At 58.3% G+C, this 115,343-nt stretch carries 109 protein-coding genes and 2 tRNA genes (2 of these 111 running past the window's edge); 66 read left to right on the top strand and 45 right to left on the bottom strand.

Translation table 11 applies throughout. The features are described from left to right. Positions 1-1,281 carry the 3' portion of a long-chain fatty acid--CoA ligase gene (locus BCF11_RS08040; RefSeq protein WP_098494279.1) on the top strand. It extends 414 nt beyond the left edge of the window, so 1,281 of the gene's 1,695 nt are visible here — the last part of the coding sequence; its start codon lies off the left edge, out of view; its stop codon occupies positions 1,279-1,281. Positions 1,282-1,426: 145 nt separating this feature from the next. Here the strand turns inward: BCF11_RS08040 and dgoD are convergent, their stop codons facing one another. The 3 genes from dgoD to BCF11_RS08025 are packed head-to-tail and all read right to left on the bottom strand — an operon-like array spanning position 1,427 to position 4,285. Beyond that, positions 1,427-2,575: a galactonate dehydratase gene (dgoD, locus tag BCF11_RS08035; RefSeq protein ID WP_098494278.1), complete on the bottom strand. Its 1,149-nt coding sequence runs from the start codon at positions 2,573-2,575 to the stop codon at positions 1,427-1,429. 50 nt (positions 2,576-2,625) lie between these two features. Beyond that, on the bottom strand, positions 2,626-3,261 hold the full coding sequence (locus BCF11_RS08030; protein WP_098494277.1) for a 2-dehydro-3-deoxy-6-phosphogalactonate aldolase: 636 nt from the start codon (positions 3,259-3,261) through the stop codon (positions 2,626-2,628). A gap of 22 nt (positions 3,262-3,283) precedes the next feature. Then, positions 3,284-4,285 (bottom strand): 2-dehydro-3-deoxygalactonokinase, encoded by a 1,002-nt coding sequence (locus BCF11_RS08025; protein WP_098494276.1) that lies wholly within the window; start codon positions 4,283-4,285, stop codon positions 3,284-3,286. A gap of 167 nt (positions 4,286-4,452) precedes the next feature. Here BCF11_RS08025 and BCF11_RS08020 point away from each other — a divergent pair, with 167 nt between their 5' ends. After that, positions 4,453-5,301 (top strand): IclR family transcriptional regulator, encoded by an 849-nt coding sequence (locus BCF11_RS08020; RefSeq protein WP_098494275.1) that lies wholly within the window; start codon positions 4,453-4,455, stop codon positions 5,299-5,301. A 10-nt stretch (positions 5,302-5,311) separates the two neighbouring features. Here BCF11_RS08020 and BCF11_RS08015 read toward each other — a convergent pair whose 3' ends face one another. Further along, a complete protein-coding gene (locus BCF11_RS08015; RefSeq protein WP_098494274.1) occupies positions 5,312-5,719 on the bottom strand; it encodes an acyl-CoA thioesterase in 408 nt (135 codons plus the stop codon). Positions 5,720-5,797: 78 nt separating this feature from the next. Here BCF11_RS08015 and BCF11_RS08010 point away from each other — a divergent pair, with 78 nt between their 5' ends. The 17 genes from BCF11_RS08010 (at position 5,798) to coq7 (ending at position 23,112) form a co-directional block, all read left to right on the top strand. Next, positions 5,798-7,687 carry an ABC transporter ATP-binding protein/permease gene (locus BCF11_RS08010; RefSeq protein WP_098494273.1) on the top strand — a complete coding sequence of 630 codons (1,890 nt, stop codon included), beginning with the start codon at positions 5,798-5,800 and terminating at the stop codon, positions 7,685-7,687. 174 nt (positions 7,688-7,861) lie between these two features. Further along, on the top strand, positions 7,862-8,842 hold the full coding sequence (locus tag BCF11_RS08005; protein ID WP_098497379.1) for a LysR family transcriptional regulator: 981 nt from the start codon (positions 7,862-7,864) through the stop codon (positions 8,840-8,842). Positions 8,843-9,049: 207 nt separating this feature from the next. Next, the gene (locus tag BCF11_RS08000; RefSeq protein WP_098494272.1) at positions 9,050-10,336 is read left to right on the top strand and encodes a Glu/Leu/Phe/Val dehydrogenase; all 1,287 of its coding nucleotides are present in this window, start codon (positions 9,050-9,052) and stop codon (positions 10,334-10,336) included. Positions 10,337-10,588: 252 nt separating this feature from the next. Next, positions 10,589-11,524, top strand: coding sequence for an amino acid ABC transporter substrate-binding protein (locus tag BCF11_RS07995; RefSeq protein ID WP_098494271.1), 936 nt, complete (start codon positions 10,589-10,591; stop codon positions 11,522-11,524). A gap of 175 nt (positions 11,525-11,699) precedes the next feature. Next, positions 11,700-12,647: an amino acid ABC transporter substrate-binding protein gene (locus BCF11_RS07990; RefSeq protein WP_098494270.1), complete on the top strand. Its 948-nt coding sequence runs from the start codon at positions 11,700-11,702 to the stop codon at positions 12,645-12,647. Positions 12,648-12,811: 164 nt separating this feature from the next. After that, positions 12,812-13,564, top strand: coding sequence for an amino acid ABC transporter permease (locus BCF11_RS07985; protein WP_098494269.1), 753 nt, complete (start codon positions 12,812-12,814; stop codon positions 13,562-13,564). Between the two features lie 2 nt (positions 13,565-13,566). Beyond that, positions 13,567-14,262, top strand: coding sequence for an amino acid ABC transporter permease (locus BCF11_RS07980; protein ID WP_098494268.1), 696 nt, complete (start codon positions 13,567-13,569; stop codon positions 14,260-14,262). A gap of 72 nt (positions 14,263-14,334) precedes the next feature. After that, the gene (locus tag BCF11_RS07975) at positions 14,335-15,060 is read left to right on the top strand and encodes an amino acid ABC transporter ATP-binding protein (RefSeq protein ID WP_061944582.1); all 726 of its coding nucleotides are present in this window, start codon (positions 14,335-14,337) and stop codon (positions 15,058-15,060) included. 149 nt (positions 15,061-15,209) lie between these two features. Next, positions 15,210-15,398, top strand: a complete 189-nt coding sequence (locus BCF11_RS07970) for a hypothetical protein (protein WP_098494267.1) — start codon at positions 15,210-15,212, stop codon at positions 15,396-15,398. A 48-nt stretch (positions 15,399-15,446) separates the two neighbouring features. Then, on the top strand, positions 15,447-16,481 hold the full coding sequence (pyrC, locus tag BCF11_RS07965; RefSeq protein ID WP_098497378.1) for a dihydroorotase: 1,035 nt from the start codon (positions 15,447-15,449) through the stop codon (positions 16,479-16,481). Between the two features lie 144 nt (positions 16,482-16,625). Beyond that, the gene (locus BCF11_RS07960; protein ID WP_098494266.1) at positions 16,626-17,246 is read left to right on the top strand and encodes an ANTAR domain-containing response regulator; all 621 of its coding nucleotides are present in this window, start codon (positions 16,626-16,628) and stop codon (positions 17,244-17,246) included. A 490-nt stretch (positions 17,247-17,736) separates the two neighbouring features. Beyond that, a complete protein-coding gene (locus BCF11_RS07955; RefSeq protein ID WP_098497377.1) occupies positions 17,737-18,909 on the top strand; it encodes a CmpA/NrtA family ABC transporter substrate-binding protein in 1,173 nt (390 codons plus the stop codon). A 219-nt stretch (positions 18,910-19,128) separates the two neighbouring features. Continuing rightward, entirely contained in the window at positions 19,129-19,905 is a 777-nt protein-coding gene (gene ntrB / locus BCF11_RS07950; RefSeq protein ID WP_233212659.1) for a nitrate ABC transporter permease, read from the top strand. A 20-nt stretch (positions 19,906-19,925) separates the two neighbouring features. Further along, entirely contained in the window at positions 19,926-20,732 is an 807-nt protein-coding gene (locus tag BCF11_RS07945) for an ABC transporter ATP-binding protein (RefSeq protein WP_098494264.1), read from the top strand. 21 nt (positions 20,733-20,753) lie between these two features. After that, complete coding sequence (cobA, locus tag BCF11_RS07940; protein ID WP_098494263.1) at positions 20,754-21,521, top strand: uroporphyrinogen-III C-methyltransferase; 768 nt, start codon at positions 20,754-20,756, stop codon at positions 21,519-21,521. Between the two features lie 58 nt (positions 21,522-21,579). Then, the gene (locus tag BCF11_RS07935; RefSeq protein WP_098494262.1) at positions 21,580-22,425 is read left to right on the top strand and encodes a DUF3025 domain-containing protein; all 846 of its coding nucleotides are present in this window, start codon (positions 21,580-21,582) and stop codon (positions 22,423-22,425) included. Between the two features lie 60 nt (positions 22,426-22,485). Then, complete coding sequence (coq7, locus tag BCF11_RS07930) at positions 22,486-23,112, top strand: 2-polyprenyl-3-methyl-6-methoxy-1,4-benzoquinone monooxygenase (protein ID WP_098494261.1); 627 nt, start codon at positions 22,486-22,488, stop codon at positions 23,110-23,112. A 33-nt stretch (positions 23,113-23,145) separates the two neighbouring features. Here coq7 and BCF11_RS07925 read toward each other — a convergent pair whose 3' ends face one another. After that, complete coding sequence (locus BCF11_RS07925) at positions 23,146-23,592, bottom strand: OsmC family protein (RefSeq protein ID WP_098494260.1); 447 nt, start codon at positions 23,590-23,592, stop codon at positions 23,146-23,148. Positions 23,593-24,126: 534 nt separating this feature from the next. Here BCF11_RS07925 and rplM point away from each other — a divergent pair. The 6 genes from rplM (at position 24,127) to erpA (ending at position 27,931) form a co-directional block, all read left to right on the top strand. Continuing rightward, the gene (gene rplM / locus BCF11_RS07920; RefSeq protein WP_061944550.1) at positions 24,127-24,555 is read left to right on the top strand and encodes a 50S ribosomal protein L13; all 429 of its coding nucleotides are present in this window, start codon (positions 24,127-24,129) and stop codon (positions 24,553-24,555) included. A 9-nt stretch (positions 24,556-24,564) separates the two neighbouring features. Next, complete coding sequence (gene rpsI, locus BCF11_RS07915; RefSeq protein WP_038493344.1) at positions 24,565-24,957, top strand: 30S ribosomal protein S9; 393 nt, start codon at positions 24,565-24,567, stop codon at positions 24,955-24,957. Positions 24,958-25,232: 275 nt separating this feature from the next. Continuing rightward, positions 25,233-26,270 (top strand): N-acetyl-gamma-glutamyl-phosphate reductase, encoded by a 1,038-nt coding sequence (gene argC, locus BCF11_RS07910; protein ID WP_098494259.1) that lies wholly within the window; start codon positions 25,233-25,235, stop codon positions 26,268-26,270. A gap of 64 nt (positions 26,271-26,334) precedes the next feature. Beyond that, complete coding sequence (locus tag BCF11_RS07905; RefSeq protein WP_233212411.1) at positions 26,335-27,069, top strand: DUF6776 family protein; 735 nt, start codon at positions 26,335-26,337, stop codon at positions 27,067-27,069. 12 nt (positions 27,070-27,081) lie between these two features. Next, entirely contained in the window at positions 27,082-27,477 is a 396-nt protein-coding gene (locus BCF11_RS07900) for a polymer-forming cytoskeletal protein (RefSeq protein WP_098494258.1), read from the top strand. A gap of 91 nt (positions 27,478-27,568) precedes the next feature. Further along, positions 27,569-27,931, top strand: coding sequence for an iron-sulfur cluster insertion protein ErpA (erpA, locus tag BCF11_RS07895; RefSeq protein ID WP_014007938.1), 363 nt, complete (start codon positions 27,569-27,571; stop codon positions 27,929-27,931). Between the two features lie 115 nt (positions 27,932-28,046). Here erpA and BCF11_RS07890 read toward each other — a convergent pair whose 3' ends face one another. Both BCF11_RS07890 and BCF11_RS07885 read right to left on the bottom strand, forming a co-directional pair. After that, positions 28,047-29,225, bottom strand: a complete 1,179-nt coding sequence (locus BCF11_RS07890) for an anhydro-N-acetylmuramic acid kinase (RefSeq protein WP_098494257.1) — start codon at positions 29,223-29,225, stop codon at positions 28,047-28,049. Between the two features lie 80 nt (positions 29,226-29,305). After that, positions 29,306-30,712, bottom strand: a complete 1,407-nt coding sequence (locus tag BCF11_RS07885; RefSeq protein WP_098494256.1) for a M23 family metallopeptidase — start codon at positions 30,710-30,712, stop codon at positions 29,306-29,308. A gap of 232 nt (positions 30,713-30,944) precedes the next feature. Between BCF11_RS07885 and tyrS the strand changes: the two genes are divergently transcribed. The 26 genes from tyrS to lpxC all read left to right on the top strand — a co-directional run bounded on the left by tyrS (position 30,945) and on the right by lpxC (position 58,806). Then, positions 30,945-32,216 carry a tyrosine--tRNA ligase gene (gene tyrS, locus BCF11_RS07880; RefSeq protein ID WP_098494255.1) on the top strand — a complete coding sequence of 424 codons (1,272 nt, stop codon included), beginning with the start codon at positions 30,945-30,947 and terminating at the stop codon, positions 32,214-32,216. Beyond that, a complete protein-coding gene (gene dtd / locus BCF11_RS07875; protein WP_098494254.1) occupies positions 32,213-32,671 on the top strand; it encodes a D-aminoacyl-tRNA deacylase in 459 nt (152 codons plus the stop codon). The genes tyrS and dtd overlap by 4 nt, the downstream gene beginning before the upstream one ends. Before the next feature lie 50 nt (positions 32,672-32,721). Beyond that, positions 32,722-33,351, top strand: a complete 630-nt coding sequence (locus tag BCF11_RS07870) for a YbhB/YbcL family Raf kinase inhibitor-like protein (RefSeq protein ID WP_098494253.1) — start codon at positions 32,722-32,724, stop codon at positions 33,349-33,351. 34 nt (positions 33,352-33,385) lie between these two features. Then, on the top strand, positions 33,386-34,045 hold the full coding sequence (locus BCF11_RS07865; protein WP_098494252.1) for a histidine phosphatase family protein: 660 nt from the start codon (positions 33,386-33,388) through the stop codon (positions 34,043-34,045). Positions 34,046-34,221: 176 nt separating this feature from the next. Further along, complete coding sequence (locus BCF11_RS07860) at positions 34,222-35,343, top strand: GGDEF domain-containing protein (RefSeq protein ID WP_098494251.1); 1,122 nt, start codon at positions 34,222-34,224, stop codon at positions 35,341-35,343. Between the two features lie 91 nt (positions 35,344-35,434). Then, the gene (gene dusB, locus BCF11_RS07855; RefSeq protein WP_098494250.1) at positions 35,435-36,448 is read left to right on the top strand and encodes a tRNA dihydrouridine synthase DusB; all 1,014 of its coding nucleotides are present in this window, start codon (positions 35,435-35,437) and stop codon (positions 36,446-36,448) included. 124 nt (positions 36,449-36,572) lie between these two features. Beyond that, positions 36,573-36,806 (top strand): Fis family transcriptional regulator, encoded by a 234-nt coding sequence (locus BCF11_RS07850; protein WP_014007929.1) that lies wholly within the window; start codon positions 36,573-36,575, stop codon positions 36,804-36,806. 201 nt (positions 36,807-37,007) lie between these two features. Further along, the gene (purH, locus tag BCF11_RS07845; protein ID WP_098494249.1) at positions 37,008-38,573 is read left to right on the top strand and encodes a bifunctional phosphoribosylaminoimidazolecarboxamide formyltransferase/IMP cyclohydrolase; all 1,566 of its coding nucleotides are present in this window, start codon (positions 37,008-37,010) and stop codon (positions 38,571-38,573) included. Between the two features lie 47 nt (positions 38,574-38,620). Next, complete coding sequence (gene ruvC, locus BCF11_RS07840; RefSeq protein ID WP_061944505.1) at positions 38,621-39,163, top strand: crossover junction endodeoxyribonuclease RuvC; 543 nt, start codon at positions 38,621-38,623, stop codon at positions 39,161-39,163. 469 nt (positions 39,164-39,632) lie between these two features. Continuing rightward, positions 39,633-40,061, top strand: coding sequence for a division/cell wall cluster transcriptional repressor MraZ (gene mraZ / locus BCF11_RS07835; protein ID WP_098494248.1), 429 nt, complete (start codon positions 39,633-39,635; stop codon positions 40,059-40,061). A gap of 10 nt (positions 40,062-40,071) precedes the next feature. Continuing rightward, entirely contained in the window at positions 40,072-41,037 is a 966-nt protein-coding gene (gene rsmH, locus BCF11_RS07830) for a 16S rRNA (cytosine(1402)-N(4))-methyltransferase RsmH (RefSeq protein WP_098494247.1), read from the top strand. Continuing rightward, positions 41,034-41,306: a cell division protein FtsL gene (gene ftsL / locus BCF11_RS07825; protein WP_098494246.1), complete on the top strand. Its 273-nt coding sequence runs from the start codon at positions 41,034-41,036 to the stop codon at positions 41,304-41,306. Before rsmH ends, ftsL begins: the two co-directional genes overlap by 4 nt. Then, positions 41,303-43,084, top strand: coding sequence for a penicillin-binding protein 2 (locus tag BCF11_RS07820; protein WP_098494245.1), 1,782 nt, complete (start codon positions 41,303-41,305; stop codon positions 43,082-43,084). Before ftsL ends, BCF11_RS07820 begins: the two co-directional genes overlap by 4 nt. An 8-nt stretch (positions 43,085-43,092) precedes the next feature. Next, positions 43,093-44,616, top strand: a complete 1,524-nt coding sequence (locus tag BCF11_RS07815; protein WP_098494244.1) for a UDP-N-acetylmuramoyl-L-alanyl-D-glutamate--2,6-diaminopimelate ligase — start codon at positions 43,093-43,095, stop codon at positions 44,614-44,616. Further along, positions 44,613-46,010 (top strand): UDP-N-acetylmuramoyl-tripeptide--D-alanyl-D-alanine ligase, encoded by a 1,398-nt coding sequence (gene murF, locus BCF11_RS07810; RefSeq protein WP_098494243.1) that lies wholly within the window; start codon positions 44,613-44,615, stop codon positions 46,008-46,010. Before BCF11_RS07815 ends, murF begins: the two co-directional genes overlap by 4 nt. Position 46,011: 1 nt before the next feature. Continuing rightward, the gene (gene mraY / locus BCF11_RS07805) at positions 46,012-47,181 is read left to right on the top strand and encodes a phospho-N-acetylmuramoyl-pentapeptide-transferase (RefSeq protein WP_098494242.1); all 1,170 of its coding nucleotides are present in this window, start codon (positions 46,012-46,014) and stop codon (positions 47,179-47,181) included. Between the two features lie 12 nt (positions 47,182-47,193). Then, the gene (gene murD, locus BCF11_RS07800) at positions 47,194-48,735 is read left to right on the top strand and encodes a UDP-N-acetylmuramoyl-L-alanine--D-glutamate ligase (RefSeq protein WP_098494241.1); all 1,542 of its coding nucleotides are present in this window, start codon (positions 47,194-47,196) and stop codon (positions 48,733-48,735) included. Between the two features lie 110 nt (positions 48,736-48,845). Beyond that, positions 48,846-49,979 carry a putative lipid II flippase FtsW gene (ftsW, locus tag BCF11_RS07795; RefSeq protein WP_233212658.1) on the top strand — a complete coding sequence of 378 codons (1,134 nt, stop codon included), beginning with the start codon at positions 48,846-48,848 and terminating at the stop codon, positions 49,977-49,979. Beyond that, positions 49,976-51,064, top strand: a complete 1,089-nt coding sequence (murG, locus tag BCF11_RS07790; RefSeq protein WP_098494239.1) for an undecaprenyldiphospho-muramoylpentapeptide beta-N-acetylglucosaminyltransferase — start codon at positions 49,976-49,978, stop codon at positions 51,062-51,064. Before ftsW ends, murG begins: the two co-directional genes overlap by 4 nt. A 7-nt stretch (positions 51,065-51,071) precedes the next feature. Continuing rightward, entirely contained in the window at positions 51,072-52,478 is a 1,407-nt protein-coding gene (gene murC / locus BCF11_RS07785; RefSeq protein WP_098494238.1) for a UDP-N-acetylmuramate--L-alanine ligase, read from the top strand. 14 nt (positions 52,479-52,492) lie between these two features. After that, the gene (locus tag BCF11_RS07780) at positions 52,493-53,479 is read left to right on the top strand and encodes a D-alanine--D-alanine ligase (RefSeq protein ID WP_098497375.1); all 987 of its coding nucleotides are present in this window, start codon (positions 52,493-52,495) and stop codon (positions 53,477-53,479) included. 77 nt (positions 53,480-53,556) lie between these two features. After that, the gene (locus BCF11_RS07775) at positions 53,557-54,324 is read left to right on the top strand and encodes a cell division protein FtsQ/DivIB (RefSeq protein ID WP_098494237.1); all 768 of its coding nucleotides are present in this window, start codon (positions 53,557-53,559) and stop codon (positions 54,322-54,324) included. 10 nt (positions 54,325-54,334) lie between these two features. Next, complete coding sequence (ftsA, locus tag BCF11_RS07770) at positions 54,335-55,567, top strand: cell division protein FtsA (protein WP_014007913.1); 1,233 nt, start codon at positions 54,335-54,337, stop codon at positions 55,565-55,567. 184 nt (positions 55,568-55,751) lie between these two features. Further along, the gene (ftsZ, locus tag BCF11_RS07765; protein WP_098494236.1) at positions 55,752-56,927 is read left to right on the top strand and encodes a cell division protein FtsZ; all 1,176 of its coding nucleotides are present in this window, start codon (positions 55,752-55,754) and stop codon (positions 56,925-56,927) included. Between the two features lie 237 nt (positions 56,928-57,164). Continuing rightward, on the top strand, positions 57,165-57,671 hold the full coding sequence (locus BCF11_RS07760) for a peroxiredoxin (protein ID WP_098494235.1): 507 nt from the start codon (positions 57,165-57,167) through the stop codon (positions 57,669-57,671). Positions 57,672-57,870: 199 nt separating this feature from the next. Then, entirely contained in the window at positions 57,871-58,806 is a 936-nt protein-coding gene (lpxC, locus tag BCF11_RS07755; RefSeq protein WP_098494234.1) for a UDP-3-O-acyl-N-acetylglucosamine deacetylase, read from the top strand. Positions 58,807-58,864: 58 nt separating this feature from the next. On the opposite strand, the gene BCF11_RS07750 is transcribed toward lpxC, so the two are convergent. The 4 genes from BCF11_RS07750 to BCF11_RS07735 all read right to left on the bottom strand — a co-directional run bounded on the left by BCF11_RS07750 (position 58,865) and on the right by BCF11_RS07735 (position 63,264). Continuing rightward, positions 58,865-60,307, bottom strand: a complete 1,443-nt coding sequence (locus BCF11_RS07750; protein WP_098494233.1) for a nitrate/sulfonate/bicarbonate ABC transporter ATP-binding protein — start codon at positions 60,305-60,307, stop codon at positions 58,865-58,867. Positions 60,308-60,360: 53 nt separating this feature from the next. After that, a complete protein-coding gene (locus BCF11_RS07745; RefSeq protein WP_098494232.1) occupies positions 60,361-62,121 on the bottom strand; it encodes an ABC transporter permease subunit in 1,761 nt (586 codons plus the stop codon). Between the two features lie 9 nt (positions 62,122-62,130). Then, positions 62,131-62,586 carry a PTS sugar transporter subunit IIA gene (locus BCF11_RS07740; protein WP_098494231.1) on the bottom strand — a complete coding sequence of 152 codons (456 nt, stop codon included), beginning with the start codon at positions 62,584-62,586 and terminating at the stop codon, positions 62,131-62,133. Between the two features lie 267 nt (positions 62,587-62,853). Next, positions 62,854-63,264 (bottom strand): DciA family protein, encoded by a 411-nt coding sequence (locus BCF11_RS07735; protein WP_233212410.1) that lies wholly within the window; start codon positions 63,262-63,264, stop codon positions 62,854-62,856. A 159-nt stretch (positions 63,265-63,423) separates the two neighbouring features. On the opposite strand from BCF11_RS07735, the gene BCF11_RS07730 reads away from it, so the two are divergent. From BCF11_RS07730 to mutT, 5 genes are all read left to right on the top strand, one after another. After that, positions 63,424-64,380 carry a M23 family metallopeptidase gene (locus BCF11_RS07730; RefSeq protein WP_098494229.1) on the top strand — a complete coding sequence of 319 codons (957 nt, stop codon included), beginning with the start codon at positions 63,424-63,426 and terminating at the stop codon, positions 64,378-64,380. 240 nt (positions 64,381-64,620) lie between these two features. Next, positions 64,621-67,380, top strand: a complete 2,760-nt coding sequence (secA, locus tag BCF11_RS07725; protein ID WP_098494228.1) for a preprotein translocase subunit SecA — start codon at positions 64,621-64,623, stop codon at positions 67,378-67,380. Positions 67,381-67,611: 231 nt separating this feature from the next. Beyond that, positions 67,612-68,850: a bifunctional glutamate N-acetyltransferase/amino-acid acetyltransferase ArgJ gene (gene argJ / locus BCF11_RS07720; protein WP_098494227.1), complete on the top strand. Its 1,239-nt coding sequence runs from the start codon at positions 67,612-67,614 to the stop codon at positions 68,848-68,850. 151 nt (positions 68,851-69,001) lie between these two features. Next, on the top strand, positions 69,002-69,880 hold the full coding sequence (locus BCF11_RS07715; protein WP_098494226.1) for an ATP-binding protein: 879 nt from the start codon (positions 69,002-69,004) through the stop codon (positions 69,878-69,880). Between the two features lie 11 nt (positions 69,881-69,891). Then, the gene (gene mutT / locus BCF11_RS07710) at positions 69,892-70,308 is read left to right on the top strand and encodes an 8-oxo-dGTP diphosphatase MutT (RefSeq protein ID WP_098494225.1); all 417 of its coding nucleotides are present in this window, start codon (positions 69,892-69,894) and stop codon (positions 70,306-70,308) included. Positions 70,309-70,337: 29 nt separating this feature from the next. On the opposite strand, the gene yacG is transcribed toward mutT, so the two are convergent. The 7 genes from yacG to BCF11_RS07675 all read right to left on the bottom strand — a co-directional run bounded on the left by yacG (position 70,338) and on the right by BCF11_RS07675 (position 77,401). After that, positions 70,338-70,526, bottom strand: a complete 189-nt coding sequence (gene yacG, locus BCF11_RS07705) for a DNA gyrase inhibitor YacG (protein ID WP_098494224.1) — start codon at positions 70,524-70,526, stop codon at positions 70,338-70,340. 23 nt (positions 70,527-70,549) lie between these two features. Further along, a complete protein-coding gene (zapD, locus tag BCF11_RS07700) occupies positions 70,550-71,305 on the bottom strand; it encodes a cell division protein ZapD (protein WP_098494223.1) in 756 nt (251 codons plus the stop codon). 199 nt (positions 71,306-71,504) lie between these two features. Continuing rightward, a complete protein-coding gene (gene coaE / locus BCF11_RS07695) occupies positions 71,505-72,158 on the bottom strand; it encodes a dephospho-CoA kinase (protein ID WP_098494222.1) in 654 nt (217 codons plus the stop codon). Positions 72,159-72,164: 6 nt separating this feature from the next. Next, positions 72,165-73,031 carry an A24 family peptidase gene (locus BCF11_RS07690; protein ID WP_098494221.1) on the bottom strand — a complete coding sequence of 289 codons (867 nt, stop codon included), beginning with the start codon at positions 73,029-73,031 and terminating at the stop codon, positions 72,165-72,167. After that, complete coding sequence (locus BCF11_RS07685; RefSeq protein WP_098494220.1) at positions 73,031-74,251, bottom strand: type II secretion system F family protein; 1,221 nt, start codon at positions 74,249-74,251, stop codon at positions 73,031-73,033. Before BCF11_RS07685 ends, BCF11_RS07690 begins: the two co-directional genes overlap by 1 nt. A 15-nt stretch (positions 74,252-74,266) precedes the next feature. After that, the gene (pilB, locus tag BCF11_RS07680; protein ID WP_098494219.1) at positions 74,267-75,988 is read right to left on the bottom strand and encodes a type IV-A pilus assembly ATPase PilB; all 1,722 of its coding nucleotides are present in this window, start codon (positions 75,986-75,988) and stop codon (positions 74,267-74,269) included. Between the two features lie 123 nt (positions 75,989-76,111). Further along, on the bottom strand, positions 76,112-77,401 hold the full coding sequence (locus tag BCF11_RS07675) for an HlyC/CorC family transporter (RefSeq protein ID WP_098494218.1): 1,290 nt from the start codon (positions 77,399-77,401) through the stop codon (positions 76,112-76,114). A gap of 168 nt (positions 77,402-77,569) precedes the next feature. Between BCF11_RS07675 and BCF11_RS07670 the strand changes: the two genes are divergently transcribed. After that, positions 77,570-78,676: a site-specific integrase gene (locus BCF11_RS07670; protein WP_098494217.1), complete on the top strand. Its 1,107-nt coding sequence runs from the start codon at positions 77,570-77,572 to the stop codon at positions 78,674-78,676. An 87-nt stretch (positions 78,677-78,763) separates the two neighbouring features. On the opposite strand, the gene BCF11_RS07665 is transcribed toward BCF11_RS07670, so the two are convergent. The 9 genes from BCF11_RS07665 to BCF11_RS07625 all read right to left on the bottom strand — a co-directional run bounded on the left by BCF11_RS07665 (position 78,764) and on the right by BCF11_RS07625 (position 88,583). Beyond that, on the bottom strand, positions 78,764-79,339 hold the full coding sequence (locus tag BCF11_RS07665) for a hypothetical protein (protein ID WP_098494216.1): 576 nt from the start codon (positions 79,337-79,339) through the stop codon (positions 78,764-78,766). A 117-nt stretch (positions 79,340-79,456) separates the two neighbouring features. Next, a complete protein-coding gene (gene qatD / locus BCF11_RS07660; protein WP_098494215.1) occupies positions 79,457-80,221 on the bottom strand; it encodes a Qat anti-phage system TatD family nuclease QatD in 765 nt (254 codons plus the stop codon). Then, entirely contained in the window at positions 80,218-81,456 is a 1,239-nt protein-coding gene (gene qatC / locus BCF11_RS07655) for a Qat anti-phage system QueC-like protein QatC (RefSeq protein ID WP_304441874.1), read from the bottom strand. Before qatC ends, qatD begins: the two co-directional genes overlap by 4 nt. A gap of 64 nt (positions 81,457-81,520) precedes the next feature. Then, positions 81,521-82,279, bottom strand: a complete 759-nt coding sequence (locus BCF11_RS07650) for a hypothetical protein (RefSeq protein ID WP_199110787.1) — start codon at positions 82,277-82,279, stop codon at positions 81,521-81,523. Further along, positions 82,279-84,081 (bottom strand): P-loop NTPase fold protein, encoded by a 1,803-nt coding sequence (locus BCF11_RS07645; RefSeq protein ID WP_098494213.1) that lies wholly within the window; start codon positions 84,079-84,081, stop codon positions 82,279-82,281. Before BCF11_RS07645 ends, BCF11_RS07650 begins: the two co-directional genes overlap by 1 nt. Before the next feature lie 1,258 nt (positions 84,082-85,339). Next, positions 85,340-86,371 carry a DNA helicase UvrD gene (locus BCF11_RS07640; RefSeq protein WP_098497373.1) on the bottom strand — a complete coding sequence of 344 codons (1,032 nt, stop codon included), beginning with the start codon at positions 86,369-86,371 and terminating at the stop codon, positions 85,340-85,342. After that, positions 86,356-87,924: an ATP-dependent endonuclease gene (locus BCF11_RS07635; RefSeq protein WP_098494212.1), complete on the bottom strand. Its 1,569-nt coding sequence runs from the start codon at positions 87,922-87,924 to the stop codon at positions 86,356-86,358. Before BCF11_RS07635 ends, BCF11_RS07640 begins: the two co-directional genes overlap by 16 nt. 66 nt (positions 87,925-87,990) lie before the next feature. Next, a complete protein-coding gene (locus tag BCF11_RS07630) occupies positions 87,991-88,293 on the bottom strand; it encodes a hypothetical protein (protein WP_098494211.1) in 303 nt (100 codons plus the stop codon). Beyond that, positions 88,290-88,583 carry a hypothetical protein gene (locus tag BCF11_RS07625; protein ID WP_098494210.1) on the bottom strand — a complete coding sequence of 98 codons (294 nt, stop codon included), beginning with the start codon at positions 88,581-88,583 and terminating at the stop codon, positions 88,290-88,292. The genes BCF11_RS07630 and BCF11_RS07625 overlap by 4 nt, the downstream gene beginning before the upstream one ends. A 267-nt stretch (positions 88,584-88,850) precedes the next feature. Here BCF11_RS07625 and BCF11_RS07620 point away from each other — a divergent pair, with 267 nt between their 5' ends. From BCF11_RS07620 to BCF11_RS07595, 6 genes are all read left to right on the top strand, one after another. Then, on the top strand, positions 88,851-89,159 hold the full coding sequence (locus tag BCF11_RS07620) for a MobB mobilization protein (protein ID WP_098494209.1): 309 nt from the start codon (positions 88,851-88,853) through the stop codon (positions 89,157-89,159). Beyond that, on the top strand, positions 89,156-90,826 hold the full coding sequence (traI, locus tag BCF11_RS07615) for a TraI/MobA(P) family conjugative relaxase (protein ID WP_098494208.1): 1,671 nt from the start codon (positions 89,156-89,158) through the stop codon (positions 90,824-90,826). Before BCF11_RS07620 ends, traI begins: the two co-directional genes overlap by 4 nt. A gap of 71 nt (positions 90,827-90,897) precedes the next feature. Further along, positions 90,898-91,170: a CopG family ribbon-helix-helix protein gene (locus tag BCF11_RS07610; RefSeq protein WP_098494207.1), complete on the top strand. Its 273-nt coding sequence runs from the start codon at positions 90,898-90,900 to the stop codon at positions 91,168-91,170. 26 nt (positions 91,171-91,196) lie between these two features. Next, positions 91,197-91,451 carry a type II toxin-antitoxin system RelE/ParE family toxin gene (locus BCF11_RS07605; protein ID WP_233212656.1) on the top strand — a complete coding sequence of 85 codons (255 nt, stop codon included), beginning with the start codon at positions 91,197-91,199 and terminating at the stop codon, positions 91,449-91,451. A 2-nt stretch (positions 91,452-91,453) separates the two neighbouring features. Beyond that, positions 91,454-91,636 (top strand): hypothetical protein, encoded by a 183-nt coding sequence (locus tag BCF11_RS07600; protein WP_098494205.1) that lies wholly within the window; start codon positions 91,454-91,456, stop codon positions 91,634-91,636. 102 nt (positions 91,637-91,738) lie between these two features. Continuing rightward, positions 91,739-92,008 carry a hypothetical protein gene (locus BCF11_RS07595; protein WP_098494204.1) on the top strand — a complete coding sequence of 90 codons (270 nt, stop codon included), beginning with the start codon at positions 91,739-91,741 and terminating at the stop codon, positions 92,006-92,008. 92 nt (positions 92,009-92,100) lie between these two features. Here BCF11_RS07595 and BCF11_RS07590 read toward each other — a convergent pair whose 3' ends face one another. From BCF11_RS07590 to BCF11_RS07555, 7 genes are all read right to left on the bottom strand, one after another. Then, positions 92,101-92,610 carry a hypothetical protein gene (locus BCF11_RS07590; RefSeq protein WP_233212409.1) on the bottom strand — a complete coding sequence of 170 codons (510 nt, stop codon included), beginning with the start codon at positions 92,608-92,610 and terminating at the stop codon, positions 92,101-92,103. 18 nt (positions 92,611-92,628) lie between these two features. Further along, complete coding sequence (locus BCF11_RS07585; protein ID WP_098494202.1) at positions 92,629-94,791, bottom strand: DotA/TraY family protein; 2,163 nt, start codon at positions 94,789-94,791, stop codon at positions 92,629-92,631. Then, on the bottom strand, positions 94,788-95,087 hold the full coding sequence (locus tag BCF11_RS07580) for a hypothetical protein (protein ID WP_098494201.1): 300 nt from the start codon (positions 95,085-95,087) through the stop codon (positions 94,788-94,790). The genes BCF11_RS07585 and BCF11_RS07580 overlap by 4 nt, the downstream gene beginning before the upstream one ends. A gap of 64 nt (positions 95,088-95,151) precedes the next feature. After that, positions 95,152-96,084: a plasmid replication initiator TrfA gene (locus tag BCF11_RS07575; RefSeq protein WP_199110785.1), complete on the bottom strand. Its 933-nt coding sequence runs from the start codon at positions 96,082-96,084 to the stop codon at positions 95,152-95,154. A 753-nt stretch (positions 96,085-96,837) separates the two neighbouring features. Next, a tRNA-Pro gene (locus BCF11_RS07565) sits at positions 96,838-96,914 on the bottom strand. 94 nt (positions 96,915-97,008) lie between these two features. After that, complete coding sequence (gene ispB / locus BCF11_RS07560; RefSeq protein ID WP_098497372.1) at positions 97,009-97,971, bottom strand: octaprenyl diphosphate synthase; 963 nt, start codon at positions 97,969-97,971, stop codon at positions 97,009-97,011. A gap of 182 nt (positions 97,972-98,153) precedes the next feature. After that, positions 98,154-100,508: a Tex family protein gene (locus BCF11_RS07555; RefSeq protein ID WP_098494198.1), complete on the bottom strand. Its 2,355-nt coding sequence runs from the start codon at positions 100,506-100,508 to the stop codon at positions 98,154-98,156. Between the two features lie 418 nt (positions 100,509-100,926). On the opposite strand from BCF11_RS07555, the gene aqpZ reads away from it, so the two are divergent. Further along, a complete protein-coding gene (gene aqpZ / locus BCF11_RS07550) occupies positions 100,927-101,622 on the top strand; it encodes an aquaporin Z (RefSeq protein ID WP_098494197.1) in 696 nt (231 codons plus the stop codon). A gap of 531 nt (positions 101,623-102,153) precedes the next feature. On the opposite strand, the gene prmC is transcribed toward aqpZ, so the two are convergent. The 11 genes from prmC to BCF11_RS07495 form a co-directional block, all read right to left on the bottom strand. Beyond that, positions 102,154-103,029, bottom strand: a complete 876-nt coding sequence (prmC, locus tag BCF11_RS07545; RefSeq protein WP_098494196.1) for a peptide chain release factor N(5)-glutamine methyltransferase — start codon at positions 103,027-103,029, stop codon at positions 102,154-102,156. A gap of 23 nt (positions 103,030-103,052) precedes the next feature. Next, positions 103,053-103,553 carry a disulfide bond formation protein B gene (locus BCF11_RS07540; RefSeq protein WP_098494195.1) on the bottom strand — a complete coding sequence of 167 codons (501 nt, stop codon included), beginning with the start codon at positions 103,551-103,553 and terminating at the stop codon, positions 103,053-103,055. A gap of 126 nt (positions 103,554-103,679) precedes the next feature. Further along, complete coding sequence (gene prfA, locus BCF11_RS07535) at positions 103,680-104,762, bottom strand: peptide chain release factor 1 (RefSeq protein ID WP_098494194.1); 1,083 nt, start codon at positions 104,760-104,762, stop codon at positions 103,680-103,682. A gap of 98 nt (positions 104,763-104,860) precedes the next feature. Beyond that, a complete protein-coding gene (hemA, locus tag BCF11_RS07530) occupies positions 104,861-106,150 on the bottom strand; it encodes a glutamyl-tRNA reductase (RefSeq protein WP_098494193.1) in 1,290 nt (429 codons plus the stop codon). A gap of 132 nt (positions 106,151-106,282) precedes the next feature. Continuing rightward, complete coding sequence (locus tag BCF11_RS07525; RefSeq protein ID WP_098494192.1) at positions 106,283-108,685, bottom strand: CHASE2 domain-containing protein; 2,403 nt, start codon at positions 108,683-108,685, stop codon at positions 106,283-106,285. A gap of 36 nt (positions 108,686-108,721) precedes the next feature. Then, entirely contained in the window at positions 108,722-110,398 is a 1,677-nt protein-coding gene (locus BCF11_RS07520; RefSeq protein ID WP_098494191.1) for a FecR domain-containing protein, read from the bottom strand. Positions 110,399-110,428: 30 nt separating this feature from the next. Next, positions 110,429-111,118: a response regulator transcription factor gene (locus BCF11_RS07515; protein ID WP_098494190.1), complete on the bottom strand. Its 690-nt coding sequence runs from the start codon at positions 111,116-111,118 to the stop codon at positions 110,429-110,431. A 381-nt stretch (positions 111,119-111,499) separates the two neighbouring features. Beyond that, positions 111,500-111,751 (bottom strand): cell division topological specificity factor MinE, encoded by a 252-nt coding sequence (gene minE, locus BCF11_RS07510; protein WP_038493233.1) that lies wholly within the window; start codon positions 111,749-111,751, stop codon positions 111,500-111,502. A gap of 1 nt (position 111,752) precedes the next feature. Next, a complete protein-coding gene (minD, locus tag BCF11_RS07505) occupies positions 111,753-112,568 on the bottom strand; it encodes a septum site-determining protein MinD (protein ID WP_098494189.1) in 816 nt (271 codons plus the stop codon). 112 nt (positions 112,569-112,680) lie between these two features. Further along, on the bottom strand, positions 112,681-113,421 hold the full coding sequence (gene minC, locus BCF11_RS07500; protein WP_098494188.1) for a septum site-determining protein MinC: 741 nt from the start codon (positions 113,419-113,421) through the stop codon (positions 112,681-112,683). A 283-nt stretch (positions 113,422-113,704) separates the two neighbouring features. Then, a tRNA-Phe gene (locus BCF11_RS07495) sits at positions 113,705-113,780 on the bottom strand. A 218-nt stretch (positions 113,781-113,998) separates the two neighbouring features. Between BCF11_RS07495 and BCF11_RS07490 the strand changes: the two genes are divergently transcribed. Both BCF11_RS07490 and BCF11_RS07485 read left to right on the top strand, forming a co-directional pair. Next, positions 113,999-115,201, top strand: coding sequence for an FAD-dependent monooxygenase (locus BCF11_RS07490; RefSeq protein WP_233212408.1), 1,203 nt, complete (start codon positions 113,999-114,001; stop codon positions 115,199-115,201). Positions 115,202-115,212: 11 nt separating this feature from the next. After that, a protein-coding gene (locus BCF11_RS07485; protein ID WP_098494187.1) for a DsbC family protein crosses the window boundary here: on the top strand, positions 115,213-115,343 show its 5' portion. 592 nt of this gene lie beyond the right edge of the window; 131 of the gene's 723 nt are visible here — the first part of the coding sequence; it begins with the start codon at positions 115,213-115,215; its stop codon lies off the right edge, out of view.

The following is a 115,343-nucleotide window of genomic DNA, read 5'->3' as shown; positions in this document are numbered from 1 at the left end:
GCACGGACCAAGATCAAGCATGTCGTGGTGGCCAGCATGGGCGACCTGATGGGCGTCAAGGGTTTGCTGGTGAACCTGGTGGTGCGCCATGTCAAGAAGATGGTGCCGAGTTTTTCCTTGCCTGGTTCGACGCCGTTCAACAGTGTGCTGTCGCAAGGTGCGGCAACCCAGTTGAAAGCCGTCACGCTGGGACCGGAAGATGTCGCCTTCCTGCAATATACCGGCGGCACTACCGGCGTCTCCAAGGGCGCAACCCTGACCCACCGCAACGTGGTGGCCAACGTGTTGCAGGCTGAAGCCTGGCTGTCGCCCGGCCTGGCCAGCGGACCCAAGGTCGAGCAGCTGGCGTTCGTATGCGCCTTGCCGCTGTATCACATCTTTGCGCTGACGGTGTGCGCCTTGCTAGGCATGCGCGAAGGCGCCTTGAACCTGCTGATCCCGAATCCGCGCGACATCGCCGGCCTGATCAAGGAAATGTCGAAGTACCAGATCAATACTTTCCCGGCCGTGAATACCTTGTACAACGCGCTGCTGCATCACCCTGATTTCGCCAAGCTGGATTTCTCCGGCTACCGGGTCTGCGTCGGCGGCGGCATGGCGGTGCAAAAGGCGGTTGCCGATAAGTGGAAGGAAGTCACCGGCTGTCCGATCATCGAAGGCTACGGCTTGTCCGAAACCTCGCCGATTGCCTGCGCCAATCCCTGCGACATCACCGAATACAGCGGCACCATCGGCTTGCCGCTGCCGTCGACTGAGATTGCCATCCTGGACGATGACGGCCAGCCGGTGCCGCTCGGACAACCCGGTGAAATCGCGATCCGCGGCCCGCAAGTGATGCGCGGCTACTGGAACCGCGACGATGAAACCGCCAAGGTCATGACCGCGGATGGCTTCTTCAAGTCGGGCGATATCGGTGTCATGGATGAGCGCGGCTACACCAAGATCGTCGACCGCAAGAAAGACATGATCCTGGTCTCCGGTTTCAATGTCTATCCGAACGAAGTCGAAGGCGTGGTAGTGCAGCACCCAGGCGTGCTGGAATGCGCCTGCGTCGGCGTACCCGACGAGCATGCCGGCGAAGTCGTGAAGATTTTCGTGGTGCGCAAGGATCCGTCGCTGACGGCCGAGCAATTGATGGCTTACTGCCGCGAACAGCTGACCGGCTATAAGCGTCCGAAGTACATCGAGTTCCGTACCGATTTGCCGAAGACTAATGTCGGCAAGATCCTGCGCCGCGAATTGCGCGATGAAAAGCCGGCGGAGCAAAAGCAGGCTGCCTGATAGTTGAAAACAGCAGCATCTTGCCGGATGCCGCCGTAGCGTAGCGAACACCCCGGATCTGCCACAAGCTCATCCGGGGTTTGTTTTTTTAAGAGCGATGGCAGCGCCCTGGAGATGGCCTATCCCTTGCGGCTGGATAGCGCTGCTACCACTCGGCAAAGCTGCCGTCCTTGTGGCGCCAGATCGGATTGCGCCAGCGATGGCCGATGGCGGCGCGTTCCTTGACATACTCTTCATTGATCTCGATGCCTAGCCCCGGCCCTTGCGGGATGGTGACATAACCCTTGTCGTAGGCGAATACATCCGGCTGCGTTACATAGTCGAGCAAGTCGTTGCTCTGGTTATAGTGGATGCCCAGGCTCTGTTCCTGGATGAAGGCGTTGTACGACACAGCATCCACCTGCAGGCAGGCTGCCAGCGCGATCGGGCCGAGCGGGCAGTGCAGCGCCACGGCGACGTCGTAGGCTTCGGCCATGGTGGCGATCTTGCGTGTCTCGGTGATGCCACCGGCGTGCGAGACATCCGGCTGGATGATGTCGACATAGCCTTCGCTCAGGATGCGCTTGAAGTCCCAGCGCGAATACAGCCGTTCGCCCAGCGCGATCGGGGTGCTGGTCAGGGGCGCCAGTTCCTTCAGCGCTTCGTAGTTTTCGCTGAGCACCGGTTCTTCGATGAACATCAGCTTGTAGGGATCCAGTTCCTTGATCAGGATCTTCGCCATCGGCTTGTGCACGCGGCCGTGGAAATCGACGCCGATGCCGATATGCGGGCCGACCGCTTCGCGTACTGCGGCGACATTGGCCAAAGTGGCTTCGACCTTTTCATAGGAATCGACGAACTGCAGTTCTTCGGTGCCGTTCATCTTCACCGCGGTAAAGCCGCGCGCCACCGCATCCCTGGCTGCCGCCGCGGTATCGGCCGGGCGGTCGCCGCCTATCCATGAATAGACGCGGATGCTGTCGCGCACCGGGCCGCCCAGCAACTGGCTGACCGAGACGCCAAGCGCCTTGCCCTTGATATCCCACAGCGCCTGGTCGATGCCGGCCAGCGCGCTCATGTGGATGGCGCCGCCGCGATAAAAGCCGCCGCGGTACAGCACGGTCCAATGGTCTTCGATATGGCGCGGATCCTTGCCGATCAGGTAGTCCGCCAGTTCTTCGACGGCCGCCACCACGCTGTGCACGCGGCCCTCCACCACCGGCTCGCCCCATCCGACCACGCCTTCGTCGGTTTCTATCTTCAGAAAACACCAACGCGGCGGTACGATGTAAGTGGTCAGTTTGGTGATCTTCATTAATCCGTTCTCCTGGTTACAGGCCGCAGCTCAGCCGCGCGCCCGGTCGACTATCTGCTGTTTTGTTCTTGTACCGCGCACCATGCGGCGACAAACTTGTTGGCATGCTGGCCCACCTGTTCGGCGCTTAGGCCAGGCTTGTACAAAGCCGATCCCAGGCCGAAGCCGGAGGCGCCGGCATCGATGAAGGTCGCCAGGTTTTCGGGAGTGATGCCGCCCACCGGCAGCAAGGCAATCTCGCGCGGGATCACCGCGCGCCATGCCTTGACGACATGCGCACCCAGCTGCTCGGCCGGGAACATCTTCAAGACATCGGCGCCGGCCGCCAGCGCGGCAAACGCTTCGGTCACCGTGGCGACGCCCGGCGCGCAAGCCAGGCCGGCCTGCTTGGCGGCCGCGATCACCAGCGGGTCGCTATGCGGCATGACAATGATTTCGCCGCCGGCGCGTTTCACCGCCGCCACCTGGTCGGTTGTCAGAACGGTACCGGCGCCCACCATGCAGTCCGCCGGCAGGGCGCTGCGCAGCGTGCGGATGCTATCGTAGGGCTCGGGCGAATTGAGCGGGACTTCGATGATCCTGAAGCCGGCCTCATACAACTTGAGGCCGATTGCCGCCACTTCATGCGGCTTGACGCCGCGCAGGATGGCGATCAGCCCGCATTGTTTCATTGCGCTTTTTAGCATGATGCTCTCTCCGATGTCTCAGTCAGGTATGCAGCAAACCAGCGCTGAGCGCCAGCTGCCACAGTCCGCGTTCGGTGGCTTGCTGCACCACCTCGATCTTGCCGAAGCCATAAGTGCGCAACGCCTGCGCATAGCGTTCGCACAAGCCGGCTTCGCCGACCAGCATGACCTGCGCCGGCAGCCGCTGCTGTGTTTGCAGCATGCCGTGCAAGGCGGCGATCTCATGGCCGATCAGCAGTCCCGACAGGTATTCGCGCTGGCCAGTGCCGTCCAGCTCGCCGGTCAGTCCCAGGGTGCGGGTACTGAATATGGTCGACAATACACCAGCTTGTCCGGCCGCGGTTTGCGCTACCTGCAGCCCGCGTTCAAAGCTGCGCTGGGCGTCGTCGCCCGTGTCGTTGTCGCTGGCAACCATGCCGCGGCCGAGAATGGTGTGTCCGCATAGCGCCGCATAGACTTCGCCGGTCATGAAGGTATCGAAATGCCGGACTTCGTTCTGTGTTTCCGCATGCCGGATTTGCACCCATTTGGAATGGGTGCCGGGCAGGCCGATCAGGATGTCTGCCGCTTTGCCTTGCTGCGCGTGCAAGGACAGCACGCCAACCACCTGGGTTTCTTCGCCGCGCATGACGTTGGGCAGCTGGGAGTTTTCCATCAGGCCGGGCACGATATGGATCAGCTGGCCATGGCGGTTGTGCAAGCTGGCCAGGCTGCCGCCGATCTGGCTGACGGCGAGTGGCACTTCCAGGTAGGGCGCCTCGCACCAGCCCTGGCGGCTGCCGACCATGCCTGCCGCAATCACCGGCGTGCCTGGCGCCGCTTGCAGCCAGTCGCCGCAAGCCTGTTCGAAAGCCGCCTCAAAGCCAGCGTTTTCTGCGCTGCCGGCATCCGGCAACTGCATTACGCCCCACGGCAAGGCGCGCAGCTCCAGCCGCTGGCCCTCGGCGCCGAGGCGGTAAGCGCGCAGCGACGAGGTGCCCCAGTCGAGGGCGATTAAGCGCGTTTGATGCGGTGCTGGATTCATTGGCTAGGGCGGATTCTGAAATGGTTTGCTTTGCAGCCGGTTGCGTACAGATGTATCAATCAGGTGCATCAATCAAGTGTTGCGTACTTTATTCCGGCTGCAATTCCTTGTCAATATATGATATGCTATCCCAATATATGGGATTTAACTATTTGAAGGATGGAGTGATGCGAAAATCGCCGGACTTGATCGCGCCGATTAAAAATGCAGGCGATGAGATCGCCGCGATGCCGACCGGCACCCAGACCCTGACGCGCGGCCTGGCCGTGTTGCAGGCGGTGGCTGGCGGCGCGCGCGATCTGAAAGACATCTCGCAGTTGCTGGGCACGACCCGCAGCACCACCCATCGTCTGGCCAGCTGCCTGGTGCAGGAGCGTTATCTGCGTTTTACGCCCGGCATCGGTTATGTGTTGGGGCCTAAGCTGATCGAACTGGGATTCCAGGCACGCGAGGAAGTCTCGCTCAGCGTGGTGGCGCGGCCCTATCTGGAACAACTGGCGGAACAGTCCGGCGACACCATTCACCTGGCCTTGCAGGATAGCGACGACGTGCTTTACCTGGACAAGATTCCCGGCAAGAAGGGTTTGGAAATGCGTTCGCGTGTGGGACACCGCATGCCTATCGCCACCACAGGTGTCGGCAAGGCGCTGATGCTAGGCATGAGCGAGGGCGAGTGGAAAAATCTATATGAGAAGCGCAGCTCGGCCACCAGCGTCGATACTTCACGCCTGCTGCCCAAGCGCAGCTGGACTGAGTTCCGCGATCAGATGCGTGCTTATGCCAAGGGCGGCTACGCCTTCGACCTGGAAGACAACGAGCCATCGATACGCTGCGTGGCGGCGCCGATCTACGACGCCAGCCACGCCATCGTTGCCGCCATCAGCGTTTCCAGCACGCTGCCTTACATGCCGCTGGAACGGATGCAGTCGTTGATCGCAGTGGTGCAAGCCGCCGCTGCCGGCATCTCCGGCGAGCTGGGCGCCAATCCGGAAATCATTGGCAGCGGCGTGGACTGATCAGGGCAGATCAGGGCATTAGCGGCGGCAGCTTGCGCGGCTTGCGCTGATCGTCGGTGGCGACATAGGTCAGCGTAGCTTCCGTCACCTTGACGATTTCGGTCTGCAGCCGGTTGCGCTCCGCATAGACTTCGACATTGACCGTGATGGAGGTATTGCCGACCTTGACGATGCTGGCGTAAAACGACAGCAGGTCGCCGACGAATACCGGCTGCTTGAACAGGAAGGAATTCACTGCAATGGTGGCGACGCGGCCATTGGCGCGGCGCGTGGCCGGCAGTGAGCCGGCAATATCGACCTGTGCCATGATCCAGCCGCCGAAGACGTCGCCGTGGACGTTGGCGTCGGCCGGCATCGGCATCACGCGCAGTTGCGGCATGGTGTCTGGCGGTAATTGATTGTCGTTTTGATCAGCCATCTTTTATTTTCCCCGAGAGCTACAATTGATTAGTTATTTATATCTGTAGCTTAAACCATTCTTTAAGATTGTCACCCAATGCGCCACCATTCAAGCCCACAGCCGGACGCCGCTGCCACCGTGAACAACGGCGCCCAGCCCAAGCGCAGCGACTGGGCCACGCTCAAGACTCTGCTGCCCTATCTATGGACCTACAAATGGCGGGTGTCGCTGGCGCTGCTGTTCATGCTCGGCGCCAAGCTGGCCAATGTCGGCGTGCCGCTGGTATTGAAAAAACTGGTCGACAGCATGACCATCACCGCCAGCCATCCGCAGGCGATGCTGGTGCTGCCGCTGGGAATACTGGCGGCCTACGGCCTGCTGCGCCTGAGCACGACCTTGTTCACCGAGCTGCGCGAATTCGTGTTCGCCCGTGTCACCCAGCGAGCGGTGCGAACCATTGCGTTGCAAGTGTTCCGCCATCTGCATGCGCTGTCATTGCGTTTCCATTTGAACCGCCAGACCGGTGGCATGACGCGCGATATCGAACGCGGCACGCGCGGCATATCCTCGCTGGTGTCCTACGCCTTGTTCAGCATCCTGCCGACCCTGATTGAAATCTCGCTGGTGCTGGGCTACCTGGTGCTGCATTACGATATCTGGTTTGCCGGCATCACGGTGGTGGCGCTGGTCAGCTATATCGCTTTTACGGTGACTGTGACCGAGTGGCGCACCCACTTCCGGCGCACCATGAATACGCTCGATTCCAGCGCCAACACCAAGGCCATCGATTCGCTGATCAACTACGAAACCGTCAAGTACTTCGGCAATGAAGAATACGAGGCCAGGCGCTATGACGATGGCTTGATGCGTTACGAAACCGCAGCGGTGAAATCGCAGACTTCCCTGTCGCTGCTGAACACCGGACAATCGCTGATCATCGCCACTGCGGTCACCTTGATCTTGTGGCGGGCGACGCAAGGCGTGATCGACGGCAAGATGACCCTGGGCGACCTGGTGTTGGTCAATTCCTTCATGATCCAGCTATACATCCCCTTGAATTTCCTTGGCGTGATTTATCGGGAAATCAAGCAGAGCCTGGCGGACATGGAACGGCTGTTCCACCTGCTGGATGAGAACCGCGAAATCGCCGATGCAGACGGCGCGCGGCCGCTGCTGACCGGCGGCGCGCAAGTGCGCTTTTCGCACGTGGATTTCAGCTATGAAAGCAAGCGCCAGATCCTGTTCGATGTCGACTTCACGATCGCCGCCGGCACCACCACCGCGGTGGTCGGCCACAGCGGTTCCGGCAAGTCGACCTTGTCGCGCCTGCTGTTCCGCTTCTACGATATCAACAGCGGCCGCATCACCATCGACGGCCAGGACCTGCGCGACATCACGCAAGCCTCGCTGCGCCAGGCGATCGGCATCGTGCCGCAGGATACGGTGCTGTTCAACGATAGCATCGAGTACAACATCGCCTATGGCAAGCCGGGCGCCAGCAAGGCGGAAATCGTGGCGGTCGCCAAGGCCGCGCATATCCACGATTTCATCGAGTCGCTGCCGGACGGCTATGACTCGATGGTCGGCGAGCGCGGCTTGAAATTGTCAGGCGGCGAAAAGCAGCGTGTCGCCATCGCCCGCACCTTGCTGAAGAATCCAGCCGTGCTGATTTTCGACGAGGCGACTTCGGCGCTGGATTCGAAATCCGAGCAGGCGATCCAGGCGCAGCTGAAGGAAATCGCCAGGGACCGCACGACGCTGGTGATCGCCCATAGGCTGTCGACGATTGCCGACGCTGAGCAGATCCTGGTGCTCGATCATGGCCGCATCGTCGAGCGTGGCACGCATGCCCAGTTGCTGGCAGCGGACGGCGCTTATGCGCAGATGTGGCTGCGCCAGCAAGCGCACCCGGAGGAGATCGGGAGCGTATCGCCGCCACTGTCCGACGCTGACGGTTATGCTGGAAATGTAATCCGGATGGTGTAAATTGATCAGATTTCCGCGTACGCTACCGTACATAAAATCGAAACTGTTCTTTGTGGTTTGACCGTTTTATCTGATCAGTTGGGGACAGAGTAATTCGTCGCGCTGCGGCGACTCATAAACTCTGTCCCGCAATTAATATTGTTTGAGAATCCCGACTCGCGTTACGATAGCGGCATGGAAAGCAAATGGCTAGAAGACTTCATTTCGTTGGCGGAAACCCATAGTTTCAGCCGTTCGGCAGAATTGCGTCATGTTACGCAACCGGCGTTTTCGCGCCGCATCCAGTCGCTGGAGGCGTGGCTGGGCGCCGATCTGATCGACCGCACTTCTTATCCGACGCGGCTGACCGCGGCCGGCGAAGTCTTTTACGAGCAGGCGCTAGAGATGCTCGGCCAGATCAACAACGCCCGCGCGCTGATGCGCGGCAAGCGGCCGACGGCCTTGAGCACGGTCGATTTCGCGGTGCCCCATACGCTCTCGCTGACCTATGTGCCGCGCTGGATCCGCGTGCTGGAAGATGGGTTCGGTCCGCTCAACACGCGCCTGCTGGCCTTGAACGTGCATGACGCGGTGATGGCGATGGTCGACGGCGGCTGCGATCTGCTGCTGTGCTATCACCATCCGCGCCAGCCGGTGCAGCTCGATACCGGCCGCTACGATCTGATCACGCTCGGCAGCGAAGTGCTGCGCGCCTACGCTCATTGCAACAAGGCCGGCGAGCCCGACTATCGCTTTCCCGGCAGCGCCAGCGCGCCTTTGCCGTTCCTGTCGTACACCAGCAATGCGTATCTGGGACGCATGGTGGAACTGATCCTGGCCGACGCCAAGAAGCCGCTGTATCTTGAAAAGCGCTATGAAACCGATATGGCGGAAGGCTTGAAAATGATGGCGCTGGAAGGGCATGGGGTGGCCTTCCTGCCGGAGTCCGCAGTGACCCGCGAGGTCAAGCTGAAGCAGCTTGCCAGCGTCGACCAGGCGGCGCCGGAATGGGAAGCGACCATGGAAATCCGCCTGTATCGCGAACGGCCGACCATACAAAGACCGGGCAAGCCGGTGGTCGCCAGATTGTGGGCGTATTTGCTGCAACAGCAGGAACTGGCGGCCAAAGGCGCCAAGCGCAAAACTGTCATTCCCGCCATTTCCAGTCAGCGTTAATTGCCCACCGGTGCGCCGGCAAAAGCCATATCTCCGGCACGAAAATTGTATTTTTAATATCAATGCAAAATTTGCATAGTTACATGCGCACAAAGCATTGGCAATGCCCTGTGACGTTGTCCTACGATGCGGCACTAGATCGATTTTGCTCCCGCTGCAGTCTTTCATATGGGAGCCGGTCTGCCACTTCCTGGAGCGCGCAAAAGCATGACTATCAAGCACGAAGTCCCATCTTATCTCTCGCAACATGGCATCGGCCCATGGGGCGACTATCTCGAACAAATCGATCGCGTTACACCTTACCTTGGCAACCTGGCCCGCTGGGTCGAGACCATGAAGCGTCCGAAGCGCATGCTGATCGTCGACGTCCCTATCGAACGCGATGACGGCACCATTGCTCACTTCGAAGGTTACCGTGTTCAGCACAATACTTCGCGCGGCCCGGGCAAGGGCGGTGTCCGTTTCCACCAGGACGTAACACTGTCTGAAGTGATGGCGCTGTCGGCCTGGATGACGGTCAAGAACGCGGCAGTCAACGTGCCGTACGGCGGCGCCAAGGGCGGCATCCGGGTTGACCCGAAGACGCTGTCGCAAGGCGAGCTGCAGCGCATGACACGGCGCTACACCAGCGAAATCGGCATCATCATCGGCCCTAACAAGGACATTCCGGCGCCGGACGTCAACACCAACGAACAGATCATGGCGTGGATGATGGACACCTATTCCATGAACCAGGGCAGCACTGCTTCGGGCGTGGTGACCGGCAAGCCGATTTCACTGGGCGGCAGCCTGGGACGGCGCGAAGCCACCGGCCGCGGCGTGTTCGTGGTGGGTTGCGAAGCGGCGGTCAAGCGCGGCCTGGATATCCATGGCGCCAAGATCGCGGTGCAGGGTTTCGGTAACGTCGGCAGCATTGCGGCGCGTCTGTTCTCGGACGCCGGCGCCAAAGTGGTGGCGGTGCAGGATCATATTTCCACCGTGACGCGTTCCAGCGGCCTGGACGTGGCGGCATTGCAGGCCCACGTGCACAAAACCGGCAGCGTGGCCGGCTTCAGCGGCGGCGAAGAAATCAGCGACCGTGCGCAGTTTTGGGGGGTGGATTGCGATATTTTGGTGCCTGCGGCGCTGGAACAGCAGATCACTGTCGAGAACGCCGGCAAGATCCGCGCCAAGATCATCCTGGAAGGCGCGAACGGCCCGACCAGCCCGGCAGCGGATGACATCCTGCATGAAAAAGGCGTGCTGGTGGTGCCTGACGTAATCGCCAACGCTGGCGGCGTGACTGTCAGTTATTTCGAGTGGGTGCAGGATTTCTCCAGCTTCTTCTGGACCGAAGACGAAATCAATCTGCGCCTCACCCGCATCATGCGCGAAGCGTTCACGGCGGTGTGGCAATTGGCTGAAGAGAAAAAGGTCTCGCTGCGTACCGCGGCGTTCATCGTTGCCTGTACCCGGGTATTGCAGGCGCGCGAAATGCGCGGTTTGTATCCTTGATTGGATCGAATTGATACAGCGCTAAGTTGAGCTATAGTCGAAATGTTTTGCATGCGCGCAATTGGCGACCCAAATCGCCGCTTGCGCGTGTACTATCTGGCCCCGGTAGAATCCGGGGCGTTTGTCCATCTGGAAGCGATGAAAAACAATCGCGACGGACAAGCGAATAGCTGGCTTGAATATTGCATGTTATGCACATTCCGGACCGAAAAATAATTCGACATCATTAGCAAATATCAACAGGAGAACAGCGTGGCAATCAGGGAAATCAACAAGAGTGGTACGTCCGCGTGGCGCCGGACAAGCAGTTTAAGCGTGGCGCTGGCGCTGAGTCTGGGTTTGAGCGCGGCTGCGGCGCAGGCGGAAGACGCGCTGGCAAGGATTCGCGACAGCAAGACCATCACGATCGGCTACAGAGAGGCATCTTTTCCTTTTTCCTTTCTGGACCAGGACAAGAAGCCGGTGGGTTATGCGATCGACTTGTGCTTGAAAATTGCAGATGCCGTAAAGCAACAATTGAAATTGCCGCAGCTGAATATCGCCTACGTGCCGGTGACTTCATCCAACCGGCTTGACATGATTGCCGGCGGCAAGGTGGATCTGGAGTGCGGGTCTACCACCAACAATGCAGAACGGCGCAAGCGGGTCGATTTCACCATTGCGCATTTCATGGCGTCCACGCGCATGATCGTGCGGACCAGCGATACGATCAAGAACTGGCCGGACCTGCGCAATAAGAAAGTGGTGACGACCAAGGGCACCACCAGCGTCAAGTCGCTGGATGACCGCGGCCAGGTTCGTGCGCTGAACATGACGGTGCTGGAAGGGCGGGATCACAACGAGTCGTTCAAGATGGTGGAAGACAAGGCGGCCGATGCCTTCGTGATGGATGATGTGCTGCTGTACGGCTTGAAGGCGACGGCCAAGGACCCGGCTGCGTATGCAGTGGTTGGTGATCCTTTGACAACCGAGCCGTACGCTATCATGCTGCCGAAGGGCGATCCGGTATACAAAGGCCTGGTGGACCGCGAAATGGGCCGCATCATACACGACGGCGAAATCCAAAAGCTGTATACCAAGTGGTTCCTGAGTGCGATACCGGCAAAAAATAATCTTACGCTGAACATGCCTATGAGCTATCTTTTCAGAGAGTCATTGCGCTTTCCGTCGGATCATGTAGGAAATTAACTGTAGCGAGGCTATAGCAAGAATAAAATTGGCCGTAGTTGAAAATTTATACAGGTTGGGGAGACCAGTATTTTTGGAGGAGAGCTGTAAAAATAAAAAATATGCATGGGTATAAGTCCGCTGTGCGAGCAGCGAGTTTGTTAAACTATACAGATAATCTTTAACGGGAGTTGTTATGATGTCATCGAAATTGGTCGTCGCTTTGGTTGGCCTGGGAGTGCTGGTTGGCTCCGTGCAAGCGCAAGAACTGACCGGAACACTCAAAAAAATCAAGGACACCGGCACCATTACCCTGGGTGTGCGCGATTCTTCTATCCCTTTCTCTTACCTTGATGACAAACAATCGTATCAAGGCTATTCGATCGACCTGTGCCTGAAAGCCGCTACTGCGATTCAAAAGCAGCTGGGCATGACAGCACTCAACGTCAAGATGGTTCCGGTGACATCGGCGACTCGTATTCCGTTGATCTCCAACGGCACCATCGACCTGTCCTGCGATTCCGCCACCAACAATGCCGATCGCCAAAAGGTTGTTTCCTTTGCGCCGACCATGTACGTGACCGCGAACCGCATCCTGGCCAAGAAATCATCCAACATCAAGGCGCTGGACGACCTCAAGGGCAAGACCATCGTTTCCACTTCCGGCACTTCGAACCTGAAGCAAGTCACGATTCTCAATGGCGAACGCAACCTCGGCATGAACATCCTGGCTGCCAAGGACCACGCTGAAGCGTTCCTGATGGTTGAAACCGGCCGTGCAACTGCATTCGTGATGGACGACATCCTGCTGGCCTCGCTGGCTGCCAGCTCGAGAGCGCCTAACGACTATGCAATCACCACCGAAGCGCTGTCGGTTGAGCCGTACGGCATCATCGAGCGTAAAGACGACCCTGCTTTCAAGCTGGCTGTCGATACCGCGTTGACCAACCTGTACAAATCGGGCCAGGTTAACGACATCTACGCAAAATGGTTCCTGAAGGCGATTCCACCTAAGGGTATCAACCTGAACGTGCCGATGAGCCCGCAACTGAAGGCAGCATTTGCTCATCCGACCGATTCCGCTGATCCGGCTGCCTACGCCGCCGTGCCTGAAGCGCAAAAACAATCGTCGAAGAAAAAATAAGATTGGCTAGCTGAAGGAATGAAGGGGGAGGCGGAAGCCTCCCATTTTGTTTCTGCAATTGATTTGCTGCGATGCACAATCCGGGTGCCGGATTACAGCAGATCCGGTACATTCAGATGGTTTCAGGCAGCAGCAGTGAGTTTGAGAGTGAGAGGGGACTTAATATGCATTATCCGTGGAACTGGGGCATCTTCTGGCAAGAGTCACCCGACGGTGTCAGTACTTACATGGACACCTTGCTGACCGGTCTGAAATGGACGCTTGCGTTGTCTATTTCAGCCTGGATCATGGCGCTGGTCATCGGTACGGTGATCGGTACGATTCGCACCATGCCGAACAAGTGGGCAGTACGCGTGGCCAACGGCTATGTCGAATTATTTCGTAACATTCCATTAATCGTTCAGATGTTCCTCTGGTATTTCGTCATGCCGGAGATAGTACCCGCGAGCATTGGCGGCTGGCTCAAGAGCCTGCCGAATGCTTCGTTCATTACCGCCTTCCTGGCGCTGGCTTTTTTTACGTCGTCGCGGATTGCCGTACAGGTTTCCGCTGGCATCAATGCACTGCCCCGTGGCCAAAAGCTGGCGGGTACTGCACTCGGCTTGACGTTGCCGCAAACATATCGCTACGTATTGCTGCCGATGTCGTTCCGGATCATCATTCCGTCCCTGACCAACGAATTTGCAGCGATCATCAAGAACAGTTCGGTCGCATTGACCATCGGCCTGGTGGAACTGACCGCCGCGACCTACTCAATGCGTGAATTTACGTTCCAGACTTTCGAAGCCCTGACCGGCGCCACGGTGATTTACGTGATCATCTCGGGGATTGCCTTGCTGCTGGCGCGCTGGCTTGAAAAAGCCATTGCGATTCCAGGATTTATTGCCTCTGGCAGTGCGAATACAGGAGGCCATTAATCATGTTTTCAAATTTCGATTTTGACGTAATCCAGCGTTCCTGGTTCTACCTGTTCACCACCGGCATGAAGTTCACGCTGACGCTGACCTTGGTAGCGATGATAGGCGGCATCCTGTTCGGCACCGTGCTGGCGATGATGCGTCTGTCGCACAACAAGGTCATCTCGCTGATCGCCACCAGCTATGTCAACCTGATCCGTTCGGTGCCGCTGGTGCTGGTGATTTTCTGGTTCTACTTCCTGGTGCCGTATATCGGCGCCTGGATCATCGGTGCGCAACAGCCGGTGCAGGTCGGCGCCTTTTCATCGGCACTGATTACCTTCATCTTGTTTGAAGCAGCTTATTATTGCGAAATCATGCGTTCCGGGATCCAGTCGATTCCACGCGGCCAGATTTCCGCCGGCTATGCGCTCGGCATGAATTACTGGCAGATGATGGGCAATGTGGTGCTGCCGCAAGCGTTCCGCAACATGATCCCGATCCTGCTGACGCAAACCATCGTGCTGTTCCAGGACGTTTCGCTGGTCTATGTGCTGGGCTCAGTGCCGGACTTCGTTACCGTTGCTTCGAAGATCGCGCAGCGTGACGGCCGTCTGGTGGAGATGTATGTGTTTGTCGCCGTGGTGTACTTCGTGATGAGCTTCGGTTTGTCGTCGCTGGTCAAGCAGCTGCAGCACAAGGTTGCGATTATTCGATAATGGACGGCGGCATGCCCTGAGCAGGGTTGCCGCCAGTTGCACAATAGAATTCAGGAATTAGGAGAAATACTCATGATTAAGCTTAACAACGTCAGCAAATGGTACGGTCAATTTCAAGTCCTGACCGATTGCACCACGCAAGTGGCCAAGGGCGACGTGGTCGTCGTGTGCGGACCGTCGGGTTCCGGTAAATCGACGCTGATCAAGACCGTCAACGGCCTCGAGCCGTTCCAGAAGGGCGAGATCACGGTCGACGGCGTTTCGGTCGGCGATCCGAAGACCAACCTGTCGAAACTGCGCGCGCGCATCGGCATGGTGTTCCAGAACTTCGAGCTGTTCCCGCACATGTCGATCCGCGAAAACCTGACCATCGGCCAGGTCAAGGTGCTCGGCCGCAGCCAGGATGAAGCCAACGAAAAAGGCTTGAAATACCTGGACCGGGTCGGCTTGATCGCGCAGAAAGACAAGTTCCCAGGCCAGCTGTCCGGCGGCCAGCAGCAACGCGTGGCGATTGCCCGCGCGTTGTCGATGGATCCGATCGCCATGCTGTTCGACGAGCCGACTTCGGCGCTCGATCCGGAAATGATCAATGAAGTGCTGGACGTGATGGTCGGCCTGGCGCAAGAAGGCATGACCATGATGGTGGTGACCCATGAAATGGGTTTCGCCAAGAAGGTCGCCAACCGCGTGGTGTTCATGGACAAGGGTCTGGTGGTGGAAGACTGCCGCAAGGAAGAGTTCTTCGGCGCGCCGCGCTCCGACCGTGCACGCGACTTCCTGGCCAAGATCATTCACTGATCGCAGGATTGCTGGCAGGACAAGAAGCCGCTCCGGTGCATGCCTGAGCGGCTTTTTCATGGACGCCTGCCAGTGCTGGCCGCGGCTGCGATTCAGGCCGGCCGCTGCGGCTGCGGTAAAATGACGCTCATTGAAGCCGTCGCCACGCCATGCTCTCCATCAAACCTTATCTGCGCAGCCTGAAACTCAATCCCGATATGGCGATTGACTACGATGCCTATCCCTTCTGCATTCCTGCCGTGCGGGAGCTGGAGCAGATCCAGTTTCATCCGGAAGTGACCTTCCTGGCGCTGTTGCAAAAGACACTGAACACTATACGACCACACGCCATTTCCTGAACAATCCGGCAGCCATGCTGGAGCGACTTTTTGCAGAAGAGAATGAAGATGACTGATACCTTGACCATTACCCGTCCCGACGACTGGCATTTGCATCTGCGCGACGGCGTAGCGCTGGCCAGCGTGCTGCCGCACAGCGCACGCCAGTTCGGCCGCGCCATCGTGATGCCCAACCTGAAGCCACCGGTCACCACCACTGAGCAGGCCGCGGCCTATCGCGAGCGCATCCTCGCCGTGCTGCCGCCCGAACTGACGTTCGAGCCTTTGATGACGCTGTACCTGACCAACAATACGCCGCCCGACGAAATCCGCCGCGCCAAGGACAGCGGCTTCGTGCACGCGGTCAAGCTGTATCCGGCCGGCGCCACCACCAACTCCGATGCCGGCGTGACCGATCTCAGCAAGTGCTACAAGACGCTGGAAGTGATGCAAGAGCTGGGCATGCCTTTCCTGGTGCACGGCGAAGTGACCGATCCGGCAATTGATATCTTCGACCGCGAAGCCGTCTTCATCGAGCGCGTGATGCAGCCGCTGCGGCGCGACATGCCGGAATTGAAAGTGGTGTTTGAACACATCACCACCAAGGATGCCGCCCAGTACGTCGAGAGCGCCGAAGGTCCGGTCGCCGCCACTGTCACCGCGCACCACCTGCTGTACAACCGTAACGAAATCTTCAAGGGCGGGATCCGCCCGCATTACTATTGCCTGCCGGTACTGAAACGGGAAGAGCATCGCCTGGCCCTGGTGCGCGCGGCGACTTCCGGCAGTAGCCGTTTCTTCCTCGGCACCGATTCGGCGCCGCATCCCAAGGGCCTGAAGGAGCACGCTTGCGGCTGCGCCGGCTGCTATACCGCGCTGCATGCGATGGAGCTGTACGCACAAGCGTTTGATCAGGCCGGGGCGCTGGATCAGCTGGAAGCCTTCGCCAGTTTCAATGGGCCGGCGTTCTACAATCTGCCGCGCAACCAGGGCAGCGTGACCCTGAAGCGCCAGCCGTGGGCCTTGCCGGCCGAGCTGCCGCTGGGCGATACCACGCTGGTGCCGCTGAACGGCGGTGAAACCATAGACTGGCAGTTGGCATAAAGTCATCCGGCCGCCGGCGCGCGGCGGCCGTTCGCATCTGCATGGTGCGATTTTTGCATGCTTGCATGGCAGCGATGGATAAAACGCTATCCCATCCGGTCTAACCGTAGCTCAATGAGTCGTCCGCGGACGAAGGTTTCAAGCATGCAAAGTCTACGTATCGTTGTGGTCAATCCTGTCGCCATCGAGGGCGAAGACGATCCTGCGTTTGCCGCCCAGGCTGCGCGCGGCAAGGACTTGCGCATCGGCTTGCTGGAGGCCGGCTACAACATCATCGCTTCGCTTCCCGCCGACCTCTATCTTCCTGAAAGAATTGCTCAGTTGCAACCAGATATGATCATCGTGGACGCCGAATCCGACTCCCGCGACGTGCTGGAGCATGTGGTGGTGGCGACCCGCGACGCGCGCCGGCCGATCGTGCTGTTTACCGAGGATGCCAAGACTTCCAGCATGGATGCCGCCATGGCCGCCGGCGTCTCTGCCTACATCGTGGCAGGGTTGCAGACGGCGCGCATCAAACCTGTGCTGGATGTCGCCCTGGCGCGCTTCCGCCAGGAGCAGAAATTGCTGGCGGAACTGTCCGATACCAAGCTGAAGCTGGCGGAGCGCAAGGTGCTGGAGCGCGCCAAAGGCTTGCTGATGGAACATCACAAGCTGAGCGAGCAGGAGGCTTATCAAAAGCTGCGCCGGCTGGCGATGGACAAGAACCTGAAGTTGTCCGAGGTAGCGCAGCGGATCATCGATGCCGCCGATTTGCTGGGCTAAGGCCCCGTTAGGGAATAAGTTGGGCATTTGGGCGGACGCAGCAGCGCGCCAGCTACGTCCGCCCAAATGCCCAACTTATTCCCTAACGAGCCCCAAGCCGCGTTATCGAAGCGGCCCGGCATCGGCAGGAATGCCCGAAAATCGTGAGCCTGTTTGGTGCGACGCACAAAACGGGTGCGCTTTGGCGCCTGGATCCTGGCACTGTTCTCCCTGAAACTCCTGGCACGTGCTTTGCATAGTTAATTTCAGGCGCCAGCGTTGGCGCTGCTGGAATCGGCTAACGGCGGTCTTTTCCACATAAGACAAAGGTGTCTTTCCACATGACTTGTTCATTGTGGAACGACGCCTTTTTTGTTTGCCGAAAACAAAGTGGAGCCATGCGATGGAATCAAAAAAAGCACTGCCGCAAGATGGTCTTGACCTGAGCTTGGCTGTCGACGGCAAGCGCCGCCAAATACTACAAACCGCCACTCTCGCGGCAGGAGCCAGCATGTTGGGATTATCTAGCACCGGCGCATGGGCAGCCGGCTCGGACAAGCCGGAAAAAACCGAAGTCAAGATCGGCTTCATTCCGCTCACGGATTGCGCCTCGGTGGTGATGGCGTCGCTGCTCGGCTTCGATAAAAAATACGGCATCAAGATCGTCCTCAGCAAGGAAGCTTCCTGGGCCGGCGTGCGCGACAAGCTGGCCAACGGCGAGCTGGATGCCGCACATGTCTTGTCGGGTTTGATCTACGGCGTGCAGATGGGCATCGGCGGCCAGAAGAAAGACATGGCGATCCTGATGGGACTCAACAATAACGGCCAGGCCATCACGCTCTCCAAGAAGCTGGCGGACAAAGGCGCGGTGGACGGCGCTTCGCTGGCGAAGCTGATGGCCAGCGACAAGCGCGAATACACGTTTGCCCAGACTTTCCCGACCGGCACCCATGCCATGTGGTTGTACTACTGGCTGGCCGCCAACGGCGTCAATCCGCTCAAGGACGCCAAGGTAATTACCGTGCCGCCGCCGCAGATGGTGGCCAATATGCGGGTCGGCAATATGGATGGTTTTTGCGTCGGCGAACCGTGGGGTCACCGGGCGATTGTCGATGGCGTTGGCATCACCGCCATCACCACCCAGGAAATCTGGAAGGATCATCCGGAAAAAGTACTCGGCACCACCGCAGAATTCGCCGCCAAGAATCCGAACACCTGCCGTGCCCTGATTGCCGCGGTGCTGGAAGCCAGCAAGTGGATCGACGCCTCGCTCGCCAACAAGAACAAGATGGCGGAAGCGATCGCTGACAAATCCTATGTCAACACCAGCAAGGACGTGATCGACCAGCGCATCATGGGACGCTACCAGAACGGCCTGGGCAAGACCTGGGACGATCCGAACTACATGAAGTTCTACAACGACGGCCTGGTCAATTTCCCCTACCTGTCGGATGGCATGTGGTTCATGACGCAGCACCGGCGCTGGGGTTTGCTGAAGACGGATCCCGACTACCTGGCGGTGGCCAAGTCGGTGAGCCAGATCGATCTGTACAAGGACGCCGCAGCCATGACCAAGACGCCGGTGCCGAAAGATGCGCTGCGGACCTCGAAGCTGATGGATGGCACGGTGTGGGATGGCAAGAACCCCCAAGCTTACGCAGCTTCGTTCAAGATCCGCGCATAACATCGCGCTCCAACCAGACGTTCCGTAAGCGCATTTTTTGGGAGAGCCATTATGAGTGCAATCATGGACACGGCGGCAAATGCGAACCGCCAGGCGGCGACCATGCGTGACGGCGCCGAAATGGCCGACGAGGCCGACGAGGCCAAAGCTGGCACGCCAAGCGCAGCAAGCGGCGACGCCGCCCGGCCGCTGCCGAAAAGCAGCAGCCGGCGCAGCAGCATGCCGCTGTGGCTGCAGCAGATTGTGGCGCCGCTGCTGGGGTTGGCCTTCCTGGTGCTGGTCTGGCAGATCATCGCCATGCACAACAGCCAGTTCCCGACGCCGCTGCTGACCTTGCAGGAAGCGCTCAAGCTGTTCGCCGATCCGTTCTACCGCACCAGCCCCAACGACCAGGGCATAGGCTGGAATATCCTGGCCTCGCTGCAAAGAGTCGGCATCGGTTTCGGACTGGCGGCGCTGGCCGGCATCCCGCTGGGTTTCATGATCGGCCGCTTCAAATTCCTGTCCAGCATGTTCGGCCCCATCATCAGCTTGCTGAAACCGGTATCGCCGCTGGCTTGGCTGCCGATCGGCCTGCTGGTGTTCAAGTCGGCCAATCCGGCGGCGATCTGGGCTATCTTCATTTGCTCGATCTGGCCGATGGTGATCAACACCGCGGTCGGGGTGCAAAGAGTGCCGCAGGATTACATGAATGTGGCGCGCGTGCTGAACCTGTCGGAATGGAAAATCATCACCAAGATCCTGTTTCCATCGGTGCTGCCTTACATGCTGACCGGCGTGCGGTTAGCGATAGGCACCGCCTGGCTGGTGATTGTCGCGGCGGAAATGCTGACTGGCGGCGTCGGCATCGGCTTCTGGGTCTGGGACGAGTGGAACAACCTCAACGTGCCGCACATCATTATCGCGATCGTGGTGATCGGCGTGGTCGGCCTGCTGCTGGAGCAGTTGCTGGTGACGCTGGCGAAAGCGTTCACCTACGAACAAGTAGCCGGTTAATTCGATAGCGAGGACCAAACATGGAACAGCGCGACGCCAAATTCATCGACATCCACCAGGTTGAAATGGTGTTCAGCACCCGCAAAGGCCAGTTCCACGCACTGCGCGATATCAGCCTGACGGTGCGCAAGGGCGAGTTCGTGACCTTGATTGGCCATTCCGGCTGCGGCAAGTCAACCTTGCTGAATCTGATCGCCGGCTTGCTGATGCCCAGCGAGGGCGTGCTGATTTGCGCCAGCCGCGAAATCGGCGGACCGTCGCCGGAGCGAGCGGTGGTGTTCCAGAATCATTCGCTGCTGCCCTGGCTCACCTGCTTCGAGAATATCTATCTCGGCGTCGAGCGGGTGTTTTCAGCAACGGAAAACAAGAGCGCCATGAAGGAGCGCACCAAGGCGGCGCTGGCGCTGGTGGGCTTGAGCGCGGCAGGGCAAAAGCGGCCGCATGAAATTTCCGGCGGCATGAAGCAGCGCGTCGGCATCGCGCGGGCGCTGGCGATGGAGCCCAAGGTCTTGCTGATGGACGAACCTTTTGGCGCGCTGGATGCGCTGACGCGCGCGCACTTGCAGGACGAGTTGCTGAAGATCGTCGCCAAGACCGGATCGACGGTGGTGATGGTGACCCATGATGTCGACGAAGCGGTGCTGCTGTCGGACCGCATCGTGATGATGACCAACGGTCCGGCCGCCACCATCGGCGAGATCGTCCAGGTCAGGCTGGCGCGGCCACGCGAGCGGCTGGCGCTGGCGCAGGACCCGCTGTATTCCGAGTACCGCACTTCGGTGCTGGAATTTTTGTATCGCAAGCAGGCGGTCGCCCATGTGGCCTGACGCCTGACCGGGAGAATTACTATGCAGGCAGGCAAAGTGATATTGGTAGGGGCGGGGCCGGGCGATCCGGATCTGCTGACGCTGAAGGCAGTCAAGGCGATTGCCCAGGCTGACGTGCTGCTGGTGGACGATCTGGTCAACCCGGCGATCCTGCAGCATGCGCGTGAAGGCGCGCGCGTCATCCATGTCGGCAAGCGCGGCGGCTGCCAGTCGACTTCGCAAGAATTCATCCAGCGCTTGATGGCGCTGGAAGCGCGCGGCGGCCAATGCGTGGTGCGCCTGAAAGGCGGCGATCCCTATCTGTTCGGCCGCGGCGGCGAGGAGCGCGCCTATTTGCGCCAGGCTGGCGTGGCGGTAGAGGTGGTGCCGGGCATTACCAGCGGCATGGCGGCGGCCGCCAGCATCGGCATCGCACCGACCCATCGCGACTATAGCCAGGGCGTGATTTTCGTGACCGGGCACGGCAAGAACGAGGCGGCGCAGCCGAACTGGCCGGCGCTGGTGGCGTCCGGGCTGACTCTGGTGATCTACATGGGGGTAGCGCGCTGTCGCGAGTTGCAGCGGCAGCTGCTGGACGCCGGCATGGCTGCGGCTATGCCGGTGGCGGTGGTGCAGTCGGCGACGCTGCCGGCGCAAGCGCAGCTGCTGACCAGCCTCGACCGCTTGCCGCAAGCCTTGCAGGACAGCGGCCTTGGCAGCCCCAGCATCATCGTCATTGGCGAAGTCGTGCGCTGTGCCGATGCCTTTGTCGATATCGTGCTGGACCAGATGCAGCAGGCGCTGGCTTGAGCCGCGTCTCTGCCGCAGCGTTGGCGGACGGCCGGGCGCGATGTAAAATGCGCGGCAAATGCCTAGCTCCGACACTCCTCCGCTCTCCGACCCCGCAGCATCGTTTCTCGCCGCGATAGACTGGTCGCAACCCTGGCTGCAACCATTGCAGCAGCTTGGCCGGCGCCTGAGCGAGGCAGCCGACTGGCGCCAGGCCTTGAACGCGGTCGCGCAGGAGCGCAATATCCGCAACTACCTGGGTTTGCCGCTCAATTTTGTGGCGCAGGGCGAACTGCCTGCCGCCACGGCCTACGAAGCCTTCATCGGCAGCAGCGGTAAAGTGCCGACCCGCGACAATCTCCACGATTTCCTGAATGCGCTGATCTGGCTGTCCTTCCCGGCCATCAAGGCGCGCCTGAACGCGCTGCAGGCGGCCGAACTGGCCAAGGCCGGCACGCTGTCAGGCAGCAGCAAGCCGCGTGGCGCCGCGCGCGACGCCGCCACCATTTTCGATGAAAACGCAGCCGTGCTGCTGGTGCGCGACCATAGCGCGGGACAGACGCTGATTGCCGCTTTGCGCAACCATCAATGGAGTGAAGCCTTTGTCGCGCAACGGCAGTTGTTCGGCGCGGATGCCGAGGTCTGGCTGTTCGGCCATGCCTTGCTGGAAAAGCTGGTGCGTCCTTACAAGGCGATTACCGCCCATACCCTGGTGGTGAGCGCGCCTGAATTCTATTTTGCGCTCGGCGAGGATGCCAGGCGCGCCTGGATCGATGACCACATCGCCGCCGACCTGGCGCAGCAGGGCTCGCTGGTCGGGCGCCTGACGCCGCTGCCGGTGCTGGGCGTGCCGGGCTGGTGTGCGAGCCAGGACGTCGATTTCTATGCGGATACGACCGTGTTCCGTCCGAAGCGCGCCACATAGTGCCGGCCTGATAAAATTCGCTATCTACCTTGATTATTTACTTTTACAGATCGCTCCAGCATGCTATTCATAGACAAAGCCATCACAGACTTCGACAACGCCCTGCGCGTCATCACCGGGCAAGCTTCGGCTTCGCGCCCGAGTCCGGCTTTGCCGGCGCCGGACGGGGTGCTGGACGCGGCCGAGCAGCGCCATAGCGCCGGCCTGATGCGCATCAACCATGTCGGTGAAGTCTGCGCCCAGGCGCTGTACGACGCCCAGGGGCGCTTCGCCCAAGGCGCGCCGATCAAGCAGCAGTTTGCCGAGGCGGGCAGGGAAGAGGAAGACCATCTGGCCTGGACTGCGGAACGCTTGCGTCAGCTGGGTTCGCACGTCAGCCTGCTGAATCCCTTGTGGTACGCCGGTTCCTACGCGCTGGGAACGCTGGCGGCGCGGCTGGGCGATACGCGTAGCCTGAGCTTTGTTTCGGAAACCGAGCGCCAGGTGGAAAAGCATCTCAACAGCCATCTGGAAAAATTGCCGCTGCAAGACGCCAAATCGCGCGCCATCGTCGAACAGATGCGCGATGATGAAATCGCCCATGGCGAGGCGGCGCGCGCGCTGGGAGGGGTGGCAATGCCTTTGCCGGCGCAGAAGGCGATGCAGGCGATGTCGAAAGTGATGACGACAGTCGCCTACTACATTTGAGGCAATGCGCTGAGGCAGCGGCGCCGCGCGGATTTACGCGCCGGCCGGGGTTTCCGCCAGATCGTCGATGATTTCGAAGGAATGGGTTATTTCGGCGGTCTTTTCCAGCATGATCGAAGCCGAGCAGTATTTCTCGTGGGACAGCTTGATCGCGCGCTCCACCAGGTTGGGCTTCAGGTTGCGGCCGCGTACGGTGAAGTGGAAATGGATCTTGGTGAAGACCTTGGGTTCTTTCTCGGCCCGCTCGGATTTCAGCGTGACATCGCAGCCGCGCACATCCTGATGGCTTTTACGCAAGATCAGCACCACATCGTAGGCGGTGCAGCCGCCGGTGCCGGCCAGCACCACTTCCATCGGCCGCGGCGCCAGGTCGCGGCCGCCGCCATCGGGCGCGCCGTCCATCGTCAAGACGTGGCCGGAGCCGGTTTCAGCTAAAAAAGTCATGCCGGACAAGCCGGTCCAGCGTACTGTGCATTCCATAGGGTCTCGCGGGCTGTTGGTGGTGGTCGCGATATTCTAACTGCTCTTGGCGCATGCCGTTCAGGCCGGGTTTTGTTGTCATTCGAAAAACCCAGGCGGCATTTTTGGTAAAACTCCTTAAATTTCTACCTTGCGATGCACAATTCCGTTTGCTAAGATGGGTTATCGATGGCCGGAGTTGGCTTCAGGCAATCAACCCATGTCTCCTCCACCCCTCCACAGGAGTGGATTTGAACCCGACGCCCAAGTGCAGATCGGGTTTTCTTTTGTCCAGGTCCAGCCCCTCAGCCATGAATTCGGCACCGTATTTGCAACCGCATTTACAACAATTTCTAGCCCAAATGCCGATTATTTTCAATCGGTTTGACGCCAAGTCATTGAAAAGGCTATAATTTACGGCTTTTCCGTTTGCTCAGGAAAAGATAACAAGGAAGAGTCTGTCGCTGATGCAGGACGAAAATCAGGCGTAACAGCCTGGTCTCCGGTAGCGATGGAACCACCATTTGAGCGAATTAAACTAGTTAGGAAGTCAACATGAAAACTTTTTCCGCTAAGGGCCATGAAGTCCAGCGTGATTGGTTCGTGATTGACGCGACGGACAAAGTCCTCGGACGTGTTGCCAGCGAAGTGGCACTCCGACTGCGCGGCAAACACAAACCGGAATTTACTCCTCACGTTGATACCGGCGATTTCATCGTCGTCATCAATGCAGGCAAACTGCGCGTCACTGGCGCCAAGGCAACCGACAAGACGTATTTCCGTCACTCCGGTTACCCAGGCGGCATCTACGAAACAAATTTCCAGAAAATGCAACAGCGTTTTCCAGGTCGTGCGCTGGAAAAAGCGGTCAAGGGCATGCTGCCTAAGGGTCCGCTTGGCTACGCCATGATCAAGAAGCTCAAAGTGTACGCAGATGGCACCCATCCGCACACCGCGCAGCAACCTAAAGCACTTGAACTCTAAGGAATAGACATGATCGGTAACTACAATTACGGAACCGGCCGTCGCAAGAGTGCAGTGGCTCGCGTTTTCATCAAGTCCGGCTCGGGCCAGATCATCGTCAACGGCAAGCCAGCGAATGAGTATTTTTCGCGCGAAACCGGCCTGATGGTGATTCGTCAACCACTGGAACTGACTAACCATGTCGAAACTTTCGACATCAAGGTCAACGTCAGCGGTGGCGGCGAGTCCGGCCAGGCTGGTGCGGTTCGCCACGGTATCACTCGTGCACTGATCGACTACGATGCAACTCTGAAATCGGAGCTGTCCAAAGCCGGCTTCGTTACACGTGATGCACGTGAAGTTGAACGTAAAAAAGTTGGTCTGCGCAAGGCACGTCGCGCAAAACAATTCTCCAAGCGCTAATCTACGCTTTCAGAATATCGAAAAGCCGCCAGGTTCGCGCCTGGCGGCTTTTTGTCATTTGCTGCACCAGAATTTCATGAACGTAACATTGACTGCAGGCATTGCCATGCTAATAACGGCAAATTATTGCCTTAGTGAATGTTAACAAGCTCAAACAATTGGCTGATAAAATAGTCGGCCCTATACCGTCTTGCCGCAAAAAGCGGCAGCGGCGGATAGCCAGTTATCGGGTTCAGGAAGATAAAGCGCACAACGCTTCCAAGCAAGGAAAAAAGATGATCAAAGTCGGGATTGTGGGTGGTACGGGATATACCGGGGTCGAGTTGCTGCGTTTGCTGGCAACCCATCCGCAGGTGCAGTTGCAGGCAGTGACTTCGCGCAAGGAAGACGGCATGCCGATTGCGGACATGTACCCGTCGCTGCGCGGCCGCGTTGCACTGGCATTCTCGGCGCCTGAAACAGCCAACCTGACCGAATGCGACGTCGTATTCTTCGCCACCCCGCATGGCGTCGCCATGGCGCAGACCCCTGAGTTGCTGGCTGCCGGCGTCAAGGTAATCGACCTGGCTGCCGATTTCCGCCTGCAGGACACCGCGGTGTTCGAAAAATGGTACAAGATGCCGCACAGCTGCCCCGAACTGCTGAAAGAAGCAGTGTACGGCTTGCCTGAGCTGAACCGCGCCGCCATCAAGGATGCGCGCATCATCGGCAATCCAGGCTGCTATCCGACCACCATGCAGCTCGGCCTGGCGCCGCTGCTGAAGGCCGGCGTGGTGGATGCAGGGCATCTGATCGCCGATTGCAAATCGGGTGTTTCCGGCGCCGGCCGCAAGGCCGAAGTCGCCATGCTGTTCTCTGAGGCCAGCGATAATTTCAAGGCTTACGGAGTCTCCGGCCATCGCCATTCGCCGGAAACCGTGGAGCAGCTGGGCAAGCTCGCCGGACAGAAAATCGGCCTGCTGTTTACGCCGCATCTGGTGCCGATGATACGCGGCATGCATTCCACCATCTACGCCCGCCTGACCAAAGAACTCGACAATGCCGCACTGCAGGCGCTGTTCGAGGATGCTTACAAGAACGAACCGTTTGTCGACGTGATGCCGTTCGGCTCCCATCCGGAAACCCGTTCTACCCGCGGCTCCAACATGCTGCGCATCGCCCTGCATCGCCCGGATGACGGCGATACCCTGGTGGTGCTGGTAGTGCAGGATAACCTGGTCAAGGGTTCGGCCGGCCAGGCAGTGCAATGCATGAACTTGATGTTCGGTCTGGAAGAAACGACTGGTCTGATGCACGTGCCGGTCATGCCATGATGCTAGCGCTATCGGGGCTGGCCGCCACGCCGGCGACTGTCTGCGTGCGACGGAACCAGCCGCGATGAAGTACAAGCTGTGGGTCCGGCGCATGTCGATCTCGGCGCCGAAAATGACCGTGAAAAGCCATTTTCCGTGGCCGCTGAAGGCGCTTTTCCTGATCGTGGTGCTCGGTTTCGGCGGCGCCATCGCCATGTGGATGTACGATCTGGGCCGCGATTTTACCGGTCACAGTCCGGGCATCAGCAAGCAGCAGCTGGCCGACCTGAACGAAAAGGTCAGCAGCCTGACGGCGGAGCGCGACCGCTTTTCGACCACCGTCAATGCTGCCGAAAGCCGGATGAATATCGAGAAGGCGGCGCAAGAACAACTGGGCCAGCAGATCAAGATGCTGGAAGCCGAAAACGCCAAGCTGAAAGAGGACCTGGCGTTTTTTGAGGGTTTGCTGCCGAATGCGACCGGCAACCAAGGCATTACCATTCAGCGCCTGACCGCGGAATTGCAGACGCCGACGCAGCTGCGTTACCGGATGCTGATCATGCAGGGCGGTAAAGCGCCTAGTTTCACCGGCGAAATGCAATTGCTGGTGACGGCGACGGTGGCGGGAAAAAGCACGGTGCTGACTTTTCCTAGCGTCAGCGCGACGGCGGCCGACAAGGCTGCCTACAAGTTGGATTTCAAGTATTACCAGCGGGTCGAGGCCGAACTGACTTTGCCGGAAGGCGCTGTGGTCAAGGCGATTCAAGCCAAGGTCATGGACAAAGGCCAGATGCGGGCGCAGCAAACCACTAATTTGTAAAAAGGAAACATCATGTTCAACCGCAAAGCAAAGAGCACCATCGACAGCCTGATCGGCTCGTCGACCAGCATCCAGGGCGATGTCCACTTCAAGGGCGGTCTACGTATCGACGGCCACGTCAAGGGCAACGTGGTGGCCGAAGTGGGCCAGGCCAGCGTGCTGGTGATTTCCGAGAGCGCCAAGGTGGAAGGCGAAGTGCGGGTTGCGCATCTGGTGGTCAACGGCGAGATCAGCGGCAACGTTTTCTCGTCGGAACTGCTTGAATTGCAGCCGAAAGCCCGCATAACCGGTGATGTCAATTACAAGGCGCTGGAAATGCATAGCGGCGCCCTGGTGAGCGGCAAGCTGACCCATGAACAGAACGTGATCGAGCCGGTGTTAAAACTTGCCATGACGCAATCTGCCTGAAAACCGCAAGCGGTTTCGGGCTTTGCCTGCATGAATCCGGGCAAGCGCCTATAATGCAGTATTGTATGTATTCCCCCGCAGGAGCCAAAAAATGAATGCTGTCGCTGAAATCCAAGATGTAGTCGCATCCCCTATCGTGTTTACCGATAGCGCCGCCGCCAAAGTTGCGCAACTGATCGAAGAAGAAGGCAATCCCGACCTCAAATTGCGCGTATTCGTGCAGGGTGGCGGTTGCTCAGGCTTCCAGTACGGCTTCACTTTTGATGAAATCGTCAATGAAGACGACACCACCATGAGCAAGAACGGCGTGCAGTTGCTGATCGACTCGATGAGCTACCAGTATCTGGTCGGCGCCGAAATCGATTACAAGGACGACCTGGAGGGCGCGCAATTCGTGATCAAGAATCCGAATGCAACCACCACTTGCGGTTGCGGTTCTTCGTTCTCGGCTTGATGCATCGAGCCGGACCCGAACCGGCCTGAGCAGGACGTAGTAGTAAAAAAAGACGCTGGGGAGCAATTCCCGAGCGTCTTTTTTGTATGCGGCGCTGTCGCCGGCGCCGTGCTTGTCAGGCCGGATAGAGCGCCCCCAGGATGCGTGAACCACGCGCTCCAGTCACCAATGGCAGATTGCCAGGCAAGCGCTGGTCGAACCGCAGCGCCAGCCAGGCGAACGCTATCGCCTCGACATGGTTGGGGGCGATACCCAGCGCCGCGGTCGATTGCACGTTTGCCTTCAGGCCGTGGCTTTGCAGCGCCTGCGCCAGCTGCGTCATCAGATAAGGGTTATAGGCGCCGCCGCCGCAAACATATACCGTTTCCGCCGCTGGCGCGTGCTGCGCAATCGCATCGGCGATGGTGCTGGCGGTCAGTACGGCCAAAGTTGCCTGGACATCGGCCGGGCTCAACTTCAGTTGCGCCGCATGTCCCAATTGCTTGTCCAGCCAGGCCGCATGGAACAGGTCGCGGCCGGTGCTCTTGGGTGGCGCGGCGGCAAAATACTCTTCCTTGCGCATCTGCGCCAGCAAGACCGCCGAGGGCTGGCCACCGGCTGCCCACTTGCCGCCTTCATCGTAATCCTTGTCGTGATGACGTTTGATCCACAAGTCCATCAGGACATTACCCGGTCCGGTGTCGAAGCCGATGACGTCGCGGTTCCCGTTCTCCTCCGCAGCGCCATGCAGGACGCTGATGTTGCCGATGCCGCCGATATTCACCACCACCCGGGTTTGCGCCGGGTCGGCGAACACCGCCTGGTGAAAAGCCGGCACCAGAGGCGCGCCCTGGCCGCCGGCGGCGACGTCGCGGCTGCGGAAATCGGCAATGACGTCGATGCCGGTGAGCTCCGCCAGCAGCGAGGGGTTGTTGGCCTGGCGCGTAAAGCCGAGCTCGGGACGATGGCGGATGGTCTGGCCGTGGACGCCGATCGCGCGGATCTGGGTTGGCTGCACGCCGGCCTCCGCCAGCAGCCGCTCGACGCAGGCGGCGTAGTGCGCGGCCAAGGTATTGGCCACCAGCGCTTCGCGTTCGATCTCGTCATGGCCGGCGCTTTGCAAGGCCATCAGTTCGGCGCGCAGGCTGGCGGAAAAGGGCACGTAGGCCGAGGCGATGGTGGCGACGGGTTGTTGCTGTGCCGGCGCAGCGGCAAAAGCGGTGATGACGCCATCGACGCCATCCAGGCTGGTGCCGGACATCAGGCCAATATACAAATCACTGCGCAGATCGCTGGGGGAATGTGGAGTGGACATAATAAAACCGTTGTGAGATCGCTTGATTTTACTAGCGCTCCGACAACGGTTCTATGTTTATCCGGTAATGACGTTAAAAATTACTTTGACGCCAGTTTGGTAGCGGGCGCCGCCGCTGTTGCCTGGCTGCCGCTCAGCAGGTTGAAACGATGGGTGATATCCGCCGCCACCGTCTTGAAACGCTGCAGCTCGGCGCCGGCCAGCGGGCTGGCGGTAGGCACTACCACCGACAGCGGATCGCGCGGCTCGTTGGCGACCCGGAATTCATAGTGCAGATGCGGGCCGGTGGCCCAGCCGGTCATGCCGACATAGCCGATGACGTCGCCCTGGCTGACCTTGCCGCCTTTGCGCGAGGTCGGCGCGAAGCGGCTCATGTGCGCGTACACGGTTGAATACTTGCTGTCGTGCTTGATGATGACGACGTTGCCGTAGCCGCTTTCGACGCCGGCGAAGTCAATCACACCATCGGCGGTGGCATGGATGGGCGTGCCCGTTGCGGCGGCGAAGTCAACACCGGTGTGCTTCTTCCACTTGCCGAGGATGGGGTGGACGCGCATCGAGAAGCCGGAAGAAATGCGGGTGAAGGTCAGCGGCGATTTCAGGAATGCCTTTTTCAGCGATTTGCCGTCGAAACCGTAGTAGCCGCCCTGGCCGCTGCTATCCGGATCATCGAACCAGACTGCCTGGAACGGCTTGCCGCCGTTGACGAATTCGCCGGCCAGGATACGGCCGGCGCGCAGGAACTGACCGTCTTGCCAGAATGTTTCGTAAGCGACATTGAAATGGTCGCCACGTTTCAGGTCGGAGGCAAAGTTGATGTTGGTGCCGAACATGGCGACAATCTGCGACGCCACGCTGTCCGGAATATCGGCTGCATCGGTGGCGGCGAACAGCGAGGAGCGGATCACGCCCGTATGCATTTCGACGCGGCGCTCGACGGTCGGTGTTTCTTCGGCAACGCTGAACTTGTCGCCATCGCGCCGGACCAGCAGGTTCTTGGGTGAATTGTCGCGGCCGTCGGCCATGGTGGCACGTAACATTTGCAATTGGCCATCATTGCTGGTCTGCGCCTGCACCGCGGTGCCCGGTTTCAGGCGCAGCATGGCGCGCGCACTGCTGTCGGACTTGATGAAGCTGGCCGCCTCATCGTCGTCCACGCCCAGCCGCGTCAACAAGGCCGCCAGGGTATCGCCGGCGCGCATCTTGTCTTCGGCAACATACAACTGTTGCTGGGCTTCAAGCTTGGCAATCTGCTCACTCAGGCTGGGCAATTCCAGTTCCGCGGAAATCGCTCGTACAGGGATATCGTCAGGATCCGTTGGCAACGGTGCAACACCGGCCGCGCCAAAGGCGACCAAGGTCAACAGCACGGCGGAAGCGGAGACAATACGGGTTTTACGTGAGGAATCAGTAAACAGGACGGGTATCTGCTTGAAAAACGGCTTGATACTGGACCGCAAGTTGATGATTTTATCTTTGAGAGACATGCAATACGTTAAAATTTGCCGTTTGCTACCGATTCTTGTGTTGTTGTTTGATTGAACGACTTGCGGCGGGATTAAAAGGATCAGGGATTATACCTTAGCCCATCCAGGCAAACTGTAGGACTAGTCTGATTTATCGTAACCCTATGTAGCCCCTGCATTTCCTGCCCTTGGCAGCACAAGCGCTACTCTTTTTAGATTTTTAGATTTCATTTTCGCTGGACTTTTACTTCCTATGGCTCACGATTCTCAAAACGCATCACCGCAAGCAGGCGCTGCTGCTGAAAACACCCCTCTGGTGCTGTCGGACCGGACCCAGGAGGCGCTGGCGATCACCAAGCGCGGCGTCGACGAACTGCTGATCGAGAGCGATTTTGCGCGCAAGCTGCAGCGCTCCGAACAAAGCGGCAAGCCGCTGCGCATCAAGCTGGGCCTGGATCCGACCGCGCCCGATCTGCATCTCGGCCATACCGTGGTGCTGAACAAGATGCGCCAGCTGCAGGACCTCGGCCACAACGTGATTTTCCTGATCGGTGACTTCACCTCGATGATCGGCGATCCATCCGGCCGCAACATCACGCGGCCGCCGCTGACGCGCGAACAGATCGAAGAAAACGCCAAGACTTATTTTGCCCAGGCCAGCCTGGTGCTGGATCCGGCCCGCACTGAAATCCGCTACAACTCGGAATGGTCGGACCAGCTCGGCGCGCGCGGCATGATCCAGCTGTCGGCCAAATACACGGTGGCGCGCATCCTGGAACGCGAGGACTTCACCAAGCGTTACAAGGCCGGTACGCCGATCTCGGTGCACGAACTGCTGTACCCGCTGATGCAGGGCTACGATTCGGTGGCGCTGGAATCCGACCTGGAGCTGGGCGGCACCGACCAGAAATTCAATCTGCTGGTGGGGCGCGAGCTGCAAAAGGATTACGGCCAGGAGCCGCAATGCATCTTGACCATGCCGCTGCTGGAAGGCCTGGACGGGGTCGAGAAGATGTCCAAGTCCAAGGGCAATTACATCGGCATCACCGAGCCGGCCAACACTATGTTCGCCAAGGTCATGAGCATTTCCGACGTCATGATGTGGCGCTACTACGAGCTGCTGTCGTTCAAGTCGCTGGCGCAGATCGCGGCTTACAAGACGCAGGTCGAGGGCGGCCAGAATCCGCGCGACATCAAGGTTGCGCTGGCGCAGGAAATCGTGGCGCGCTTCCATAACCAGCAGGCGGCGGAAGAGGCCTTGAACGATTTCAATAATCGCGCCAAAGGCGGGATTCCGGACGACATTCCCGAGCTGACCTTGAGCGGCGCGCCGCTCGGCATCGGCCAGTTGCTGAAGCAAGCCAATCTTTGCCCGTCGACCTCGGAAGCGTTACGCATGGTGGAGCAGGGCGGAGTGCGGATTGATGGTGCGGTGATCAGCGACAAGGGTTTGAAAGTCGATGCGGCAACCTTCGTGATACAGGTCGGCAAGCGCAAGTTCGCGCGCGTTACCCTGACCGCATGATCGCCCTGCTGCAACGGGTCAGCCACGCCAGCGTGGTGGTCGACGGCGCCACGGTCGGCGCCATCGAAGCCGGCCTGATGGTGCTGCTGTGCGCCGAGCGCGGCGACAGCGAAAAGCAGGCCGATGCCTTGCTCGCCAAGCTGCTGGCTTATCGCGTGTTCAGCGACGATGCCGGCAAGATGAACCGCAGCGTCAGCGACGTCGGCGGCGGCCTGCTGCTGGTGCCGCAGTTTACGTTGGCGGCGGATACGCAATCCGGCACCCGGCCTTCCTTCACGCCGGCAGCGGCGCCGGAAGACGGCCGTCGCCTGTTCGATTATTTCGTGCGCCAGGCCGGCAGCAGCCATGCGCAGGTGCAGACCGGCCAGTTTGGCGCTGACATGAAAGTGTCGCTCACCAATGACGGTCCGGTGACCTTCTGGCTGCAGGTAAAACCGCCGGTCGCTAAAGCGTAATCTGTTTTTGCTGTAGTCTGGCAGTCTGAATTTATCGACGGGAGCTTGCCATGAAACTCTGGAGCAATTCTTTTAAGGACGGCGCCTATATCCCTGGCGAATTCGCGTTCGCCGTGAGCCATCCGGAAACCCATATCAGCTTGTCGGCCAACCGCAATCCCCACTTTGCCTGGAGCCAGTTGCCGGCCGCCACGCAATCGCTGGTGCTGATCTGCCACGATCCCGACGTGCCCTCGCGCGGCGACGACGTCAACCAGGACGGCAAGACGGTCGCGGCGGATTTGCCGCGCGTCGACTTTTTCCACTGGCTGCTGCTGGACCTGCCGCCGGCCACCACATCGATTGCCGCCGCCGCATTCAGCGATGGCGTCACGCCGCGCGGCAAGCCAGGCCCGGAAATCCAGAACAGCCCAAGCCTGCGCCACGGCTTGAATGACTATACCGGCTGGTTTGCCGGCGATGCGGCGATGAGCGGCGACTACTTCGGCTATGACGGTCCTTGCCCGCCGTGGAACGATGAAATCGTCCACCGCTATATCTTCACCTTGTACGCCCTCAGCATTCCGCGCCTGGCAGTGACCGGCAAATTCACCGGCGCGCAAGTGCTGGCGGCCATGCACGGCCACATCCTGGCGGAGGAAGCCATGGTCGGTCTATATACCTTGAATCCGGCTTTATAGCCCTTATGGCCCTATTTGTACCTGCAGAAAATTTATGGCAACTACTGAAATTTTATTGATACGCCACGGCGAAACGGACTGGAATCTGGAGCGCCGCCTGCAGGGCCATCTCGACATCCCGCTTAACCAGGTCGGCGAACGCCAGGCGCTGGCGCTGGCTCGCAGCCTTGACGGCATCGCACTCGACGCGGTCTTCAGCAGCGATCTGCAGCGCGCCCGGCAAACCGCGGTTCCGCTGGCAGCCGCACGTAATCTACCCCTGCGACTCGACGCCGGTTTGCGTGAGCGCTGCTACGGCGCGCTGGAAGGCCTGCGCTATCCGGAAGCGGCGCAGCGCTTTCCTGAGGCTTACGCGGCCCTGATGGAGCGCGCGGTCGACTATCGTTATCCGGCCGGAGTGCATGCGGCGGAAACCATGCGCGAGTTTTATGAACGAGCGGTAAGCACCTTGCTGGTTGTGCTGAACCCAGGCGTCTTGGCGCGGATTGCGATAGTCGCCCATGGCGGCGTGCTCGACTGCATTTACCGTTTCGCCAATCAGTTGCCGCTGGAGCAGCCGCGCAGCTGCGATATTTTCAACGCCAGCATCAATCGCCTGAGTTGGAATCCGGATTGGGCGCAGCCTTTGCGCGTGGATGGCTGGGCCGAAATGGTCCATCTGGACGAGCTGGCGCTGGACGAAATCGATCGCTGACCTTGTTGGCATGCAGATAAGCAAAAACCCTTGCCAACCCGCATTTTATTGCTGTAGATCAACATCGTGAAACTGCTATAAATCTGTATAAGCTGTATTCAAAACAGTTGTGATAAAGGCAGCGCGCTTGTGCTAATCTTGCTGACAAGAACTAAAACAACAGTGGGACCGCCAGCATGAAACTTAATCTCTTTCCCTCTTGGGCGCAGCGTACTGCTGACTCCGAGTTATCGGTGGAATCGACCACGGGGAAAAAGGCTGCCGCGGGGCCTGTCGCCGCTAACCTGAATGAAGAGCAACTGGCGCTGGTCGGCGTCTTGCACCAGCTGCTGCAAACCCTGCCGCAAGCCTATAGCGGCCGTGAAAGCGTCAAGCGCCTGTGCCAGATGATCTTGCCGGCCAGTCCGCATATCCGGCTGGTCTGGGTCGGGTTTTGCCAGGATGACTCGGAGGCGGCAATCAAGCCGACCGCGATCGTCGGCAAGGCTCTGGGAGAATCGGATCATTGGCAGCTGTCCAAGGACTGTTTTGATTACGTTGCGCCGTTTGCCCAGGAAGCCGACTGGGAAGCCGGCCACGACAGCGACTTCCAGTCATTGTTTGCGCCTTGGCAAGCCCATCCGGAAAAATGTTCCGCCAAGGCGGCGCTGGCGATACCGCTGCGCTCGGAAAAAGCCCGCATGCACGGCATGATGGTGTTTTATGCCGACCGGCATGATTATTTTGCCGACACCGGGTACGCTTCGTTCCAGGCTTTCGGCCATGTCTGCGAGGTGATCTGGAAACAGTCCAACCTGTCGCATCTGCTGACGCGGCAAGCCCAGCTCGATTCGTTGACGGGCTTGCTGACGCGGCGCCGCATTGTCCATGTCTATGAAGAAGCGGTGGCCGCCACCGCGACCGACGAATCGCCGCTGTCGATTCTTTATTGCCAGCTGGACGAGTTTCACAAGATCAATGATCTCTACGGCTGGGCCGTGGCCGACAATATCTTGGCGGCGTTTGCCAAGGATACCGGCGGACAGCTGCGCAAGAGCGACAGCGGCGGCCGCTGGAATGCCACTGAATTCCTGTATGTGTTGCCGGCGACCGACACGGTGGATGCCGAAAATCTGGCCGCAGCCTTCCTTGGCCATTTCAAGCATCATCCGGTGAATATCGAAAACTGGTCGATCCGGCTGGCGCTCTCGGTAGGAGTGGCCACCTATGGCGCCGATGGCCGCGGGCTCGACGAACTGATCCATTACGCTACCCAGCATCTACACAGCTCCAGTACGGTAGCCGAAGACGAGCTCTAAAGTACACACCGAGAATAACCCGCGTGCGGCGGCAATCGCGATAAAATGACGCCTTTCCCGCTGCAACTCATCTCGAGCTTTCGATACCGCCATGAATATTGGCCCTTATTTCCTGCGCAACAATGTTTTTGTGGCACCGATGGCTGGTGTCACGGACAGGCCGTTCCGGCAGCTCTGTAAAGAGCTGGGCGCCGGCTATGCGGTGTCGGAAATGGCTGCCTCCAATCCGCGCCTGTGGCAGACCGAGAAGACTTCGCGCCGCATCAACCACGATGGCGAGATGGAGCCGCGGGCGGTGCAGATCGCCGGCGCCGATCCGCAGATGCTGGCGGAATGTGCAAAATACAATGTTGACCACGGTGCGCAAATCATCGATATCAACATGGGTTGTCCGGTCAAGAAAGTCTGCAACAGCTGGTGCGGTTCGGCATTGTTGCAGGACGAGCAACTGGTGGCGCGTATCCTGGAAGCGGTGGTGGGCGCGGTCGATGTCCCTGTGACGCTGAAATTCCGCACCGGCTGGGATCGTCTCAACAAGAATGCCTTGAATATTGCGCGGCTGGCGGAAGCCAGCGGCATCGCCATGCTGACCTTGCATGGGCGTACGCGCGCCGACGGTTACAGCGGCGACGCCGAATACCAGACGATTGCGGCCGTCAAGGCCGCTGTGGCTATCCCGGTAGTCGCCAACGGCGACATCACGACGCCGGAAAAGGCGCGTCAGGTGCTGGAATACACCAAGGCCGACGCCATCATGGTCGGCCGCGCGGCGCAGGGCCGGCCCTGGATTTTCCGCGAGATCGAGCATTACCTGCGCACCGGCGCATATTTGCCGGCGCCGCTAGTGGCGGAAGTGCAACAACTGATGGATGAACATCTGCGCGCGCATTACGGATTCTATGGGGATTACCTGGGCGTCCGCACCGCCCGCAAGCACATTGGCTGGTATGTGCGCGATTTGCCGGGCGGCGAGGCATTCCGGCAACGCATGAACCTGCTGGAAGATTGCGGCCAGCAGCTGGCTGCAGTAAATAGCTTCTTCGAATCGCAGTTTGCGTTTGGGGAGCGGTTACAATACGGGGTGGCCGAGCAGATGGCGGCCTGAATCAGATCAACAAAAAACAGGACTGGGTGGGATCTCCAGCAAGCTGGCCGCGGCAACAGTGTGGCAAAAGTGTGGCGCTGCAGGAGTTCCGGCCCGGATCTTAAAAAAAGAATAGTAAAAAAGAATGAGTAAAGAAAGTATCCAAGACGTGGTAAAGCAAAGCCTTGAAAAGTATTTCAAGGATTTGGGCGAACAGCCGCCGTCGAATGTCTACGACATGGTGATTTCCACGGTTGAAAAACCGGTGTTGGAAGCCGTGATCGCGCGCGCCGAAGGCAACCAGTCGCATGCCGCCGAGATGTTGGGCATCAATCGCAACACCCTGCGCAAGAAATTGCAGCAGCACGGTCTTTTGTAATTTGTAATTTGTAATTTGTAATTTGTAGTTTTGCGTTGCCGGACGCCAGGTGCGCCGGTCACGCCCGATCAAGCAGGTTTTAGCAACACCAGGCTGCCATTCCCGCCATCGGGGGCAGCGCGTTCCGCCCGAAGCGGTTTTCCAGCTGAGCTTATCCGCAGTCCGCCTTTTCGTCATTCATCATCTTCCTGAGTTTTCACTATGATCAAACAAGCCCTCATTTCCGTATCCGATAAAACCGGGATACTCGATTTCGCAAAAGAGTTGTCGGCGCTGGGTGTGAACATTCTGTCGACCGGCGGCACTGCCAAGCTGCTGGCTGATAACGGCATCAAGGTCACGGAAGTGGCGGACTATACCGGCTTCCCGGAAATGCTCGACGGCCGCGTCAAGACCCTGCACCCGAAAGTGCACGGCGGCATCCTGGCGCGGCGCGATTTCCCTGAGCATGTGGCGGCGCTGGCGCAGCACCAGATTCCGGTGATCGACATGGTGGTGGTCAACCTGTATCCGTTCCAGCAGACCATCGCCAAGGAACAGTGCTCGCTGGAAGATGCGATCGAGAATATCGACATCGGCGGTCCTGCCATGCTGCGCTCTTCGGCCAAGAACCATAAGGACGTCATCGTCCTGTGCGATCCCAGCGATTACGCCGGCGTGCTGGCCGAGCTGAAGGCGCATGACGGTGAAGTCGGCTACGGCACCAAGTTTGCGCTGGCCAAGAAAGTCTTTGCCCACACCGCGCAATACGACGGCGCGATCACCAATTACTTTACCTCGCTGGGCGAAGACAAGCAGCACACCACGCGCAGCGCCTATCCGGCGACCTTGAACCTGCATTTTGAAAAAGTGCAGGAAATGCGCTACGGCGAAAACCCGCACCAGTCGGCGGCGTTCTACCGCGACACCCGCCATGTCGAAGGCGCGCTGGCCAACTACAAGCAATTGCAGGGCAAGGAGCTGTCCTACAACAACATCGCCGATGCCGACGCCGCCTGGGAATGCGTCAAGACCTTCAGCGACACCGCCTGCGTCATCATCAAGCACGCCAATCCCTGTGGCGTCGCCATCGGCGGCAATCCGCTGGAAGCCTACAGCAAGGCGCTGCAAACCGATCCGACCTCGGCGTTTGGCGGCATCATCGCCTTCAACCAGGAGCTCGACGGCAATGCCGCCGAAGCCGTCGCCAAGCAATTCGTCGAAGTGATCATTGCGCCATCCTTCACCGAGCAAGCCAAGCAGATCTTTGCCGCCAAGCAAAACGTGCGCTTGCTGGAAATTCCGTTGGCGCATGCGATCAATCTGCATGACTTCAAACGCGTCGGCGGCGGTTTGCTGGTGCAGTCGCCGGATGCCCGCAATGTCGCCTTGAGCGAGCTGAAAGTCGTCAGCAAGAAGCAGCCGACCCAGCAGCAGCTGCAGGACCTGATGTTTGCCTGGCGCGTCGCCAAGTTCGTCAAGTCGAATGCCATCGTGTTTTGCGGCAATGGCATGACCCTGGGTGTCGGCGCCGGCCAGATGAGCCGCGTTGATTCCGCCCGCATCGCTTCCATCAAGGCGCAGAATGCCGGCTTGTCGCTGGTCGGTTCGGCCGTGGCGTCGGACGCCTTCTTCCCGTTCCGCGACGGCCTCGACGTCGTGGTCGACGCCGGCGCCACCTGTGTGGTGCAGCCGGGCGGTTCGATGCGGGACCAGGAAGTGATCGATGCAGCGGACGAGCATGGCGTAGTCATGCTGCTGACCGGCACTCGTCATTTCCGTCACTAAGTAGCTGAGCAAGGCTTTGCCGCTTGCGGCAAGGCCGGCTCCAGAATATGAAAATCCTCGGTATCGACCCGGGTCTGCGGACCACCGGTTTTGGCATCATCGACAAGCAGGGCAACAAGCTCAGCTATATCGGCTCGGGCACCATCAAGACGCCGGACGCCGATCTGCCGCAACGCTTGAAGGTGATCCTGGCCAGCGTGTCGGAAGTGATACGCACCTATGCGCCGGATTGTTCGGCCATCGAGAAAGTCTTCGTCAACGTCAATCCACAATCCACTTTACTGTTGGGGCAGGCGCGCGGCGCGGCCATCTGCGCGTTAGTGAGCGCAGACTTGCCGGTGGCGGAATACACCGCCCTGCAGATCAAGCAGGCAGTCGCCGGCCATGGCAAGGCGCAAAAACAGCAGGTGCAAGACATGGTGCAACGCTTGCTGCAGTTGCCCGGCTTGCCCGGCACCGATGCCGCCGATGCGCTGGCGGTGGCGATTTGCCATGCCCATAGCGGCGATGCCTTGGCGCATCTGAGCGCGCTGGCGCCAGGCTTGGCCAAAAAAGGTTTGCGCGTGCGCGGCGGCCGGCTGGTTGGCTGAGCGGCGCTAAAAAATACGCAATTGTTTTTTATTGTTATGTCTAACTCTCCTCATATCCAGCCATCCCGGCGGTTCATCCCGCGCGATCAAGCTGCCTACTCCCTTCTTTATCTGCGATTTGTACCATTCTGGATGTCCAATACGGCGTCCAATTGTGAACCTTTGTTTCGGCAGGTTTGCCGCAAACACATGTGTATAGCTGAGAGCTGACATTTACAATTCTCGCTAAGTCCTTCATTTATTTGGTAATTCAATGTAAGAACATTCATTGCACATTGTCAGGTAGTAGCGCTAAGTCATTGACTTTACTCGAATATTTTCCAATTGCCCCCTGCTAAATGGCTTGACCTAGAATAGTGCATCCTCTAAAGTGGGTGAAAGTGTGGAAAAGTGTTTTTTTGTGGGGTGTTTTGCCGACTTGCAAAGAACTATTCTCAGGATTCAGCAGTAACCAACAGGAGCGTGTGCGGTGTTTCAGGGTGCGTCAGCATTAAATCTCGATGCGAAAGGACGGATGGCAGTGCCATCCAAGCATCGTGACGTGCTGACCATTCAGTGCGAGGGGCGGCTGACGCTGACCAAGCACCCGCATGGCTGCCTGTTGCTGTTCCCGCGCCCGGTGTGGGAGAGCCACCGCGAGCAGATCGCCGCCTGGCCTATGTCGGCGCGCGCCTGGCAGCGGATTTTCCTGGGCAATGCCTCGGACGTCGAACTCGATTCCGCCGGTCGGATTCTGGTGGCGCCGGAACTGCGTACGGCGGTCGGTCTGACGCGTGAGGTGATGCTGCTGGGCATGGGCAGCCATTTTGAGATTTGGGATGCAGCCAAACTGGCTGAGAGCGAGTCGCAAGCAGTTGCGGCTGGCATGCCCGAAGTGTTAAGTAATTTTTCGTTCTGACAGGCCCGCCATGAGTGAACCAGTGGTGCCCGAGTTCCAGCACCGCACCGTGTTATTGGATGAGGCTGTCAGTGCGCTGGCGATCGAGGGCGCGCGCGCCGACGGTATCTACGTCGACGGCACTTTCGGCCGCGGCGGCCACAGCCGCAAGATTTTAGAAAGCCTGGGTGAGCGCGGCCGTCTGATCGCGTTCGACAAGGACCCGCAAGCCATCGCCACCGCAGGCGCTATCGCCGATCCGCGTTTCGAGATCGTGCACGACAGTTTTGCGACGATGGCGCAGGCCCTGAGGGAAAGAGGCATACAACAAGTCGATGGCGTGCTGCTGGACCTGGGCATTTCATCGCCGCAGGTGGACGACGCCAGCCGCGGTTTCAGCTTTCGGGCTGATGGCCCGCTCGACATGCGGATGGATACGACGCGCGGCATATCGGCAGCAGAATGGCTGGCCAGCGCGGATGAACAAACAATCGGAAAGGTGGTACGTGATTATGGGGAAGAACGGTTTGCTGTTCAGATTGCAAAGGCGATTGTTGCTAGCCGGACAATCAAGCCCATTACTGGCACACGACAGCTTGCCCAGATCGTGGCAAACGCCGTCAAGACCCGCGAGAAAGGCAAAGACCCGGCCACTCGTACCTTTCAGGCTATACGGATTTTCATCAATAAAGAGCTTGAAGAACTCGAGATAGTACTGGACCAGGCATTTCGGCAGATGGGCCAGCAAGGGAGATTAGTCGTGATCAGCTTTCATTCGCTGGAAGACCGGATCGTCAAGCAGTTCCTGGCCTCGAAAGCCCGGCTGCCGCAGCCCGACCGTCGCCTGCCGATCCGTGCGGTCGACCTGCCGCAGCCGGAGCTGAAGCTGATCTCGCGCGTCAAGCCGTCGGATGCGGAAGTTGCTGAAAATCCGCGCGCCCGTTCCGCCATCATGCGGGTCGGTGAGCGCCTGGCCGTCAAAGAGGCGCAGGCATGAGCGGCCGCCTCAATTTCATCCTGGCGCTGGCGCTGGTGCTGTGCGCGCTGGCGCTGGTCAATGCCCAATACCAGGCGCGCCAGCTGTTCATCGAGCTGGAGCGGGCCGCCAGCCAGTCACGCCAGCTGGATATCGAATGGGCGCAATTGCAGCTGGACCAGTCGACCCTGGGCAAGAATGCCCGGATCGAGGCCAGCGCCACGCGCGACCTCAACATGGTGCCGCTGACCGCTGCGCGCACCCAATATCTCACGCTGGGGGATAAATGACGCGCAATCCCCCGCGCAGCTCCCATACCGGCCGTATCGCGGCCGGCAAGGGCGTGCCGTTTTCGGCCAGCCCGGTGCTGAAGGTCAAGCTGCCGGTATGGCGCTCGCGGGTGGTGCTGTTCGCCATGTTCGCGGCCTTCCTGGCGCTGATCGTGCGGGCTTTGTGGCTACAAGGGATTTCCACCGATTTCTTGCAAAAGCAGGGTGCTTCGCGCTATGCGCGCACGCTCGAACTGCCCGCCACGCGCGGCAAGATCACCGACCGCAACGGCCAGGTGCTGGCGTCGTCGGTGCCGGTCAAGGCGATCTGGGCGATTCCTGACGACGTCAAGGACGCGCCCAAAGAAAAATTGCAGGCGCTGGCCAAGCTGCTCGACATGAGCAACGCCGAGCTGAGCAAGAAGCTCGATTCCGACCGCAACTTCGTCTACCTCAAGCGCCAGGTTGAACAGGATATCTCTGACCAGATCGTCAAGCTCGGCATCGATGGCATAGAAACCCGCAAGGAATACAAGCGCTTCTATCCTGAAGGCGAGGTAGCGGCGCACGTGGTCGGCTTCACCAACGTCGAAGATGCCGGCCAGGACGGCATGGAACTGTCGCAGCAAAAAAACCTGGCGGGCGCCACCGGCAGCCGCCGGGTGATCAAGGACCGGCTGGGCCGCATCGTAGAAGATATCGAGGCGGTCAAGGAGCCGCATGACGGCAAAGACCTGGTGCTGTCGATCGACAGCAAGATCCAATACATTGCCTTCACCCAGCTCAAGGAAGCGGTCGAGAAATTCAAGGCCAAGGCAGGCGGCATCGTGGTGGTCGACGCCAAGAGCGGCGAAGTGCTGGCGCTGGCCAACCTGCCAAGCTATAACCCTAACGATCGCTCGGTACTGACCGGCGCGCAGCTGCGCAACCGCGTGATGACCGATACCTTCGAGCCTGGCTCGACCTTGAAGCCGTTTACAGTGGCGCTGGCGCTGGACACCAACCGGGTGCAGGCTACCACGACTTTCCAGGTGCCGGACAAGATGACCATAGGCACCGCGACCGTGGGCGATTCCCATCCGCATCCGGTGCAGACCATGAGCGTTGCCCAGATCATCCAGAAGTCGTCGAATATCGGCACTGCCAAGATCGCGCTGCAAATGCCGGCCGAAGAGATGTGGGAGATGTTTACCACCGTCGGCCTGGGCCAGCAGCCGAAATTCGGCTTCCCCGGCGCTGTCGCCGGCCGCGTGCGGCCGTTCAAGTCATGGCGTCCGATCGAACAGGCCACCATGAGCTACGGCCACGGCATTTCCGTATCGCTGATCCAGATGGCGCACGCATATACCATTTTTGCCCGCAACGGCGACCTGATACCGCTGTCGTTCCAGAAGGTGGCCGAGCCGCCGGTCGGCCAGCGCGTGGTCTCTGAAAAGACCGCGCTCACCATGCGCGCGATGCTGGAAAGAGTCACCGCGCCCGGCGGCACGGCGCCGAAAGCACAAGTGCCGGGCTACCGCGTCGGCGGCAAGACCGGTACTGCCTATAAGATCGAAGGCGGCAAGTATGTCAAAAAATACATTGCCGATTTCGTCGGCTTTGCGCCGGCTTCCGATCCGCGCCTGATTATTGCCGTCATGGTGGATGAGCCTGCGGTCGGCTCGCACTTTGGCGGCGACGTCGCCGCGCCGGTGTTTGCGACGGTGGCGGCGAATGCCTTGCGTGCGCTGAACGTGCCACCCGATTCCAGCGTCACCGACATCATCATCCCGACCGACGGTCCGCAGGAGAGCTTGTGACGACCTCCATGGCGAAACGATTGCAAGACATCCAGCAGTGGCTGGGCAGCGTTGCGCCGGCCGGCGCCGAGCTGGTGTCGGACTCGCGCAAGGTCAAGGCCGGCGACGTGTTTTTTGCCTATCCGGGCGATGCCGCGGATGGCCGCGCCTATATTGCGCAGGCGCTGAAAAATGGCGCTGCGGCGGTACTGTACGAGAGCGAAAAATTCAGCTGGGACGCAGCGTGGACGGCTGCACATCTGGCGGTAAGCGGGCTGAAGCAACTGTCCAGCCAGATTGCGGCTGCCTACTATCAGCAGGCCGACAAGGACATGCTGGTGGTGGCCGTCACCGGCACCAATGGCAAGACTTCCTGCAGCCAGTGGCTGGGACACGCGTTGTCGCATCTGGGGCAGGCTACCGGCGTGATCGGTACGCTCGGCACGGGCGTCTATGCACAGGGCCAGCGCGGCGAATTTGAAGAAACCGGCAATACCACCCCGGACGCGCTGCTGCTGCAGCAGACCTTGAGCGCCATGCGCAAGCAAGGCGTCAAGGCGTTGGCGATCGAGGCATCCTCGATCGGCCTGGAGCAAGGGCGCCTGAACGGCATGCATGTCGACATCGCCCTGTTCACCAATTTCACCCGCGACCATCTGGATTACCACGGCGACGAGCAGCACTATGAAGCCGCCAAGCGCATATTGTTCGATTGGCCGGGTTTGCAGCAGGCTGTGATCAATCTGGATGACGACATGGGCTTGCGCCTGGTCAGCCATCTGCAGAAAAAGAAGCGGGCCATTCCCGTGATCGGCTATACCTGCGCCGAACTGGATGCGCCGGCGGAGGTTGCCGTCCTGCGCGCCTCGGCGATCCGCACCAGCGCCAGCGGCACCGTTTTCCACGTCGAATCGCCATTCGGTTCCGGGCAGTTGAAGACGCAGCTGGTGGGCCAGTTCAATGTCAGTAATGCACTGGGTATCCTGGGCGTGCTGCTGGCCCATGGCATTGAATGGAAGGCAGCGCTCTATGCGATTGAACTGTTGGTCGCCGTGCCGGGTCGAATGCAGCAATTCGGCGGCCAGGATGCGCCGTTGATCGTGATCGATTATGCCCACACGCCGGATGCGCTGGAAAAGACCTTGAGTACGCTGCGCCAGGTTGCACAGCAACGCAATGGCGAATTGTGGTGCGTATTCGGTTGCGGCGGCGATCGCGATCCCGGCAAGCGGCCGCAGATGGGCGCCGTGGCGGAACTGGCGGATCACGTCATCGTCACCAGCGACAATCCGCGCGGCGAAGAGCCGGCCGCCATCATCCGCCAGATTCTGGCTGGAATGAAGGCGCCGCAGGAAGCGCAGGCTTTGGAAGACCGCGCTGCGGCGATCCTGTGGGCGGTACGTCACGCGGCCAAGGCCGACGTCGTGCTGCTGGCAGGAAAAGGACATGAAACATATCAGGAAATCAAAGGAAAGAAATTGCCGTTTTTAGACGCCGACCATACTGCCCTGGCGCTCGCCGCGCGGGCGACGATGAAGGGCGGCAGCCTATGAATACCACATTGGCGCAACTGCAGTCGTGGCTGGGCTTGCCTGCCAGCGCGGGCGCCGCCGGCCAGACTGTGATCAGCGGCTTGTTCACGGACAGCCGTGCGGTGATCCCGGGTTCCGTGTTCGTCGCCTTGCGCGGCGAGCGTTTTGACGCCCACGATTTCCTCGATCAGGTCATCGCCCAGGGCGCCGCCGCGGTAGTGGTCGAGCAAGCTCCCGCCGGCCTGACGGTGCCGGCGCTGGTGGTGAGCGATAGCCGGCTGGCCTTGGGCACGATAGGGCAGCGCTGGCGCCAGCAGTTCAGGCTGCCGCTGATCGCCGTCACCGGCAGCAACGGCAAGACCACCGTCAAGGAAATGATCGCCGCGATCCTGGTCGCGGCTTTTGGCGTTGACAAGTCACTGGCAACACGCGGCAATTTCAATAACGAGATCGGCGTGCCGCTGACCTTGTTGCGGTTGCAAGCGGAGCATCAGGCCGCCGTGATTGAGCTGGGTATGAACCATCCCGGCGAAATCGCCGTGCTGACGGCGCTTGCCGAACCGACTGTCGCTCTGGTCAACAATGCCCAGCGCGAACATCAGGAGTTCATGGCCAGCGTCGAAGCCGTTGCCGAGGAAAACGGCAGTGTGATCCGCGGCCTGGCGGCCAACGGCATTGCGGTTTTCCCTGCGGATGATCCGTATACCGGCCTGTGGCGCAGCTATAGCGCCAAGGGCGGCAGCCTGACTTTCGGCCTGACGCCGGCGGCGGACGTCCATTGCAGCTACAGCAATGGCGCCGACGGTTTCGGCAGCGACCTGACGGTGAGCGTTCCCGGCCAGCCTTCGTTCCTGGTGCAACTGGCGGCTGCCGGCGAGCACAATGTACGCAATGCGCTGGCGGCCATTGCCTGCACGCTGGCGATCGGCGTCGACACCGCGGCCATCACGCGCGGCCTGGAATCGTTCGCGCCAGTCAGCGGCCGCCTGCAACGCAAGCTGGCCACCCACGCAAGCTGCGCCGGCGCGCTGGTGATCGACGATACCTACAACGCCAATCCGGATTCGGTGCGGGCCGCGATCGACGTCCTGGCGCAGGCTGCCACACCGCGTCTGCTGGTGCTGGGCGAGATGGGCGAAGTCGGCAACGACGGCCGCCAGTTCCACCATGAAATCGGCGCTTACGCGCAACAACGCGGTATTACGCAACTGTTCACGCTGGGTGAGATGGCGGCCGAGGCGAGTGTCGCCTTCGGCCCCCAGGCCCGGCACTTTACCGACATCGCAGCGTTGCTAGCCGCGCTCGATGTCGCCATGACACCGAATACGACCGTGCTGGTCAAAGGCTCGCGCTTCATGAAAATGGAGCGCGCCGTCCGGCACCTGGTTGGCACAACATCCGAGGGGACTCACTAACATGCTGCTATGGCTGGCACAAAATTTTCAGCAGGATTTCAGTTTCCTGCGCGTCTTCACCTTCATCACGTTTCGCGCGGTGTTCGCGACCCTGACGGCGCTGATGATCGGCCTGATCGCGGGACCGGGCGTGATCCGCATGCTGGCGCGCCTCAAGGTCGGCCAGGCGGTGCGTACCGACGGCCCGCAGACGCACCTGATCAAGTCCGGCACGCCGACCATGGGCGGCGTCCTGATCCTGATCGCGATCGGCATTTCGACCCTGCTGTGGAGCGATCTCGGTAACCGTTTCGTCTGGATCGTGTTGATCGTGACGCTCGGCTTCGGCACCATCGGCTGGGTCGACGACTATCGCAAGGTGGTCTACAAGGATCCGAACGGCATGCGTTCGCGCGAAAAATATTTCTGGCAATCGGTGATCGGCGTGGTCGCCGCGATCTACCTGGCGTTCTCGGTGTCGGCGCCGAACAATACCCAGGTCTGGGATTTGTTCGTGGCCTGGGTCGAATCCGGCTTCAGCCTCGACCTGCCGCCCAAGGCTGACCTGATCGTGCCCTTCTTCAAGACCGTCAGCTATCCGCTGGGCGTGTGGGGTTTCATGGCCTTGACCTATTTCGTGATTGTCGGCACCAGCAACGCCGTCAACCTGACCGATGGCCTGGATGGCCTGGCGATCATGCCGACCGTGATGGTCGGTGCGGCGCTGGGATTGTTCGCCTACCTGACCGGCAACGTCACTTTCGCCAAATACCTGCTGATCCCGCATATCCCGGGCGCCGGCGAACTGCTGATTTTCTGCGGCGCCATGGCCGGCGCCGGACTCGCTTTCCTCTGGTACAACGCCTATCCGGCGCAGGTATTCATGGGCGATGTCGGCGCGCTGGCCCTGGGCGGCGCCCTTGGCACGGTGGCCGTCATCGTGCGTCAGGAAATCGTGCTGTTCATTATGGGCGGTATTTTCGTGGTTGAAACTTTGTCGGTGATGTTGCAGGTAATCTATTTCAAGTACACCAAGAAGCGCTTCGGCGTCGGCCGCCGGGTGCTGCTGATGGCGCCTTTGCACCATCACTATGAACAAAAGGGCTGGAAGGAAACGCAGGTTGTGGTGCGTTTCTGGATCATCTCGATGATGCTGGTGTTGTTTGGGCTTTCAACTCTGAAGTTAAGGTAGTGGGCAGTACAAATGAACTATACGGGTAAACATGTTCTGGTATTAGGGCTTGGAGAATCGGGCCTGGCATCCGCTTTGTGGCTGGCACATTGCGGTGCGACCGTGCGCGTGGCGGATACCCGCAGTGCGCCCGAAAGGTTGCCGCTGTTGCAGCAGGCCATTCCGGACGTGGAATTTTGCGGTCCCGATGAGAATGCTGAAGCGGGCTTTGCCGTCAGCCTGTTGGACGGTATCGATTTTGCCGTCACCAGCCCGGGCCTGGCGCCGGCACGCGAGCTGAAAGACATCCTGTCTGCCGCCACTGATCGCGACATCCCGGTATGGGGTGAAATCGAAGTATTCGCCCAAGCCCTGGCGGCATTGCGCGAGAGCCAGGGCTATGCGCCGAAAGTGATTGCCATCACCGGCACCAACGGCAAGACCACCGTCACCAGCCTGACCGGCCTGCTGTGCGAACGCGCCGGCTTGACCGTGCAGGTTGCCGGCAATATCAGCCCGGCTGCACTGGATGTCTTGCGCAGCGCGCTGGAGCGCGACGCCTTGCCCCAGGTCTGGGTGCTGGAACTGTCCAGCTTCCAGCTGCATGCTACCTGCGGCCTGCACGCCGATGCTGCGACCATTCTGAACATCACCCAGGATCACCTGGATTGGCACGGCGACATGGCGTCCTATGTCGCCGACAAGGCGCGTATCTTCAGCGCCAATACCGTGCGCGTGCTGAACCGCGACGATCCCTTGACGATGCAGTTCGCCAACGGCAACAGCATCAGCTTCGGTTTCGATGAACCGCATGAAGGCGATTGCTTTGGACTGGTCAGCGACAATGGCATGCAATGGCTGTCGGTCGCGGTGCCCGGCGACGAAGAAGAGCGCGTCGAGAAGCGGCGCAACAAGAAAGAACAGCTGGCCTTGCTGCCGGTGACGGTCAAGCGCCTGATGCCGGCCGACGCCTTGCGCATCCGCGGCCGCCATAATGCCGCCAATGCGCTGGCGGCGCTGGCCCTGTGCCGCGCGATCGACTTACCGTTTGCTCCTTTGTTGCACGGCTTGCGTGAATACCATGGCGAACCGCATCGGGTGGAGCTGGTGACCACCATCGGCGGCGTGGAATACTACGACGACAGCAAGGGCACCAATGTCGGCGCCACGGTTGCCGCGCTGAACGGCTTGGGGCGCGGTTGCGACGGCGATGGCGCGGGCGCCAATCCTAGCCGTTTGCTGCTGATCGCCGGTGGCGACGGTAAAGGACAGGATTTTGCACCGCTGGCGGCGCCGCTGGCGGCCTACGGCCGGGCGCTGCTGCTGATCGGCCGCGACGCGCCGGCAATTCGCGCCGCGGTGGAAAGCACGGCTGGCGCACTGGAAATCGTCGACTGCGTGACGCTGGAAGAAGCCGTGACCCGCGCGGCAGAACTGGCCCATCCTGGCGACGCCGTGCTGCTGTCGCCGGCCTGCGCCAGTTTCGACATGTTCCGCAACTATGCGCACCGGGCGCAGGTGTTCGTCGATGCCGTGCGCGAACTGGCCTTGTCGCGCGGCGAGGTCGGACTATGAAATTCGCTTTTCCATCATTTTCAGGCAAGCCTGCGGACAGCCCGGCAAGCAATGCTGCGCCGCGGCCGCGTGCGCTCGACAGCCAGAAGCCTGGCGTCCAGCGTTCGAAAATGATGGAATACGACCAGCCGCTGGTGTGGGTGGTGATCATCCTGATGCTGTTCGGCCTGGTGATGGTGTATTCGGCCTCGATCGCCTTGCCGGATTCGCCCAAGTATTCGAACTACACGAATGCCCATTTCCTGGTGCGCCAGGCGATCTTCATCTGTGTCTCGCTGGTGGCCGGCCTGGTGACCTTCCGCATTCCGATCGCCACCTGGCAGCGTTGGGCGCCCTATCTGTTCGTGGTCACTCTGATCCTGCTGGCGATGGTGCTGGTGCCGGGCCTGGGGCGCGGCGTCAACGGCGCCAAGCGCTGGCTGTCGTTCCGCGTCTTCAATCTGCAGCCTTCGGAACTGATGAAGCTGTTCATCGTGCTGTACGCCGCCAACTACACGGTGCGCAAGCAGGAAGTGATGCACAAGCTGACCAAGGGATTCCTGCCGATGACGGCGGCGGTCGGCCTGGTCGGCCTGCTGCTGATGCTGGAGCCGGACCTGGGCGCGCTCGGCGTGATCGTCTGCATCGCCATGGGAATCCTGTTCCTGGGCGGGATCAACGGCATCTGGTTTGGCGGCATCGGCGCTATGTTGGCAGGCATGTTTACGCTGGTGATCTGGCTGTCGCCATGGCGCCGCGAGCGGATATTCGCTTATCTGAATCCGTGGGCAGAAGAAAATGCCCTGGGCAAGGCTTACCAGCTGTCGCACTCGCTGATTGCCTTCGGCCGCGGCGAGTTGTTTGGCGTCGGTCTCGGCGCCAGCGTCGAAAAACTGCACTATTTGCCGGAAGCACATACCGACTTCCTGCTGGCGGTGATCGGCGAAGAGCTGGGGTTTGCCGGCGTGCTGGTGGTGGTGATGCTGTTTTACTGGATTATCAAACGCTCCTTTGAAATCGGCCGCCAGGCGATCGCGATGGAACAGACTTTCGCCGGCCTGACAGCCAAGGGCATCGGCATCTGGATCGGCGTGCAGACCTTCATCAACATGGGCGTCAACCTGGGCTTGCTGCCGACCAAGGGCTTGACCTTGCCGCTGATGAGCTACGGCGGTTCCGGCGTGCTGATCAACTGCATCGGCCTGGCGATCCTGCTGCGCATCGATTATGAAAACCGGGTTCTGATGCGCGGAGGCCGGGCATGAGCATGCATCAAAAACGTCTCGTCATCATGGCGGCGGGTACCGGTGGCCACATATTTCCGGGCCTGGCGATTGCCGAGACCATGCGCGCGCGCGGCTGGCAAGTCAGCTGGCTGGGCACCACGCATGGCATGGAATCCGACCTGGTGCCGCAGCATGGCATCGAGATGGACAAGATTGTGTTTGCGGGTTTGCGCGGCAAAGGATTGGCGCATACCGTGCGCGGCACCTGGCGGATGTTGCTGAGTTTTCCGGCTTGCTTCGGCATCCTGGGTCGGCGCCAGGCTGATGTCGTGCTGGGCATGGGCGGCTATGTGACGGTGCCGGGCGGCGCCATGGCGCGTTTGCGCGGCGTGCCGCTGGTGCTGGTGAATGCCGACGCGGCCTTGCTGCTGTCGAACAAAACCTTGACACCATTGGCGCAGCGCGTGCTGTTCGGTTTCCCTGCCGATTTTGGCAAGGCGGCCAGCAAGGCGCTGGTCACCGGCAATCCGGTGCGCAAGGAAATCCTGGCGCTGCCTTTGCCGGAGCAGCGCTACAGCGGGCGCATCGGTTCCTTGCGTCTGCTGGTAGTGGGCGGCAGTCTCGGCGCCAAGGCCTTGAATGATTGCTTGCCGGCGGCGCTAGCGTTGATCCCCGCCGAGCTGCGGCCAAGCGTCACGCATCAGTCGGGCAAACAGCATATCGAGGCCTTGCGCAGCGCTTATGCGGCGGCAGGGGTGACGGCGGAAGTGGTGGCGTTCATCGACGACATGCCGCGCCGCTACGCCGATGCCGACCTGGTGATTTGCCGAGCCGGGGCGATCACGGTGTCGGAACTGACCGCGGCAGGCATCGCCAGCGTATTGGTGCCGCTGGTGGCTTCCACCACCTCGCATCAGCGCGACAATGCGCGCTGGATGGCGACGCAGAAGGCGGCGATTCATTTGCCGCAAACGGATTTAAGCAAAGAGCGCCTGGCCGCGTTGTTGACGCGGATCTCGCGTCAGGACTGCCAAACGATGGCGCAGGCAGCGTATGAAAACGGCCGGCGCGATGCGAACGAAGCAATCGCGCAGGTTTTAGAAGAATTGGCAGGTCCGCAGTGAGTACATCATGAAACATAAAGTCAAAAATATCCATTTCGTAGGAATCGGCGGCAGTGGCATGAGCGGCATTGCCGAGGTGCTGCTGAATCTCGGCTATACCATTTCCGGTTCCGATCTCGGCGACAATGCGGCGACGCGCCGACTGGCAGGACTGGGCGCCAAGGTCAGCCGCGGCCACGCTGCCAAGCATATCGACCAGGCCCACGCCATCGTCACATCGACCGCGGTGCAGGCCGATAATCCAGAAGTCGTCGCGGCCCGCGAAAGGCATATCCCCATCGTGCCGCGCGCGGTCATGCTGGCGGAACTGATGCGCCTCAAGCGCGGCATCGCCATCGCAGGCACCCACGGCAAGACCACCACCACCAGCCTGGTGGCAAGCGTGCTGGCGCAGGGCGGACTGGATCCAACCTTTGTGATCGGCGGCCGTCTCACCAGCGCCGGCGCCAACGCCAAGCTCGGTTCCGGCGACTTTATCGTGGCCGAAGCCGATGAATCGGATGCCTCGTTCCTGAATCTGTCGCCGGTGATCGAGGTGATCACCAATATCGACGCCGATCATATGGATACCTATGATCACGATTTCGGCAAGCTGAAGCAGGCTTTTGTAGAGTTTACCCAGCGGCTGCCGTTCTACGGCGTGGCCGTGCTGTGTATGGATGACGCCAATGTGCGTGAAATCATGCCGCAGATTTCCAAGCTGATCACCACCTATGGCTTCCACGAAGAAGCCGATGTGCGTGCGATCGACGCCAAGGCGGTCGGCGGGCACATGCAGTTCACCGTGATCCAGAAAGGCTATGCGGCGATGCCGATCAGCCTGAACCAGCCTGGCATGCACAATGTGCAGAACGCTTGCGCGGCGATTGCGATTGCGCGTGAACTGGGCGTCGCCGACAGCGCGATCCAGCAGGCGTTGACCGAGTTCAACGGCGTCGGCCGGCGCTTTACCCGCTACGGTGAAATCAAGCTGCAGGATGCCGCCGGCAAGCCCAGGGGCGAATTTGCGCTGGTCGACGATTACGGCCATCACCCGGTGGAAACCGCGGCCACCATCCAGGCGGCGCGCGGCGCCTATCCGGGACGGCGGCTGGTGCTGGTATTCCAGCCGCACCGCTATACCCGCACCCGTGATCTGTTTGAAGATTTTGTCAAAGTGCTGTCGACGGTCGACGTGCTGGTGCTGGCTGAAGTGTATGCCGCCGGTGAAGCGCCGATTGTCGCTGCCGACGGCCGCGCGCTGGCGCATGCCTTGCGGGTGGCTGGCATGGGCGAGCTGGTGTTTGTGGAAGATATCAACGACATGCCGGCATCGATCTTGAATATCGTCCGCGACGGCGACGTCGTGATGACCATGGGAGCCGGATCGATTAGCGGCGTACCCGGCAAGCTGGCGCAACTGGTAGAGCAATGAATATGAGTGATGCGATGAGCAAAAAAAAGACAGGTCATCAATTCGGAAAAGTCGGCGTGCTGTTCGGCGGCCGTTCGGCCGAGCGCGAAGTGTCCATCATGTCCGGCAACGGCGTGCTGAAGGCATTGAAAAGCCGCGGCGTCGACGCCTATCTATTCGATCCGGCCGAGCGCAGCTTGGCGGAACTGGCGGCGGAAAAATTCGACCGTGTGTTCATCGCCTTGCACGGCCGCTACGGCGAAGACGGCACGCTGCAAGGTGCGTTGGAACAGCTGGGCATTCCATATACCGGCCCGGGCGTGATGGCATCGGCGATCGCCATGGACAAGGTGATGACCAAGCGTGTCTGGCAAAGCGCTGGCTTGCCGACACCGCGCTTCCTGGTGCTGGATGCGCACAGCGCGACCCGCGAAGAGTTGCGCCAGGTGCCGGATGTGCTGGGCCTGCCGCTGATGCTGAAGGCGCCGCATGAAGGTTCGACCATCGGTATCGCCAAGGTCGCCGGCTATTCCGACATGAGCGAGGGTTTTGCCTTGTGCGCCAAGTACGATGAGGTGGTGCTGGCGGAAGAATTCATTCGCGGCCGCGAGCTGACGGTGCCGGTGCTGGGTGCCGGCCGTACAGCGCGCCCTCTGCCTATCGTCGAGATCCGCGCGCCTGAAGGCAATTACGACTATCAGCACAAGTATTTTACCGACGACACCAAGTATTTATGTCCGGCTCCGCTGGATGCCGCGCTGACCCAGCGCATTCAGGCGCTGGCGGTGCAGGCGTTCAGGGCGATCGGCTGCGAAGGCTGGGCGCGCGTCGACTTCATGCTGCGCGATGCGGATAACGAGCCGTTCCTGCTAGAGATCAATACTTCGCCAGGGATGACCGGCCATTCGTTGGTGCCGATAGCGGCCAAGGCGAACGGCGTCAGCTATGAAGACTTGTGCCTTGAAATCCTGGCTTCGGCGGCGCTCGACCTGGCGCCCACCGCGGACTGGAAGCCGGTATGAGCGGCCTGCAGAGAAAGAAGATTGAAAGAAATTAATTAAAGATTTACCTAACGATCCAAGCGATAAAGTCGATAACCATGTGGCAAGACGTCAAAATGTTGAACGCGATCTCCGGCACCTTGCTCGGGCTGGCAGCGCTCGCATTGCTGGCGTCCGGCATCTGGTGGCTGGCGCAGCGTCCGATGTTTACGCTGAAGACCATCCGCATCGAAGGCGTCGGCCAGAGCGAGCTGCGGCGTGTGAATCCGCTGATCGTGCGGGCTTCCGCACTACCGCGCATCAAGGGTAATTTCTTTACGGCGAATCTGGATACGGTGCGTACGGCATTCGAATCGGTGCCGTGGGTGCGCAAGGCGACGGTGCAGCGCGAATGGCCGAATACGCTGATCGTGACAGTTGAAGAGCATCAGCCGCTGGCCACTTGGGATGACGATGGGCGCCTGCTGTCTGTGCGCGGCGATTTGTTTACCGCCAACCTGGATGAGGCGGAAGAAGACGGCGCATTGCTGCGCCTGTCCGGCCCTGCCGGCAGCGAGAAGGATGTAGTGGCGCGCCTGGCGGATTTTCGCCAGTGGTTTGCGCCGCTCAAGTTGAACCCGGTGGACGTGGCTTTATCGAGCCGCTACGCATGGACAGTCAAGCTGGACAACGGCATGACGGTGGAGCTGGGACGGGAACAGAACAAGACCACGCTGAAAGACCGGGTGGCGCGGCTGGTGCAGATTTATCCGCAGTTGCTGTCGCGTTTGCAGAACCGGATCGAGAGTGTAGATATGCGGTATCCGAATGGCTTGGCGCTGAAGGCTAGCGGCATGACGGGCGGATTGGGAAGCAAGAAAAAATAAGCGAAACATTATGACAAAAGACGCAAAAAACTTGATCGTCGGTCTCGACATCGGCACCTCGAAAGTGGTGGCGGTGGTAGCCGAGGTATTGTCGGATGGACGCCATGAAGTGATTGGCCTGGGCCAGGCTGAATCCAAGGGTTTGAAAAAAGGCGTGGTGGTGAACATCGAAGCCACCGTGGAATCCATCCAGCGCGCGCTGGAAGAGGCCGAGCTGATGGCCGACTGCAAAATCCGCAATGTCTACACCGGCATCGCAGGCAGCCATATCCGCAGCTTCAATTCCAGCGGCATGGTGGCGATCAAGGACAAGGAAGTCAGCGCAGCGGACGTCTCGCGCGTTATTGAAACGGCCAAGGCGGTCAATATACCGACCGACCAGCAACTGCTGCATACGGTACCGCAGGAATTTATTGTCGACAGCCAGGAAGATGTGCGCGAACCAATTGGCATGAGCGGCATCCGACTCGAGGTCAAGGTGCACATCGTCACCGGCGCCGTGTCCGCGGTGCAGAACATCGTCAAGTGCATCCGCCGTTGCGGGCTGGAAGTGTCTGACCTGATCCTGCAGCCGATGGCCTCGGCCGATGCGGTGCTGACGCCGGACGAGAAAGAGCTGGGCGTGGTGCTGGTGGATATCGGCGGCGGCACCACCGACGTCGCGGTGTTCACCGAAGGAGCGATCCGCCATACCGCGGTGATTCCGATTGCCGGCGACCAGATCACCAACGACATTGCGATGGCGCTGCGGACGCCGACCAATGAAGCTGAAGAGATCAAGCTGCGTTACGGCGTCGCCAAGCAGATCCTGGCCGATCCGGGCGAAACGCTGGAAGTGCCGGGCCTGGGCGACCGCAATCCGCGCACCTTGTCGCGCCAGGCATTGGCGGCGGTGATCGAACCGCGGGTGGAGGAATTGTTCGCGCTGGTGCATCAGGTAGTGCGCGAGTCGGGTTACGAAGAAGTGCTGTCGAGCGGCGTGGTGCTGACCGGCGGTTCGGCCATGATGCCGGGCATGATCGAACTGGCGGAAGACATCTTCCTCAAGCCGGCGCGCCTGGGCACGCCGGATTACCGCGGCCAGTTGGCGGACGTAGTGCGCAGTCCGCGTTATTCGACCGTGCTGGGCTTGCTGCTGGAAGCGAAGAAACAATACCTGCGTGGCTATATAGTGACCCGCCAGGAAGGATCGGCGAAGGCGATCTGGCAGCGGATGAAAGAATGGTTTTTGGGTAATTTTTAATTTTCATTCTGCAGGACAGAGTTAAAGAGGCGCCGGGCAATTTGATGGCGCAGCACTTTGCTCTTGCGGATTACTGGCGAAGTTTAATTTTAATGTTGTTTGTGCAACACGCAGTTGTCAGTTGCTAGGCCTCACACCGCGTGATGCCTATTGACTGGATGCTGCATCTTTATGAGGAAATATCATGGAAATCGATATGCTTGACAATGCAACTTTGGGCACCGTGATTAAAGTCGTCGGTGTCGGCGGCGCCGGCGGCAATGCGGTCCAACATATGATCAACAAGGGTGTGTCGGGAGTGGAGTTCATCGCTGCCAACACGGATGCACAGGCGCTCAAGCAATCGAAGGCGCATAACGTCATCCAGATCGGCGAGACCGGTCTGGGCGCCGGAATGAAGCCGTCGGTAGGCCGCCAGCTGGCGGAAGAATCGCGTGGCCGCATCGAAGATGCGTTGCGCGGCGCGCACATGGTGTTCATCGCTGCAGGCATGGGCGGCGGCACCGGCACCGGCGCTGCGCCTGTGGTGGCGCAGATCGCCAAGGAACTCGGCGCACTGACCGTGGCGGTGGTTTCCAAGCCATTTTCTTACGAAGGCCAGAAGTGCATGGACATCGCCGACGAAGGCCTGGAAGCGCTGTCCCAGCACGTCGATTCGCTGATCATCATTCTCAACGAAAAGCTGGAAGAGATCTATGAAGACGACAGCATGATGGAATGGCTGCAGCACGCCGACGATGTGCTCAACAATGCCGTTGCCGGTATTGCTGAAATTATCAATGTGCCTGGCCATATCAACGTCGACTTCAACGACGTCAAGACCATCATGGGCGAACAGGGCAAGGCGATGATGGGTACCGCCACCGCTTCCGGCGTCGATCGCGCCCGCCTGGCAGCCGAGCAGGCAGTCGCTTCGCCGCTGCTGGACGGCATCGACCTGTCCGGCGCGCGCGGCGTGCTGGTCAACGTCACCGCCAGCCGCAGCCTGAAGGGTAAGGAAATCAAGGAAGTCATGGCCACCGTGCGCGCATTTGCGGCGCCGGATGCTTCGATAGCCCAAGGTATTGCCTACGACGAAACCATGGGCGACGATATCCGCGTCACCGTGGTCGCCACCGGCCTCGGCCGTTCGCGCAAGGCAGTGCAGCTGGTGCAGGCGCCGATGATGCGTACCGGCACCCACAACGAGCCGCTGATGCACGGCCAGCCATCGGTTGGCCATGGCAGTTCGTCGTTCGAGGGCATGAAGGCGCCGGCGGTATGGCGTCGCGAGTCGGCTTCCGACACGGTGCGCGCTTTGGAAAAGAACGGCATGGAAACCTACGACATCCCAGCTTTCCTACGCAAGCAGGCTGACTAAGCCAGTCCTAGTTTCCTGCGCGAGCTTGATGGCTGACAGCGGATTGATATACCCGCTATCAGCCACCAGGCCCTGCATGAATTTGCGGAACAAGGCATACTGCGGATTCCACGCCGCGTCGCAAGGCGCGGCGTTTTCTTTTTAGCATGCGCTAACATACGATGTCTCGGCAGATCGGTGCACGGCTCAGGCCGTGGCGCTGGTCTGGAGGCTTCATTCACTAGACAAGGACTTATCATGACCATCAAGATCGGCGATCGCCTGCCGGAAGGCAAATTAGCAGAATTCATCGAAACCGAAACCGCAGGTTGCGCGCTCGGCCCAAATACATTCAATGTCAGCGATCTGGTGAAGGGCAAGAAGATCGCCCTGTTCGCTGTTCCTGGCGCATTCACGCCAACCTGCTCGGCCAAGCATCTGCCTGGCTACATCCAGCACGCGGCAGAGTTCAAGGCCAAGGGCGTTGACGAAATCTGGGCGATTTCAGTGAACGACGCTTTCGTCATGGGCGCCTGGGGCCGCGATCAAAAGGCGACCGGCATCGTGCGTCTGCTGGCTGACGGCAATGCAGATTTCGTCAAGGCGCTGGGCCTGGACGCGGATTTCGGCAAGTTCGGCATGGGTACGCGCTCGCAGCGTTTCTCGGCGCTGATCGACGACGGCGTGGTCAAGCAATTGAACGTTGAACAAGGCGGCGCATTTGAAGTATCCAGTGCGGAAACACTGCTGGGCCAGCTGGCATAAGATTTATTCTTGTCAGTAAGCAAGGCGGCGCCGAGTGCGCCGCTTTTTGCATCTGTAGCCGGGTAATCGCGGCCTTGTTGATAGCCTGCCGATATGCCTGCGATAGAAAAAAATAAGCTGGAGCGCCAAGCGTGTTTTTTATCCCACACCAGGTACACATCGTTACAGAATAATTATCAGTCAGACTTATAATGTCATCATGTTGAAACAACGCACTATCAAGAAAATTGTCAAGACGACAGGCATTGGCGTCCATTCCGGCACCAAGGTCGAGCTGACCCTGCGCCCGGCCGCCGTCGATACCGGGATTGTCTTCCGTCGTGTCGACCTTGACCCTGTTGTCGATTTCCCTGCGAAAGCCACCGAAGTCGGCGATACCCGCATGGCTTCCGTGCTGGTCAAGGACGGCGCACGGGTGTCGACCATCGAGCATCTGATGTCGGCCTGTTCTGGACTGGGCATCGATAATCTGTATGTCGACGTCACCGCGGAAGAAATCCCGATCATGGACGGTTCGGCATCTTCCTTCGTGTTCCTGCTGCAGCAAGCCGGACTGGAAGAACAGAACGCCGCTAAGAAATTCGTCCGCATCAAGAAAAGCGTGGAAGTACGCGAAGGCCAGGGCGAGCGCGAGAAATGGGCGCGGCTGGATCCTTGCAACGGTTTCAAGCTCAAGTTCTTTATCGAATTCAATCACCCGGCGGTCGACGGCACCGGCCAGACCGCGGAAGTCGATTTCAGCATCGAGTCATATGTGAAGGAAGTGGCGCGCGCGCGTACCTTCGGTTTCATGCAAGACGTGGAAACCATGCGCGGCCTTGGCCTGGCGCGCGGCGGTTCGCTGGAAAACGCAATTGTGATGGATGAATACCGGATTTTGAACAGCGACGGTTTGCGTTACGAAAACGAATTCGTGCGCCACAAGATCCTGGACGCCATCGGAGATCTGTACCTGATCGGCCATCCGCTCTTGGCCAGCTACACTGCCCATAAATCAGGGCACGGCTTGAACAATCAGCTGCTGCGCGCCTTGCTGGCGCAGCCGGATGCGTATGAAGTGGTCAGCTTCGATGAACTCACCGAAGCGCCGGGCGCCTATCAGCGGCAAGTCGGACAAGAGTGGGCCTTGAACTAAGCTTGTTTACTAGGCCCGTTTCTTTTCTTCGTTAAACGCCCTGCATCAAATCAAGCGCCTATCCGGCGCTTGTTCCTTGTGTTTCATGCCCCTCATGCACCTCCAGGTGCACGCTGCCGCTGCGCTGGTCATAGTCCAGGATCTCAGCGTAACGTCCCCAGGAAATCAGCGTAGCGAACAGGCTCTCCGGTTGGTCGTAGGGCAGCACGCTAGCCAGCTCTTCGAGAATCTCATCTTCCTTCACCCGCGCACCCGGATTTTCATTGAGACGCGCTGTCAGCATCTGGAACAGGCGCAGGCGCAGGATCTGTTTCCTGAATAGTGTCTTGCGTGCCGCCAGCGGTGCGGCCAGAAAGTACCAGCCGAGCGTGGTCATCGTCACTTCGTGTTTCGGCGTATCCACCAGATCCAGCATTTCGGCGGCCTTGACGATGGCAATCGTTTCGCCGAAATCGGTGCCGATGCGCGTGCTCAGTTCGTAGATATTGATGGTTTCCTGATTGTTCTGGAGAATCTCCAGCAAGCCGACAATCCGTCCCACCGGTACATTAGGAATCGGTTCGACGCGGCCGGCGCCTGCGTCCTGCACGGCGGCCGCCTGCGCCTCTTGTTCTTGCGTTTGGCCAGCGCCGACCTCCACCGCCTCGATTTCGTCGCCCGGCTCGTCCGGCAGCGCCAGCGCCGTGATCGCATCGTGGATCTGGTTGACCAGGGCGGCGAATTCCTTCGACTTGACGTCGCGCGGGTAGGGCAGCGGGTTGGCGATCACATTCTTGATGCGCCCCGGATGCGAAGAAATGATCACGATGCGGGAAGCCATATAGGCCGCTTCGACGATATTGTGGGTGACGAAGAAAATGCTCTTGATGCCGGTCTCGCCGGCGTTGTTCCACAGGTCGACCACTTCGGCGCGCAGGTTTTCCGCCGTGAGCACGTCGAGTGCGCTGAAGGCTTCATCCATGCACAGTACTTCGGGCTTGGCGACGATCGCGCGCGCCAGGCCGACGCGCTGGCGCATGCCGCCGGATAGCTCCTTGGGGAAGGCATTCTCGAAGCCGGACAAGCCGATCAGCGTCAGCACCTTTTCAATTTCTTCTTGTTCCTGCCGCGCGCTGAGGCGGCGCTGGGTCAGGCCGACCTGGACATTCTGCTGCACCGTCAGCCACGGATACAGGGCGAAACTCTGGAACACGATGGAGAGCTTGCGATTGATGCCTTCCAGCGCCTTGCCATGACTGAGCACGGCGCCGCTGGTGGGATCCGTGAGCCCGGCGATCAGGCGCAGGATGGTCGATTTGCCGCTACCCGACTGCCCCAGCAGCGCCAGCATTTCACCTTCGCGCACGGCCAGGCTGATGTCGTCGAGAATGGTGACGGGCTCGCCGCCGCCAGTGGTATAGGCTTTCGATACATGCTGCAGTTCGATCAGCGGCGCTGCAGGGCTGCGGCCGGCGCCGGCAGCTGGCGCAGCGGTGGAAGCAGTGGAAACGGAGTCAGACATCGGTCACATCCTTGGAACGCTTATTGAATGCTCAGTGAGTGCTTACTGAGCAATTAATCGAGCTTGAATTTATGCTCTGCCAGCGCATACAGCCGGCGCCACAGGAAACGGTTGATCAGCACCACGAACAGCGACATCACCACGATGCTGAAATAAATAGCGGGCTTGTCGCCTTTCTCGGTGACCTGCGCAATGTAGGCGCCCAGGCCGTCAGCCACCAATTTGTTGTTGCCCCATGACGCAACTTCGGCCACGATGCTGGCATTCCAAGCACCACCGGTGGCGGTGACGGCTCCGGTCACCCAGAACGGGAAAATCGCCGGAATGATCACGGTCTTCCACAGGCGCCATTTACGCAAGCCGAACATCTGCGCCGCTTCCCGCAGGTCGGTGGGAATCGCCATGGCGCCGGCGATTACATTAAACAGGATATACCACTGGGTGCCTAATGCCATCAGCAGGATGCTGCCGACGTTGATGGGGATATTCGCCGTGATGAAAAACACCACGATGAAGGGAAAAGTCATGTTGACCGGAAACGAGGCGGCAATCTGCGCCAACGGCTGGGCTATGCGCGCGACCCGCGGCCGCAAGCCTATCCAGACCCCGATTGGAGTCCAGATCAGGGTGGCGACGATCATCATCGCCAGCACCCGCAGGAAGGTCAGGACGCCCAGCCAGACCACGTGCAGCATCGCGGCGCCGGTCATCTCGGTCTTGATCTCGCGGGCAACGCCGAAGGCGTCGATCACCAGCCAGACGATGCCGGCGGCGATCGCCAGCCAGAGCGCCACGCGCAATCCCTGTTTGAAGAGTGTCGGCGCATTGCGCGTCACGCTTTCCGTGACATCGCTGGCAACCGAGGACAGGCGCTGGCTGACGCGCCCGACGACGCGCCCGATGCGTTGGAACAACCAGCCGATCACGTTGGAACGCTGCAGCAGATCCAGCATCCAGGATTGTGGGCTGTCTTTCGCCTCGGTATTTTCCAGCTTGAATTTCTCGGCCCAGGCCACCAGCGGCCGCCACACCAGCTGATCGATCAAGAGAATGGTGAAAATCATGGCGCCGATAGCATACAGCGCGGCGCGCGTGTTGCCGGCCTCGACCGCCGCCGCCATGTACGAGCCCAGTCCTGGCAGCTTGATGTTCTTGTTCAGCACCGTGATCGCTTCGCTCTGCGCCACGAAAAACCAGCCGCCGCCGAAGCTCATCATCGAGTTCCACATCAGGCCGATGGCCGATGTCGGCAGTTCCAGCGTGGTAAAGCGCTGCCAGCGGTTGAGACGGAATATGGATGCGGCTTCCGACAGCTCGGCCGGAATCGTCACCAGCGAGTGGTAAAAGCCGAAGGTCATGTTCCAGGCTTGCGCCGTGAACACCGCAAAGATGCTGGCGCATTCAACGCCCAGCAGGCTGCCCGGGAACAGGGCCAGGAAGCCGGTCACCGTGATCGACAGGAAACCCAGCACCGGCACCGATTGCAGGATATCCAGGATCGGCAGCATGACCTTGCGCGCACGCGGACTCTTGGCAGCGATGTAGCCCCAGATAAAGGTGAACAGCAGGGAAGCGCCGAAGGCGATGAACATCCGCAGCACGGTGCGCGCGGTGTAATATGGGATCATCCCGACTTCCAGCGACAGCGGCGGCGGATGCAGTTCGTCGAAATGCACGCGCATGTCGCCGCTGAGCGAGAACACCAGCCAGAACAGTAGCAGCATCGCCAGCACGACCAGGATGTCGACCCAGCCGAAGCGCCAACCAGTCCGCAACTGGGGCGCCGTGATATCCGGATAAGCGCGGTTGGGCATTTTTATTTCTTATTCAGGCCAGCTGGTAAAGGTGCGGCGGGCGGCGGCAGCGTCGCTGCACGAGGCCAGTCGTTCGCGGAAGCGCCGGTCCTGGAACATTTCGGCGACTTCTGCCAGCAGTTTCAGATGCTGGTCGGTGGCGTGTTCTGGGATCAGGATGACGATGATGTCCGTTACCGGCCGGGCGTCAGGCGCGTCGAATGGAATCGGCGTGCGTGGCCGCATATACGCCAGCACTGCCTGCGCCAGGCCGCGGATGCGCGCGTGCGGCACCGCGACGCCGGCGCCCAGCCCGGTCGAGCCCAGCGCCTCGCGCGCCGCCAGCGCATTCAGCGCCTGGTTTCTGGACAGGCCATGGCGGCCGCCGAAGAGCTGTTCGGCCGCCTCGAAAACCTGTTCTTTGTGCGATACATCCAGATCAAGCAGGATATGCTCGGCAGCCAGCAGTTCACCAATACTGTTCATCAATCTGTCTATCGTGGTTCGAAGTTCAATGGAGGCCGTTGTTTCCGCCGGCAGGCAACAGGATATCCGTCTTGTCCGGCTGCAACAACGTTTTTGAAGAGAGAGAGAATGTTTTTGCCGCGCACCATGCTTCAGTGTGCAAGGTGCTTGAATTAAGTTATTGGATATTTTTGATGACTAAACCTGGAAGAGGGAACGACGGCTGGCGTATAATGTTTTTTATGCAATATTTTATTGTTCTGAAGTAAAAAAATTCAGTCTTTGCTGTCAGCCCTTACTATTTTTGCTGTGATGACGATTGACCATCGCCGCGATGGCATTTTTCAGCGCTTCGTTGGCAGCCGAAGGCGCCAGATCTTCCATCAGTGAAGCGAATGCCAACACCGCGTTGGATGAAAGCAGGGCTTGCTTGGGCGGCGGCGCTTTGACGACGTTTTGGCTTACTTGCACTTTGATTCGGATTGCATTAATCTGCCAATTTCCTGATTGCAACTGGTTTTGCAGGCGCGGCAGTTGTTGCTTCAGTTTAGTTGCGAGAGCGGCATTGGGCGCTGACAAGACGAGTTGTCCTGCTTCACATTGCAGCACTTCGCAAGCACTGAACATGGGTGGCAATTCGGCGGCGCATTGCTTTTGCAAGGCCGCCATACGCGTGACAGCGGGCAGTAGCGCCGCCATCCTGTCATTTCCCCGTAAAAAATCCGTGGCGTCCCTGGATGTTTTGGTTTGTGGCCTGGAGCTGATTGCCGATGGCCGGTATGAAGAAGGTGAGAGTCTACGCATGATGGTGAAACATTATCACACCTGTGATCCCGCCGGCGCATCACGGGAGCCGCAATGCAGGTAATTCTGTTGCACCCGCGCTTTAATCGCGCAAAATCCATCACTTTGGGCGCCAGGCACGTGGCATTGATGGTCGCCGCCTTCCTATTCTCGGTATTGCTGGCGACGGTCCTGCTGTATTTCCTCACGACTCATTATTCTCTCAGCTTGCCGTTTGCCGGCAAGACTGCGGTCAGCACCGCGGCCGGCGGCGTGCCGGACAAGGACAAATATCTGAAAGAAAACCTGGCGGCGATGGCGATCAAGCTGGGTGAAATGCAGGCACAGCTGATGCGTCTCGACGCCCTGGGCGAGCGGGTGCAGGGACTGGCCGGCGTCAAGCCGGAAGAATTCAACTTCAAGGAGGCGCCGGGACGCGGCGGCGCCGAATCCAGCAGCCTGAGCGGCCGCGCTTCCCATGACATGAGCATGAGCGAGTTCCAGCAGGCGCTGGAAGCCATGTCGCGCGACGTCGGCTATCGCGCCGACTACATGAACGTGGTCGAAACAGTGCTGATGAGCGACAGGATCAAGTCCAAGCTGCTGCCGACCAATCAGCCGGTCAATGTCGCCTACAACTCGTCGAGTTTCGGCTGGCGCCTCGATCCCTTCACTGGCCGCAGCGCCTTCCACGAAGGGTTGGATTTCCCGGCCATCGTGGGCACCGCGATCGTGGCGGCAGCGGGCGGCGTGGTGATCGACGCCGAATATCACCCGCAGTACGGCAACATGCTCGATATCGACCACGGCAACGATATCATCACCCGCTATGCGCACGCCTCGCGCCTGCTGGTAAAGGTGGGCGATATCGTGCAGCGCGGCCAGCATATTGCCGATATCGGCACCACCGGGCGTTCCACCGGACCGCATCTGCATTTCGAGGTCAGGATCAAGGGTGTGGCCCAGGATCCGCGCAAGTTCCTGAACGCCGGCACCGATTTGGCCAAGATGGCGACATTGGCAAGAAAGTAACAGCTGTTGTTGTACTGAAGTAATGCAATGTAAGCAAGATGTACAGAAGATTAGGCGCGGGCCGTGCGAATGCGGCACAATTTGCGCAACTTGCTATTGTTTCCTGGCGCATAACCCCAATGTGTCGGGGACTGCATGATAAAATTCTCCGATTATTTAGCCACAGCCCGGATTCGTGCTCACGTGTTCATTCACAAGATGTCACGGAATGTCGCCGGCGCTCTTTTTTAGAATCCAAGCATGTCATTACTGACCCAGATTTTCGGTAGCCGCAACCAGCGCCTGCTCAAACAATATAAAAAAGTCGTCCGACAAATCAACGCACTCGAACCGGCATTTGAAAAGCTGTCCGATGCCGAGCTGCAGGCCAAGACGCCTGAGCTAAAGCAACGCATAGCCGATGGCGCCAAGCTCGACGACCTGTTGCCTGAAGCTTTCGCGGTGTGCCGCGAAGCTGGTAAGCGCGTCTTGAAAATGCGCCATTTCGATGTCCAGCTGATCGGCGGCATGGTTTTGCATTATGGCAAAATTGCCGAAATGGGCACCGGCGAAGGCAAGACGCTGATGGCGACCCTGCCGGCCTACCTGAACGCGCTGTCCGGCAAGGGCGTGCACGTGGTGACCGTCAATGATTACCTGGCGCAACGCGATGCCGAATGGATGGGGCGCCTGTACGGCTGGCTTGGCCTGACCACCGGCGTCAATCTGTCTTCGGTCGAGCACGACGCCAAGCAAGTCGCCTATAGCGCGGACATCACCTACGGCACCAACAACGAATTCGGTTTTGACTACCTGCGCGACAATATGGTGTACGACGCCGCCGACCGCGTCCAGCGCACCCTGAACTTCGCCATCGTCGATGAAGTCGACTCGATCCTGATCGACGAAGCGCGGACTCCGCTGATCATTTCCGGCCAGGCTGAAAACCACACTGACCTGTACTACAAGATCAATGAAGTGCCGCCGTTGCTGACCCAGCAGATCGGTGAAGAAACGCCGGACGGCAAGGGCAAGGTTGAATTGCCTGGCGATTACACCAAGGACGAGAAGGCGCATCAGGTTTTGCTGACCGAAGCCGGCCATGAAAAGGCTGAGCAGATCCTGACCAGCATGGGCTTGCTGGCGGAAGGCGCTTCGTTGTACGACGCTGCCAACATCAGCCTGATCCATCACCTGTACGCCGCGCTGCGCGCGCATTCGCTGTACTTCAAGGACCAGCACTACGTGGTGCAGGGCGGCGAAATCGTCATCGTCGACGAATTCACCGGCCGCATGATGACCGGCCGCCGCTGGTCGGACGGCTTGCACCAGGCGGTGGAAGCCAAGGAAGGCGTCAAGATCCAGAACGAGAACCAGACCCTGGCCTCGATCACTTTCCAGAACTATTTCCGCATGTACGGCAAGCTGGCCGGCATGACCGGTACCGCCGATACCGAAGCTTACGAATTCCAGGAAATTTATGGCCTGGAAACCGTGGTGATCCCGCAAAATCGCCCGAACCAGCGTAAAGACCGCCAGGACCAGGTCTACAAGACGTCGCAAGAAAAATACAATGCGATGCTCAAGGATATCCAGGATTGCTACGAGCGCGGACAGCCGGTGCTGGTCGGCACCACCTCGATCGAAAACTCAGAGCTGCTGGCTGACATCCTGAGCAAAGCCAAGCTGCCGCACAATGTGCTGAACGCCAAGCAGCACGCGCGCGAAGCGGAAATCATTGCCCAGGCTGGCCGTCCTAAGGCGATCACGATCGCCACTAACATGGCCGGTCGCGGTACCGACATCGTGCTGGGCGGGAATGTCGAGAAACAGATCCAGTTCATCGAAGCCGACGAAGCGCTGAGCGAAACCGAAAAGCAGCTGCGTTCCGCCAAGCTGAGCGACGAATGGCAATCGCTGCATGACCACGTGGTGCATGCCGGCGGTCTGCATATCATCGGTACTGAACGTCACGAATCGCGCCGGGTGGATAACCAGTTGCGCGGCCGCGCCGCCCGCCAGGGCGATCCGGGTTCTTCACGTTTCTACCTGTCGCTGGACGACGCCTTGCTGCGCATCTTCGCCGGCGACCGTGTGCGCGCCATCATGGACCGTCTGAAGATGCCGGAAGGCGAGCCGATTGAGGCTGGCATCGTATCGCGCTCGATCGAATCGGCGCAGCGCAAGGTGGAAGCACGCAACTTCGATATCCGCAAGCAATTGCTGGAATACGATGACGTCGCCAACGACCAGCGCAAGGTGATCTATCAGCAACGTAATGAATTGCTGGAATCGCAGGGCGTATCAGAGACAGTGGCATCGCTGCGCGAAGGCGTGCTAGACGATACTTTCCGTACGCATGTGCCGGCGGAGTCGCTGGAAGAGCAATGGAATATTCCGGCGCTGGAAGCGACCTTGGCCAACGAACTGCATCTGGAAGTGCCGCTGGGCGAGATGCTGAAGTCGGAGCCGAACCTGACTGATGAAGAATTACTGGAACGCGTGCTGAAAACTGCCGAAACCAGCTATGCCGCCAAGACCGAAATCGTCGGCAAGGAATCGTTTGCCGGTTTCGAACGCAGCGTCATGCTGCAGAGCGTCGACAGCCATTGGCGCGAACATCTGGCGGCGCTGGACCATCTGCGCCAGGGCATCCACCTGCGCGGCTATGCGCAGAAGAATCCGAAGCAGGAATACAAGCGCGAAGCGTTTGAACTGTTCGGCCAGATGCTGGACCTGATCAAGAATGAAGTAGTCAAGGTGGTGATGACGGTGCGCATTGAAAACCGCGAAGAAATCGCCGCGGTGGAAGAAGAACTGGCGCAGTCGCATGTGGAAAACGTCCATTACCAGCATGCCGACTTTGATCCGACGGCAGCGCCGGAAGCACTGCTGGCGCCGACCGCCCACCACGATGAGTCGCAGCAGCATGCCAATGAAGTTCCTAAGGTCGGCCGCAATGATCCTTGTCCTTGCGGCAGCGGCAAGAAGTACAAGCAATGCCATGGGCAACTGATGTAAGCGGGGCGGCCGGCGAGGTGCGGCCGGCCAGGCACGATCGGATGTAGTTGAAGCAGTGCAGGGCGGAGAAATCTCCGCCCTTTGCTTTTGTTGCGGTAGATTGCACACGGCCTGGCCATACACCTTAAAATAGCCGTCTGGCGGTGCCGCGGACTGCTTGCTGGCGCCATTCAGCATCGCTGAATCACTGCAGTTACCAACGTTAATATTTATATTTAGTTAAGGATTCCCATGGCTGTCAATTCCCCTGTTCCTGTTGCTGCTGACCTGCTGCCCGTTGCCGGCATCGAGCTTGGCCATGCCGAAGCCGGCGTGCGCAAGGCGAACCGCAAGGATCTGTTAGTGATGAAACTGGCGCCTAGCGCCACCGTGGCCGGGGTGTTCACCCAAAACCGCTTTTGCGCCGCACCGGTACAAGTCAGCAAGGCGCACCTGGCGGCTGCCGAGATTTCCGGCGAGCCTATCCGCGCGCTGCTGATCAATACCGGCAACGCCAACGCCGGCACCGGCGAAGCCGGCCTGGCCGCTGCCAATGCGACCTGCGATGCGCTGGCGGAATTGCTGGGCTGCCACGCGGCGCAGATCTTGCCGTTTTCTACCGGCGTGATTCTTGAGCCGCTGCCGGTCGAGCGCATCATCGCAGGCTTGCCGCTGGCGATCGGCAACCTGAAGAGCGATAACTGGTTCAATGCCGCCGAGGCCATCATGACGACCGATACGCAGCCGAAAGCGGCCTCGCGCAGCATGGTCATTGCCGGCAAAACAGTCAATTTTTCCGGCATCAGCAAGGGCGCAGGCATGATCAAGCCGAACATGGCGACCATGCTGGGCTTCCTGGCGATCGATGCGAAAGTGGCGCAGCCGGTGCTGGAGAAGATGGTGCGGCAGGCGGCCGACCGCTCCTTCAATTGCATCACCATCGACGGCGATACCTCCACCAATGATTCCTTCATGCTGATCGCCACCGGCGCCGGCGAACTGGAAGTCACCAGTGCCGACAGTCCGGAATATGCGGAGCTGGCCGCCGCCGTCACCGATATTTCGCAGCACCTGGCGCAGATGATCATCCGCGACGGCGAAGGCGCCACCAAGTTCATCACGGTGACAGTAGAGCAAGGGCAGAACGCAGCCGAATGCCGCAAGATCGCTTACTCGATCGCCCATTCGCCTCTGGTCAAGACGGCGTTCTTTGCTTCAGATCCTAACCTGGGCCGCATTCTGGCAGCGATCGGCTACGCCGGCGTCGATGACCTGGATGTCAGCAAGCTCGACCTGTATCTGGATGACGTGCTGGTGGCCAAGAATGGTGGCCGCAATCCTGAATACCAGGAGGCGGATGGCCAGCGCGTGATGAAGCAAAGCGAAATCACGGTGCGTGTGCAACTGGCGCGTGGCGATGCCGACGCGACCGTCTGGACTTGCGATCTGTCGCACGACTATGTTTCGATCAATGCGGATTACCGTTCCTGATATGTCGTAAAAAGGGCAGCGGCCGGCATGTCCCAGCCGCAGCCTTGCAGCCGCTTCGACGAATAATATTCATCTACTATCATTGTGCTTTGCGTCAAAATGGTGGTCAGCCAGCGTCATCCGATTGCCTGCATTCCTGATTTTTTGAGCCATGACCCAACTAGACCAGTTTCTTATCCGCGCCGAGGCCCTGCTGGGCCGCCTTGAAGCTATCCTGCCGAGCGCCAAAGCCGCGCCTGACTGGAATGCCGCAACAGCCTTCCGCTGGCGCCATCGCGGCGGCGCGGCTGGGGGGTATTTGCAGGCGGTGGGCCATATCTCGGATATCGCCTTGGCGGATTTGCATAATATCGAGGTGCAAAAGCAGCAGATCGACCAGAATACCCGCCAGTTCGTCGATGGCCGGCCGGCCAATAACGTGCTGCTGACCGGCGCCCGCGGCACCGGCAAGTCATCCCTGATCAAAGCCTGTTTGAACCAGTACGCCCCCCAGGGTTTGCGCCTGATCGAGGTGGATAAGGATGATTTGGCGGCACTGCCGGATATCGTCGACCTGGTAGCGGCGCGTCCCGAGCGTTTCATCATATTCTGCGACGATCTCTCGTTTGAAGAAGGCGAGAGTGGCTACAAGGCGCTCAAGGTGGCGCTGGACGGCAGCATCGCTGCGCAGTCGGACAATGTCTTGATTTATGCCACTTCCAACCGCCGCCATCTGCTGCCCGAGCGGATGTCCGACAATGCCAGCTACAAGACCACTGAAGACGGCGACCTGCATCCGGGCGAAACCGTCGAGGAAAAAATTTCACTTTCGGAACGCTTTGGCCTGTGGGTATCGTTTTATCCATTCAAACAAGACGACTATCTGGACATTGTCAGCCATTGGCTAGGCCATTTCGGCTGCAGTGCCGAGCAGATCGCCGAAGCGCGCGCCGATGCCCTGCGCTGGGCCTTGCAGCGCGCCTCGCGTTCCGGCCGAGTGGCTTGGCAGTTCGCGCGCGACTATGCCGGTCGCATGGACAGCAACGATTAAGCAGGATTTTGATGAAGACAGAACAAGTATTGCCGGTCAACGTTGCCGTTGGCATCTTGATGAAACCGAATGGCGACGTGCTGCTTGGCCAGCGGCCTGAGGGCAAGCCAATGGCTGGTTATTGGGAATTTCCTGGGGGTAAGGTGGAACCGGGAGAGTCGATTTTCGATGCGCTCAAGCGCGAGCTGCTGGAAGAGCTGGGGATAGAGATCCACTCCGCCGAGCCATGGTGCGGCATCGAGCATCAATACGCCCATGCTCATGTGCGCCTGCACTTCTACATCAGCCGCGACTGGCGCGGCGAACCGCAAAGCTTGGAAGGCCAGGCTTTCTCCTGGCAAGGTAGCGTCGGCGTCGAGCCTCTGCTACCGGCGGCCATCCCCTTGATTGAATGGCTGGACGAATTGCGGCGGGAAGTAGTGGCTTAAGCGCCTATTTGCGCAGAAGTTACGGCAAGTTATTGCTTCAGCTTGGCATCGTCGTCGATCTCGTCGGGTGGATTGACTGCCGGAATGGCATATTTCTCTTCAGCCCAGGCGCCCAGATCGATCTGTTTGCAGCGTTCCGAGCAAAACGGCCGGAATTTATTTGCCGCAATCCATTCAACTTTTGTGCCGCAAGTCGGGCAATCGACGGTAGTAGTCATACAATTCTGTTCAAAAAAAGCAATTAAAAGTTACACAAGGTCAGCTCAAACGGCACATCGCCTTCGTAAGCCTTGGGTTTGAGGTCGCCGCCTTGCGAGGTGAAGCGTACCCACAGCATGTATTTATTGGCGGAAATTTCAGGAATGGCCAGCAGTTGCTCATCGATGATCAGGCGCAGCATCTGGTAAGACTTGCCTTGTAGCATTTGCTGGTAACTACCGTTTTGTGCATCTATTTTCACCGAACTCCCGGTTTCCCTCAGTAATCGCAGGACGATGCTGATGGCGTCGAACAGCGGGGCTAGCGGGCCGAACCAGCTGATGATGTCGGCAAAACGCTGCTCGGCAGGATGCTGCTGCCAGGCGTAATAGGAGGGCAGGTCGAATTCGCAGGCGCCTCCGGGGATGATGGTGCGGCCGCGAATGCTCATCAGCCACTCGTTGTCACGGATGTGCTGGCCAGTCTTGCCCTGGGTCGCCATCAAGGCTGTGCTGATGCGGTCGATCTCTTGCAGGATGGCGTCCAGCATATCCGGCGCCACATTCGGGTTCGATTTGAAGCCGAGCAGGGTTTGTCTTTGTCGTTCCAGTTCTTGCAGCAGATCCGATTTCAAGTCGGCGCGTCCGGCGACCTCCAGCATTTCAAAAATGGTGGACAGCGCGATATGGTGCTGCAGCGGACTTTCCTGATGCACGAAGAAGCCGAATCTTTCATGCAGGTCTTCCAGCCGCAACAGGGTGCGAATGCGCTCGTTGAAAGGATATTCGTAGACGATCAAAGTGACATCCCTTAAAAATTTGAGCCAGATAAGACATGATTCTGAACGATGCGAACAGAAATTACAAATGCCCAACCCCAATTAAGTTGGCGACAGAGTAATTCGCCGCGCTACGGCGGCTTACAAACTCTGTCCCGCAAGCAGTTAGCTTACGTTACGCGATGGGTTCGCCCGGCAAGCGCGTATGGCTTTATACCATTTATAACGATCGGCTAAGTGCCTCATATAAGGCGTGCAAGCGCTCCACCTGCGGCAATAGCGCTGCCCGTGCACCGTCGTTGACGATCACGTCGTCCGCGGCCTGCAAGCGCTGCTGCCTGGTGGCTTGCGTCGCCATGATGGCGCGTACCTGTGGTTCAGTCAGCGCATTGCGCTGCATGACGCGCTGCAGCTGGACCTGTTCATCGCAGTCTACGACTAGTATGCGCCCAACCCGCTGTTTCCAGTTGCCGGACTCAACTAATAGCGGTACGGCGAAGATCAGATACGAACCTACCGCGCGTTCGCCGGCATTGGCTGTCTCGGTGCGGATCAAGGGATGCAGTATCGCTTCCAGCTGCTGCTTTGCCGTCGGGTCTGAGAATACACGGGCACGCATCAGCTCCCTGTCCATGGCGCCGCTGGCGTCGATGAAGGCGTCGCCGAAGCAGGCTCTGATCGCTTCGATGGCGATGCCGCCAGGGGCCGTCAGTTGACGGGCGATGATATCGGTGTCGATGACCGCCGCGCCGCGTTCCGAGAACATGTCGGCCACCGTGCTTTTGCCGCTGCCGATGCCGCCGGTCAGGCCGACGCTGAATCTCGGCTTGGCCGCTGCAGGCTGGGCGGGATTGCTGGCATCGTGCGGGTTCATGCGATGTTAGGCAACGAAATTGAAATAAGTTTCCATGATGGTGTGGCCGTAGAGCAGCGCCAGCAAGCCGGCAGCTGCCAGATAAGGGCCGAATGGAATGGGAATGTCGTATCCGCGACGGGCGGCGACGATCAGGACGATGCCGACTATGGCGCCTACCAGCGACGAAAACAGGATGATAATGGGGAGCATTTTCCAGCCCAGCCACGCGCCCAGCGCCGCCAACAGCTTGAAATCGCCATAACCCATGCCTTCCTGGTCCCTCAACAGCTTGTAGGCCCAGTAGATAAGCCACAGGCTAAGATAACCGGCGGCGGCGCCTATCACCGCTTCGCTGAGCGGCACAAACAAACCGGACAGGTTCAGCAGCAAGCCCAGCCACAGCAAGGGCAGGGTCAGATCGTCAGGCAGCAGCTGCGTATCGGCATCGATAAATGTCATTGCGATCAGCAGGTAGGCAAAGACCAACGTTGCTAGCCCAGCCCAGCCGCTACCGAAATGCCAGATCAGCAGTGCCGACAAGGCGCCGGTAAGCGCTTCCACGACCGGATAGCGCGCTGAAATCGGCGTCTTGCAGGAGGCGCATTTCCCGCGCAAAGCGAGATAGCTCAGCACCGGCACGTTTTCCAAGGCGCCGATCTGGTGCTTGCATTGCGGGCAGGCCGAGCGTGGCACCACCAGGTTGTAGCGGTCGGTATGCGGCAGCGGCTGGCCGCTTTCGTGGGCGACGTAGTTATCCGAATCACGCTGCATCATGATCGGCAGCCGATGAATCACGACATTCAGGAAACTTCCGATAAGCAGGCCAAAGATAGCTGCGATGACGGTGGGAAGCAGGCTTCCCGCCGCCAGGAAAAAAATACCGTCCTGCATCAGACCACTGAGCCCAGTTTGAAGATAGGCAGGTACATGGCAACCACCAGGCCGCCGATCAATACGCCCAGAATTACCATGATCAGGGGTTCCATCAGGCTGGACAGGGAAGCTACTGCATCATCCACTTCCGCTTCATAGAAGTCAGCCACTTTGCCCAACATCTGATCCAGGGAGCCGGATTCCTCGCCGATCGAAACCATCTGTGTCACCATGTTCGGGAACACGTTGGCGTTTTCCATAGCTGCAGTCAGGCTGGTGCCGGTGCTGACTTCGCTCTGGATTTTCTTGGTCGCATCCAGATACACGGCGTTGCCGCTGGCGCCGCCGACGGAGTCAAGCGACTCCACTAAAGGCACACCGGCGGCAAACATCGTCGCCAGGGTACGGGTCCAGCGTGCAATCGTGGCTTTGCGGATCACTTCGCCAAAAATCGGCGCTTTCAACAATAAACGATCCATCACGCGCTGCATCTTGAGCGAGCGTCTCCAGGATTGGAAAAACAGATATAAACCGGCAAATATGGTTGGAAAGATAATATACCAGTTGCCCACCATGAAATCCGAGATGGACATGACGAACATGGTCGGCGCTGGCAGGTCAGCGCCGAAACTCGAGAACACCTGTTTGAATGCAGGTACTACCCAAATCATGATGACAGCAGTAACTACAAACGCTACCGCTAGAATCGAGACTGGATAAAACAGGGCAGACTTGATCTTGCCTTTAATTGCAAGCGTCTTTTCTTTGTAGATTGCAAGTCGCTCCAGCAGGTCTTCCAGAATACCTGCTTGCTCGCCGGCGCCCACCAGATTGCAGAATAGGGGATCGAAATAGAGCGGGAATTTGCGGAAAGCCTGGCTCAGGCTGGTCCCTGTTTCAACGTCGCCGCGAATATCATTCACCAGTTTTGAGACTGACGGGTTGGCGTGGCCTTTGGCCACAATATCGAAAGACTGCAGCAGCGGCACACCAGCTTTCATCATGGTTGCCAGCTGCCGAGTGAACAGACCAATATCTTTCTCCGAGATTTTTTTCCCGCTGCGGAAGGTTTTCTTTTTGACTTTGGTAACCAGAATCCCTTGCCGGCGCATGGTGACGTTGACTACCGTCTCGCTGCCGGCGCGCAGTTCGCCACGCACTACCTTGCCTTTTTTATCCTTGCCCTCCCAAAGATAAACCAATTCCTTGACCTGACGTGAGCTTGCGGCAGTTGCCATGAACTATTCCCCTAATTAGATATTGGTGCAACCGAGCACTTCTTCGAGGCTGGTCATCCCTTGTTTAACCTTCATCAGTCCCGACTGGCGTAAAGTCTTGACGCCCTCGCGCTTGGCTTGTGCTTCGATTTCCAGCGCCGTGCCATGGGCCAGAATAATGCGTTCTATTTCTTCCGTGATCGGCATGATCTGATAGATGCCGACCCGTCCCTTGTAGCCGGTGCCGTTGCAGCGTTCGCAGCCGACTGCCTTGTACGGCAGCCAGGTACCGTCCATGTCGTCTTCGGTGAAACCGGCTTCGGTCAAGGCTTCATCTTGTATCGTGATTGGCTGCTTGCAGCTGCACAGGCGGCGCGCCAGCCGCTGCGCGGTGATCAAGATCACCGAAGAAGCAATATTGAAGGCCGGCACGCCCATGTTCATCAAGCGCGTCAGCGTCGACGGCGCATCGTTGGTATGCAAGGTGGAAAACACCATATGCCCGGTTTGCGCCGCCTTGATCGAGATGTCGGCGGTTTCCAGGTCGCGGATTTCACCAACCATGATGATGTCGGGATCCTGCCGCAAGAAGGCTTTCAGCGCGACGGGGAAAGTCAGTCCGGCGCGGTCGTTGATGTTGACCTGGTTCACGCCGGGCAAATTGATTTCGGCAGGATCTTCGGCGGTCGAGATATTGATGCCGGGCTGGTTCAGGATATTCAGGCAGGTGTAGAGCGACACGGTTTTACCGGAACCGGTAGGGCCGGTCACCAGCACCATGCCGTAGGGGCGCTGGATAGCGTCCATCAGGATCGCCTTCTGATCCGGATCGTAGCCCAGCGCGTCAATCCCCATCTGCGCCTGGCTAGGGTCCAGGATACGCATCACGATCTTTTCGCCGAACAGGGTGGGCAGAGTGCTGACCCGGAAATCGATGGCGCGCGTTTTGGAAACCACCAGCCGCATGCGGCCGTCCTGCGGCACTCGTTTTTCGGAAATATCCAGCTTCGAGATCACCTTGATGCGGGATGCCAGCTTTTCCTTGATCGACAACGGCGGCTGCGCCATGTCGCGCAATACGCCGTCGACCCGGAAACGGATCCGGTAGAATTTTTCAAACGGTTCGAAGTGCAAGTCGGATGCGCCCTGATTGATCGCATCGGTCAGGATCTTTTGCAGGAAACGCACCACCGGCGCGTCGTCAATATCGGCGGTGGCATCGGCAACCGCCGCCGCGTCCTCTTCGACGAAATTGATTTCCTGTTCGTCGCCGACCATTTCGCTCAGGCTCTGTTCGGCTGATTTGACCAGCTTCTGGATCTGCTTCACCAGCACCGGATGCTCGACGATGATCGGTTCGACCATCAGTTCGGTCTGGAACTTGATCTGGTCCAGCGCCTGAATGTTGGTCGGGTCGGACAACGCCACGTAAATCTTGTTGCCGCGCTTCGCCAGCGGCAGCACGGAGTGGCTTTCCATCAGCTTGGCGTCGATGGCCTTTTCTGGCAGCGTGCTGAGATTGAGTACGCTCAGATCCAGCTGCGGATAACCAAAGGTCTCGGCGCAAAACAGCGCCAGCGCGCGGGCATCGAGATGACCGCTGTCCAGCAAGGCCGCGATGAACGGCGTCTGGTCGCCGCTGGCTTTCTTGTGCAGGGCTTCCATCTGCGCCGTCGACAGGCGGCCGGCTTGCAGCAATGCGCGGGCAAGTCCCGAGATCGGACCGGTGGTACTAGCGTTCGGAAATACTGCAGCCATAGGGGGATCAATATCAAAAGATGTGCGGAACCATTACAACCGGTCAATGATGCCCTACGGGAAACTCACTTGTAAAGGTTTTGTGAAGAAATGTGTCGAAAAAATTGCTGTATGGCAGTTTTCCTAACGTTCTTGTAGTGTATTCGGCCGCATTAATTTAGCAACCTTGATCGCCTGGTTTTGCACCTGCACGATTTCTATGATGCATCCGGCAATTTTCAGGCTGACATTATTGTCTGGAATGTCTTGCAACCATTCCAGCAGCAGGCCGTTCAGTGTCTTGGGACCGTCCAGCGGGAAATTAAGGCCGAGGCGCTTGTTGATGTCGCGCAGGGTTGTTGCGCCCTCCAGCAGGCACTGGCCTTGTGCATTCCAGGAAAAGCTGTCGGCGCGGGCGGCACCCGGTTTCGACGTGGTGAATTCGCCAATCATTTCTTCAATGATGTCTTCCAGCGTAACCAGTCCCTGCACTTCGCCGTATTCGTCGACGATGATGCCGAGCCGCTCGTGATTTTCCTGGAAGTATTGCAGCTGCGTGAAAACGTCAGTGTCTTCCGGAATGAAATACGGCGTGCTGAGCAGCTGGCGGAAATGATCAACGGTCAGCTCAGCTTCCTGGTTGAGCAGTGCCATGGCCTTGCGCACGTGCAAAATGCCGACGATCTGGTTGATTTCACCTTCGTACACCGGTAATTTATTGTGATAGCAGGTCGTCAGCTGATGCTTGATGTCGTCCACCGACGCCGCCAGATTCAGCGCTTCGACTTGCGCCCGCGGCGTCATGACGTCTTCCACTGAAATCTTTTCAAGATCGAACAGGTTCAGCAAAATGCTCTTGTGCTTTTGCGGCATGAAATTGCCGCCTTCCAGCACGATCGAGCGCAGCTCTTCCGGCGAGACGCGCTGTTCCTGCGCGTGCTTGCCAGTTTTGATGTGCAGTACTTTAAGGATGCCGGAGACGAACAGATTGACGAACCAGATCAAGGGCTTGGCCAGCGCCATCAGAGGTTTGAGGATGAAACTGGTCGGTAGCGCAATCCGTTCCGGATAGGTCGCGCCAATCACCTTCGGGGTGATTTCGGCAAACACGATCAGCAGGAAAGCGACGCCGGCAGTGGCAATCGTGATCACATTCTGGTGGTTGCCGAATGTCGTAATGGCAATCGTCGTCACCAGCGCGGTGGCGAGAGCATTGACCAGGGTATTGACGATCAGGATCAGCGACAGCAGCTTGTCGGTGCGCTCCAATAGCCATAGGGTGGTGGTGGCGGACTTGCTGCCGCGCTTCGCCAGATGGCGCAGGCGATGCTTGTTGGCGGCAATCAAAGCAGTTTCCGCCATGGCGAAAAATGCTGAGAGGAAGATGAGTACGACTAGTGCAAGAATCTGCACCCAAATGGGCACGGCATCCAAAGGGTCACCGTAAAGAAAAGGTTAATAAACCAAGTGTTATATGGTCGGGGTGAGAGGATTCGAACCTCCGGCCTCTACGTCCCGAAAGCATGTCAAACTACAAGCGTTACGCAGCGGTCCGCGCAATAATATCATTTGTTGGGACAAATTTGGGACAACGGAAAAACAATGGCAACTTTTACTAGACGTGGTGACCTGCAATGGCAAGTCAAGGTACGCCGCAAAGGCTATCCTGTGCAGTCGCGCACCTTCATGTACCGCGAAGACGCGGAGAAATGGGCGCGAGGCCTGGAGCGCGAGCTAGAAACTTCCGGTTTCGTTGATAGGCGAGAAGCCGAAAAAAATACTTTGCGGGCGGTTCTAGAGCGCTATCGTAAAGAAGTCACACCAGGAAAGAAATCTGCAGATATCGAGTCTATCAAGATCGGCGTGATTCTGAAAGATGCAGCGTTATCTGACCTAAAGATGTCTGCAATTACCAGTGCGGCTGTCGCAGCATGGCGCGACCGGCGATTGGCGGTTGTGACGGGTGGCACGGTCAATCGTGAAATCGACGTTTTGTCGGCCGCACTAAACCATGCACGGCGAGAGTGGGGTATTCATGTCGAGAACCCTATACCCCATGTGAAGCGGCCAGAAAAGTCGCGGGCTAGGGAGCGTCGCTTTTCTATCGAAGAAGAAAAATATTTGTTCGCTGCGTTGGATGGCGGAGAGCGGCGAGCTGACGGCACGTTTGGCAAGGGGGCACGTAACCCCTGGTTAGCACCTCTCGTTAAGTTGGCTCTCGAAACTGCAATGCGTCGAGGCGAGTTGTTGGCGCTACAGTGGGAGAATGTCGATTTGAAACGGCGTACAGCCCATTTGCCTGATACGAAGAATGGAGATTCTCGAACGGTGCCGCTGTCGTTGAAAGCTGTCGAAATATTCAAGGCGTTGCAGCATTTGAGGTCCGACGACGATATGGAAGAGGATGAGCACGAAGCTGGCGCCGTGTTCCCCACAACCGCGATGGCGTTACGTAAAGGTTTTACGAGATCGGTGGAGCGCGCACGCGAAGAGTACATCTCAGACAGCAAGAAGGCACGGCGCAAGCCTGTCGCAGGTTTCCTGGAGGATGTGCATTTTCACGACACACGGCACGAGGCGGCGTCGAGGCTTGCAGAAAAATTGTCAAATGTGCTGGAGCTATCTGCCGTTACGGGGCATAGGGATTTGCGGATGCTGAAGCGTTACTATCATCCGCGTGCCGAGGACCTTGCGAAGAAACTCGATTGAATGTACTGCAACTATTTAATGTGAATTAATTGAGAATTGATCTGGCAAAGTGGCGCAACATATTTCGGACTGTGAAAAAAATAATGGTCATTTTGGTGTCGCTTGTGTGGCTTCAGCAGGTTTGGAAATCATATTCAAATAGATTTGTAGCCAGAAAAGATCGACTCCGTTTTTGTTGCATAGCTGCTGGAGCGCTTGCACCGATTGTTGCTGCTCTTTCGGAATAGTCTCCAGATTGATTGATGGACACTTCGGTCGTTTTTCCATCGCTGGCTTCAGAAGTGGACTTGAGTGCAGCATACCGAAGGTCGACGTACTCAGTTGCTCAGCCGCCTTGCTTGAAAATGGAACAGGGGAATTTTGTGTCATTATTTCGCGTGCCCACTTTCTGATTTCTTCATCATCTGGCCGACGCGCCTCACGCAGCACGGGTAGTGCTATCTGAACCAGGTCTTTTCGCATGCTTGCGTCCGTGATTGTGGTCTGCGTTTTCCAACCGATTGCAGCAACTACAAATGGCATCACCACTAGCGCGAATATCTGAGCGCCTTTATAAGTTCTGTCCCATGATGTATCGCTAGTTTTTTCTTCCTTCATCTCTCTTTTTTTACTGAGCTGACGCTTCTGCCTTATTAGCTTTGAAAGGCGAGAACTCTTTTTCATTAAAATTTGCATCTGGAGGATTTCGACTGATTAAGTAGTTTTCGGTTGAAAGAAATCTGACGCGCTATTGAAGCGTAACGTGTTTCACGTTCTAAATTCAATCGCTCTTCGCCAGCTCTATTTTTCGGCACCAGGCCCGCCAACCTTGGCGCCTACCAGCGTGCGGAAAGACGTCAAAATAATAGCTGAGGCCTCAGCGACATCAACGTTCCAACACGCCGCAAGCGCATCTTGGGCTTTTGCAACTTCTCCCGGGCCTAAGGGTTTCCCGCGAATGGCCGCAAACGGACCATCAGTCTCTGTCAATATCCGGTCCCTCGGCATCGCTGACACAAGGTCTCGCCCGCGTTTCCCAAGCACCATGGCGGGACCGACTGAAAACCAACAGCCCATATCGATCGCGCGCAAAAGTTCGCTCTTGGTACCGGAAAACCAATGAAGAATAGGGATACCCGCAGTAGGATGCGCTGCCAGCGCGTCTAGCACACTAGTAGCTGCGTTACGGCTGTGAATCGTAATGATGCGTCCCCCAGCTCGTGCGCAAGAAGTCAAAATATGGTTAAAAACGATAGATTGCTCTCGCCAATAGGACTTGCATTCTGGGCTGCCATCGAGGCCGATTTCACCTACGTAGCGTGTTTCGGGTAGTAGCGTGTCAAAAAGACTGAGTTCGCCGATGCGCTCATGGGCAATCTGCGGATGTAAGCCCAATGCTGTTTTGATTCTGTTATGACCCTTAGCTAATTTGACTGTCCCGCGCCATGCCTTGGGGGTTGTAGTCACCGATAGAATATATGAACCCGATGCTCTACACTGCTCAACCGCGAGAGCTGGGTCAGGATAGAGATCAAGATGGCAATGTAGGTCAACGACTGGCGTCATGCAAGTAAGCTGTGGGAATCTAAATAGGCCTTGACTTCCGCCATACCTCTGCTGGCGACATCCAGCAGCGCATCGCGTTCGGCTCTCTCTACAGGGAGTGGCCCCGCTGAGGGTATCCAACGAGTTATGTCTATCGCGGGTAGTCGCCTAGCCGCCAAGATCATCGCCATAAGATCGTCTTTAGCGTCACTTGCCATTACTGCTGAAAGATCGCTGCCATTCGGTGCGTACTGGGTGTCGTCTGGCATTCCTGCGGAAAAAAAAGATGCACGTCGAATGAGGCACGGGACACACTTCCCACATTGCATATTAGTTCTTTTCCACTTGCCACAGGATACGGTATGTTTCGCCACCAAATTTAAGGTCGCCTGATCGGTGCAGCCAGCCAGCATTTCCCCTTTTGTTTTTAGGGCATACGGATTAGAGATGTGAACAGGGATAGCGGTTGCGTCCAAGATTTGTTGAATAAGTCCAAGAAAATGAGGGTGTGTTGTACGGGTACTGAGTGAACCAATGCGACGAAATGTCAATGGAGGATTTAGTGCTATTAGACCATTTTCAGGAACATATAGATCAACGGGCGATCTGGATATCCCTTGTTCGGCCATGGTTGCGGCGACCAAGGTTCCGTAAGCTATAAAGTTGAAGCTGCGCGTCCGCATCTGAACGTCATTACTTTCACCAAGCATCGATACTGGATTTGCTACGGCTGAAAATCGGGAAAGTGTAACTGGCAAATGCGCACCGACCAGGTGCTGGCGCTCAGCGTCCCCGCGATAGGAATGGCTGATTAGCAGAGGCATTTTTTGATTTGCCAAAAGATCCATTGCGCCAATTGCGCTGTCTAAGCCCCCTGAGAATAGGCTGACGCAGTCATGCCCTGATAGCGTGGTCAGGCGGCCTCGAACCTGTGGTATTGGTCGTTGTGGGCCTCCCGGCAACAAGTCGAGTCTCCATAAATCACCGCTGAGAAAGTGTAGCGCCTTTTCTAACAGGGGGACCACCGGCAGCCATGGAGACGGATCAATGAGAGGAATGCGCAATTGGAATTGCCTCGTCCAGCCGTCATCCGATCTCGCTCTATCCACGAACGTGTCTGCCGCTGTGACGGCCATTGCGATGGTAAGCAAATCGAAAGCCCGTTGGTGTACAGGAACTCCTAAGCGACGTACGGCGCTAAGAACCGGCCCGCCGATTGAGGTGGAGCCATAAGCGGGAGGTCTTTTTCCGTACATTAGCACGGGGACTATCCCGTTCCCGCCGGCCGGCAGATCGGCTGCTAGGTGATGACAAATAATCTCAATCATGCAGGTATGCCTCCCATTCAGTCCAGACTTCTGTGATCGCACGCAATTGAGCATCTGCAATTTGGGTTCGATTAAACATTCGTACATTTCCAGAGAGCAGTGGACGCATATGCTTGTCTGTGGCCGCTTCCACTAATGCTAGCAGATCGGCTTCTGCTGTCTCGGCTTGTGCAGATGATTCTGCTCTTGCAAAAGCGTCTTTTGAGTCCAGGACTACTTGCCCGAAGACACAGCGGCCAACGTACGCAAGCATCATTTGAACAAGCATCTCGTCAGTAATGTGAGAAAAATCGAACTCAGCATAGCCATCTAGGCATTCTGATAACGCCTCATTCATGGCAATACGAATGCGATCATCATCGCCATCGTTAGGCAACAACGCTCGAATAATGATATCGATGGCCAAATCCGTATCTTGGCCATTTAGAGTAGTGAGATCGAGAGATGGAGTCTCGCGTCCGTCCTGGGACCCCGTTAGCGCGTCAAACAAAGCCCCGCCTGCATGGGCCATGGATCCAAATCTGCGGGGGCCGACGGTGTTGCCGCCAGTGGCAGTTCCAGCATATTTTCCCAGTGCCGCACGCAAATCGGAATGATTGCCGCCTGAAACAAATTTTCCTAAACTCTTTCGAAATTCCTTAAATCGCTGCGGGGGCGGTATTGGGCCTGGGCCTTGACCGTCTTTGTCCGCCCAAGGTGGGACAAGTGGCGAGTCACCGCCAGGGCCACGGCTTGAAGTGGATGTTCCCATCAGCGTTTCTCCTTGGCTTTAAACCATGCGGTATCTTTGACCAGCACCTTGAGCCAAGGGCTCAGTTTTACTGGCATGACGGTGTGAATGAATGAGGATAATAAGCTGCCGGAATCGGCGGAATGTTCAGCAAGCATCAGCGCGCCGTCGAAACCCTGTGGGCGAGCGCTCCAGTTCGTGTGTGATCGAAAAGTCTGAATAAGGCCTGACATCACTTGAGTATGTTCTCCGTCCGGTATGCTACGGACGGCGCTTCGTCCAGAAGGTGACGACGTGTTGGACGTCCTGAGTAGTACTTTTAGTGCTTCCGCCGCTGGTTCGGAAAGTCCGCCTTTGAGTACACGCAATGGTGTAGTCTCTCTGCTCAGATAGACTAAGGGGCGCAGATCCAGTCCTGTCAGCGGTGGATCTAGTGTTAGCCATTCTCGAAGGAACTCCGCCTTTGCTGCCCATTGTTCCGGGCATGCCAACTTAAAATTCTCTGGATCGTCAAGCAACTGCTCTAATTTGACCAGAACCTCTGGTTTCCCACCAGCGGCAGCATTAATTTCAGTATAAAAATGGGCGATCGAAGTTGTGTCTGTACAGCGTTCGAATAGCGCGAATTTGGCGATAAGAGCTTCATCTATGGGCATTTCGCGTAGCGTAGCGACACGAGTACGCATTCGGACTACATTTAGCATGCGTTTCACAATGCGCGGGTTGCCCTGTACCAGCGTGGAGTTAGCTAACAGTCCTGCCATGCGATCGGCAATCCCGAATCCCAGGGCGACATCAGCAGGAGGGCTGCTGCCTAGTAAAGCGAGAGCTGCTTCAGTGCTAATGGGCTCGTCTTTCCATGCTTTTCGCAGATTTGACTCAAGTCCGATTCGCAAGGCCTCGACATGCGTAGCGTCGACCAAACCACCCCTTGATGCGAAAAGCAGAAATAGATACGCCCGGACCTCTTGAACGCCGAGTCTTGGTACGCGAACCGGCACTTGAATCAATTTGTCTAAATAGTCGGTGACATGGCGGTCATCAAGATCTTTGAAATATTCGCTAACGGAATGTCGAACCATCTCCTCATCTGCGGCTACCACAAATGCCGTATGTCCCATGAACAGGAACAACCGTAGCGCTTCCAATGTATGGATGGTCTGTTTAGGCAAACAACGGTCAAGATTATCTACGAATACCACGAGAGTTTTGTTTAATCCCTCCAGAACTGCCTCAAACTCAGCTCTAAACGCGGCGATCTCTTTCGGCGGGGTTCTCTGTTTTTCAGGATTCAATAATCCATCTGAGCGCTTTTTTACATGCTCTCCAGTTTCTTTTAGAGTATCTACGTCCTCCTCGCCGCCGGCACCTGAAATCAAATTGCCGAGAGCATTTATACCTTTTCCGGCCCAGCCGAATGTGGGTACACCCATGGCCAAGGCTCCTCCTTCGACGAGCAATCCCAAGGCCCGCATTCCGTTGACGCGCCCTAATAGTTTCCTGGCCTGCGCTAATAATCCAGGGTTATCTTCTGCTTTTTCGATGAGCGTCGTAGCGATGACTTCCATTAATGCTGCGCGCGAATCATCAAAGCCTTGGTAGAGCCATGCATCGAAACGGACTACGACAAAATCAGATTCTGTTGCTGCTGAATTCAGTTTTCCTTCGATCAGGTTCAGCAGTGTTGACTTGCCCGTACCCCATGTGCCGAAAACGCCGACGGTTACCGGCCTCATTGCTGGATCGCGGACGACGTCTGTGACCAGTTCGGCGACCTCTGAATAGTTAAGAAAATCTAGCTTAGTATCAACGTCAGCCCACATCCTCAGTCTCCCTGTCTCACTTTGTTTAAGTGTGATTGGTGAAAAATTTGTCGCTACTCTAATTGTCTAGATTGATTGCATAAAAGAATTATTGCATATTTGTAAATTCTTAGGGTATTTTTTGAAACAAGTAATTTCAAGCTAAATTGCGACGTAAATTTGTGGGTAAGTGGTGCAGTTCCATCGGGATAACGTTCCGTGGCTAACGGGATAGCGTTCCGTTTTGTCGGGATGGCATTCCGTGTTATCGGGATAGCATTCCACCCACCAGCTCGGAAGCCGCGCCAACATTGGGCCGAAGCGGGATGGTTAAGCCTCTACCTTTCTTCTACCTTATATTTACCAGGCGCAGTGTGTGGATAACTCGGCAAGTTGGTAGGTATAGGTTACGGGTCAAGGCATTTTCTAAGATGTCTAGATGGTGCAAAATTTTGCCCGGTACAGGGCAATTTGCTGCTGGCGCCGAAGATCAGTATAAATCCGGACTGCGTCTGCGATAGAGCGGGGTGGTCCAAAAGCGACGGTTCAATCGACAACGCGCGGACGCTCTGGAGGAGCGCCGTAGATTTGGCAAGGTGCCGTCCTTCGGCGGCATCTGCCCATTCGGTTGTCTCTACGGCCTACGGCCTCGGACAATCGGCGCCAAGCGCCGAGCAGACTCAAATCGCCTTGCTATAGGTTGATCAACCGTGGGCAAACCAGCTTGCAAGGGTGGCCTAAAAAACGAAGACGATCATCTGATAGCTTGAGCGCCGATAGAATTATTCGGTAATTGGCCCAAGTCTGGTAGAAAAAATCCTTCACCCAAGATGATTTAAATTGTTTTAATCGAGGGCTTCAAGGAAGCGTTGGTCGGCCAGATCTCCGGCGCGTACCCGTCGAGGGAGAAGACGCCGAAACTGGCGAAGAAAAAGGCCCCGAAGGGCCTTCTCTCGCCAAGCTAGGCTTGCGAGGTTCTGTTACCCCTGCTATCCGCAGGACCCGAATCGTTCCGAGCAGCACGTTCGTCTTTCACTCGCTCTCGAACAGTCTTGGGCAGTATTTTGGCACACAATTGATCCGAAATGAGCTGTCATAGCTGAATCCGAAGCATTACTTCGGGGGTATTAGTGCGGCCATTGTTATTTCATAACATAACGTAACATAACGAATAAATCATAACGTAACGTATCAATGTGCGACCCGCATTCTCTCCCGACACTCTTGTGTGGCACCTGGCCCACAAAGTCACAGATCTCCCGATCGGCCCGGAACAGAGCTAGGATCGCTTGTAAGTCTTGAGCAGAGACTCGGGGACGAACGTCAGGCTGCCCCTCGCCCTCGAACAGGCAACGTAGAGTTTGTTCCGTGTCTCAGCGTTGATGTCCCGAAAGCTTCCATTCTGCCAAGCTTTCACGTTGGCGGGATTAAGGACTACGCAGACGTCCTGATACCGATCCACGCCCTTCGACGCTCCCCAGTTTTGGGAGTAGCAGGCGTACTTGTGGTGCTCCTTGTAGAACAGCTTCACCGTCCCTGGATCTTCATAGAGGGCGAGCACTGCCGCTGGGTCATCCTCGTACCTAACGACGCTTTCCCGATCATCGTTGGCCTCAATCGCGATACCGATCTTCTCCGTGATGAAGTCGCAGACGCTCTTGCTGCATCGACGGCTCTTCCTGAGGCTGTCCGTGTCGACCGCGAGCTTGGCCGCTTTGAACTTGGCTCTGTAGGCGTTGTAGTCGTCATGAAGACTGGCGTTCACATTTCCGTCGCGGCTCGTGTCAAACGTGTGCTGGAAAAAGTCGCCGACAAAGATGGCGTTCAGCTTGGCGGCGCTGATGGCCATCAAAAAATTGAAGTCATGCCCCGCGAAGTCCTGGACTTCGTCGACGAAGAAGACATCGAAATACTTCTCCATACGCGTCACGACAGCGCCGACCAGATTGGATTGCTCGATAAACTTGGCGAGTCGGTTGGCGTAGAGCCGGCGGCTGGTGGACACGTAGCGCCGGTCGTCTGACAATGGATACCGCGGGAATGTCGGCGGGAGCGTGAATGTCACGCCTTTGGTGTTCTTCTTCGATCGAAGGAACGGCCGATAGCAGAATCCGTGTAGGAACTTGAAGTAGGTATAGAGCGTGATGTTTGCCGGAAAGTAGCCGAAGCGCTGGATTATCTTGCTGCGCAGATTGTCGTGATTCGACTCCGTGTACGTGACGATGAGGAAGCGTCGCACCTCATCGAGGTTGGCGACAAGGCGGGAGGTTTTGCCGGATCCCGCAACGGCGAAGATTACGTTCTTATCCATGCGACGGCCTGCTGGATGTATGCTGGCGCGACAAGTTCGGTGCCCTTTGTCTCGAGCAGTTGGAACGCAGCATCCGTCTTGTTCTTCAACATGTATTCTTCTACGGTCAGCTTCTTGCGGCCCGCTGCGAACTGACCGTCACAAATGGCCTTGTTGTCTTGGTACATACAGACTTCGAACGTGTACCGCGCATCTTTGTCATCTGCGAAAACTTGGATCGAAGCCGAGGCGTAGTCGGCGTAGTTGGCGATACAGTTCGCCTGGTAGTCACCATCGTTATCACGGATGACTGCGATCTTGATGCCGAGCAGCTTTGCGAGTTCGAGATAGCGCTTGAAGCTTGTGCCGTCGACAGAGATCACATGGATACCGTCTGCGTCGGTGCTGGCGCCATTGGTACTGTTCTTGTAGAGTGCGTCCATGAGGATGAACTCGGCGTCGCCCTCGACAAGGATTGCCTTCTTGCACAAAGCAAGCTCAAGGACGTTATTGTCGGGAGCCTTCATGAAGAAGTCTGCAGTCCCCTGACTGAGATCTTTGAGGGATGCTGGTCGGGACGGATTCTCCTCACTCAATATCAGCACCTTCTTGAGGTTCAACCGCGTCGCGATGAAGCTGCTGTGCGTGGCGATAAAGAGCTGCTTCTTTACAGATGCCCGGATGCGCTCGATGAGCTTGTGCATGTGGACATGGCTCAGGTGGTTCTCGGGCTCTTCAAGGAGGAGAACATCGAGCGCGTGCTCGCGGTTGCTTAGGGCGAACTCTGTCTTGATAAAGCACTGACGGCCCTTGCCCTTGCTATCGATCGGAATGTCACCTTCAGTGATGATGATATCCGTTTCGACACTGGCTTTCGGGCTGGTGCGAACATCGAACTTGTAGGTGTCCAGGGCGTCATTCATTGCCTTGAAGACATCGTCCTTGAACTTCGATTTTGCCTTGCGGTACTCGAATCCGTGATGGTTGCGCTGGACGACGGTCGCGTGCGCGGCGTACATGGAACGTGTGTACTCACGCGTCGCGTATTCGTTGTTGATTTGTGCGCTATCGAGGAGCAGGTGTTTGAGCGGCTTCTTGTGCGGAAAAATTGCTTCGTCCGTAAAGGTAAGGAAGTAGACGCTGTAATACTCGAACGGGAAGCTTTCATGCTTCTCAGTCAGAATGCTTCGGATGACCTTGGTGTATTCGTCAACCGGCTTGCACACCATCTTGATACCGAGATGGTCAGCTCCCTTGCTGTTGTTTCGACCATCGAGGTCGTGGTGTCCGTCAATCCCGTCGAGGTACACCTCGACTAGGAGTTCCGGGAGATCTTCAATCTTCCTCTCGCCGCCAAGGAATTCCGCGATGCACTCCGCATTGAAAAGGGTCTCTAGACTCAGCGCTTCTACTTTGCTTCGGCTGGCACTGAGCACGATGTCTAGTGCCTGGAGAACGGAGCTCTTGCCGGCCTCATTGCCGCCAACCAGAATGTTCAGCTCAGGATCAAACTCTAGTTCAAGCGTTTTGAACCGCTTGAAGTTTTTCAGCACCAGCCTTTTTATCGTCGCCACCAGCTTTCCTTTCCATAACAAACTTTGATTTTCTGCTCTGGATTCGGAGATAAATCCCTCCCTAGCTCAATTTGCCCAGCGCTGACGGTTCACCGTTTCGGTGTACTTCGTGATGAAAACTTTCATCGCGACTGCATCCCGCATGTGCCAACGGAGAAATCCTCGATCATGTTCGCACTGCATCCGCACACGCTGCAGTTCGGACAATAATACCGAATCCGGCTCGCGTTTCGCACGCTCATCATAAATTCGTCTCGTCGCTATACTGAAAGCTGTATCGATGAGATCTTGCGCTAGTTCCAGATCGCTCAATTGCGCTTCCGTCCATGTGTTCGCTGGATAAGTCTCTGGGCGTATCGTGGCTGTCATTGGCTAACGCTCCTCAAGTAGTTCCTAAGTACTGGTGTCGCGTGTTCCATTTGCCGTTCACGGATGATCTCATTGATTTGTTCAAGTGATATTCCGCCAGCTTTCATTGATTGAATTTCACCGACCAGCAACGCAACGTTCTCGCGTTTTATTCGATCGGCATTCCATCGCGCCTTACTGATTTTCGTATCGTCGGCCTTCTGTTCATTTTCCGCAAGAAGATGCCGAGTTAGTTCTTCGATGATGCCTTTTATCTGTCCCACCGTGAGTCGCTTTTCTTGCTTCAGCATGGCGTCAACTTTCGATCAACTAGGTTGTATTTTTGCTTTTGATGCTGCTTGATTGTAGCTTTTTGTGAGGCAACTTGCTATACAATCTATATATCGTTTAAGGGTAACAGGATGGCCCTTGTCTGACACATGAAACTTCGTTTCCTGTGCAGCCAAGGGACGCCAGCACGTTCGGCGCTTCGCTTCTCACATGCAGGCTCATCCTGCCAAGGGCGTTGCCCTTGGAATCCGTTGACCGGCGCGTAGCGCCTAATAGGAGGATCGGCCATGCCGTTCGAAATAAAAGGATCGGAACCGCTCGCTGAGAAGATTGCGGTGCGGCTGACCCCAGATGAAAAAGCGCGCTTACGTGATGATGCCGAATTGGCCGGCTTGAGCGTTTCTGAGTTGGTGCGCCGGCGTTATTTCGGCCGTCCTATCGTTGCCAATGCCGATATGGTGATGGTGCGGGAGTTGCGCCGTATCGGTGGCTTGCTTAAGCATATTCACAACGGCACCGATGGCGTGTATAGCCGCGAAACGGCGAATGCCTTGATAGAAATCACAGCGCAGATCAAAAAACTGAGTCAGCCATGATTTTCAAAAAAGTCAAAGCGGATCGGGCGAAGTCGAAGGCTAAACATGTTCGAGATCTGACTAACTACATCCGCGACCCGGAAAAGGTTAATCCGCGTGAGAAGGTGGCATATACCGGTGCACGTGGGTTTATCACTGACACACATGCTGGCCAGCAGGCCGAAATGATAGCGTTGGCGATGGATGCGCCTAGAAGCGCGAATCCCATCAATCATTACATCCTGAGCTGGCGCGAGGGTGAATATCCAACGGAAAAGCAGATAGAGAAGTCTGTCGAAATACTGCTCGACGAGTTGGGATTGCTTGAGCATCAGGTGATTTATGCCTTGCACCAGGACACAGACAACATGCACTTGCATGTCGCGGTGAACCGTGTGCATCCGGACACTTTGAGGGTGATTAAACCGAACAAGGGATTTGACAAAGAGGCCGGCCATCGAGCGATAGCCAAAATAGAATCCCTCCAGGGATGGGTAAGCGAACAAAATGCACGTTATCGGATGGATGGCAGCGAGGCAGTTCGGCGATCGCCAGAGGGAAGTCATAAGCAACCATCTCAGAAGCGGCGCGACATGGAAGTGCGGACGGGTGAGCGATCCGCAGAACGGATCGCCATAGAAGAGGCCGCACCTATCATCCGTGAGGCATCGAGCTGGGCGGAGTTGCATGCAAGGCTGCAGGAGCAAGGATTCCGTTACGAACGTAAGGGGAGTGGCGCCGTGCTATGGGTAGGCGACGTGGCAGTAAAGGCATCTAGCGCTGATCGAGGAGCGACGCTGGCCGCTTTGCAGGCGCGCTTGGGTGAGTTTGAGGTGACTTCGTTGGCCGGTGTCTTTCCCACCGTGGTCGCGAAACCGATTAAGGCTACTGCCCCGCGTTGGGGAGAATATATCGCTGCCCGACAGGCTCATTACAAGGCTAAGAGCGGTGCGCAGGTTCGTTTGCGTGATCGCCACCAGGGCGAGCGGCAGGGTGTGGCCGATCGGCAGCGTGTCCAGCGTGCAGACGTCACGGCTGGACGCTGGAATGGCAAGGGCGAGCTGCTGAATGCCTTACGCAGTGTTGTGGCAGCGGAACAGGCTGCCGTGAAGATCACTATGCAGGAGCGGCAGGCACAAGACCGGGCGGCGCTCAGGGCGCGTTATAGGCCATTTCCTGGATATGAAGAGTGGCTGCGAGGTGAGCTGTCGCCTGAGGCTGCCGATCAATGGCGCTATCGTGACCATGAGCCGGATGGGATCCCGGCCAGGATTGTCGGTGATAAAAGGGTGAAGCCGCGCCGGCAGGACATTCGGGATTTTGTGGCTGAGATTCAGGGCGATCGCGTGGCCTATCACCTGGTTGGCCGGGTCGCTCCCTCGTTTGTTGATCGCGGTGATTGTATCGATGTGCATGATGCTGGCGACGAAGCCACCATTCTGGCCGCTCTCCAGCTCAGCGCCGAGAAATGGGGAGCGTTCCAAGTGACCGGTAGCGAAGCCTACAAGGCTCGCTGTGTGCGCCTGGCAGCCCGGCATGGCTTCACAATCACCAATCCCGAGTTGCAGGGGGAGCTGCGAAATGAGTGCGAAAAACTGGGCGCGCAGCGCATGCAGGTATTTGTGCCGAGCGCGGCCCAGGTCGACCGAGTTAGTCCGTCACCGATAAAACGGCCGCGGCTGAGATAGGGTGTGGACAGCAAAGGCTGTCGGGACTATAGTATCAACAGGTACTACTTTGTAATAAAGGAGGTTGCGAAATGGCAACAACACTCAAGATCGATGACGACCTGAAAGGCCGCGTCCAGCATTTGGCAGGTTTGCGGCGGCGTTCGCCGCACTGGATTATGCGTGAGGCGATTGAACAGTACGTCGAGCGTGAAGAGGCTCGTGAGAGCTTCAAACAGGAGGCGTTGGCATCCTGGACCGCATATCAGGAAACCGGCCGTCATCTGACCGGCCAAGAAGTGCGCACCTGGTTGAGCACTTGGGGTACTGACGCGGAAACGGAGTTGCCCAATTGCCACGAGTAATCGTTACTGAAGGCGCCGGGCAGGGCTTGGAGCGTTGCCGCCGGTTTCTTATGGAGAAAAATCCGCAGGCGGCCAGAAGGGCTGGTCAGGCTATCGAACGGCAATTCCTGCTACTGGAAACGTCACCGGACATAGGCCGGCCATTCCCCGAATTTCCCGAGCTGCGCGAACTGATGATCGTGTTTGGGGATTCTGGCTATGTCGCCCTGTACCGTTACGAACCGGCTGCCGATGCCGTGTATGTGCTGGCTTTCCGGCACCAGAAAGAAGCGGGGTACTGAATATGGAACCAACGAGCTACGACGTCTGGTTTCGGGAGCAAGTTCGGCAAGGTCTGAAAGAAGCCGACGACCCGAATACTCAATGGATATCGCATGAAGAAATGAAAGCGGACTGGGCCAAGCAACGCGCTGCGCTGGTCGAGCGCATTCGGTTGCAGGCCGAGGCGAGGAAGGCCAAGCCGTAACGGACGATGCTGAACGCTGTATTTAACCAAGAAAGCGCCCCGCCGACGTGTTCTAGCACGCCGACGAGACTTCCGAAGCACCACCTATATGAGAGGTAATGAATGGCAACTAAACACTCTACCAAAATTACGCCGATCCGGTTCGATATCGGGCAAGTTCAATGGGCTAACGCAATGATGCGGGCCGCTAACCGAGCGCTTGCGCGTGGCGATGATGCTGCGTTGGCCTGCATTGGATTTTCGGCGGAGCATGTCGACGAGCTGCGGCAGCGTGGCGGCTTTTCCGAGCGGCTTTTCACAGCCAACTATCGGACAATTTCTTATCTGCGTCGTCATGGCAGTGTAGTAGCAGCGTCGGCCCGTCGAACGTGAGATTCGAACCTTATGCGAGATCTATTTCGAACTAGATAAACAAACCGGGCCATTTGGCCCGGTTTGTTTATCTAATGACGCTTAGCTTATATCTAGGCGTGTTCCAGCGCGTAGCGAATTCGTGCGCCGGTATCGTTTGCTCGACGCTTGCTGACTCGTATCTCCATCGACGGGTTAGCGAAGTCGCGGAAGTGGAAGGTGAATGAAGAGTGAATGTTGTCCTTGGCATCGCTAACTTCTGCACTCTGTATGTAGGCTATGGGCTCGCACCTGGCGATGTTCTTTTCTTTGTTGATTACGACAGCTTTTCCGGTTGCTGCATCGATGCCGACATACTTTGTATTGAAGTAGTCGGCCAGCTCGACTTGCGGGTGGAAATTTGGCGCGACGGAAGTAACCAGGTCGCGTATATCCTGCCCACGCGATCGGCGCCATTTCGACAAGAGAGCAAGGCCTCCAATCAGCCATGCTATCGATGCCAGAAGAAGCGCGACAGCGACGGTGGAGTGCATGAACTTCGCGCCCCATACCGAATAAAGGAATGCTGGAAGCGCGATGAAGAAAGACACCGCGACGTACATTAGTTCTGCAATCAATCTCATGAATCGCATGTTTCCACCTTATCCTTTTATTCCGTTGGAAGGGGGCTTGGTTGAACCCAGCGGCGTTTTTCCGCCTCCACCTGATGGCCGGATATCCATCTTGGCCAACAGTGTATTTAGGTTCTGCTTTGTTCTATCGCTATGATCACTACCGACAGCTGATGGAGAATGGCCGCCAACCCAAATGATAACTCGATCTGGCACAATAAAAATTAGGTTAAAGCAACTATGAATCAAATTCAGACACATCGAGAAGTAAATCGCGCAATACGCAATGATCGACCCTATGCCGGTAAGTGAGTCGAACTGTGCGTTGGCCAACGCGACGCCGAAGAGTAGGTTTAGCAGCGTACCACCAGCAATAACGCCGGCACCACCCAGGAAGAATCCAATTACCATCAAAATCGGCCGGACCATGACATCGAGCAGAAAGATGTAGCCGTGTGCGGTTTTATGGCCGAATCCGTCGCCGTCACCGCCCAAATGGGTTATTGCCCATAAGGGCGCCGCGATAACAGCTTCGCCGACCACAACCAGCCAGTTAACGGCGGCCCCAAACCAAACAACAAATGGCACCATCGGCAGGTATGTAGAGAGACCGATTCCCAGCAGTAGAGCCGCAATGATGATCATCAGAATAATCGGTCCAGCGCCATCTAGAGCACCCTTTAGAAAGCTTACCGCACCTGTAGTATCTGCTATACGGGATGCTAGGCCTGCCATACTTAGACTCTCGCTTGCGCGCTCTAAACCTTTTGCGGTCAAGTAGCTGGCGAAGCCAACCTCTGCGACTCCGGTCAGGCGATCACCAAGATTCTTCATTTTGATTAACGGATTTATTTGCCCGCGAGACTCTCCGCCATCGTTGATACCAATAATGGCTTTTGTCAGTTCCTGTCCAGGGGAGGCGAATAGCTTGGAGATGATGTTACCTCCATCGTCTTGCTGCTTTGTGCCAAGGGGCGAGGCGTGGGTGTCGGTAGCGCGCCCTTGTTGTGCCTGATAGGCGTTTAAGGCGCTTTGGTAAATGTTCGTCATCCCAGGATCGCCGCTGATCGATGTTCCGAACGTCGTGGCCTTGCCGGCCACAGCGTCCGTTAATTTCGTGTTAGCGGCGGCAAACGTCTGATACCAGGCTCCGAGAGTCCACCATCCACCTTCTTTGATTGATGAACCTAGTTGGCTGGACAGTTCCGCGATGTTGCCCTGTTTGGTTGCCGCCAATGTATTGACGGTATTTTCGTATAGTTGAGATGCCGACTGAATAGCGACCTCCGCATCCGGTAACGTGGCCCCGTCAGAGCTTTTTGTTACTACCGCATTGACGAATTGTTGAGCGGATTCGCTCAGAGATTTTTCCATCTTTGATAATGCTTGAAGATGCGCCTTACGAATGTCGGAAACGTCGATGGAGCTAGAAAACCAATCGGTAGACGCTGCCTGCGGTTCAAAATCAGTGTTGATGTTGGCTCCACCACAAACGAAACTTGGATTGGCAAGGATGAAGCCGGTATCTGTGGATTGTGTTTGCACATACGAATTTTCGGGTAGCAGAGCGCCGAGGCTCTCGCCTTGGGCAAGACTCGAATTAATTCCATGTCGACACAGCTCAATTTCGAATATTTTGTGGGCGAGTTCGTTGGTGCTGGCCATCGTGGGCTGGATTACCATGCCCTTGCCGTCATTGAAAGCTGTAATCGAAGCATCAACGCCCATATTGGCAACGCCCACACCCATCACCGCTGCGGCCCAAAGCATTAAAAGCTGTGAAAGCGACCACCCGTTTGCAGTAGGAACAAGTGCTGCGAGGCCCCATACCAAGCGTATCGGCCCCCAAAGAGTACTTTTTTGACGGTCGAATGCGGTGCCGTCACTTGCCGTTTGGGTGAGCTTCTGGAACATGATGTAGCATGCAAACATAGCGCCAATCACCAGCAGCGCACCATTTGTAACTTGAAACAGGCTGGACAGTATCGTGTCGCCACCACCGGAGCTGCCACTGGCCAGTGGATTATTGACTACGTTGCCGTAGATCGACACGAGCGCCTCGCGTGATTTGTCACCCGATCGGTGAGCGGCGTTGCTAATTTCACCGAGCGTCGTGCCGTTGGCGAATGCCGGCATAGTCATGAGCCACAGCCCGCCGCCACTCAGCACAGATAGAGCTTTAGAGTGTTTCATGATTTGTCATCCTTCGCGTTGCTTTTTCCGAAGTTGAATTCCCAATCGAAAACGTGCGCCCACCAGAATTTACGACGGTAGTAGTCGGTCGGCATGCTGTTTGGATGACGCGCTAGCCAGAGCAGGCCGTCAGCCGAGAAAGCCCAGATCGTTACGCCGAGAAGTAGAAACGACCATCCCCAGCGTGGATAAAGCCAGTCAGCGGTCATGCCGCAGATTGAAAGAGCGATGCAAAACAAACTCATCCGTTTTTTTGCGAGGAGGCCGGCGACTTCTTTTTCATTTTGGCACTTCATTTTTTTATTCCATATGCGATGTGAGCCATGGCACTGTATATGTGACGGGGCCATGAAGAGATTTTTAAAGCTTCGTCCATACCATCTGCTCCTTACCCCTGGTGTTGAGCGCAAAGCGCGCACCGGCGATAATTTGCAATCGTTCTAGTTCGTCCGTCGCTGCCTTGATAGCGACTTTGAATTTTCTCAAGGGGCTTCCATATTGCATCTTGGCTTTGAGCCAATCCAAAGCGTAGCGCTGCACCGGATCTGCTGACGTGGCTACGAGAAGCTGAAGTGCTTTGGCCATATCTTGTCCGCGCCCAATGTTTAAACGCTTTTCCCAGTCGATGAGAGCAAACTCTCTATTGCCAAAAAGCACTTTCCATCGTTGATCTAGGGTGTAGGTGTAAGTTTCTGCACCCTCGTTATATTCAAAGTCGGACAGAATATGAAATGCTTTGGTATCACCGACGCGATATTTTGCCGAGCCGTCTGATCGTCTAGCTTCGATAAAGAGGGTTGCTGCTGTCAGGGCTTTTATCCTGCGATGCAGCCATGTGTAGTCACTTTTTCCGGTGTTTCGCCCAATAGCGCGTAGGAATGCTGCCCGGTTGATCGTTACTGGTTGGCCTGGTATCGACTGCAGTGCTTCATACATAAGTTGCAGCACAATATCCGCGTCAGCCTCGTCCAGTTGCTCGCCGCTGTATTCCAGGACTCCATCCTTCCGCGATACCAGCACAGTGGCGTTGTGCATCTTCCTATGCCCTTTGGCGATCGGAGCGAACAATGAGGATCTGGCTATCTGATTGGGCATCGCCCGCATGAATGTTTCCAAGCCAGGAAAGAACATCTGCCAGGGCGTTTCAGTTGCATGTCGACGTTTTTCAATAAGGGCAAGGTTTGCACGAGCGGTTCTTTCGTACAATTTGGCCATTACATCATTTGGATGGGGGCGACGCGAGCTGTGACCCGCTCCCGTATTGGGGCCGGCATTGGTCTCAATTAGTGGCATAGATCAACCCCGTGCGTCGTATGTGTTGGCGGCGTGACGTTGTCGAGCTAGTTGTTCAGCTTTTGTAGGCCTCCCTCGCGGGCGACGAGGTTGCATAGGGGCGGCTGGCCGGCTTGCGCCGATCCATTCAAGCACTTCGTGCTCGTACCAGCATAGCCGTCGGCTATGTGGCATCTTGAAGGGGAGGGGGATTAAATGGCGGTACTTGGAACTGGTGGCGAAAGTACGAATCGTTGTTGGTGTTTTTCCGATTAGCTCAGAAAGCTGTTCGATAAAAATGATGCGCGGCAAAACATTGCCAGGAATAGGAGAATGGGATTTCATAACGCCTCACAAGTGCAGATCGCGCTTGTGAGGGCCGACTTATCGAACGAGCCAAAATCAACTCGTCCTCACCGGGGAGGAATTGCACTTAGGGCTGAGGCGGTCGTTCGCTTGCGCTTTGAACTTGGCCTTACACCCCCGACGCTTTGATTCGTCGAGCGTTGCTCGCTCTCTTCGCTGGGTTATCCCTTCACTGACTTCCCCAACTACTCGCAGATCGCGCCAAGGCTACACGGCATTTTTATAAGGCGCTATGCGAGACTCACCGTTACGTTAGCCTCAATTAATGAGGAGCAGTGTAGAGCGATATTAGGCATGCCGTCAAGCATGGGACAATATTGGGACAATCAGAAGATGAAATTACTCTAACTTGCTGTTAATACCAAGTTAGAATGAATTAGATAAATTATTGATTTAAAAGAGGAATTTTGGTCGGGGTGAGAGGATTCGAACCTCCGGCCTCTACGTCCCGAACGTAGCGCTCTACCAGGCTAAGCTACACCCCGATTTAGCCGTTCAATAACTTGAACAGGTTTTTGGGCTGCCGTACCTTACGGTGGCGGTGCGGCAGTCCTCTTGTCAATTTCTCAGCGATTGCGCTCAGTGATTGCGATCCACAGCGAATACAGATAATTGTAGCAAAGAATCCTTGAACTGACTATTTGGCAAGCCTGCGATTGCGGTAGCGGCACGCTGCGCCGCCTTTTCGGCTTCCTGCCGGGTGTAGTCGAGGGCGCCGGAAGTGGTGATGGCCGCCAGGATTTCATCGAAATGCTGTTCGTCGCCATTCTCGATGCAGCTGCGCACCAGTTCTCGTTGTTCCGGCGTGCCGTGGCTCATCAGGTAAATCAGGGGCAAGGTCGGCTTGCCCTCGCGCAGGTCGTCGCCGACGTTCTTGCCGATATCGCTGGCGTTGCCGGAATAGTCCAGCACGTCGTCGATCAGCTGGAATGCGGTGCCTAGCGAACGACCATATTCGCCTGCCGCTTCAATTGCCGCCTCAGTCGCTGCGTCGTCGGCACCGGCGATCAGCACGCCCAACTGCGCCGCTGCCTCGAACAGCTTGGCGGTCTTGGAGCGGATCACCTGCAGATAGTTTTCTTCCGAGACATCCGGGTTGTGCATGTTCAGCAACTGCAGTACCTCGCCTTCGGCGATGACGTTGGTGGCATCGGCGACGATCTGCATCACCCGTGCGTTATCCACCGCAACCATCATCTGAAAGGCGCGCGAATACAGGAAATCGCCCACCAGCACCGAGGCGGCGTTGCCGAACAAGGCATTGGCGGTCTGCCGGCCGCGCCGCAGAGACGACTCGTCCACCACGTCATCGTGCAGCAGGGTGGCGGTGTGGATGAATTCGATCACCGCCGCCAGTTCGTGATGCTTGTCGCCGGCATAACCGCAAGCGCGCGCCATCAGCAAGACCAGCACCGGGCGCAGGCGCTTGCCGCCGGCGCTGATGATGTACTCGGCAATCTGATTCACCAAGGGCACTTCCGAGTGCAACTGACGGCGAATCACCGCATTGACCGCGTCCATATCGGCCGCGATCGGGGACATCATGAATTGTGAGGATGAGGTGTTGGGAGCGGCTGACAAAATAAAACCTGTTGGAAATCAATTGTGCCGTGATTATACGATGACAAGGGGCCGGGCATTAGGTCCAAACTGATTTTGTCGGCGTGATGCAGGTCCGGCCGACGCCGGGTGCGCCGGCGTCGACTGACGGAGTTGCCTAACTGCTATCCCTTCAGCTTGGCGAAAGCCGCGGCCATGGCGTTGTTGGCCGGTGCTGGCGCCGGTGCAGATTGTCGTTGCTGATGCTGGGACAAGCGCTTGGCGTCGTTGCGGTCGGCCCGCTGCTCCGGCTTGGCGCCGGCTACCGGCGCACTGTCGCTGAGGCGCATGGTGAGCGCGATGCGCTTGCGCTTTTCATCGATTTCCAGCACCTTGACTTTCACCACCTGGCCAGCCTTGACCACGCTGTGCGGATCCTTGACGAAGGTGTTGGAGAGCGCCGAAATATGCACCAAGCCGTCCTGGTGCACGCCGATGTCGACAAAGGCGCCGAACGCCGCCACATTGGTGACCACGCCTTCCAGGATCATGTCGGGACGCAGGTCGCGGATTTCTTCGACGCCGTCCTTGAAGGTGGCGGTGGTGAATTCCGGACGCGGGTCGCGGCCCGGCTTTTCCAGTTCCTTGAGGATGTCGGCGATGGTCGGCACGCCGAATTTCTCATCGGCATACTTGGCTGGATTGAGCGAGGTCAGCAGCCTGCTGTCACCGATCACGCCCTTGACGTCCTTCTTGATGTCAGCCAGGATCTTTTCCACCAGCGGGTAGGATTCCGGGTGCACCGCCGAACCGTCCAGCGGATTGTCGCTGTTCATGATGCGCAGGAAGCCGGCGGCCTGCTCAAAGGTCTTGTCGCCCAGCCGCGGCACGTCGCGCAGCGCCGCGCGCGAGGTAAACATGCCCTTCATGTCGCGATAGGTGACGATGCTTTGGGCGACGCTGGCGTTGAGGCCGGAGACGCGCGCCAGCAATGGCGCCGAGGCGGTATTGACATCGACGCCGACCGCATTCACGCAATCCTCCACTACCGCATCGAGCGAGCGCGCCAGCTGGGTCTGGCCGACATCATGCTGGTACTGGCCGACGCCGATCGACTTCGGATCGATCTTGACCAGCTCCGCCAGCGGATCCTGCAGGCGGCGCGCAATCGATACCGCACCGCGCAGCGAGACGTCCATGTCGGGCAGCTCGCGCGAAGCGAATTCGGAGGCTGAGTAAACCGAGGCGCCGGCTTCCGACACTACGATCTTGGTCAGCTTCAGTTCCGGCCGCAGCTTGATCAGGTCCTGCGCCAGCTTGTCGGTTTCGCGCGAAGCGGTGCCGTTGCCGATCGAGATCAACGAAACCTGGTGCTGCTCCGCCAGCTGCGCCAGCGTGTGCAGCGAACCATCCCAGTCGTTGCGCGGCTGGTGCGGATAAATCGCGGTGGTGGCGACCACCTTGCCGGTGGCGTCGATCACGGCTACCTTGACGCCGGTGCGCAGGCCCGGATCCAGGCCCATGGTGGCGCGCGGGCCGGCCGGCGCGGCCAACAGCAAGGCTTTCAGATTGAGAGCGAAGACATTGATCGCCTCGACTTCAGCTTTTTCGCGCAACTTGGTCATCAGCTCGGTTTCCAGGTGCATGAAGACCTTGACGCGCCAGCTCCAGCGCACCGTGTCGCTCAGCCATTTATCAGCACTACGGCTCTTGTTGCTGATGCCGAAACGGGCGGCGATGCGGCCTTCGCACGGATTGTGCGGCGCATCCCACTTCGGTTTTTCTTCCTCGCTATCGAGGCGCAGCACCACGTTCAGCATCTCCTCGCGGCGGCCGCGGAACAAGGCCAGCGCGCGATGCGAGGGAATCGTGCCGATGGTTTCCGAATAATCGAAGTAGTCGGCGAATTTTTCACCGGCATCCTGCTTGCCTTCCACTACCTTGGATTCGACCACGCCATGCTCGGTCAGGTATTCGCGCAGCGCCTGCAGCAGCGTTGCATCTTCGGAAAAGCGTTCCATCAGGATTTGCCGTGCGCCGTCCAGCGCTGCCTTGGCGTCGGCGACGCCGGGATTGTCGCCGTTGTCGGTGCTGAAGGCCGGCTTCAGATATTTCTCGGCTTCCTGTTCCGGATTCAGTTCCGGATCGGCCAGCAGTGCATCGGCCAGCACGGTCAGGCCGGCTTCGGCGGCGATCTGCGCCTTGGTGCGGCGTTTGAGCTTGTACGGCAGGTAGAGATCTTCGAGCCGGGTCTTGTCTTCCGCCAGGGTGATGGCCTGCAGCAGCGCCGGCGTCATCTTGCCCTGTTCTTCGATCGAAGCCAGGATGGCGCCGCGGCGCGCTTCCAGTTCACGCAGGTAGCGCAGGCGTTCTTCCAGCAGACGCAGCTGGATGTCGTCGAGACCGCCGGTGGCTTCCTTGCGGTAGCGGGCGATAAAAGGCACGGTCGCGCCTTCGTCCAGCAGGGAGACGGCAGCGGCGACTTGCGCCGGTTTGGCGGCAAGTTCAAGGGCGAGGCGTTGTTCGATCGAAGGCAGCATGAGAATTAATTCTTAAGAATGAAAATCAAGCGTTGGATCATACGCAATCCAGATAATTTCGCTAGTCTTGACAGTCCGAAAAGTAGGCCTCCCGGAATTTCTGCTTGCCTGAAGGCGACTGGATTGCTTGTCATATCGCTATAATATATTTCTCGATGGTATTATTTGTGCCATCAGACTGTAGGGTTTGTCTAGTCAGATGAGTATTGTTTCTGTCGTCAGAATGTAGGGTTTATCCAGTCCGATTAAGGATAGCTGGAAAAATGAAAATTATTGTTAAATGACAATTGTTTTCCTTGTTTGTCGATGAGTCAGCAAATATGCTTGTGGCCGTATGCGACTGGGCGATGCCATGCAACCCGCTAGCCTGTCGCCTGTTCAGGTAAATCACACAGTAGTATTTCTTCAGGAGTCAAATATGCATCTTTCTAAACGTCTGGGCGCCGAAGCACTCGGCACTTTCTGGCTGGTTCTCGGCGGTTGCGGCAGCGCCGTGCTGGCGGCTGGTTTTCCGGGCCTCGGCATCGGTTTCCATGGAGTCGCGCTGGCTTTCGGTCTGACCGTGCTGACAATGGCGTTTGCCATCGGCCATATTTCCGGCTGCCACTTGAATCCGGCGGTGACGCTCGGACTGGCAACCGCCGGCCGTTTCCCCAAGAGTGAAATCCTGCCTTACTGGGTTGCCCAGGTAGTGGGCGGCATCATTGCCGCGGGCATCCTGTATCTGATCGCCACCGGCAAGCCAGGTGCGGAAATCGGTGGCTTCGCCGCCAACGGCTACGGCGAACATTCACCCGGCCTGTATTCGATGAGCGCTGCTTTGATCTGCGAAATCGTGATGACCTTCGTCTTCCTGATCGTGATCCTGGGCGCCACCGACAAGCGTGCACCGGCCGGTTTTGCGCCGATCGCGATCGGTTTGTGCCTGACGCTGATCCACCTGATCAGTATCCCGGTCACCAACACCTCGGTCAATCCTGCGCGCAGCACCAGCCAGGCATTGTTCGTCGGCGGCTGGGCCTTGCAGCAGCTGTGGCTGTTCTGGCTGGCGCCGCTGGTTGGCGCTGTGCTTGCCGGGATTGTGTATCCAGCGATCTGGGGCGAAAAGGACTGATTTCCTGGTCCGGCAAGAAAATAAAAAAGCGCGGCATGCCGCTAATACTGTTCAGTTAGGGCAGAACGACATGGCGTTGCGTGGGCACTCCGTGCCCACGCAGTGCCGTGGAGATTTACGTCCCTGGGCATTCGCACCCGAGCTACGCGCCCCCGTCCTATCCGCGTGGGCACGGAATGCCCACCCTATCGGTGCTTTGTCGCGAGCTCAGGACGCCCGCAGCGCTTATCGCGCCGAATGCGAACAGCAGCGCCATCAGTTCGACCACACAAGCAGGGGCGCAGCAAACCGGCCGGATACAAAATCGCTACACAATTGATCATTCCTTACTGAAAATCGCTGCCGTAGGGTGGGCACTCCGTGCCCACGCAGTATCATGGATATTCGTGTCCCTGACATTCGTGCCCCGGCTAGCGCCCCGGCCCGTCCGCGTGGGCACGGAGTGCCCTCCCTACGAATTCCTCAAATAAAAATGCCGTTCAGTCTTAACTGAACGGCATTAGCGGCATGCCGCGCTTTTTTATTGGCCGATCAGCCTGGCGTTCGCCATCTGCCGCCGCTGACGCGTTCAATGCAGGCCAGGTCTTGCCAGCTCTGCACGGTCTCGAACTGCCGTGCCAGCAGCAAGGCGCGTACCGCTGGCGCCTGATCGTAGCCGTGTTCCATCAGCAGCCAGCCGCCACTCTTCAGGTAGCGGCCGGCGCCGTCGATGATGTTGCGCAGAGCGCTCAGGCCGTCGGCATGATCAGTCAGGGCGTCCTGTGGTTCAAAGCGCAGGTCGCCTTGGACAAGGTGTTCGTCGCCGGCGACGATATAGGGAGGATTGGCAACGATGACATCGAATTGCTGGTCATCCAGCGCACTGTACCAATTGCTTTGCAGGAGCCGGAATGGTCCGTGTTCCAAGCGCAGATGACGCGCCGCATTGCGGTCAGCCACCGCCAGCGCGGCGCCGCTGACGTCCAGGGCGGTGACCGCAAGATCAGGACGGCTGTGAGCGATGGCGATGGCGATGGCGCCGGAACCGGTGCCGAGGTCAAGCACGCTCAGCTGCTGCCTGCTATCCGACGGCAGAAGCTGCAAGGCCAGGTCCACCAGCAGTTCAGTCTCGGGACGCGGAATCAAGACATCCGGCGTGACTTCCAGCTGCAAACCGTAAAATTCGCGCTGGCCGATAATGTAGGCAATCGGCTCGCCGCGCAGGCGCCGGTCAAACAAGGCTGACAACTGCTGCGCCTGTTGCGCATCGATGCAGCGCTCATCTTGTGTAATCAGCTGGATGCGGGTCAGCTGCAGCGCATGCATCAGCAGGATGCGGTTTTCCAGCGGCGCCAGCGGTGCCTGCTTCAAGAGCGCGCCGATACTGCAGCCGGCCTCTACCGTGAATGTGTCGGCAATCCCTGTCATTTCAGCATCAGTCCGAGGGCGGGTCAGTAGCGGCGATTGCTGCCGTTACCGCGTTTGAACAAAGTAGCTACAAGGATTACCAGCAGTATGACAAAACCCAGCAAAGACCATTGCGGTATCGACAGGCCCATGATCGGATCGTAGGCAGTGGTGCAGAGCGCGAAGGCATCTACCTGGAATACCGATGGCAGCAGGGTCGCAGGCGGCAAGGCGTTCATCGGCGCCTCCAGTACATCGCGGCCGCAAGAGATGGCTGGATGGGCGATGATCCACAGGTGCCAGATGGCGGTGCCGGCGCCACCCAGGCCAGCCAGGATGCCGAGACCGGCGCCGGCTTTCTGGGCGCCCGCCGGCAGGCTGGCGCAAATCAGGCAAATCAGCGCGATCACCGCGAAGGCGTAACGCTGGATCACGCACAAGGGGCAAGGCTGCATGTTCTGGTAGTGCTGCAGATACAGGGCGGCGCCCAGGATGGCCAGGCAGATGAAAGCGACGGCAAGCAAAATGGATTTGGATGTTTTCATTTTTTTATCGATGTATGGTGAGTCGAAGAAGCCATGGTCATACCGAGCATCAGATAGTACCGCTGCTGCTTGGTTCCGGGCCAGGCGCTAGCATATGCGATTATCCAGGACGCAGTGGCACGAGCCTTAAATCGCGTCACCCAGCGTCGCTAGCAGGTCAGCCTGATGTTCGGCCGCCAGGGCATTGGTCAGCTCCGTGAGATCACCATCCATGATGAAATCGAGCTTGTACAAGGTCAGGTTGATGCGATGGTCGGTCATGCGGCCTTGCGGGAAATTGTAGGTGCGGATCCGTTCGCTGCGGTCGCCCGAACCGATCAGGGATTTGCGGGTTGCCGCTTCTTTTGATTGCTGCGCGCGCAGCTGGCCGTCCTTGATGCGCGCCGCCAGCACTTTCAGGGCCGAGGCCTTGTTCTTGTGCTGGCTGCGGTCGTCCTGGCATTCGACCACGATGCCGGTCGGCATATGCGTGATGCGCACCGCGGAATCGGTCTTGTTGATGTGCTGGCCGCCGGCGCCTGAGGCGCGGTAGGTATCGATGCGGATGTCGGCGGGATTGATGTCGACGTCGCCGACCTCGTCCGCCTCCGGCATGATGGCGACGGTGCAGGCCGAGGTATGGATGCGGCCCTGGGTTTCCGTTGCCGGCACGCGTTGCACGCGATGGCCGCCGGATTCGAACTTGAGCTTGGAATAGGCGCCGAAGCCGAGCACGCGGACGATCACTTCCTTGTAGCCGCCGATTTCCGACGCCGATTCGGACACCATTTCGACCTGCCAGCGGTTGCGTTCGGCGAAGCGGCTGTACATGCGCAGCAGGTCGCCGGCGAACAGCGCCGATTCGTCGCCGCCGGTGCCGGCGCGGATTTCCAGGAAAATATTGCGTTCGTCGTTGGGGTCTTTCGGCAGCAGCATTTTTTGCAGATCGCCTTCCAGCTGCTCCATGCGCGCCTTGGCCGCCATGATTTCATCCTGGGCGAATTCCTTCATGTCCGGATCGGACTGCATTTCCTGCGCCGCTTCGATGTCGCCGACGGCCTGCTGATACGACTGGTACAACTCCACCAGCGGTCCCAGTTCCGCATGTTCGCGCGACAGCTTGCGATAGTTGTCCATGCTGGCGGTCGCATCTTCCTGCATGAGCAGGTCATTGACCTCGACCAGGCGGTTGGCGAGTTGGTCGAGCTTGGCGAGCATTGATGGTTTCATGGCGTGTTTCAGTCAGAAAAAGACGGGTTGAAGCGTTGGAGAGTAAAGTGCCGGCAGCCAGACGCGGCGCGGCCGTGCGCGGGAGTAGCGCAGATGCGCTAACGTTTGGTGCGGAACAGTTGCGGCAGGAGGGCAGCCAGGCGTGCGCGTTCGTCGCCCTGGGCATTGTGCAAAGCCTGTTGCGGGCCGTGCATGAATTTGGCGGTGAGGCCCTTGGAAAGTGCTTCCAGCACCACTTCGATATCCTCGCCCTTGGCCAGCATCTTGCGGGCGCGTTCCAGTTCCAGCCGGCGCATTGCTTCGCTCGATTCTTGCAGGTCCTGGATCACCGGCACCACGACCCGGTTATCGACCCAGTGCATGAATGACTGCACGCGGGTTTCAATGATGGCCTCCGCCTGGGCCACGGCGGCCTGGCGGTTTTCCATGCCGGTTTGCACAATCGAGCCGAGGTCGTCGACGGTGTACAGGAAGATGTCGTCGAGGCGGCCGATTTCCGTCTCGATATCGCGCGGCACCGCCAGATCCAGCATGAACATCGGCTTGTGGCGGCGCGCCTTGACGGCGCGCTCGACCATGCCAAGGCCGATGATGGGCAGGCTAGATGCGGTGCAGGAAACGATGATGTCGTATTTGCCCAGCTGCGTCGGCAAATCGATCAGCCGGATCGCCTGGCCGTTGAATCGATGCGCCAGCAGTTCGGCGCGTTCCATGGTGCGGTTGGCGACCGTCAGCGATTTCGGGTTTTGCGCGGCAAAGTGGGTAGCGCACAGCTCGATCATTTCGCCAGCGCCGATGAACAGCACATGCTGGCCGGCGACGGTATCGAAAATCCGTTCCGACATGCGCACCGCCGCCGCTGCCATGGAAACGCTGTGGGCGCCGATCTCCGTGGTGCTGCGTACTTCCTTGGCGACCGCAAAGGTGCGCTGGAACAGCTGGTGCAGATAGGTGCCGAGCCCCCCCGCCGCTTCGGCGTGACGCACTGCATCTTTCATCTGCCCCAGGATCTGCGCTTCGCCCAGCACCATCGAATCCAGCCCGGAGGCTACGCGGAAGGCATGGCGCACGGCATTGTCCTGCGGCAGCGTGTACAGATGCGGACGCAGGTCGGCGTAGGGCAGCTGGTGATAGTGGGCCAGGAAATGCGCGGTGGAATCGATGGCGGCGTCGACGCCGTGCTGCAGGTTGCCGGCGGCATACAGCTCGGTGCGGTTGCAGGTCGACAGGATCGCCGCTTCGTCCGACATGTTGACGTCGTTGCCGCCGCTGAACCAGGCGCGCGCCGCCATCACCGCCTGACCGATCTGGTCAGCCGGGAAAGCCACCTTTTCGCGCAGGGAAACAGGCGCGGTGGTGTGGTTGAGTCCGACGGTTAGCAGGTGCATAGAGGCGGTTACGGACGGGAAGGGTGCTTATTCGAGCAACAATATTGTTAGCTCCTGATTATACTCTTAGTCGCCCGTGTCGAATCGCCAAGCGGCCAATACCAGCTATGCCCGCCAGTAATACAGCCGCGCTTAGTTGGTGATAGCTGGCAAAATGACAATAAATGTACTGCCTTCGCCTAAAGTGCTTTCCAGCGAGATTTCGCCGAAATGGCGCTCGACCACGGTTTTGACGAATACCAGGCCGAGGCCGGTGCCGTCGGAATGTGGCTGGCCGGGGGCGCTGACTCTTTGATAACGCTGAAACAGCTTGACCTGGTCGTGCGGCGCAATGCCGAAGCCCTGGTCGCTGATGCGGCATATCACCTGCGGCAGCAATTTGACGTATTTCAGACGCAGGGTGCAGGTAATCCGGGTGTCCGGCAGGCTGTAGCTGATGGCGTTGGAAATCAGGTTGCACAGCGCACGCGCCATCAGCGAACGGTCGATATTGGTCAGGAACTCCGGTCCCTCGATGTCAGTGATCAGCTCGATTTTCTTATTGTTGGCCAAGCTCCACATTTCATCGACGGCGTCGTACAGCACATCCTGGAAATCCACTTCTTCGAGCCGGTATTCCGACGATTCGGCGCGCGCCAGCTGCACGAAATTGTCGGCCAGCCCGAGGGTCTTGCGGGCCGCTTGCTCCAGGCGCGCGAAAAATTCCTTTTGCGGCAAGGCTGAAGCGGCGTTGCCTTGCAGTTCCAGCAAGGCCAGGATCGAAGCCTGAGGCGCGCGCATGTCGTGCGACAGGAAGCGCAGGGTTTCATCGCGGCTGCGCTCGGCGGCGCGGATGATGGTGATGTCGACAATGCTGACGATCCAGCCGGTCAGCACTTGGTGCGCCGAGTGGCAGGGGCCGCTCTTGATCAGCAGGTCGCGTCCCTGCTGGTCTTGCACCGCGGTGCCGCTGGTGAGCGTGGAAACGTGTTCCAGATCGATCAGGTCCCACCAGCTGAAGGTATGGTTGGCCGAGGTATTGGTCGCCTGCGGCGTGCTCATGTTGGAGAACAGGTAAGGCAGCAGGGCGCCGTCGATATTGCGGATGCCGGCGGCGGCGAAGTAATCGCGCGCAAACTGATTGGATACCAGCACATGGCCGTCGATGGTGGTGATCAGGGTGGCGTCCGGCAGGCTGTTGACGCTGTCGGAAATGAACTGGCGCAAATCGCGTACCCGGCGTGCCGCCACGCGCATGGCGTTGATGCGCTGCTCAAGCAAGTCTTCCACCTGCTGCGGGGCGCGTTCGGTGTTCACTTCCGGCAGCAGATGCGGCTCCTGGTCGAGCAGCATGAATTCCTGCCCGAGATAGGAAATCGCCGATTCCAGGCGGATCCAGTTCCATATCGGATGCGCAATCGCCAGCGCGATCAGGGCGGCGGTCGGCGCGATCCATATCCCCAGCGTCAGCAGGAAATAGCTGACCGCCATGGTCAGCACCATCAGGGCGGCGGTAATCAGCAGCGAGATGCGCGGCGTCCACAGCAGATAGCTGGAGAGCGCTATCAGTACTGGAATGATGCTGAACAGCGCCGTCTGCAAGGGACGCGCAATGCTGATGGTCTTGTGGTCAAGCAGGCCGGCCAGGATATTGGCATTGATTTCTATGCCCGGCATGACGCCGGAGGTGCCAGAGACGGGCGTGGGAAATGTATCCGCCATGCCAAGCGCGGTGGCGCCGATCAATACATATTTACCGGTGAAAAACTGATCGGGGACGTCGCCGCGCAACACCGATGCATAAGGCACGGAGCGGAAATGGCCGGTGCTGCCGGCGAACGGGATCTGGATCTGGTAGTCGCGCTGCCAACTGTCCGCCTTGTGCGGTTCGACCTCGGGCGGCATCGCACCCAGGCGGGCGCCGGGCAAGTTGCCGGCGGCATCGGTGATCTTTTGTCCGGCCACGCCCGCCAGCGCTACCGCAAAATGCGGCCACCACTTGCCATCCTGGCCTTCTTGCAAGAAGACGCTACGTACCACGCCGTCCCGATCGAGTTCCGGATGGATGTGACCGACACTGCGTGCGGCATTGAGAAAATCCGGAATCGGTAACAGGGTCCTGAGGCCCGGCCCGGCGCTGGCGACCACAATCGGCAGCACAGTCAGCTTGCTGGCGGCCAGCGCCTTGGTCAGCGCACGGTCGTCGGCGCGCTGGCCTGGCGTTTGCCCCTGTTCCGCTTCCGGCATGATGACATCGAGCCCGATCGCCAGCGGATTGGCGTGCATGATGCGGTTCAGCAGCTTTGCGTGCAGGCTGCGTTCCCATGGCCAGCGTCCCAGTTTGCTGATGCTGTAGTCGTCGATGGCGACGATGATGATGTCGTCGCGCGCCGGTCGCGAGTCGGCGCGCATGAACTGGTCATACAGAGTGGTGTCGAGCCGCCCCAGGCCATTCACATAGCCCATGCTGCCGGCAACGATCAGCATCAGTACGGTAATCGCCAGCCATTGGCGAAACGCCACCCGTTTGATGAGAGGAATCACCTGTTTGATCATGGACGCTGCGCGAGAACTTGCATGGCGGGCCCCGGTTTAATAGCCGGCCTGGGTAGTGCCGCCGACATTGAGCAAGGGCGAACCGTCGCTGGTGACCCAGCGGCTGCCGATATACACTTTTTGCGCCGGCGAAAACGGGCTGACGTAGCCGTCGGCATCGATCGCCTTGATGTGGATGAAATAGGTGCCGCTGGCCGGACGCGGCACATTGATTTCCGGCGTCGCGGTGTCCTGCGTCAGCAGCAGGCTGGAGAAGCCGGCGTCGCGGCCGATTTCGACCACGAACTTCTGCCCTGGTTCGCCGGTCCAGCGGAACGACAGGTCGCCGTCGACCGTGTCGGCAATCTTTGGAATCTGCAAGGCAGGCAGCAGGCTGAAGCCTTGCTGGTCGCCGTAAGGCCCCTGGTCGCGGCCGCCTGCGGTTGCAGCAATGGTCGCGACGCGCCAGTAGTAGGTGCCGAGTGCCAGTTTGCCGGCGTTGAACTGCGCTGCGCTTAATGCTGCTTCGTCGATTATGACGTGGCTGAACTCGGCATCGCTGGCTACCTGCAGATGATAGGCCTGGGCATTGGCGACCTCGGCCCAGCTGAACATCAGGTTTTCGCTGCGCGATTTGTTTTTCGGTTCGATCGAGATCGGCGGTTCCGGCCGAGCCTTCAGGGTAAACGCAGCGATCAGCGGCTTGCCTTCCAAGCCGGCCTGGTCCAGCGCGGTGATGCGAACGAAGTACTTGCCGTCTTCCAGTCCGTTGATCTTGATTTCAGGGCTGTCCGACTCTGCTTCGCTGATGACGTTACTGAGGCTGGCGTCGGTGGCGACTTGCGCGCGATAGCCGCCGGCGCCGCTGACTGGATTGACGGTAAAGCGTACTGTCGGCCGTTCCTGCAGCTGCGGCAGGTTGTTGGTGAATTCTGGTTGCGGCAGCAGCGCCACTGCCTTGCCAACGCCCTTGGTGCTGGTGATATTGCCCTGGCCTGCGCGCAGGGTCAGGGCAGCCGGCTTGTTCTTTTTCGCCACAGCGACGCCGCCGCTCAAAACCTCGGTCAAGACCCTGTCGCCGACCAGGTCGACGCGGAAATCGGTACCGCGCACGCCCGCCACCGCCAGCGGCGAATGAACTTCAAAGCGGCCTTTGTTCTTTTCCAGCGGCGAGACCTTGGATTCGACCCGGCCCTTCAACAAGGTAATCTCGGTGCGCGGACTCTTGGTATACCGCGCGCTGCGCAGCTTGCTGAGTTTCACCTGGCTGTTGGACGGGATCGCGATATGCGACTGGTCGGGCAGGCTCAGCGTCAGAAAGCTGTTGCTGCCGGTATTGATGATGGCGCCTTCGGTCAGGGTTGTGCCGATGCCGAGAGCAACCGGGCGGCCGTCGGCGCCGGTGGCGTCGATCGAGCCGGACATGGCTGCCACTTGCGCCGAGCTGGGGTCGTCCGGCAGCAGTGCTACCGGGATGATGATGGCGGTGCCGATCGGGATGGTGCGGTCGTTGCCTATGCGGTTGAGCTTCGCCAACTGCACCCAGTTGCCCTTGTTGCCGGTGAGCTGGTCAGCGATGACGCTTAGGGTGTCGCCCAGTTGCGCCCGGTAGGTAATGGTGGCGGCGTCCACCTGGAGTGCTGCCGGGTCGAGCGCTGGCGGGGCGGCAAATAACAGCGAGGAAGGCGCCGACAACAGCGCCAGTAGAGCTAGTTTGGTGAATGTGCTGCGCATATTTGTCTATCAGCGCAACCGCAACGCGCCTTATCCTGTTAATTGTTCCAATCGATACCCATAGCTATAAACCGGTGCGAGCCGATAGCCGTTTTCTGGTCGTAATTGTAACTTACTCCTTACCCGGGATACGTGTGTATCCATGGTACGGGACGGGATGTCGACATCGCGCGACCAGACTGCCTCTAGGATATATGCGCGTGAGAGAGGGCGGCCGAGGTTGCGAAAAAACAACAGGGCCAGGTCGAATTCCTTCTGGGTAATCTCGATTGGCTTGCCGGCCAGCGTCAGGCGACCCGAACGGGTTTCAAACAAATAGTCGTTGAAAACGATCTGTTCGCTGGTGTTCTGGATCGGATAGGCGCGCCGCAGCAGGGCTTGCACCCGGGCCACCAGTTCGCTGCGCCGGATCGGCTTGATCATGTAGTCATCGGCGCCGGCGGCCAGGCCTTCCACGATGTCATCTTCGCCGGACCGGCTGGTGATGAACAGGACCGGAATGGTCCGCGGCAGCTTGTCTCTTACCCAGCGCAATACCTCGGGCCCGCTCAGATCCGGGACCTGCCAGTCCAGAACCAGCATGTCATAGCTCTCCCGCCGCAGCTGGTTCAATATTTCTTTCCCGCTTTGAAACGGGTGGCAAATATGGCCACTGGATGTGAGCACCTGGCAAACTAGATCGGTTTGACTGGGATCGTCATCAAGGACAGCAATTCTCATATTTTATATATGTTAGGTGAGGCAGGCATGGTGGGCCGGCATCGGTGTTGTGGCGTGTACAAGGAGTATATTATTCTTATTGCTACATTGCTGTAGATAAATGTTCTATATATTTCCAGTGTCTTGCAATTGCCACAAATCAATTTAAAAAGCGGTGTCGGATGAATTTAACAAAGCATGCGCCAAAACTCTGGCTGACGCAGGGCTTGTTGGGTCCGATTGTCATACAGTGTATGACGGGAATTGTAAAATTCCACCTTCAAGGCGGCACGTCATGGTCCGCGCCTGCAAGGGGAACAGAATCAGTCGCAGTACTTTGCTGACTATCGGGTGAGCAGATTTTTGCGAAGCGCTTGGTGCGTTGCGGCGTCCAGCGCCCGCTCAGGCGTCCGGCAACACCACATTCACGTCCAGCACTTCAAGATTGCCCTGGCGATCCAGGGAAATCTTGATGTCGTCCGCATTGACCTTGGTGTACTTGGAAATCACCTCGATCAGTTCCTTGTGCAGCGCCGGCAGGAAATCGTGGCCCGAGCGGCCATTGCGCTCGCGGGCAATGATGATCTGCAGGCGCTCCTTGGCGGCCGATGCGGTTTTGGGCTTGCTGTTAAACAAGAACGAGAGCAATGCCATCTTATTTTCCTCCAAAGATGCGATGCAGGAAACCCGGCTTTTCATAGGAGGTAAAGCGCAGGGCGACTTCGTCGCCGAGGAAGCGCGAGACCACGTCCTCATAGGCCAGGGCGACGTCGCTGCCTTTGATGTGGATCGCAGGATTACCCTGGTTGGAGGCGTGCAGCACCGATTCCGACTCAGGGATGATGCCGATCAGCGGGATGCGCAGGATATCCTGGACATCGGTATATGACAGCATTTCGCCGGCTTCGACCCGTTTCGCCGAATAGCGGGTGATCAGCAGGTGTTCCTTGACCGGCTCGCCGCCGTTTTGCGCGCGGCGCGACTTGGCCTGGATGATGCCGAGGATGCGGTCGGAGTCGCGCACCGACGATACTTCCGGATTGGTGACGACGATCGCTTCATCGGCAAAGGTCAGCGCCATCACGGCGCCGCGCTCGATGCCGGCTGGCGAGTCGCAGATGATGTATTCGAAGTCCATCTTGATCAGGTCGTTGAGGACGGTCTCAACGCCTTCTTCGGTCAAGGCATCCTTGTCGCGGGTCTGCGAAGCCGGCAGGATAAACAGGTTTTCGCAATGCTTGTCCTTGATCAGAGCCTGGGTCAGCGTTGCTTCCTTGTTGACGACATTGATCAGGTCGTACACCACGCGCCGTTCACAGCCCATGATCAGATCCAGGTTGCGCAGGCCGACGTCAAAGTCGAGCACGGCGGTTTTGTGGCCGCGCATGGCCAGACCCGATGCAAAACTAGCGCTGGAGGTGGTCTTGCCAACTCCGCCTTTGCCGGACGTAACAACGATGATTTTTGCCACGAAGAGCTCCTAAGGTTATGCATTGCGGGACAGAGTTTAAGAGTCGCCGCAGCGCGACGAATTACTCTGTCCCCAACTGATTAGATAAACGGTTATACCATCCCAGACTCGATTAACTGCGGGACGCGGAATTGAGCGATAGTACGTCAATCCGGTCGCCGCTCAGTCGAATTTGTGCGGGCTGGCCCTTTTGTTCCGGCGGCAGGCCGTTCTCAAAAGTGCGGTAGACGCCGGCGATGGAGACCAGTTCGGCTTCCATGCTGGCGGCAAAGATGCGTGCCGAAGTGTCGCCGCTGGCGCCGGCCAGCGCTCGCCCGCGCAAGGGCGCGTAGACGTGGATGCTGCCGTCGGCGATGATTTCGGCGCCATTGTTAACTGTGGCGGTAATGACCAGATCGGCATCGCGCGCATAAATGCGTTGTCCGGCACGTATCGGCGTATCGATGATCATGGTGCTGGCTGCGGCTTTGAGCGGGGCCGCGATTGGAACTGGCGGGGGCGGCGGCGCTGCGGCGGGTTCCTGGCGCGCAGCCACCATCTGATCGATGCTCAGTCCGCTGGCGAGGATGCCTTCTTCCATGTCGGCCGGCGCATTGCGTACTGCAACCGCGTTCAAACGGTATTTTTTCAGCAGCGAGATCAATTGGGGCCAATCTATCGGCGGCCTGTCCGTTCCCAGTGCGGCGACATCGATGACGGCAAACTCGTTGTCAAAGAAATCCGCAGTGCCTCCCGTCATTTCCTGCAAAGCTGCTTCCAGGGCCATCGGATCGGAATCATGCAAGATCGCCGAGACGGCGACCACTGTTGCAATTTTTATTTCAATCGGCTTGCGGGATTTGTTTTTGAGCATAAAGCAGTGTGGTGTCTGAGCTAAACGCAGCGAAAAGCGCCGGCGATTGGCTTATAGGAACGTTTAGGCGGCAATTGGTTCGTTTTAAAGGGGTATAAAATATTGTCTTGGTTTGTGATCTTACCAAATCTCGGGGGGATCACAAAAAAGGATTGCCGTTTGTTGTTGCAATCTGTGGCGATATGTAGAGCACCGGCAAGTCCGGCCCGAGGATTGCCCTCGTTTGAAATCGTCGCGCAAATGCAAAAAGGGCTTAGCCGAAGCTAAGCCCTTTTTGATATTTTGGTGGCCCGGGGCGGAATCGAACCACCGACACAAGGATTTTCAATCCTCTGCTCTACCGACTGAGCTACCAGGCCAAGGGACAGGAGTATAGCAAAACATTTTTAATCCGCAAAGCCCATTGTTGAATTTTTTTAAAAAAACTTTGCGAGGTCCTTCGCAGGCCGCTTTGGCCGGACCTCGGCAGTCCGCCAACCCTTATTTCATGGCGCTCAGCAGCCCGCGTGAGCGTAATCGCTATAATGGCTGCATGAAAGATACAGGATCAATCTCGAAAGCCGCCGGTGCGCCGCTGATGACAAAACATCAGTGCGATATATGTATCGTTGGCAATGGCGCTGTCGGCAAAGCGGCAGCGCTTGGCCTGGCGCAGATGGGTTTGCGCGTCACCTTGCTGGGGATGGCGCCGGGAACTGCCGCAGCTGCCGCGCCGGATGCCTGGGACACGCGTGTGTACGCGCTGAACCACGTCGCGCGTACCTTGTTGTCTACCGTTAAAGTCTGGGACGCATTGGACCCGGCCCGGGTTGCCGCGGTCGAAGGGATGGCGATCAAGGGCGGGACCGACAGCGGCACGGGAAACCTTTCCTTCGATGCTTATAGTGCGCACGTCGACGCGCTGGCATGGATTGTTGAGGACAGGAATCTTAATCAGGCCTTGGATGCAGCCCTGAAATTTGCCTCGAACCTGAACATAATTACCAGCCGTGTGCAAAGCATGCAGGTCGGTGCTGCCGCTGCGATGGTGCAGCTGGATTCGGGGGAGACCATCGCAGCGGCCCTGATCGTCGGCGCCGACGGTGCGCAGTCCTGGGTGCGCAGCCAGTGCGGCATCGGCATCGATTACCGCTCTTATAAGCAGCGCGGCGTGGTCGCCAATTTTTCCTGCGAGCGGCCGCACCACGGCATTGCCTATCAGTGGTTCACCGAAACTGAAGGTATCGTCGCTTTGCTGCCGCTGCCCGGCCAGCGCGTGTCGCTGGTCTGGTCGGCGCCGGAAGCGCTGGCGCTTTCATTGCTGGATGAACCGTTGTCGCAGGTGGCGGCGCGCCTGTCATTGCTGGCGGCGGATCAGCTGGGACAGCTGCAACCCTTGCAGCCGGAGCTGACGCAAGGTTTTCCTTTATCCTTGCTCAAGACGCATGCCCTGGTGGCGCCGCGGGTGGCGCTGATCGGCGATGCCGGCCACGTGGTGCATCCGCTGGCCGGACATGGCATGAACTTGGGATTCGGCGATGTCGCCGCGTTGATCCAGGTGCTGGCCGAGCGTGGCGTACATCGCGATTGCGGCGATGAACGACTGCTGGCGCGTTACGCCCGTTCGCGCAAGGAAGAGATATTATTGATGCAAATGACCACCGATGGCCTGGAGCGGCTGTTCGGATTCGATTTCAGCCCATTGCGGCTGTTGCGCAACGCAGGTTTGAACTTGCTGGACAAGATACCAGTCTTAAAAAGACAACTGATGACCCACGCTTTGGGTCGGACAAGCGAATAACTGGAATAGCGATGAAAAAAACAAGCGTGATGCTGGCAGTGTTGATGGGCCTGTGGGCAAGCGTGGTCTCTGCCGAAACCTTGCAGGAAGCGGCGGTCAAGAAACTGATCGAGCTGCGCCTGGGCGAGGGGGCCAAGGTCGA

It is taken from the genome of Collimonas sp. PA-H2 (assembly GCF_002564105.1).
Classification (GTDB): Bacteria; Pseudomonadota; Gammaproteobacteria; order Burkholderiales; family Burkholderiaceae_D; genus Collimonas.
This window is presented reverse-complemented; position numbering and strand designations above follow the sequence as displayed.

Coding starts and splice junctions, on each gene's coding strand:
- murD (WP_098494241.1), top strand. CDS start 47,194: ATGAACTATACGGGTAAACATGTTCTGGTATTAGGGCTTGGAGAATCG.
- mraY (WP_098494242.1), top strand. CDS start 46,012: ATGCTGCTATGGCTGGCACAAAATTTTCAGCAGGATTTCAGTTTCCTG.
- BCF11_RS08020 (WP_098494275.1), top strand. CDS start 4,453: ATGCGAAAATCGCCGGACTTGATCGCGCCGATTAAAAATGCAGGCGAT.
- BCF11_RS07980 (WP_098494268.1), top strand. CDS start 13,567: ATGTTTTCAAATTTCGATTTTGACGTAATCCAGCGTTCCTGGTTCTAC.
- BCF11_RS07945 (WP_098494264.1), top strand. CDS start 19,926: ATGGAACAGCGCGACGCCAAATTCATCGACATCCACCAGGTTGAAATG.
- BCF11_RS07780 (WP_098497375.1), top strand. CDS start 52,493: ATGAGCAAAAAAAAGACAGGTCATCAATTCGGAAAAGTCGGCGTGCTG.
- BCF11_RS07750 (WP_098494233.1), bottom strand. CDS start 60,307: ATGTCTGACTCCGTTTCCACTGCTTCCACCGCTGCGCCAGCTGCCGGC.
- qatC (WP_304441874.1), bottom strand. CDS start 81,456: ATGTACGGAAAAAGACCTCCCGCTTATGGCTCCACCTCAATCGGCGGG.
- ruvC (WP_061944505.1), top strand. CDS start 38,621: ATGAAAATCCTCGGTATCGACCCGGGTCTGCGGACCACCGGTTTTGGC.
- BCF11_RS07960 (WP_098494266.1), top strand. CDS start 16,626: ATGCAAAGTCTACGTATCGTTGTGGTCAATCCTGTCGCCATCGAGGGC.
- BCF11_RS07865 (WP_098494252.1), top strand. CDS start 33,386: ATGGCAACTACTGAAATTTTATTGATACGCCACGGCGAAACGGACTGG.
- ftsZ (WP_098494236.1), top strand. CDS start 55,752: ATGGAAATCGATATGCTTGACAATGCAACTTTGGGCACCGTGATTAAA.
- pyrC (WP_098497378.1), top strand. CDS start 15,447: ATGACTGATACCTTGACCATTACCCGTCCCGACGACTGGCATTTGCAT.
- dusB (WP_098494250.1), top strand. CDS start 35,435: ATGAATATTGGCCCTTATTTCCTGCGCAACAATGTTTTTGTGGCACCG.
- rsmH (WP_098494247.1), top strand. CDS start 40,072: ATGAGTGAACCAGTGGTGCCCGAGTTCCAGCACCGCACCGTGTTATTG.
- BCF11_RS07740 (WP_098494231.1), bottom strand. CDS start 62,586: ATGAACAGTATTGGTGAACTGCTGGCTGCCGAGCATATCCTGCTTGAT.
- BCF11_RS08025 (WP_098494276.1), bottom strand. CDS start 4,285: ATGAATCCAGCACCGCATCAAACGCGCTTAATCGCCCTCGACTGGGGC.
- BCF11_RS08015 (WP_098494274.1), bottom strand. CDS start 5,719: ATGGCTGATCAAAACGACAATCAATTACCGCCAGACACCATGCCGCAA.
- ftsA (WP_014007913.1), top strand. CDS start 54,335: ATGACAAAAGACGCAAAAAACTTGATCGTCGGTCTCGACATCGGCACC.
- BCF11_RS07935 (WP_098494262.1), top strand. CDS start 21,580: ATGCCTAGCTCCGACACTCCTCCGCTCTCCGACCCCGCAGCATCGTTT.
- BCF11_RS07610 (WP_098494207.1), top strand. CDS start 90,898: ATGGCAACAACACTCAAGATCGATGACGACCTGAAAGGCCGCGTCCAG.
- BCF11_RS07585 (WP_098494202.1), bottom strand. CDS start 94,791: ATGAAACACTCTAAAGCTCTATCTGTGCTGAGTGGCGGCGGGCTGTGG.
- BCF11_RS07885 (WP_098494256.1), bottom strand. CDS start 30,712: ATGTCTCTCAAAGATAAAATCATCAACTTGCGGTCCAGTATCAAGCCG.
- mutT (WP_098494225.1), top strand. CDS start 69,892: ATGAAGACAGAACAAGTATTGCCGGTCAACGTTGCCGTTGGCATCTTG.
- yacG (WP_098494224.1), bottom strand. CDS start 70,526: ATGACTACTACCGTCGATTGCCCGACTTGCGGCACAAAAGTTGAATGG.
- BCF11_RS07580 (WP_098494201.1), bottom strand. CDS start 95,087: ATGAAGTGCCAAAATGAAAAAGAAGTCGCCGGCCTCCTCGCAAAAAAA.
- BCF11_RS07970 (WP_098494267.1), top strand. CDS start 15,210: ATGCTCTCCATCAAACCTTATCTGCGCAGCCTGAAACTCAATCCCGAT.
- minC (WP_098494188.1), bottom strand. CDS start 113,421: ATGCTCAAAAACAAATCCCGCAAGCCGATTGAAATAAAAATTGCAACA.
- BCF11_RS07670 (WP_098494217.1), top strand. CDS start 77,570: ATGGCAACTTTTACTAGACGTGGTGACCTGCAATGGCAAGTCAAGGTA.
- erpA (WP_014007938.1), top strand. CDS start 27,569: ATGAATGCTGTCGCTGAAATCCAAGATGTAGTCGCATCCCCTATCGTG.
- BCF11_RS08005 (WP_098497379.1), top strand. CDS start 7,862: ATGGAAAGCAAATGGCTAGAAGACTTCATTTCGTTGGCGGAAACCCAT.
- purH (WP_098494249.1), top strand. CDS start 37,008: ATGATCAAACAAGCCCTCATTTCCGTATCCGATAAAACCGGGATACTC.
- BCF11_RS07600 (WP_098494205.1), top strand. CDS start 91,454: ATGGAACCAACGAGCTACGACGTCTGGTTTCGGGAGCAAGTTCGGCAA.
- BCF11_RS07620 (WP_098494209.1), top strand. CDS start 88,851: ATGCCGTTCGAAATAAAAGGATCGGAACCGCTCGCTGAGAAGATTGCG.
- murG (WP_098494239.1), top strand. CDS start 49,976: ATGAGCATGCATCAAAAACGTCTCGTCATCATGGCGGCGGGTACCGGT.
- rpsI (WP_038493344.1), top strand. CDS start 24,565: ATGATCGGTAACTACAATTACGGAACCGGCCGTCGCAAGAGTGCAGTG.
- aqpZ (WP_098494197.1), top strand. CDS start 100,927: ATGCATCTTTCTAAACGTCTGGGCGCCGAAGCACTCGGCACTTTCTGG.
- BCF11_RS07745 (WP_098494232.1), bottom strand. CDS start 62,121: ATGCCCAACCGCGCTTATCCGGATATCACGGCGCCCCAGTTGCGGACT.
- prmC (WP_098494196.1), bottom strand. CDS start 103,029: ATGACAGGGATTGCCGACACATTCACGGTAGAGGCCGGCTGCAGTATC.
- BCF11_RS07520 (WP_098494191.1), bottom strand. CDS start 110,398: ATGCGCAGCACATTCACCAAACTAGCTCTACTGGCGCTGTTGTCGGCG.
- rplM (WP_061944550.1), top strand. CDS start 24,127: ATGAAAACTTTTTCCGCTAAGGGCCATGAAGTCCAGCGTGATTGGTTC.
- qatD (WP_098494215.1), bottom strand. CDS start 80,221: ATGACGCCAGTCGTTGACCTACATTGCCATCTTGATCTCTATCCTGAC.
- BCF11_RS07575 (WP_199110785.1), bottom strand. CDS start 96,084: ATGCCACTAATTGAGACCAATGCCGGCCCCAATACGGGAGCGGGTCAC.
- BCF11_RS07925 (WP_098494260.1), bottom strand. CDS start 23,592: ATGGAATGCACAGTACGCTGGACCGGCTTGTCCGGCATGACTTTTTTA.
- coaE (WP_098494222.1), bottom strand. CDS start 72,158: ATGAACCCGCACGATGCCAGCAATCCCGCCCAGCCTGCAGCGGCCAAG.
- secA (WP_098494228.1), top strand. CDS start 64,621: ATGTCATTACTGACCCAGATTTTCGGTAGCCGCAACCAGCGCCTGCTC.
- BCF11_RS07715 (WP_098494226.1), top strand. CDS start 69,002: ATGACCCAACTAGACCAGTTTCTTATCCGCGCCGAGGCCCTGCTGGGC.
- cobA (WP_098494263.1), top strand. CDS start 20,754: ATGCAGGCAGGCAAAGTGATATTGGTAGGGGCGGGGCCGGGCGATCCG.
- ispB (WP_098497372.1), bottom strand. CDS start 97,971: ATGTCCCCGATCGCGGCCGATATGGACGCGGTCAATGCGGTGATTCGC.
- BCF11_RS07820 (WP_098494245.1), top strand. CDS start 41,303: ATGACGCGCAATCCCCCGCGCAGCTCCCATACCGGCCGTATCGCGGCC.
- BCF11_RS07685 (WP_098494220.1), bottom strand. CDS start 74,251: ATGGCAACTGCCGCAAGCTCACGTCAGGTCAAGGAATTGGTTTATCTT.
- BCF11_RS07650 (WP_199110787.1), bottom strand. CDS start 82,279: ATGGGAACATCCACTTCAAGCCGTGGCCCTGGCGGTGACTCGCCACTT.
- BCF11_RS07590 (WP_233212409.1), bottom strand. CDS start 92,610: ATGAGATTGATTGCAGAACTAATGTACGTCGCGGTGTCTTTCTTCATC.
- BCF11_RS07555 (WP_098494198.1), bottom strand. CDS start 100,508: ATGCTGCCTTCGATCGAACAACGCCTCGCCCTTGAACTTGCCGCCAAA.
- BCF11_RS07900 (WP_098494258.1), top strand. CDS start 27,082: ATGTTCAACCGCAAAGCAAAGAGCACCATCGACAGCCTGATCGGCTCG.
- BCF11_RS07625 (WP_098494210.1), bottom strand. CDS start 88,583: ATGCTGAAGCAAGAAAAGCGACTCACGGTGGGACAGATAAAAGGCATC.
- BCF11_RS07525 (WP_098494192.1), bottom strand. CDS start 108,685: ATGATCAAACAGGTGATTCCTCTCATCAAACGGGTGGCGTTTCGCCAA.
- argJ (WP_098494227.1), top strand. CDS start 67,612: ATGGCTGTCAATTCCCCTGTTCCTGTTGCTGCTGACCTGCTGCCCGTT.
- BCF11_RS08010 (WP_098494273.1), top strand. CDS start 5,798: ATGCGCCACCATTCAAGCCCACAGCCGGACGCCGCTGCCACCGTGAAC.
- ftsL (WP_098494246.1), top strand. CDS start 41,034: ATGAGCGGCCGCCTCAATTTCATCCTGGCGCTGGCGCTGGTGCTGTGC.
- BCF11_RS07985 (WP_098494269.1), top strand. CDS start 12,812: ATGCATTATCCGTGGAACTGGGGCATCTTCTGGCAAGAGTCACCCGAC.
- tyrS (WP_098494255.1), top strand. CDS start 30,945: ATGGCTCACGATTCTCAAAACGCATCACCGCAAGCAGGCGCTGCTGCT.
- BCF11_RS07665 (WP_098494216.1), bottom strand. CDS start 79,339: ATGAAAAAGAGTTCTCGCCTTTCAAAGCTAATAAGGCAGAAGCGTCAG.
- argC (WP_098494259.1), top strand. CDS start 25,233: ATGATCAAAGTCGGGATTGTGGGTGGTACGGGATATACCGGGGTCGAG.
- BCF11_RS07595 (WP_098494204.1), top strand. CDS start 91,739: ATGGCAACTAAACACTCTACCAAAATTACGCCGATCCGGTTCGATATC.
- BCF11_RS07860 (WP_098494251.1), top strand. CDS start 34,222: ATGAAACTTAATCTCTTTCCCTCTTGGGCGCAGCGTACTGCTGACTCC.
- murF (WP_098494243.1), top strand. CDS start 44,613: ATGAATACCACATTGGCGCAACTGCAGTCGTGGCTGGGCTTGCCTGCC.
- dtd (WP_098494254.1), top strand. CDS start 32,213: ATGATCGCCCTGCTGCAACGGGTCAGCCACGCCAGCGTGGTGGTCGAC.
- prfA (WP_098494194.1), bottom strand. CDS start 104,762: ATGAAACCATCAATGCTCGCCAAGCTCGACCAACTCGCCAACCGCCTG.
- traI (WP_098494208.1), top strand. CDS start 89,156: ATGATTTTCAAAAAAGTCAAAGCGGATCGGGCGAAGTCGAAGGCTAAA.
- BCF11_RS07515 (WP_098494190.1), bottom strand. CDS start 111,118: ATGAGAATTGCTGTCCTTGATGACGATCCCAGTCAAACCGATCTAGTT.
- ntrB (WP_233212659.1), top strand. CDS start 19,129: ATGCCGCTGTGGCTGCAGCAGATTGTGGCGCCGCTGCTGGGGTTGGCC.
- BCF11_RS08030 (WP_098494277.1), bottom strand. CDS start 3,261: ATGCTAAAAAGCGCAATGAAACAATGCGGGCTGATCGCCATCCTGCGC.
- BCF11_RS08000 (WP_098494272.1), top strand. CDS start 9,050: ATGACTATCAAGCACGAAGTCCCATCTTATCTCTCGCAACATGGCATC.
- dgoD (WP_098494278.1), bottom strand. CDS start 2,575: ATGAAGATCACCAAACTGACCACTTACATCGTACCGCCGCGTTGGTGT.
- BCF11_RS07850 (WP_014007929.1), top strand. CDS start 36,573: ATGAGTAAAGAAAGTATCCAAGACGTGGTAAAGCAAAGCCTTGAAAAG.
- hemA (WP_098494193.1), bottom strand. CDS start 106,150: ATGCACCTGCTAACCGTCGGACTCAACCACACCACCGCGCCTGTTTCC.
- BCF11_RS07630 (WP_098494211.1), bottom strand. CDS start 88,293: ATGACAGCCACGATACGCCCAGAGACTTATCCAGCGAACACATGGACG.
- BCF11_RS07775 (WP_098494237.1), top strand. CDS start 53,557: ATGTGGCAAGACGTCAAAATGTTGAACGCGATCTCCGGCACCTTGCTC.
- murC (WP_098494238.1), top strand. CDS start 51,072: ATGAAACATAAAGTCAAAAATATCCATTTCGTAGGAATCGGCGGCAGT.
- BCF11_RS07905 (WP_233212411.1), top strand. CDS start 26,335: ATGAAGTACAAGCTGTGGGTCCGGCGCATGTCGATCTCGGCGCCGAAA.
- coq7 (WP_098494261.1), top strand. CDS start 22,486: ATGCTATTCATAGACAAAGCCATCACAGACTTCGACAACGCCCTGCGC.
- BCF11_RS07490 (WP_233212408.1), top strand. CDS start 113,999: ATGACAAAACATCAGTGCGATATATGTATCGTTGGCAATGGCGCTGTC.
- ftsW (WP_233212658.1), top strand. CDS start 48,846: ATGATGGAATACGACCAGCCGCTGGTGTGGGTGGTGATCATCCTGATG.
- BCF11_RS07890 (WP_098494257.1), bottom strand. CDS start 29,225: ATGTCCACTCCACATTCCCCCAGCGATCTGCGCAGTGATTTGTATATT.
- BCF11_RS07735 (WP_233212410.1), bottom strand. CDS start 63,264: ATGGCGGCGCTACTGCCCGCTGTCACGCGTATGGCGGCCTTGCAAAAG.
- BCF11_RS07640 (WP_098497373.1), bottom strand. CDS start 86,371: ATGGATAAGAACGTAATCTTCGCCGTTGCGGGATCCGGCAAAACCTCC.
- BCF11_RS07955 (WP_098497377.1), top strand. CDS start 17,737: ATGTTGGGATTATCTAGCACCGGCGCATGGGCAGCCGGCTCGGACAAG.
- BCF11_RS07815 (WP_098494244.1), top strand. CDS start 43,093: ATGGCGAAACGATTGCAAGACATCCAGCAGTGGCTGGGCAGCGTTGCG.
- pilB (WP_098494219.1), bottom strand. CDS start 75,988: ATGGCTGCAGTATTTCCGAACGCTAGTACCACCGGTCCGATCTCGGGA.
- lpxC (WP_098494234.1), top strand. CDS start 57,871: ATGTTGAAACAACGCACTATCAAGAAAATTGTCAAGACGACAGGCATT.
- BCF11_RS07540 (WP_098494195.1), bottom strand. CDS start 103,553: ATGAAAACATCCAAATCCATTTTGCTTGCCGTCGCTTTCATCTGCCTG.
- BCF11_RS07990 (WP_098494270.1), top strand. CDS start 11,700: ATGATGTCATCGAAATTGGTCGTCGCTTTGGTTGGCCTGGGAGTGCTG.
- BCF11_RS07645 (WP_098494213.1), bottom strand. CDS start 84,081: ATGTGGGCTGACGTTGATACTAAGCTAGATTTTCTTAACTATTCAGAG.
- BCF11_RS07870 (WP_098494253.1), top strand. CDS start 32,722: ATGAAACTCTGGAGCAATTCTTTTAAGGACGGCGCCTATATCCCTGGC.
- BCF11_RS07690 (WP_098494221.1), bottom strand. CDS start 73,031: ATGCAGGACGGTATTTTTTTCCTGGCGGCGGGAAGCCTGCTTCCCACC.
- BCF11_RS07760 (WP_098494235.1), top strand. CDS start 57,165: ATGACCATCAAGATCGGCGATCGCCTGCCGGAAGGCAAATTAGCAGAA.
- BCF11_RS07975 (WP_061944582.1), top strand. CDS start 14,335: ATGATTAAGCTTAACAACGTCAGCAAATGGTACGGTCAATTTCAAGTC.
- minE (WP_038493233.1), bottom strand. CDS start 111,751: ATGGCATTGCTCTCGTTCTTGTTTAACAGCAAGCCCAAAACCGCATCG.
- BCF11_RS07730 (WP_098494229.1), top strand. CDS start 63,424: ATGCAGGTAATTCTGTTGCACCCGCGCTTTAATCGCGCAAAATCCATC.